At 72.4% G+C, this 114643-nt stretch carries 95 protein-coding genes and 8 pseudogenes (2 of these 103 cut by a window edge); 57 read left to right on the top strand and 46 right to left on the bottom strand.

The genetic code is table 11. The features are described 5' to 3' along the window. A protein-coding gene (locus tag S1361_RS05810; RefSeq protein WP_208030757.1) for a HEAT repeat domain-containing protein crosses the window boundary here: on the bottom strand, positions 1-503 show its start. Its footprint begins 1516 nt before the window's first position; the window shows 503 of its 2019 coding nt (coding positions 1-503); the start codon lies at positions 501-503; its stop codon lies beyond the left edge, outside the window. Between the two features lie 144 nt (positions 504-647). Continuing rightward, a complete protein-coding gene (locus tag S1361_RS05805; protein ID WP_243769097.1) occupies positions 648-2339 on the bottom strand; it encodes an acyl-CoA dehydrogenase family protein in 1692 nt (563 codons plus the stop codon). A 71-nt stretch (positions 2340-2410) separates the two neighbouring features. Between S1361_RS05805 and S1361_RS05800 the strand changes: the two genes are divergently transcribed. The 3 genes from S1361_RS05800 to S1361_RS05790 all read left to right on the top strand — a co-directional run bounded on the left by S1361_RS05800 (position 2411) and on the right by S1361_RS05790 (position 4878). Continuing rightward, positions 2411-3166, top strand: coding sequence for a PaaX family transcriptional regulator C-terminal domain-containing protein (locus S1361_RS05800; protein ID WP_208030756.1), 756 nt, complete (start codon positions 2411-2413; stop codon positions 3164-3166). 94 nt (positions 3167-3260) lie between these two features. Next, positions 3261-3446 carry a hypothetical protein gene (locus tag S1361_RS05795; protein ID WP_208030755.1) on the top strand — a complete coding sequence of 62 codons (186 nt, stop codon included), beginning with the start codon at positions 3261-3263 and terminating at the stop codon, positions 3444-3446. A 229-nt stretch (positions 3447-3675) separates the two neighbouring features. Next, positions 3676-4878, top strand: a complete 1203-nt coding sequence (locus tag S1361_RS05790; RefSeq protein WP_208036488.1) for a benzoate/H(+) symporter BenE family transporter — start codon at positions 3676-3678, stop codon at positions 4876-4878. Between the two features lie 39 nt (positions 4879-4917). Here the strand turns inward: S1361_RS05790 and S1361_RS40240 are convergent, their stop codons facing one another. Then, entirely contained in the window at positions 4918-5187 is a 270-nt protein-coding gene (locus S1361_RS40240) for a hypothetical protein (RefSeq protein ID WP_425086589.1), read from the bottom strand. Between the two features lie 116 nt (positions 5188-5303). On the opposite strand from S1361_RS40240, the gene S1361_RS40235 reads away from it, so the two are divergent. The 3 genes from S1361_RS40235 (at position 5304) to S1361_RS05775 (ending at position 10521) form a co-directional block, all read left to right on the top strand. Beyond that, positions 5304-5513 carry an SGNH/GDSL hydrolase family protein gene (locus tag S1361_RS40235; protein WP_425086588.1) on the top strand — a complete coding sequence of 70 codons (210 nt, stop codon included), beginning with the start codon at positions 5304-5306 and terminating at the stop codon, positions 5511-5513. Positions 5514-5690: 177 nt separating this feature from the next. Further along, positions 5691-6242, top strand: coding sequence for a hypothetical protein (locus S1361_RS05780; RefSeq protein WP_208030754.1), 552 nt, complete (start codon positions 5691-5693; stop codon positions 6240-6242). Positions 6243-6249: 7 nt separating this feature from the next. Then, entirely contained in the window at positions 6250-10521 is a 4272-nt protein-coding gene (locus S1361_RS05775) for a cation-translocating P-type ATPase (protein ID WP_208030753.1), read from the top strand. A gap of 27 nt (positions 10522-10548) precedes the next feature. Here S1361_RS05775 and S1361_RS05770 read toward each other — a convergent pair whose 3' ends face one another. Then, positions 10549-11628 (bottom strand): NADH:flavin oxidoreductase/NADH oxidase, encoded by a 1080-nt coding sequence (locus S1361_RS05770; protein WP_208030752.1) that lies wholly within the window; start codon positions 11626-11628, stop codon positions 10549-10551. 130 nt (positions 11629-11758) lie between these two features. On the opposite strand from S1361_RS05770, the gene S1361_RS05765 reads away from it, so the two are divergent. Then, the gene (locus S1361_RS05765; protein ID WP_208030751.1) at positions 11759-12115 is read left to right on the top strand and encodes an ArsR/SmtB family transcription factor; all 357 of its coding nucleotides are present in this window, start codon (positions 11759-11761) and stop codon (positions 12113-12115) included. Here S1361_RS05765 and S1361_RS05760 read toward each other — a convergent pair. From S1361_RS05760 to S1361_RS05730, 7 genes and pseudogenes are all read right to left on the bottom strand, one after another. Beyond that, positions 12035-12608: pseudogene (locus S1361_RS05760) on the bottom strand (solute carrier family 23 protein); the annotation flags it as partial. The gene S1361_RS05765 and the pseudogene S1361_RS05760 overlap by 81 nt on opposite strands. Before the next feature lie 63 nt (positions 12609-12671). Beyond that, positions 12672-14006: an FAD-dependent oxidoreductase gene (locus tag S1361_RS05755; RefSeq protein WP_208030750.1), complete on the bottom strand. Its 1335-nt coding sequence runs from the start codon at positions 14004-14006 to the stop codon at positions 12672-12674. A 432-nt stretch (positions 14007-14438) separates the two neighbouring features. Then, on the bottom strand, positions 14439-15107 hold the full coding sequence (locus tag S1361_RS05750) for a TetR/AcrR family transcriptional regulator (RefSeq protein ID WP_208030749.1): 669 nt from the start codon (positions 15105-15107) through the stop codon (positions 14439-14441). Between the two features lie 162 nt (positions 15108-15269). Continuing rightward, a complete protein-coding gene (locus S1361_RS05745; RefSeq protein WP_208030748.1) occupies positions 15270-15959 on the bottom strand; it encodes an HAD family hydrolase in 690 nt (229 codons plus the stop codon). Positions 15960-15969: 10 nt separating this feature from the next. Further along, positions 15970-16683: a phosphatase PAP2 family protein gene (locus tag S1361_RS05740; RefSeq protein ID WP_208030747.1), complete on the bottom strand. Its 714-nt coding sequence runs from the start codon at positions 16681-16683 to the stop codon at positions 15970-15972. Between the two features lie 46 nt (positions 16684-16729). Then, a complete protein-coding gene (locus S1361_RS05735) occupies positions 16730-17665 on the bottom strand; it encodes a M56 family metallopeptidase (protein WP_208030746.1) in 936 nt (311 codons plus the stop codon). Positions 17666-17756: 91 nt separating this feature from the next. Further along, on the bottom strand, positions 17757-18308 hold the full coding sequence (locus S1361_RS05730; RefSeq protein WP_208030745.1) for a DUF5134 domain-containing protein: 552 nt from the start codon (positions 18306-18308) through the stop codon (positions 17757-17759). Between the two features lie 32 nt (positions 18309-18340). Between S1361_RS05730 and S1361_RS05725 the strand changes: the two are divergent. Both S1361_RS05725 and S1361_RS05720 read left to right on the top strand, forming a co-directional pair. Continuing rightward, positions 18341-19987 (top strand): annotated as a pseudogene (locus S1361_RS05725) (FUSC family protein). Continuing rightward, positions 19984-20565 (top strand): MarR family winged helix-turn-helix transcriptional regulator, encoded by a 582-nt coding sequence (locus S1361_RS05720; RefSeq protein WP_208030744.1) that lies wholly within the window; start codon positions 19984-19986, stop codon positions 20563-20565. Before S1361_RS05725 ends, S1361_RS05720 begins: the two are co-directional and overlap by 4 nt. Positions 20566-20582: 17 nt before the next feature. Here the strand turns inward: S1361_RS05720 and S1361_RS05715 are convergent, their stop codons facing one another. Together S1361_RS05715 and S1361_RS05710 are read right to left on the bottom strand one after the other, a co-directional pair. Then, positions 20583-20891, bottom strand: coding sequence for a hypothetical protein (locus S1361_RS05715; protein ID WP_208030743.1), 309 nt, complete (start codon positions 20889-20891; stop codon positions 20583-20585). Positions 20892-21325: 434 nt separating this feature from the next. After that, positions 21326-21718, bottom strand: coding sequence for a VOC family protein (locus S1361_RS05710; protein WP_208030742.1), 393 nt, complete (start codon positions 21716-21718; stop codon positions 21326-21328). Positions 21719-21788: 70 nt separating this feature from the next. Between S1361_RS05710 and S1361_RS05705 the strand changes: the two genes are divergently transcribed. Continuing rightward, the gene (locus S1361_RS05705) at positions 21789-22328 is read left to right on the top strand and encodes a GNAT family N-acetyltransferase (protein ID WP_208030741.1); all 540 of its coding nucleotides are present in this window, start codon (positions 21789-21791) and stop codon (positions 22326-22328) included. 29 nt (positions 22329-22357) lie between these two features. Here S1361_RS05705 and S1361_RS05700 read toward each other — a convergent pair whose 3' ends face one another. Continuing rightward, a complete protein-coding gene (locus S1361_RS05700) occupies positions 22358-23041 on the bottom strand; it encodes a glycerophosphodiester phosphodiesterase (RefSeq protein WP_208030740.1) in 684 nt (227 codons plus the stop codon). A gap of 404 nt (positions 23042-23445) precedes the next feature. Here S1361_RS05700 and S1361_RS05695 point away from each other — a divergent pair, with 404 nt between their 5' ends. From S1361_RS05695 to S1361_RS05670, 6 genes are all read left to right on the top strand, one after another. Continuing rightward, positions 23446-24843, top strand: coding sequence for a DUF6421 family protein (locus S1361_RS05695; RefSeq protein ID WP_208030739.1), 1398 nt, complete (start codon positions 23446-23448; stop codon positions 24841-24843). Between the two features lie 38 nt (positions 24844-24881). Beyond that, positions 24882-25637 carry an SDR family oxidoreductase gene (locus S1361_RS05690; protein ID WP_208030738.1) on the top strand — a complete coding sequence of 252 codons (756 nt, stop codon included), beginning with the start codon at positions 24882-24884 and terminating at the stop codon, positions 25635-25637. Then, on the top strand, positions 25634-26704 hold the full coding sequence (locus S1361_RS05685) for a threonine aldolase family protein (RefSeq protein WP_208030737.1): 1071 nt from the start codon (positions 25634-25636) through the stop codon (positions 26702-26704). The genes S1361_RS05690 and S1361_RS05685 overlap by 4 nt, the downstream gene beginning before the upstream one ends. 78 nt (positions 26705-26782) lie before the next feature. Beyond that, positions 26783-27373, top strand: a complete 591-nt coding sequence (locus S1361_RS05680) for a transglutaminase-like domain-containing protein (protein ID WP_208030736.1) — start codon at positions 26783-26785, stop codon at positions 27371-27373. Positions 27374-27694: 321 nt separating this feature from the next. Beyond that, positions 27695-28225 carry a hypothetical protein gene (locus S1361_RS05675; protein ID WP_243769096.1) on the top strand — a complete coding sequence of 177 codons (531 nt, stop codon included), beginning with the start codon at positions 27695-27697 and terminating at the stop codon, positions 28223-28225. Further along, on the top strand, positions 28222-28896 hold the full coding sequence (locus S1361_RS05670; protein WP_208030735.1) for a hypothetical protein: 675 nt from the start codon (positions 28222-28224) through the stop codon (positions 28894-28896). The genes S1361_RS05675 and S1361_RS05670 overlap by 4 nt, the downstream gene beginning before the upstream one ends. A gap of 59 nt (positions 28897-28955) precedes the next feature. On the opposite strand, the gene S1361_RS05665 is transcribed toward S1361_RS05670, so the two are convergent. From S1361_RS05665 to S1361_RS39020, 4 genes and pseudogenes are all read right to left on the bottom strand, one after another. Next, a complete protein-coding gene (locus S1361_RS05665) occupies positions 28956-29666 on the bottom strand; it encodes a hypothetical protein (protein ID WP_243769095.1) in 711 nt (236 codons plus the stop codon). Then, positions 29657-30175, bottom strand: a complete 519-nt coding sequence (locus S1361_RS05660; RefSeq protein WP_208030733.1) for an RNA polymerase sigma factor — start codon at positions 30173-30175, stop codon at positions 29657-29659. Before S1361_RS05660 ends, S1361_RS05665 begins: the two co-directional genes overlap by 10 nt. A gap of 76 nt (positions 30176-30251) precedes the next feature. After that, a complete protein-coding gene (locus tag S1361_RS05655; RefSeq protein WP_208030732.1) occupies positions 30252-30980 on the bottom strand; it encodes a lysophospholipid acyltransferase family protein in 729 nt (242 codons plus the stop codon). A gap of 156 nt (positions 30981-31136) precedes the next feature. Next, positions 31137-31396: pseudogene (locus S1361_RS39020) on the bottom strand (DUF4395 family protein); the annotation flags it as partial. Between the two features lie 89 nt (positions 31397-31485). Here S1361_RS39020 and S1361_RS05650 point away from each other — a divergent pair. The 5 genes from S1361_RS05650 to S1361_RS05630 all read left to right on the top strand — a co-directional run bounded on the left by S1361_RS05650 (position 31486) and on the right by S1361_RS05630 (position 36118). Beyond that, entirely contained in the window at positions 31486-31887 is a 402-nt protein-coding gene (locus S1361_RS05650) for a TlpA family protein disulfide reductase (RefSeq protein ID WP_208030731.1), read from the top strand. Between the two features lie 208 nt (positions 31888-32095). Continuing rightward, positions 32096-32605, top strand: a complete 510-nt coding sequence (locus S1361_RS05645) for a flavin reductase family protein (RefSeq protein ID WP_208030730.1) — start codon at positions 32096-32098, stop codon at positions 32603-32605. A 228-nt stretch (positions 32606-32833) separates the two neighbouring features. After that, entirely contained in the window at positions 32834-33619 is a 786-nt protein-coding gene (locus S1361_RS05640; protein ID WP_208030729.1) for an electron transfer flavoprotein subunit beta/FixA family protein, read from the top strand. 53 nt (positions 33620-33672) lie between these two features. Beyond that, positions 33673-34635 (top strand): electron transfer flavoprotein subunit alpha/FixB family protein, encoded by a 963-nt coding sequence (locus S1361_RS05635; RefSeq protein WP_208030728.1) that lies wholly within the window; start codon positions 33673-33675, stop codon positions 34633-34635. 184 nt (positions 34636-34819) lie between these two features. Then, entirely contained in the window at positions 34820-36118 is a 1299-nt protein-coding gene (locus S1361_RS05630; RefSeq protein ID WP_208030727.1) for a DUF6986 family protein, read from the top strand. A gap of 233 nt (positions 36119-36351) precedes the next feature. Here the strand turns inward: S1361_RS05630 and S1361_RS05625 are convergent, their stop codons facing one another. Continuing rightward, complete coding sequence (locus S1361_RS05625) at positions 36352-37401, bottom strand: LacI family DNA-binding transcriptional regulator (protein ID WP_208036484.1); 1050 nt, start codon at positions 37399-37401, stop codon at positions 36352-36354. Positions 37402-37653: 252 nt separating this feature from the next. On the opposite strand from S1361_RS05625, the gene S1361_RS05620 reads away from it, so the two are divergent. After that, complete coding sequence (locus S1361_RS05620; RefSeq protein ID WP_208030726.1) at positions 37654-38607, top strand: ROK family protein; 954 nt, start codon at positions 37654-37656, stop codon at positions 38605-38607. A gap of 317 nt (positions 38608-38924) precedes the next feature. Here the strand turns inward: S1361_RS05620 and S1361_RS05615 are convergent, their stop codons facing one another. Then, on the bottom strand, positions 38925-40964 hold the full coding sequence (locus tag S1361_RS05615; RefSeq protein WP_208030725.1) for an NPCBM/NEW2 domain-containing protein: 2040 nt from the start codon (positions 40962-40964) through the stop codon (positions 38925-38927). 251 nt (positions 40965-41215) lie between these two features. On the opposite strand from S1361_RS05615, the gene S1361_RS05610 reads away from it, so the two are divergent. Then, the gene (locus S1361_RS05610) at positions 41216-41407 is read left to right on the top strand and encodes a hypothetical protein (protein ID WP_208030724.1); all 192 of its coding nucleotides are present in this window, start codon (positions 41216-41218) and stop codon (positions 41405-41407) included. A 155-nt stretch (positions 41408-41562) separates the two neighbouring features. Beyond that, positions 41563-42606, top strand: coding sequence for an NUDIX hydrolase (locus S1361_RS05605; protein WP_208030723.1), 1044 nt, complete (start codon positions 41563-41565; stop codon positions 42604-42606). Here the strand turns inward: S1361_RS05605 and S1361_RS05600 are convergent. Both S1361_RS05600 and S1361_RS05595 read right to left on the bottom strand, forming a co-directional pair. After that, positions 42576-43304, bottom strand: coding sequence for an MBL fold metallo-hydrolase (locus tag S1361_RS05600; RefSeq protein WP_208030722.1), 729 nt, complete (start codon positions 43302-43304; stop codon positions 42576-42578). The two genes, S1361_RS05605 and S1361_RS05600, sit on opposite strands and share 31 nt — an antisense overlap. Before the next feature lie 62 nt (positions 43305-43366). Then, positions 43367-44722, bottom strand: a complete 1356-nt coding sequence (locus S1361_RS05595) for a dipeptidase (RefSeq protein WP_208030721.1) — start codon at positions 44720-44722, stop codon at positions 43367-43369. Positions 44723-44854: 132 nt separating this feature from the next. Here S1361_RS05595 and S1361_RS05590 point away from each other — a divergent pair, with 132 nt between their 5' ends. After that, positions 44855-46105 (top strand): geranylgeranyl reductase family protein, encoded by a 1251-nt coding sequence (locus tag S1361_RS05590; RefSeq protein WP_208030720.1) that lies wholly within the window; start codon positions 44855-44857, stop codon positions 46103-46105. Here S1361_RS05590 and S1361_RS05585 read toward each other — a convergent pair. Further along, complete coding sequence (locus S1361_RS05585; RefSeq protein ID WP_208030719.1) at positions 46095-46550, bottom strand: nitroreductase family deazaflavin-dependent oxidoreductase; 456 nt, start codon at positions 46548-46550, stop codon at positions 46095-46097. The two genes, S1361_RS05590 and S1361_RS05585, sit on opposite strands and share 11 nt — an antisense overlap. A gap of 145 nt (positions 46551-46695) precedes the next feature. Between S1361_RS05585 and S1361_RS05580 the strand changes: the two genes are divergently transcribed. From S1361_RS05580 to S1361_RS05570, 3 genes are all read left to right on the top strand, one after another. Then, complete coding sequence (locus S1361_RS05580; RefSeq protein ID WP_208030718.1) at positions 46696-47391, top strand: TetR/AcrR family transcriptional regulator; 696 nt, start codon at positions 46696-46698, stop codon at positions 47389-47391. 81 nt (positions 47392-47472) lie between these two features. Next, positions 47473-48690 (top strand): sensor histidine kinase, encoded by a 1218-nt coding sequence (locus tag S1361_RS05575; protein ID WP_208030717.1) that lies wholly within the window; start codon positions 47473-47475, stop codon positions 48688-48690. Further along, complete coding sequence (locus S1361_RS05570) at positions 48687-49352, top strand: response regulator transcription factor (protein WP_208030716.1); 666 nt, start codon at positions 48687-48689, stop codon at positions 49350-49352. Before S1361_RS05575 ends, S1361_RS05570 begins: the two co-directional genes overlap by 4 nt. On the opposite strand, the gene S1361_RS05565 is transcribed toward S1361_RS05570, so the two are convergent. Next, positions 49313-49597: a DUF6332 family protein gene (locus S1361_RS05565; protein WP_208030715.1), complete on the bottom strand. Its 285-nt coding sequence runs from the start codon at positions 49595-49597 to the stop codon at positions 49313-49315. The two genes, S1361_RS05570 and S1361_RS05565, sit on opposite strands and share 40 nt — an antisense overlap. Before the next feature lie 73 nt (positions 49598-49670). Next, positions 49671-51161, bottom strand: a complete 1491-nt coding sequence (locus tag S1361_RS05560) for an MFS transporter (RefSeq protein WP_208030714.1) — start codon at positions 51159-51161, stop codon at positions 49671-49673. Between the two features lie 85 nt (positions 51162-51246). Here S1361_RS05560 and S1361_RS05555 point away from each other — a divergent pair, with 85 nt between their 5' ends. Continuing rightward, complete coding sequence (locus tag S1361_RS05555; protein WP_208030713.1) at positions 51247-51645, top strand: MarR family winged helix-turn-helix transcriptional regulator; 399 nt, start codon at positions 51247-51249, stop codon at positions 51643-51645. 7 nt (positions 51646-51652) lie between these two features. Here the strand turns inward: S1361_RS05555 and S1361_RS05550 are convergent, their stop codons facing one another. The 3 genes and pseudogenes from S1361_RS05550 to S1361_RS05540 form a co-directional block, all read right to left on the bottom strand. After that, positions 51653-52393 carry a maleylpyruvate isomerase family mycothiol-dependent enzyme gene (locus S1361_RS05550; protein WP_208030712.1) on the bottom strand — a complete coding sequence of 247 codons (741 nt, stop codon included), beginning with the start codon at positions 52391-52393 and terminating at the stop codon, positions 51653-51655. Between the two features lie 191 nt (positions 52394-52584). Further along, entirely contained in the window at positions 52585-53961 is a 1377-nt protein-coding gene (locus tag S1361_RS05545; RefSeq protein ID WP_208030711.1) for a C1 family peptidase, read from the bottom strand. Positions 53962-54194: 233 nt separating this feature from the next. Continuing rightward, positions 54195-54359 (bottom strand): annotated as a pseudogene (locus S1361_RS05540) (MFS transporter); the annotation flags it as partial. A gap of 229 nt (positions 54360-54588) precedes the next feature. On the opposite strand from S1361_RS05540, the gene S1361_RS05535 reads away from it, so the two are divergent. Beyond that, positions 54589-54984 carry a luciferase domain-containing protein gene (locus tag S1361_RS05535; protein ID WP_208030710.1) on the top strand — a complete coding sequence of 132 codons (396 nt, stop codon included), beginning with the start codon at positions 54589-54591 and terminating at the stop codon, positions 54982-54984. An 18-nt stretch (positions 54985-55002) separates the two neighbouring features. On the opposite strand, the gene S1361_RS05530 is transcribed toward S1361_RS05535, so the two are convergent. Then, positions 55003-55782 (bottom strand): DeoR/GlpR family DNA-binding transcription regulator, encoded by a 780-nt coding sequence (locus S1361_RS05530; RefSeq protein WP_208030709.1) that lies wholly within the window; start codon positions 55780-55782, stop codon positions 55003-55005. A gap of 162 nt (positions 55783-55944) precedes the next feature. Here S1361_RS05530 and S1361_RS05525 point away from each other — a divergent pair, with 162 nt between their 5' ends. Together S1361_RS05525 and S1361_RS05520 are read left to right on the top strand one after the other, a co-directional pair. Beyond that, positions 55945-56826: an SIS domain-containing protein gene (locus S1361_RS05525; protein WP_208030708.1), complete on the top strand. Its 882-nt coding sequence runs from the start codon at positions 55945-55947 to the stop codon at positions 56824-56826. Between the two features lie 33 nt (positions 56827-56859). Further along, a complete protein-coding gene (locus S1361_RS05520) occupies positions 56860-57732 on the top strand; it encodes a class II fructose-bisphosphate aldolase (RefSeq protein ID WP_208030707.1) in 873 nt (290 codons plus the stop codon). A gap of 87 nt (positions 57733-57819) precedes the next feature. On the opposite strand, the gene S1361_RS05515 is transcribed toward S1361_RS05520, so the two are convergent. Further along, a complete protein-coding gene (locus tag S1361_RS05515; RefSeq protein ID WP_208030706.1) occupies positions 57820-58953 on the bottom strand; it encodes a methyltransferase in 1134 nt (377 codons plus the stop codon). A 614-nt stretch (positions 58954-59567) separates the two neighbouring features. Between S1361_RS05515 and S1361_RS05510 the strand changes: the two genes are divergently transcribed. Beyond that, on the top strand, positions 59568-60821 hold the full coding sequence (locus tag S1361_RS05510; protein ID WP_208030705.1) for an ROK family protein: 1254 nt from the start codon (positions 59568-59570) through the stop codon (positions 60819-60821). A 22-nt stretch (positions 60822-60843) separates the two neighbouring features. Here the strand turns inward: S1361_RS05510 and S1361_RS05505 are convergent. From S1361_RS05505 to S1361_RS05485, 5 genes and pseudogenes are all read right to left on the bottom strand, one after another. Continuing rightward, a pseudogene (locus S1361_RS05505) lies at positions 60844-61891 on the bottom strand (S66 family peptidase). 61 nt (positions 61892-61952) lie between these two features. Next, positions 61953-62864, bottom strand: a complete 912-nt coding sequence (locus S1361_RS05500) for a phosphotriesterase family protein (RefSeq protein WP_208030704.1) — start codon at positions 62862-62864, stop codon at positions 61953-61955. Then, on the bottom strand, positions 62861-63445 hold the full coding sequence (locus S1361_RS05495) for a DUF4865 family protein (protein WP_208030703.1): 585 nt from the start codon (positions 63443-63445) through the stop codon (positions 62861-62863). Before S1361_RS05495 ends, S1361_RS05500 begins: the two co-directional genes overlap by 4 nt. A 16-nt stretch (positions 63446-63461) precedes the next feature. Next, positions 63462-63851 (bottom strand): annotated as a pseudogene (locus tag S1361_RS05490) ((R)-mandelonitrile lyase). A 5-nt stretch (positions 63852-63856) separates the two neighbouring features. Then, positions 63857-64432 carry a TetR/AcrR family transcriptional regulator gene (locus S1361_RS05485; RefSeq protein ID WP_243769093.1) on the bottom strand — a complete coding sequence of 192 codons (576 nt, stop codon included), beginning with the start codon at positions 64430-64432 and terminating at the stop codon, positions 63857-63859. Positions 64433-64649: 217 nt separating this feature from the next. Here S1361_RS05485 and S1361_RS05480 point away from each other — a divergent pair, with 217 nt between their 5' ends. The 4 genes from S1361_RS05480 to S1361_RS05465 all read left to right on the top strand — a co-directional run bounded on the left by S1361_RS05480 (position 64650) and on the right by S1361_RS05465 (position 66729). After that, a complete protein-coding gene (locus S1361_RS05480) occupies positions 64650-65000 on the top strand; it encodes a hypothetical protein (RefSeq protein ID WP_208030701.1) in 351 nt (116 codons plus the stop codon). Further along, positions 64997-65293 carry a hypothetical protein gene (locus S1361_RS05475; protein WP_208030700.1) on the top strand — a complete coding sequence of 99 codons (297 nt, stop codon included), beginning with the start codon at positions 64997-64999 and terminating at the stop codon, positions 65291-65293. The genes S1361_RS05480 and S1361_RS05475 overlap by 4 nt, the downstream gene beginning before the upstream one ends. A 92-nt stretch (positions 65294-65385) precedes the next feature. Beyond that, a complete protein-coding gene (locus S1361_RS05470; protein WP_208030699.1) occupies positions 65386-66111 on the top strand; it encodes a dienelactone hydrolase family protein in 726 nt (241 codons plus the stop codon). 207 nt (positions 66112-66318) lie between these two features. After that, a complete protein-coding gene (locus tag S1361_RS05465) occupies positions 66319-66729 on the top strand; it encodes a RidA family protein (protein WP_208030698.1) in 411 nt (136 codons plus the stop codon). Positions 66730-67316: 587 nt separating this feature from the next. Here S1361_RS05465 and S1361_RS05460 read toward each other — a convergent pair. Both S1361_RS05460 and S1361_RS05455 read right to left on the bottom strand, forming a co-directional pair. Next, positions 67317-67850: pseudogene (locus S1361_RS05460) on the bottom strand (ATP-binding protein); the annotation flags it as partial. 228 nt (positions 67851-68078) lie between these two features. After that, positions 68079-68402, bottom strand: coding sequence for a hypothetical protein (locus S1361_RS05455; protein ID WP_208030697.1), 324 nt, complete (start codon positions 68400-68402; stop codon positions 68079-68081). Between the two features lie 306 nt (positions 68403-68708). On the opposite strand from S1361_RS05455, the gene cds1 reads away from it, so the two are divergent. From cds1 to S1361_RS05415, 8 genes are all read left to right on the top strand, one after another. Then, positions 68709-69833 carry an L-cysteine desulfhydrase Cds1 gene (cds1, locus tag S1361_RS05450; RefSeq protein WP_208030696.1) on the top strand — a complete coding sequence of 375 codons (1125 nt, stop codon included), beginning with the start codon at positions 68709-68711 and terminating at the stop codon, positions 69831-69833. 226 nt (positions 69834-70059) lie between these two features. After that, the gene (locus tag S1361_RS05445; RefSeq protein WP_208030695.1) at positions 70060-71262 is read left to right on the top strand and encodes a sensor histidine kinase; all 1203 of its coding nucleotides are present in this window, start codon (positions 70060-70062) and stop codon (positions 71260-71262) included. Then, on the top strand, positions 71259-71660 hold the full coding sequence (locus S1361_RS05440; protein WP_208030694.1) for a roadblock/LC7 domain-containing protein: 402 nt from the start codon (positions 71259-71261) through the stop codon (positions 71658-71660). Before S1361_RS05445 ends, S1361_RS05440 begins: the two co-directional genes overlap by 4 nt. Continuing rightward, positions 71657-72031 carry a DUF742 domain-containing protein gene (locus tag S1361_RS05435; protein WP_208030693.1) on the top strand — a complete coding sequence of 125 codons (375 nt, stop codon included), beginning with the start codon at positions 71657-71659 and terminating at the stop codon, positions 72029-72031. Before S1361_RS05440 ends, S1361_RS05435 begins: the two co-directional genes overlap by 4 nt. Further along, positions 72006-72608 (top strand): GTP-binding protein, encoded by a 603-nt coding sequence (locus S1361_RS05430; RefSeq protein WP_208030692.1) that lies wholly within the window; start codon positions 72006-72008, stop codon positions 72606-72608. Before S1361_RS05435 ends, S1361_RS05430 begins: the two co-directional genes overlap by 26 nt. A gap of 94 nt (positions 72609-72702) precedes the next feature. Beyond that, positions 72703-74007 carry a cytochrome P450 family protein gene (locus S1361_RS05425; protein ID WP_208036482.1) on the top strand — a complete coding sequence of 435 codons (1305 nt, stop codon included), beginning with the start codon at positions 72703-72705 and terminating at the stop codon, positions 74005-74007. Positions 74008-74111: 104 nt separating this feature from the next. Further along, positions 74112-75374: a cytochrome P450 gene (locus S1361_RS05420; protein ID WP_243769092.1), complete on the top strand. Its 1263-nt coding sequence runs from the start codon at positions 74112-74114 to the stop codon at positions 75372-75374. Further along, positions 75371-76165 (top strand): enoyl-CoA hydratase/isomerase family protein, encoded by a 795-nt coding sequence (locus S1361_RS05415; RefSeq protein WP_208030691.1) that lies wholly within the window; start codon positions 75371-75373, stop codon positions 76163-76165. The genes S1361_RS05420 and S1361_RS05415 overlap by 4 nt, the downstream gene beginning before the upstream one ends. Here S1361_RS05415 and S1361_RS05410 read toward each other — a convergent pair whose 3' ends face one another. Next, positions 76166-76636, bottom strand: coding sequence for an SRPBCC family protein (locus S1361_RS05410; protein ID WP_208030690.1), 471 nt, complete (start codon positions 76634-76636; stop codon positions 76166-76168). It lies immediately after the preceding gene. A 69-nt stretch (positions 76637-76705) separates the two neighbouring features. Then, positions 76706-77539: a DeoR/GlpR family DNA-binding transcription regulator gene (locus tag S1361_RS05405; protein ID WP_208030689.1), complete on the bottom strand. Its 834-nt coding sequence runs from the start codon at positions 77537-77539 to the stop codon at positions 76706-76708. Between the two features lie 528 nt (positions 77540-78067). Between S1361_RS05405 and S1361_RS05400 the strand changes: the two genes are divergently transcribed. Continuing rightward, a complete protein-coding gene (locus S1361_RS05400; protein WP_208036478.1) occupies positions 78068-80611 on the top strand; it encodes a hypothetical protein in 2544 nt (847 codons plus the stop codon). A gap of 13 nt (positions 80612-80624) precedes the next feature. On the opposite strand, the gene S1361_RS05395 is transcribed toward S1361_RS05400, so the two are convergent. The 4 genes from S1361_RS05395 to S1361_RS05380 form a co-directional block, all read right to left on the bottom strand. Beyond that, positions 80625-83054 carry a right-handed parallel beta-helix repeat-containing protein gene (locus tag S1361_RS05395; protein WP_208030688.1) on the bottom strand — a complete coding sequence of 810 codons (2430 nt, stop codon included), beginning with the start codon at positions 83052-83054 and terminating at the stop codon, positions 80625-80627. A 229-nt stretch (positions 83055-83283) separates the two neighbouring features. Further along, a complete protein-coding gene (locus S1361_RS05390) occupies positions 83284-83889 on the bottom strand; it encodes an Rv1733c family protein (protein ID WP_208030687.1) in 606 nt (201 codons plus the stop codon). A 214-nt stretch (positions 83890-84103) separates the two neighbouring features. Then, positions 84104-84928, bottom strand: a complete 825-nt coding sequence (locus S1361_RS05385; RefSeq protein WP_208030686.1) for an MOSC domain-containing protein — start codon at positions 84926-84928, stop codon at positions 84104-84106. 43 nt (positions 84929-84971) lie between these two features. Then, on the bottom strand, positions 84972-85409 hold the full coding sequence (locus tag S1361_RS05380) for a DUF6643 family protein (protein WP_208030685.1): 438 nt from the start codon (positions 85407-85409) through the stop codon (positions 84972-84974). A 306-nt stretch (positions 85410-85715) separates the two neighbouring features. Here S1361_RS05380 and S1361_RS05375 point away from each other — a divergent pair, with 306 nt between their 5' ends. Continuing rightward, complete coding sequence (locus S1361_RS05375) at positions 85716-87011, top strand: TerD family protein (protein ID WP_243769091.1); 1296 nt, start codon at positions 85716-85718, stop codon at positions 87009-87011. Between the two features lie 7 nt (positions 87012-87018). On the opposite strand, the gene S1361_RS05370 is transcribed toward S1361_RS05375, so the two are convergent. Further along, positions 87019-88212 carry a glycosyltransferase gene (locus S1361_RS05370; protein ID WP_208030684.1) on the bottom strand — a complete coding sequence of 398 codons (1194 nt, stop codon included), beginning with the start codon at positions 88210-88212 and terminating at the stop codon, positions 87019-87021. Positions 88213-88251: 39 nt separating this feature from the next. Here S1361_RS05370 and S1361_RS05365 point away from each other — a divergent pair, with 39 nt between their 5' ends. Continuing rightward, on the top strand, positions 88252-89046 hold the full coding sequence (locus S1361_RS05365; RefSeq protein ID WP_208030683.1) for a glutamate racemase: 795 nt from the start codon (positions 88252-88254) through the stop codon (positions 89044-89046). A 117-nt stretch (positions 89047-89163) separates the two neighbouring features. Then, positions 89164-89709, top strand: coding sequence for a hypothetical protein (locus S1361_RS05360; protein ID WP_208030682.1), 546 nt, complete (start codon positions 89164-89166; stop codon positions 89707-89709). A gap of 22 nt (positions 89710-89731) precedes the next feature. Here S1361_RS05360 and S1361_RS05355 read toward each other — a convergent pair whose 3' ends face one another. Next, on the bottom strand, positions 89732-90703 hold the full coding sequence (locus tag S1361_RS05355; protein ID WP_208030681.1) for an O-antigen ligase family protein: 972 nt from the start codon (positions 90701-90703) through the stop codon (positions 89732-89734). A 400-nt stretch (positions 90704-91103) separates the two neighbouring features. On the opposite strand from S1361_RS05355, the gene lnt reads away from it, so the two are divergent. From lnt to S1361_RS05335, 4 genes are all read left to right on the top strand, one after another. Continuing rightward, on the top strand, positions 91104-92714 hold the full coding sequence (gene lnt, locus S1361_RS05350) for an apolipoprotein N-acyltransferase (RefSeq protein ID WP_208030680.1): 1611 nt from the start codon (positions 91104-91106) through the stop codon (positions 92712-92714). Between the two features lie 77 nt (positions 92715-92791). Then, positions 92792-93271, top strand: a complete 480-nt coding sequence (locus S1361_RS05345; RefSeq protein ID WP_208030679.1) for an NUDIX hydrolase — start codon at positions 92792-92794, stop codon at positions 93269-93271. A gap of 54 nt (positions 93272-93325) precedes the next feature. Further along, positions 93326-94147, top strand: coding sequence for a 3-hydroxybutyrate dehydrogenase (locus S1361_RS05340; RefSeq protein ID WP_208030678.1), 822 nt, complete (start codon positions 93326-93328; stop codon positions 94145-94147). 76 nt (positions 94148-94223) lie between these two features. Next, complete coding sequence (locus tag S1361_RS05335) at positions 94224-96143, top strand: helix-turn-helix domain-containing protein (RefSeq protein WP_208030677.1); 1920 nt, start codon at positions 94224-94226, stop codon at positions 96141-96143. Positions 96144-96192: 49 nt separating this feature from the next. Here the strand turns inward: S1361_RS05335 and S1361_RS05330 are convergent, their stop codons facing one another. Continuing rightward, on the bottom strand, positions 96193-97569 hold the full coding sequence (locus S1361_RS05330; RefSeq protein WP_208030676.1) for an MFS transporter: 1377 nt from the start codon (positions 97567-97569) through the stop codon (positions 96193-96195). A 162-nt stretch (positions 97570-97731) separates the two neighbouring features. Between S1361_RS05330 and S1361_RS40035 the strand changes: the two are divergent. The 4 genes and pseudogenes from S1361_RS40035 to S1361_RS05315 all read left to right on the top strand — a co-directional run. After that, positions 97732-97860 (top strand): annotated as a pseudogene (locus S1361_RS40035) (VOC family protein); the annotation flags it as partial. A gap of 940 nt (positions 97861-98800) precedes the next feature. Next, positions 98801-100012, top strand: a complete 1212-nt coding sequence (locus tag S1361_RS05325) for a cytochrome P450 (protein ID WP_208030675.1) — start codon at positions 98801-98803, stop codon at positions 100010-100012. Between the two features lie 222 nt (positions 100013-100234). Continuing rightward, on the top strand, positions 100235-101734 hold the full coding sequence (locus S1361_RS05320; protein WP_208030674.1) for a tryptophan 7-halogenase: 1500 nt from the start codon (positions 100235-100237) through the stop codon (positions 101732-101734). 510 nt (positions 101735-102244) lie between these two features. After that, positions 102245-114643, top strand: the 5' portion of a protein-coding gene (locus S1361_RS05315) for a non-ribosomal peptide synthase/polyketide synthase (protein WP_279577652.1). 9747 nt of this gene lie beyond the right edge of the window; only the first 12399 of its 22146 coding nucleotides appear in the window; the start codon lies at positions 102245-102247; its stop codon lies off the right edge, out of view.

Below are 114643 nucleotides of genomic sequence, written 5' to 3'. Positions count from 1 at the left end.
AGGACGCAGTCCTCCCGCTCGGCCCGCAGCCGCCGTCGCAGCAGCTCCAGGACGCGCGCCGGCTCCTCAAGGAAGCGCACCAGGGCGCCGGCCGCCGCCCGGCGCACCGCCGGGTCCGGGTCCCCGGCGAGCACGGCGAAGGCCTCGGCGCCCGCGCACACCGCCTCCCGCCCCCGCCCGTCCCCGGTCACCCCCTCCGGCCGGTCCGCGCTCTCGGTGCCGCCGGCGGTCTCCCCGCCGATGCTGACCAGCAGTTCCACGATGCAGCCCCGGTCGGGCACCTCCTCGCGGCCCAGCAGCCGGAACAGGAACGGCACGCAGGCGAGCGTCGAGTCGTACACCCTCCCCTGGTGGTGCACGGCGCTGTACATCCCGTCGAGCGCGGTCGCCCGCTCGGCGATGTCCGCGGACGCCAGAGCCCGTAACCACCCGGGCACGTCCTCCGCGCTGCCGTGCGCGTGCCGCAGCGAGGCCCAGTCGACCTCGTCGATCCCCGTGAACACGTTGTCCTCCCCAGACGAGTGCCACCTGAGCGGGAGTGTGCCCCACGGCACCGACAACGGTACGGAATCATCCGCTGACTGTGTGCGATCCGTCGGCACTGACCGGCCAAGGGACGCTGACGCCCGCACACGCGCGGGGAGGGGTCAGTTCCGGTCGGGCAGAGCGCGCTCCAGGATGGCGTCCAGGTCCGTTCCGGCGGGCAGGGTGCCGAAGGCGTGGCCCCAGTCGCCGCCCAGCCGGGTCGCGCAGAAGGCGTCCGCGACCGGGTGCGGAGCGTGCCGGACGAGCAGGGAGGCCTGGAGGGCGAGCGCCATCCGCTCGACCAGCCGGCGGGCGCCCGCCTGATCGGTTCCGGCCAATTGGTCCTTGAGCGCCGCCACGGCCGTGTCGAGCCGGGCGTCCGCCCCGCGCGCGAGGGCGAGTTCGGCGAAGAGGGCCTCGGCGGTGTCCGTCTCGCGGCCCAGGGCGCGCAGCACGTCGAGCGCGTTGACGTTCCCGGAGCCCTCCCAGATCGACAGCAGCGGGGCCTCCCGGTAGTGCCGGGGCATGCCGGACTCCTCCACGTACCCGTTGCCGCCCAGGCACTCCAGGGCCTCCGCGGTGAACGCCGGGCCCCGCTTGGTCACCCAGTACTTGCCGACGGCGGTGGCGATGCGCCGGAAGGCCCGCTCCCCGGCGTCCCCGCGCACCGCGCGGTCGGCCGCGCCGGCCAGCCGCAGCGTGAGCGTCGTCGCCGCCTCCGACTCCAGCGCGAGATCGGCCAGGACGTTGCGCATCAGCGGCTGGTCGATCAGCCGGGCACCGAACGCGCTGCGGTGCCGCGCGTGGTGCCCCGCCTCGACCAGCGTCTTGCGCATCAGGGTCGCCGAGGACATCACACAGTCCAGCCGGGTGCAGTTGACCATCTCGATGATGGTCTTCACACCGCGTCCCTCCGGGCCGACCAGCCAGGCCACGGTCCGGTCGAACTCCGGCTCCGAGGAGGCGTTGGACCGGTTGCCCAGCTTCTCCTTCAGCCGCTGGATGCGGAAGGTGTTGCGGCTGCCGTCCGGCAGGACGCGCGGCACCAGGAAGCACGACAGCCCGCCCGGGGCCTGCGCGAGCACCAGGAAGACGTCGCACATGGGCGCCGACGTGAACCACTTGTGCCCGCGCAGCGTGTACACGCCCGCCTCGCCGGTGGGCGTGGCCGTGGTGGTGTTCGTCCGCACGTCGGAGCCGCCCTGCTTCTCCGTCATGCCCATCCCGGCGAGCAGCCCGGGCTTCTCGGTGGGGACGCGCAGCTCCGGGTCGTACTCCCGGCTGGTGAGCAGCGGCTCGTACACCTTGGCGAGATCCGGCTGGGCGCGCAGGGCGGGGACGGCGGCGTACGTCATCGACGTGGGGCAGCCGTGTCCCGCCTCGGTGTGCCCCCACACCAGGCCGCCCGCGGTCCGGGCCACGTGCGCCCCCGGACGGTCGTCGGCCCAGGGGGCACCCGCCAGGCCCTCGGCGACCGCCGTCCGCATCAGGTGGTGCCAGCTGGGGTGGAACTCCACCTCGTCGACACGGTGGCCGTAGCGGTCGTGGGTGCGCAGGACCGGCTCGTACCGGTTCGCCAGCTCGCCCCACTCCTGCGCCTCCGCGCTGCCCGCGCGCACCCCCAGCTGCCGGATGCCGTCCTCGGCCCACCCGGCGCCCTCCCGGCGCAGCCCCTCCAGCAGGGCCGGGTCGTCGGAGGCGTCGTACGGGGCCAGGGACGGCGGCTGGTTGGTGACGTCGTGCGTGGCGTCCGGCCGCGGGGACGGCGACGGCGGCTGCGGCTGCGACTGCGACTGCGCGGTAATCGAGACCATGGGGACATGTTGCGCTCTTCCTGCGGCCGTAGCAATGATGCAACAAGAGCGCGCACGTAGAGTCCGGGGTCATGCGCATGAACGTCTCCGCGGAGCCCGACGCGGCCGGTCTGCGACCGCTGTCCGCCCGGTCGGTCGTGCTGAGTCTGCTCCTTGGTGTGCACCCGCCCGAACTGCCCGTGAAGGACCTGGTCCGGCTCGTGGAGCCGTTCGGGATCGGCGGCTCCACCCTGCGGGCCGCGCTGAGCCGGATGGTGGCCGCCGGCGACCTCCGGCGCGCGGACGGCGTCTACCGGCTGAGCGACCGGCTGCTGGCCCGGCAACGCCGCCAGGACGAGGCCGTGCGGCCCCGTACGCGCGCGTGGGAGGGCGACTGGGAGATGGTGGTGATCACGGCGACCGGTCGCGGCCCCGCCGAACGCGCCGACCTGCGCACCCGGCTGGCGGCCCTGCGGCTGGCCGAACTACGCGAGGGCGTGTGGCTGCGCCCGGCCAACCTCGACCGCCCCCTGCCCGCCGCGCTGCACCGGGTGGCCCTGACGTGCACCGCACGCCCCGACGAGCCGCCGGGCGACCTGGCCGCCCGGCTCTGGCCGCTGGCCGACTGGGCGGCCACCGCGCGCGCCCTGCTCGACCGTGCGACCCGGGCCGGCCACCCGGCCGACCGGTTCACCGCCTACGCGGCGGCCGTCCGTCACCTGCTCACCGATCCCGTCCTGCCGGCCGCCCTGCTGCCGGCCGACTGGCCGGGAGAGAGACTGCGCGCCGCGTACTCCGGTTATCGGCGGGAGCTGGGCGTGGCGCTGGACGCGCGGGAAGGGGAGTAGTCCCACCCACCGCGGAACGCCTCCGTCACAGGGCGCGCCGTTCGGTCGCCCGGCGGCCCGGCGCACGGGGCAGCCCCGGCTACGAGCAGGTGGTGTGCGCATCGCCTGGAACTGCCAACTCTTCCTCCGTGGCACTTCGTCGGGCGGCGTGGGAAGTCTCGTCGAACACCGTTATACCTTCGAGGGGCCGGACCGCACCGCACCGAAGGACATGGTCCGTCAGTCCATCGGCCCTAAGAGCCCGGCCGATCTCGTCGCCGACCTGGAACAGGCCCTGTAACGGGCCGCGAAGGAAGACCTTGAGCCCCGAGCCCCCCGAGACAGACACCACTCCAGGCGCGGCGCACACCGCCGCGCCGCCCTCCGCTGCCGGCCGCTCCGCACCGGAGCGGCCCGGGGGACCGGAACCATCCGGAAGACCGGAATCGGCCGGGGGACGGGAATCGGCCAGGAGATCGGCATCGGCCGGGGGCCCGGAACCGGCCGGAGAACCGGAAGCGGTCGCAGAGATAGAGCCGGCGCCCCGGCCCCGGCTGCTGCGCGACGCGTCCCTGTCCGCCGTGCTCGCCGGCCTCGTGGCCGTCGTCGTGTCGTACTCGGGACCGCTGGTCATCGTGCTCGCGGCGGCCTCGGCCGGACACCTCGACACCGCGCAGACCAGTTCCTGGGTGTGGGCCATCTCCATCGGCAGCGGTCTGACCTGCATCGGGCTGAGCCTGCGCACCCGAATACCGGTCATCACCGCCTGGTCCACGCCGGGCGCGGCACTGCTGGTGACCAGCCTCGGCGCGTACTCCTACGCCGAGGCCATCGGCGCGTTCCTCATCACCGGTGCCGTCATCACGCTGATCGGGCTCACCGGGGTGTTCGGATGGCTGATGCGCCAGGTACCCGCGGCGGTGGTCTCGGCGATGCTGGCGGGCATCCTGTTCAGCTTCGGCACCCATGTGTTCACCTCGCTGGGAACGGCGCCGGTGATCGCGGGATCCGTGCTGCTGGCCTACCTCGTGGCCAAGCGGCTGCTGCCGCGGTACGCGGTGCTGATCGCGCTCGCCGTGGGGGTCGTCGCCAGCGCGGCCACCTCCCGGCTGCACGTCCACGTCGGCACGATGGAACTGGCGCGGCCGGTGCTGACCACGCCGGAATTCTCCGTGGCCTCGCTCGTCGGCATCGCGGTGCCGTTGACCCTGGCCACCCTGGCCTCGCAGAACGCCCCCGGCATGGCGGTGCTGACCGCCTCCGGATACCGGCCCGAGGACCGCCTGCTCATCGGCACCACCGGACTGGTCTCCACCGCGCTCGCCCCCTTCGGGTCGCATGCGATCAACCTGGCCGCGATCACCGCCGCGATCTGCACGGGCCCGGAGTCGCACCCCGACCCGCGGCGGCGCTACGTGGCCGGTGTCTCGTGCGGCGCCTTCTACCTGCTGATCGGTGCCTTCGGATCCACACTGGTGGCCTTCTTCGCCGGGCTGCCGAAGGAACTGGTCGCCGCCATCGCCGGCGTGGCCCTGTTCGGGGCGCTGGCCGGCGGCATCACCGGCGCGGTCAAGGAGGAGAAGGACCGCGAGGCCGCGCTGATCACGTTCCTGGCCACCGCCTCCGGCGTCACCCTGTTCGGCATCGGCTCCGCCTTCTGGGGCCTGGTGTTCGGCGTCGCCGCCCACCTCGTCCTGTCCGGGCGGTGGCGCCGGCGGACGGCCGAGGCGTGAGCACGGGCCGGGCCGCCGCCGCGGCCCGGCCCGTCCTGCTCACTTGCAGGTGATGTCAGGCGGAGTATTCGCGGAGTACTTGCAGCGCGTGCCGTCCGGGCCGGAACCGTTGGTGGGCGGCTCCTTGCCGGCCCGACCGCTCCTACGACCGCCCGCACAGCCGCACAGCCGCACAGCCGCCCGGCCACCGCGGACATCGCCGTCCTCGACGACGGGCTCGGCCCCAACGTGCTCGCCCGCCTCGGCCGGGACGTCCTCTCCCCGCAGCGGGGTGAGCCGGCTGATCGTCTTCGAGGGCGTCGACGACATCGGCACCGCCGACGCCCCCGAAGCGCAGCGCGCGGTGACCGACGACCTGATCGCCGCGCGCGACCCTCACCCCGATCGGCGGCAGCACCCTGTACGACGATCCGGCGGGGGAGCGGGTGGCCGGCCGGCAGCGCGTCGACGCCTGGATCCGCACCCCCGGCCACTTCGACGCGGTGATCGACTTCGACCGGGCGGTACGGGACCCCGCGGACCCCGGTCGGCTGCTGCCCGCGCGGCGCGCCGGGGACTGGCTGCACCTCGACCCCGAGGGGTACCGGGTCCTCGCCGAGGCCGTGCCCGAGAGGCTGTTCCGGCACATCTCCTGAAGCCGCGCCTTTGGACGCGGGCGGCCGCGCACGGGGCGGCCGCGCACGGGGCGCGGTAGCGCCGGAGGGATCCGTGGCGTTCCCTGGGAAGAGGTGGCGTTCCTTGAGGAAAGAGGGGATGACCAGCACCGTCGCGGGCACTCGGTGGGCCACGCACGATCTCACCCGAGGAGAGTCATGGCTGAGCAGAAGTCGTCGTCGGTCCTCACGGCGCCCCTGCGCGGCGCGGCCTCGGTCCTGCGCAGGGTGCCCGGCGCCGAAACGGTGACCAGGGCCGCGGAGGAAACACTGGACAAGGTCGGCGCGGTCTCGCCCCGCGGCCGGCGCATGGCCGTGTACGCGGGGGCCGGGGTGCTCGGTGCCGTGGGCGTGGTCGAGTGGCCCGTGGCGCTCACCGGCGCGGCGGTGGCCTGGCTCACCCAGCCCCGGCCGGCGGACCGCGGGGACGCGGGCGCGCAGCGGTCCGAACCCGCCCACGACCTCGGCACCGCCGCCCTCAGGTCCGGTGGCGGGGGCCACGGGCACGCCCGTGCGGCCACCGGGACCGAGACGTCCGCGGGTGGCCACGCCCCGGGCACGCACGCCTCCGGCAGCCACGCCTCCGGCCGTACCGGTCATCCCGAGACAGCCAGTCCGCCCGAGGCGGCCCACGGCATCCGGGCGTCGGCGGCCAGAACGTCCACCGGTCCCCTCGGGCCCACCGCACGGCCCGACCGCACCACACTCTGAGGAGGCCATGGTGCTCGGTCTGCTGACAGCGCCGTCGGCCGCAGCCCGCCGGCTCGCACAGGCGGCGGCTCCGGCGGTCGGACTGGCCGCCGGAGCCGCCGCCGGAACCGCCCGCGCCGGCGTGCGCGGCGCGGACGCCGCCGCGCGGGTGGCGCGAGTGGCCCGCAACGCGCTGCCCGGCGCCGGTGACCACTGGCGCTCCGGCGCCCGCGCCCACCTGGCGGTGCGGCCCCTGGAACCGGACCACGCGCGGCACGCGGGCGGTACGGCCCACCTGGCGCGCCGGATGGCCGAGGCGCTGGAGGACCACCCCGAGGTGCTCGTCGCCTACTGGGACCAGGGACTCGCCCGCCTGGTGGTGACCGCGACCGGTGAGGAGGCCGCCGACCGGGTCCTGGAGCACGCGGCCGGCCTCGCCGAGCGGCACGGACTGGTCCTGGCGGCCGGCGACGTGGAGGAGACCACGCATCCGGCCGACCCGGCCGGGGTGCGCGCGGCGTCGGCCACGCTCGCGGCCGACGGCCTCGGTATCGCCGTCGCCCTCACCGCGTACGCGCTGCGGCTGCCGCCCTCGCCCCGCATGCTGACCGCGGTCGTGACCCTGCTGCGGGAGAACCCGCGCTTCCGCGCCTGGCTGCGCTCCCGGCTCGGCGACGCCCGCATGGACCTCGCACTGGCCTGCGCGAACGCCGCCGTGCACGGCGCCGGCCAGACCCCCACCTCCCTGGTGCTCGACGGTGCCCTGCGGGCCTGCCAGGTGGCCGAGACGGTGGCCCGCTCCGCCGCCTTCGACGCGGTGCACGACCAACTGTGCGCGCCCGACCGGGTCAGCCTCGGCGCGGGCCCGGACGGCCCGCCGCGCCCGCCGCTGCGCGTCTCCCCGGCCCAGGAGTACGCGGCCCACGCCTCCGCCGGCAGCCTCCTGGGCGCCGCGGCCACCCTGCTGGTCAAACACGACGGCGCCGAGGCTGCGGAGGCGGTGCTGGCCGGCTCCCCGAAGGCCGCCCGCTACGGTCCCGCCGCCTTCCACGCCGTGCTGAGCGCCGCCCTGGCCCGCACGGGCGTCCTGGTCCGCGACCCGGAGCGGCTGCGCGAGCTGGAGATGGCCGGCACCGTCGTCCTGCACCCGAGCGCGCTGCGCACCGAGAACGGCGAGCCCGACGCCTGGACCGAGCCGGTGCTGGACGCCGCCCGCCGGGCCGGGCTCCGGGTCGTGCTCGTGGACGACCCGGCGCTGGAGGACTACACCGGTCTCGCCGACCAGGTCGTCGACGCCCGCCGGCCGCTGGACGACGTCGTGTACGAGGCGCGCGGCGACGAGGGCGCCGTACTGGTGGCCGCCCGGGTGCGCACGGCCGGCGAGCACGACGTGCTGGCCGCGCTGCGGGCCGCCGATGTCGCGGTCGCGCTGACCGACCGGGACGGCGCGGTGGTCTGGCACGCCGACATCCTCGCCCTGCACGGACTGCCCGACATGTGGCGGGTGCTGACCGCGATCCCGGCCGCCCGCCGGGTCGGCCGCCGGGCCCAGACGCTGGCCCGCTCCGGTGCCGCGCTGTCCGGACTGCTCGTCGCCATCGGCGAGTCCGGCGGCGGACGCGGCCGCCGATCCGTGCTGCCGGGGCTCCGGCACGCGCCCGTCGACGTCGGTGCCGCGGCGGCGCTGCTGGCCGGGGCGGGGGCCGCGTTCGGCGTGGCGGCGGCCGGCGCCCCGCATCCGCGGCCCCGGGTGCACTGGCACGAGCTGGACCCGGACGAGGCCCGGGACCGGCTGGCACACGAACCGGCCCCCGACACCGAAAACCCGCTGGCCGCCCGGATGCGCAAGGCGGCCCGGACCGTCACCGGACACCCGGCCGCCGCGCCCGCGCGCTGGTCCTACCGGCTCGGCCGCGCCGTCCGCGGGGAGCTCCAGGACCCGCTCACCCCGGTCCTGGCGGTGGGCTCGGCGGCGTCGGCGCTCCTCGGCTCCGTCGTGGACGCGCTGCTCGTCGTCGGCGCCCTCGACCTGAACGCCCTGGTCGGCGGCGTCCAGCGGCTGCGGGCCGAGCGCGCGCTGTCCGGACTGGTCGCGGAACAGCAGCAGAAGGCGCGCCTGGTGCCGCCGGAGGCCGAGGCACCGGCCGGCGGCACCCGCACCGTGGAGGCGGGCAACCTCCGGCCGGGCGATGTCATCCAGCTCAAGACGGACGACGTGGTGCCCGCCGACGCCCGGCTGCTGTGGCAGGAGGGGCTGGAGGTGGACGAGTCCGCCCTGACCGGCGAGTCGCTGCCGGTGGAGAAGCAGACGGACCCCACCCCGCACGCCGCGGTCGCCGACCGGAGCTGCATGCTCTTCGAGGGAACGACCGTGGTGGCGGGCGAGGCCCGGGCCATCGTGGTCGACACCGGCGACCGTACCGAGGCCGCCCGTGCCGTCCACCTCGCCGCCCGCACGCCTCCGGCCGGCGGCGTCCAGGCCCGGCTCCAGGAACTCACCCGCAAGGCGCTGCCGCTGACCCTGGCGGGCGGTGCCGGGGTGACGGGCCTGGCGCTGCTGCGCGGCACCCCGATCCGCGAGGCGGTCAGCGGCGGGGTGGCGGTGGCCGTGGCGGCCGTCCCGGAGGGGCTGCCGCTGGTGGCGACGGTGGCGCAGCTGGCGGCCGCCCGCCGGCTGAGCCGGGGCGGTGTCCTGGTGCGCACCCCGCGCGCGCTGGAGGCGCTGGGCCGGATGGACACCATCTGCTTCGACAAGACCGGCACGCTCACCGAGAACCGGCTGCGGCTGGTGCGCACCTCCGACGCCGAGGGCACGGTCCGCGGGGTGACCGACCCCGGATCCGAGGAGACCGTCCGGGCAGCCGCCCGGGCCTGCCCGCGCATGAACGGCGACTCCGACCGGCCGGTGCACGCCACCGACGAGGCCGTGCTCGCCGCCGCGCCGTCCGACCCGGACTGGACCCAGCTCGCCGACCTGCCGTTCGAGGCCGCGCGCGGCTACGCCGCCGCCGTCGGCCGCAGTGGCGACGGGCCGCCCGTGCTGGTGGTCAAGGGCGCCCCGGAGACCGTGCTGCCCGCCTGCACCGGGCTGTCCGACCGGGCCTCGGAGACCGCGCACGCGCTGGCCGGGGACGGCCTGCGGGTGCTGGCGGTGGCCGAACGCCGGCTCGGCGCCGGCGAGCCGGAGACGGACGCCCTGGAACGGCCGCTCGGCGACCTGGAGTTCACCGGACTGCTGGCGCTGTCCGACGTGGCACGCGAGACCTCGACGGCGCTGGTGCACGGGCTGAACGGGGCGGGCGTACGACCTGTCATGCTCACCGGCGACCACCCGCAGACCGCGCGGTCGATCGCCGCCGACCTGGGCTGGCCGGAGGACACCGTGGTGGTCACCGGCGACGAGCTGGCCGCGGCCGACCGCGCGGCCCGGGCCCGGATGCTGCGCGACGCGGGCGTGGTGGCCCGGGTGGCGCCCGAGCAGAAGCTCCAGGTCGTGGAGGCGCTGCGGGACGCGGGCCGGGTGGTCGGCATGGTCGGTGACGGCGCCAACGACGCCGCGGCGATCCGGGCCGCCGACATCGGCGTCGGCATCAACGCGCGGGGTTCGGCCGCCGCGCGCAACGCCGCGGACATCGTGCTGACCGACGACGACCTGACGGTGCTGATCGACGCGGTCGGTGAGGGCCGCGCGCTGTGGCACAGCGTGGCCGACGCGATCGCCATCCTGATCGGCGGCAACGCGGGCGAGGTCGGGTTCGGCATCCTCGGCACGCTGCTGTCCGGGCGGGCGCCGCTGTCCACCCGGCAGATGCTCATGGTGAACCTCTTCACCGACCTGTTCCCGTCGATGGCGGTGGCCGTGACGGAGAAGGAGGGCGAGGCGGACCTGGGACACGTGGAGGAGGCGGCCGTGGTGCTGGGCGACCCGCTGCTGCGGCAGATCCGGCACCGGGCCCTGACCACCTGCCTGGGCGCGGTCACGGCCTGGCTGATCGGCCGCTTCACGCCGGGCACCGCCCGCCGCTCCAGCACCATGGCGCTGTGCGGCGTGGTCGGCACCCAGCTCGTGCAGACCCTGCTCGACCGGCGGGACAGCCGGCTGGTGCAGGTCACCTCGCTCGGCTCCGCGCTGGCCCTCGTGGCCATGGTGCAGACCCCGGGCCTCAGCCGCGCGTTCGGCTGCACCCCGCTCGGCCCGGTCGCCTGGGCCGGTGTGGTGGCCGCGATCGCGCTCGCCCTGGCGGGCCAGCGCACCCTGCCCCGCCTGGAACGAACCGTCAGCCGCCTGCTGCCGACGTGACCGGCACCCCGCCCGTGGGTGCCGGACTCAGAGCGAGCGGTGGTACTGGTCCGGCACCCGGATCTCCGCGCCCAGTTCACGGGCGGCGTGGCGGGCCCAGGACGGGTTGCGCAGCAGCTCGCGGCCGAGGAGCACCGCGTCGGCTTCCCCGTTCGCCAGGATCTTCCGGGCTTGCCCGGTCTCGGTGATCAGGCCCACGGCGGCGACGGGCAGCGGGGTCTCGCTCCTCACCCGGGCTGCGAACGGCACCTGGTAGCCCGGCTCGGCCGGGATGGTCACGCCGGGGGCGTTGCCGCCGGTCGAGACGTCGAGCAGGTCGACGCCGTGGGCGTGCAGGTCGTGGGCGAGGCGGACGGTGTCCTCCGGGGTCCAGCCGCCGTCCTGGAGCCAGTCGGTGGCCGAGACGCGGAAGAACACCGGCTTGTCCGCCGGCCACACCTCCCGTACGGCGTCCACGACCTGGAGGGCGAACCGGGCGCGGTTCTCGTACGAGCCGCCGTAGGCGTCGGTGCGGTGGTTGGAGTGCGGGGAGAGGAACTCGTGGATCAGATAGCCGTGGGCACCGTGGATCTCGACGATCTCGAAGCCCGCGGCGCGCGCCCGGCGCGCGGCGGCGGCGAACTGGCCGACGATCTCGCCGATCCGCTCGACGGTCAGCTCGGTGGGCACCGGGTGGCCCTCGTCGAACGGCAGCGCGCTCGGGCCGAGCGGCTGCCAGCCGTGCGCCTCCGGCCCGACGGGCGCGCCGCCCTTCCACGGCCGGTCGGTCGACGCCTTGCGGCCGGCATGGGCGAGCTGGACCGCCGGTACGGTGCCGTGCGCGGCGAGGAAGCGGGTGATCCGGCGGAAGGCGTCCACCTGGGTGTCGTTCCACAGCCCGAGGTCGTACGGGGAGATCCGGCCCTCGGGCGAGACCGCGGTGGCCTCCACCACGATCAGCCCGGTGCCGCCGGTGGCCCGTGCGGCGTAGTGCGCGAAGTGCCAGTCGTGCGGGGCGCCGGTGAGCGGGCCCTCCGGTTCGGCCGAGTACTGGCACATCGGGGGCATCCACACCCGGTTCGGGATGGTCACTTCGCGCAGGGTGATGGGCTCGAAGAGCGCACTCACGTCGGACTCCATTCGTCACGGACCGCTGGTGGCTTCGTACGGTACTCCTCGTACTACGAGGGATGTCAAACTACGATGCCTCTCGTACAATGCGGGTGACGAAGCGTTCCGTGACGAGGGGGCAGCCGCCGTGACCGATACCGCCACCACCGGCCGCGCGCTGCCGCACCCGGAGCGGGAGGAGATCCGCCTGGAGGCCGTGCTGCACGCGCTGTCCGACCCGATGCGGCTGCAGATCGTGCGCGAACTGGCCGCGAAGGAAGCGGAGCTGACCTGCTCGCAGTTCGACCTGCCGGTGACCAAGTCCACCACCACGCACCACTTCCGGGTGCTGCGCGAGAGCGGGGTCATCCGGCAGGTCTACCGGGGCACGGCCAAGATGAACGGCCTGCGCCGGGACGATCTGGACGGCCTCTTCCCAGGCCTGCTCGACAGCCTGCTCGCCGCCGCCGACCGCCAGGCCGGCCGCATCGGCACCCCAGGCTGAGCCGGCCGCCGGACCCCGCTTCGACCGAAGGTGGTCGAAGAGCAGGTTCAGGACGATCGCGGACAGGCAGCCCGCGCCGATCCCGCCGTTCGTCACCGTCCGGAGCCAGTCCGGGAACTTCTCGTACACCGTGGGCACGCCCACCGGCAGCATGCCGATCGCAACCGGGACCGCCACCACGGTCAGGTTGTGGTCGTCCGCGAAGCCGACCCGGGCCGGCGTCCGCAGCCCGCTCGCCACGACCGTCCCGCACATCACCAGACCGGCCCCGCCCGGCACGGGCGCCGGGATCGCCGCGACCACCGCGCCCGGCTCGGGCAGCAGACCGAGCGGCACCAGGATCCCGCCGGCCGCGGCTGCGCACCCGGGTCATGCCGACCAGGCCCACGTTCTCCGCGTACGCCGTGTACGGGAAGGTGTTGAACACCCCGCCCAGCACGGTCGCCAGGCCGTCCGCGCGCAGCCCCTCGGCGGGGGAGTGCGGCTCGGCCTTGCACAGTTCCGCACGGTTGTCGTCGTGTGTCCGGTCCGTCCGGCGGCGGGAACGCCCGGCGCGTTACGGCACCCGGGCCGCGCCCAGCAGTGCGTCCCAGTCGGCCAGCTTCACCACGCTCCGCCCCAGCCGCGCCCCCAGCTCGGCCTCGGCCCGCTCGATCGCCAGCCAGCCGTCCCAGGGCACGGGTTGGATGCCGGCCGCCCGCAGGGCCGCGACCGGATCCTCCGGCACCTTCGCGCGTCCGAGCGCGGGAGCGTCCGCGAGCAGCGTGGTCACCGTCTCCTTGGCGCACGGCCGGTTGGTGCCGATGACCCCCGTCGGGCCGCGCTTGATCCATCCGGCGACGTACTCACCGGGGGAGGGCACGCCGTCACGCAGCACGCGGCCCTCCTGGTGCGGGATCGTGCCGCTCGCCGGGTCGAAGGGCAGCCCCTCCAGCGGCACTCCGCGATAACCCACCGAGCGCAGCACCAACTGCGCGGGCACGTCCTCGTACCTGCCCGTGCCGGTCACGCCGCCGGACGCGTCCGGTGCCGTCCGTTCGAAGCGGACGGCCCCCACCCTGCCGCCGTCCTCCAGCAGCTCCACGGGGCGCAGGAAGAACCGCAGCCGGATCCGCCGGGTGGCGGTCGTGGCGGGCCGCGCCGCCCAGGCGCGCAGCACCTCCACATTGCGGCGCGGTCCGGCCGGCAGGGCGCCGGGATCCGCCGGATCGAGTGCCAGATCGGCCTCGTCGACGGTCACTTCGGTGCCGGGCAGGGCGCCCAGCTCGCGCAGCTCCTTGGTGGTGAAGCGGGCCTGGGCAGGGCCGCGCCGGCCCACCATGTGCACCTCGGTGAGCCCGCTCGCCGCCAGCGTGTCCAGCGCGGCCTGCGGGATGTCCGTGGGACGCAGCTCCGCCGCGCCCCGCACCAGCATCCGGGTCACGTCGACCGCGACATTGCCCACCCCGATGACCACCGCCGTGCGCACCCCGCGCAGGAAGCCCGCGTCGGCCGCGTCCGGATGGGCGCTGTACCAGGACACGAACTCGGTCGCGGACCAGCTGCCCGGGAGCTCCTCGCCGGGGATTCCGAGCCGCCGGTCGGTGGCGGCGCCCACGCAGTAGACCACCGCGTGGTAGAGCCCGCGCAGGTGCTGCACGGGCAGGCCGCCGGGACCGCCCACCCGGACTCCGCCGAGGAACCGCACCCGCTCGTGCTCCAGGACCGTCCGCAGGCTGCCCTGCAGGGACTTGATCTTCTCGTGGTCGGGTGCGACGCCGTAGCGGACCAGGCCGTAGGGGCACGGCAGCCGGTCCAGGACGTCCACGCGGACCTCGGGGTCGAGCTGGATCAGACTCTGGGCGGTGTAACACCCACTCGGCCCGGAACCGATGACGGCGACACGCAGCACAGCGGAACTCCTCGCCCAAGGAGAGTGTGCGGACGGCTCCAGCATGGCACCGCCGGGCGCCCGGCGGCAGGGGCCGGTGGGGTGACCGGGAGGCGTGGTCCGGTCATATGGATGTGATCATCCGCCGGGTGGTGCGCGTGGGGCACCGCGGGGGTGCAGTGGCGGCGCACCGGCCGGGCGTTCCGCGCGGGAGACCAGGGGTGCGCGGCGGGTTCGTGCGGGGTCGGGCGGGGGACCGGCCGGGTGGCGCGGGTGCGGACCGCAGGGGTGCGCGGCAGGTTGGTGCGGGGTCGGGCGGGGGACCGGCCGGGTGGCGCGCGTGCGGACCGCAGGGGTGCGGTGGCGGCGCTTCCGGGCGGAGCGGGACGAGGGAGCCGGCCCGGTTTCGCCGATGCGCCCCTCCCGCGCGGCGGATCCGGCCGGCCGAACCCGTCAGGAGCCGCTCGGCCGTTCCTCCGTGGCGAAGAACCGGGACAGGTCCCCGCCCCCCGGCGCCGGGTCCGGCTGGCTCTCCGGGGGCACCCCCATCGCCCAGTCGAGCCCGTACCGCTGGAACAGCTCGGCCCGCAGCCGGGGCACGGGCATCGGCACCCCCGGCACCAGCGCCGCGTACACCGCGCCCATCAACAGGGCCCGCAGCATCGGGTAGTCGGCCGAGACGTCCTGCGCGCCGTAACGGGCCACCGTGTCGCTCAGCAGCTCCGCCAGCCGGCGCTGCTCCGGGCACTGCACGAAGCCCTCGGCCTGGAGCAGTCCCGCCATGTGCTGGCGCATCAGCACGGGCCGGTCCCGGGCCAGGCCCAGGATCGCGTCGATGGCCCGGGCCAGCCGCTCCCGGCCGTCCTCGGTGCACGGCTCCCGCTCCAGCGCCTCCTCCAGCGTGCGGTGCATCAGCCGGTGCACGGCGGACTGCACCAACTGGCGCTTGCCGGGGAAGTAGTACGACACCAGTCCGCGCGCCGAGCCGGCCCGGTCCGCGATGTCGCCCAGCGTCGTGGCCTCGAACCCGTGCTCCCCGACGAGTTCGACGGCGGCCTGCAGCAGCCGTTCCCGGGAACGCCGCCGCAATTCTTCATTGACCGAGGCGCTGCGCGGGGACATCCTGTAACTCCTGCGTTGACTGGCTGCCAGCCAACTATACTCAACGCAGCAGGGGACCCCTGTGCCCGGGGGCCGCCCGGAACAGCCGTTCGTCCGGGGCGACGCGGGGGAGCGTCCCGGACGGGCGGTGGCGGCCGCCCCCTTCCTCGCCCGAGCCGCCGCTCAGCTCACCAGATCCAGCACCGGCAGCAGCGCGTCGGGGCGCCGGTCCACCGGCAGGTGGTCCACGAAGTGCACCCGGCAGCCGAGCGCGGCGGCGCCGCCGTCCGCCGCCCGGTTGTCGCCCACCATCACCACCCGCCGCGGATCCGCCCCGAGCGCCTCGCAGGCCACCGAGAACAGCCGCGGATCGGGCTTCTGCACCCCGTGTTCGTACGACAGTACGTACGTGTCCACATAGGCGTCGAGCCCGTGTGCGCGGAACACGGGGCGCAGATCCCAGCCGATGTTGCTGACCACGCCGACGCCGATACCGCGCTCGCGCAGGGCACGCAGCACCTTCGCCGCGTCGGGGTACGGCGACCAGGCCGCGGGCGCCATGTGCCGGTCGTACAGGGCGTCGTACAGCCCGGGATCCGGCAGCGGCACCCGGCGGGACAGGCCGGTGTAGGCGGCCCGGTGCAGTTCCGCGCTCTCGTCGCGCACCGCCCACAGCCCGGCGAGGTCCGCCGGCAGCTCCACCGGTTCCGGTCCGCCCGGCAGCCCGCCGGCCGCCTCCAGGGCCCGGGCGGCCCGCGTCAGTTCGGGCTCCGGCAGGGTGTGACCGGTCTCGGCCAGCACCGCGCGCAGCCAGGACTCGGCGGTCTCGATGCGGAACAGCGTCCCGGAGAAGTCGAAGAGCACGGCAGCCATGGACGCGACTCTACCGGCGCCGCGGACGCCGGGTCCGTACGTTGCGCGGCCACTCGTACACCAGCACCGCCACGGCCACCAGCAGCGCCCCGGCCAGCCATCCGCCCAGCACGTCGGAGGGCCAGTGGACGCCCAGCCACACGCGGGTCACACCCACGCCCACCACCGACACCAGCGCCGCCACCACCGCCGTACGCCACAGGGCGCGGCCCGTGCCGCGGCGGTGCAGCAGCCACAGCAGCAGGCCGCACACGACGGTGGCGGTCATCGCGTGACCGGACGGGAAGGCCGCGTAGTGGGCGGAGTCGACGGGGTCCGGCCAGACCGGGCGGGGGCGGGCGACGACGGCCTTCACCGACTGCTGCACGAGCGTGGCCACCGCGCAGGTGACCGCCAGCCACAGCGCCGTCCACCAGGCCGCGCGCCGCCAGACCAGCCACAGTGCCGCCGCGCCGGCCAGCAGACGCATGGTGAGCGGGTCCCACACCCAGTCCGTCAGCACCCGGAAGACCTGGGTCACCTCGTGGTCGCGCACCGCCCAGCGGTGGGTGGCGCGGGAGACACGGCTGTCCGCGGCGAGCAGGGGGTGCCAGCGCAGGGCGACGAGAACCAGCAGCACCATGAAGCAGGCGGCGAGGGCCACGGACACGCGGGCGGCCGTGCGGAGCGCCGCCCGTGGTTCGGGGGCGGGGGGCGACGGGGGAGCGGCGGGACGTCGGTGCATGCAGCGATCTTTGTGGACGGGGCGGCCGGGGGCCAAGAGGCCGAGGTCAGCCCAGCGCCCGCAATCCGGGCACCAGCGCCACCAGCACCGGGACCACCGGCACCAGCGCGGCGGTCGCCGTCAGGCGCAGCCGGCGCAGTGCAGGCAGCCGGTCCGGAGCGGTCAGCAGCCGGTGCACCCGCTGCGGCACATGCGCCTGCGGGGTCGGGGAGGGCCCGAACACGCCCCGCTCCTCGTTCAGCCCGACCAGGGCCAGGGCCGTGGTCAGCCGGCCGAAGCGCCGGGAGGCCATGTCGTCGGCGGCCAGCTCCACCAGCCGGTGCATCTCGTCGCGGAACGCGGCGAACACCGGGACCTGCGGGAACCCGCCCGCCAGCGCGGCCGAACAGTGCAGCAGCCAGTCGTGCCGGGCCTGCGCGTGCCCCTGCTCGTGCGCGAGCAGCGCGTCCAGTTGACGGCCCTTCAGGCGGCGCAGCGCCGCCGTGGTGACGACCAGCCGCGGCGCCGCGCCGGGCAGCCACCAGGCGTCGGGGCGGTCGCCCTCCAGCACCACCAGCCGGCCACTCACCTGCTCCTCGCCCGGCAACAGCGGTGCGCGCACCAGCAGCTCGGTGCGCCGCCCATGCCGCCGGGCCCGGGACCGTACGACCTCGCGGACCAGCATCGCCAGACTCCACAGTCCGCCGCAGGCGAGCAGCACGGCGGTGGGTGCCGCCCAGGGACCGGCCGTGCCGAGGGCATAGGCGTCCACGACCCCGCGCGGGGCGGTGGCGAACACATGCCCGCGCACCGCCTGCCAGGCCGCCGCCGCGCTGAGGGTCATCGACAGGGCGCAGCACAACAGGACGGCCGCCACGACGCATTGCCACACCCACAGGGCGACGACCGGATCGCGGTCCGGCCAGTCGGCCCGGGCGAGCAGCCGCGGGGCGACGACGGCGGTCAGGGCGCCGAGCAGCAGCAGGGCCACGGGGACCATCATGGTCAGCACCCTAAGAGCGCCGGGCCGCTCAGCGGTACGGTCCGCGGGGCCCAAGTGACGCAGACAACGCAGTCGGCCCCGCTCCCGGCGCTCACATCGTCAGCAGCATCGCGACCATGCCGATCCCCATCGACAGCCGGCACGCCCGGGCCAGTTCCGGGCGGTCGCCCCAGCGGGCCGGGCCGGCCCCGGCCGCCGGAGCGGTGGCGGGCACCAGACGGGCTCCGGAGAGCAGCACGTACCCCGTGAAGTACAGCAGGAGCGCGCCGGTCAGCAGCGGCACGCCGGTGCCGCCGTGCGGGTGGTGGGCGGCGGCCGGGGCCGCGGCCATCGCCACCGCCATGTAGACCATCGCAGCGCTCCCCACCAGGTGGTGCAGATGGTGCGGGGCGCCGCGCGCGGCCCACAGCGCGCGCAGGGCCGCCGCGCCGAACACGGCCGCGTACACCGGCCACGCCCACCTCGGTGGCGTGAACACGGCCGCCGGTACGGCCATCGCGGCCATGCCGAACCCCATCAGCGCCTCGCCGCCGGCGGCCCGGCGCTGCTCCTCGACGGCGCTGCGCATCCGCAGCAGGCAATAGGCCCCGGTCACCGCGCAGAGCGCGACCAGCAGCCAGGCGGTCTGCACCGGTCCGTGCACGCGCACCTCCACGCTCGACGGTCGGTCGAGGGATGCGATGCCCACGGCCGGCGGAGCGCACGCGAGCGCAAGGGGGTACACGGGGAGCATGCGGGGGAGCACGGCCTGTGACAAGCTCTGGCAGCCTCCTCGCGCTCGGCCGCCTCGACCTGGCCCTGTACACGACGGCCGGCTCGCTGTGCGCCCTCTACGGCCGCAACCGGCCCTACGCCGCCCGTGCCCGTGCCCGGGCCTGGGTGGTGCTCGGCATGGGCGGGCGGCCTCGCCGTCGCCCTGCTCGCCGCGTCCCTCACCACGAACGCCGTCGTCCTCGTCACCGTCGGCGCCGTCCTCGCGGCGGCCCGGAAGACGGTGTGCGAAGCCACCCGGATCGGACCGCCCGGCAACGCGGTCCTCACCTTCATCAGCTCCGCCTCGCTGTTCGCGCCGCAGACCCCCGGCCAGGTCCCCGGGCACCTCGGTCCGGCCCTGGCCGCCGGCGCCTGGGCCTGGCTGGTCGGCATGGCACCCGGGCTGCTCCGTCCGTACGGCCCGGAGCGCCGCGCCACCGCCCAGGCCCTGAACGCCGCCGCCGTCTACGCACGCACGCGCGGCACGGTCACCCCCGGGCCCGCGCCGTGTGCGCCGCCGCGATCCACGCCGCCTGGCAGTCGCTGCTCGCGGCCGGCACCCGGCCCGACCGCACCCGCCCCGCCCTCGAACAGCTCCTCGTCCGCGCCGAGGTCGCCCTCGCCGCACCCGCCGACACCGACCCCGGACAGCTGCGCGCCTGGGCCCGCGAGCTGTGCGGCACCGGCCGGATCGGGCGTGTCGAAGCGCCGCGCGAGTCCGTCGGTGAACTCCTCGGCGTGGTCGCCGAACAGGCCCTGCCGCCCCGCTCGCCGCGGCACCGGCTCGCCCCGCTCGCCCCCCTCGCCGTACGCACTGCGCCCGGCTGCGCCCTCGCCGGATACGGCGCCCTCGCGCTCGGCGTCGGCCGCCCGTACTGGGCGCTGGTCACCGCGGCCGCCCTCTACCAGGCCAACGTCAGCCTCACCTGGAACCGGGGCGCCCAGCGGGTCGTCGGCAACCTCGTCGGCGTCCTCCTCTTCGCCGCCCTCGCCCCGCTCGCCCACCTGCACCCCACCGCCCTGGTGCTGTGCTGCCTCGCCCTCGACTTCGGCGCCGAGGCGCTCATCGGCCGCAACTACTGGCTGGGCAGCGTCCGCGTCACCCCGATGGCACTGCTCGTCACTGAGCTCGCCGCGCCCAGAACCCCGCCGAGCTGATCACCGACACCCTCGTCGGCGCCGTGGTCGGCTTCGTCGTCGCCGTCGCCGTCACCAACGGCGCGCCGGCGACGGCCTGGAGCAGGCACTGAGCGCGGCCGAGTGCGCCCGGGAGAACGCCGCCCGCCTGCTCGCCGAGCCGCAGCCGGCGCCGTACGCCCTGGAGTCGGCCCGCCGCGGCCTCGCCGCCGCCCTGGTTGACCTGCCACGGCCGACGCCGCCGCCGGCGAGTGGTGGCAGCGCGCCCTGACCGAGGAGCGGGTCGTGCTCACCGAACAGTCCGGACACCGTACGCTCGCGGCGACGGTACGGCGTCAGGGACTCGTACCGCGGGACCGGGACGAGGACCCGGGCCGGGAACGCGACCGCGACCGGGGCCCGGGCAGGACGACGGAGGACATGCGGCCATGACGGCGACGAACGGCGGACCGACGCCCGCAGGCGACAAGGCCGGTACCCGGCCGGGGGCCGGCACCGACCCCGCGCACGGCGACACCGTCTCCGCCGTCGTCCGCCAGTGGCGGGCCGTCCACCCGGAGCTGGACACCGGACCCATGGAGATCATCGGCCGGATCAACCGCTGCGCCGCGCTGCTCCAGCAGGCCGAGGACGCCCCGCTGCGCCGGGCCGGTCTGAGCCGCCCCGAGTTCGACCTGCTCGGCGCGCTGCGCCGCACCGGACACGAGCTGACCCCGGGAGAGCTGGCCCGGGAGACCTTCTCCTCCGGGGCCGCCGTCACCAAGCGGGTCAAGCAGCTGACCGAGCGCGGCCTGGTCGAGCGGCGCGGCGACACCCGTGACCGCCGCGTCGCCCACCTCCGCCTCACCGGGGCCGGCCGCGACCTGGTCGACGGCATCCTCCCCGAGCAACTCGCCTACGAGACCGCCGTCCTGTCCGTCCTGGCCCCCGAGGGACAGGGCGAACTGGCCGGTCTCCTCGCCGAGTTGCTCACCCGGCTGGAAGGCCGCACCGGGGCACTGCGTGCGTGACCGGCACCGGCCGGTCCTCAAGGCCACCGACTCAGCACGTCGTCCACCGCCGGGGCGAGATCGTCCTGGAGGTCACCACCCGCCACCGACGCCGGCCGGCACAGGTTCGCGATGACCACGGCCAGTGCCCTGTCCCGGGAGGTCCGGGACAGCAGGCGGCGCAGCAGCGACACGAACTGCCCGGCGGGGCAGCCGAGATCGTCACGGGCCCGGGAGAGCAGGTCGATCGCGAGTCCGGAGCGAGGGGCACTGCCTGTGACTGGGCATCCCGGCTCGGACAGGGCACGAGCCCCGCGGGCCCCGGCGTCCAGGACGGGGACCGGCATGCTCAGAGCCCCGGCGGGCTCTGCCGGATCGGCGACGGAACGCACATGTGCCAATGCCTCGGAGAGGCACGGCGCACCCTGCTCCGGGGGCACGGGGCGAGGACGGCGCAGTCACGCGCCGGCGCGCGGGGAAACCAGGGGGCTGCGGCCTCCGCGGCGCCCGCCGCCAGGACCGTGTCCCGTTCCTCCGGGGACAGAAGCGGCAGGAGGGCCGCCCCGTCCTCGGTCCGATGGGGGATGTGGCCTCCGCCGAGGAGTGCGTCGCGGACCTCGGCCAGTACCTCCTGCCGGACCTCGGCGGGGAGCAGGGGAAGCACCGAGACCAGGGCACCGACGTTGTCCGCGCAGTCCCACGCGTCCGACTCCGCGCGGATCTCCGCGAGAGCCCGGACGGCGATCTCCCGCCGGGTGCCGGACCGGCACCCGGGCCCGGGTCAGATCCCCGGCCGGTACCGCAGGGGATGGTCCTCCGGGACCTCCACCAGGACGATCCTCGTGCCGTCCGGGTCGGTGATCCACATCTCGATCAGGCCCCAGGGTTCCCGCTGCGGAGGCCGGAGGATCTCGACGCCCTTGGCCCGCAGCTCCTCGTGCGCGGCCGTGACGTCCTCGACCTGGAGCCACAGGCGCACGGCGGGCGACGGCGGGGTGTCGGACCGGCCGGAGACCTCCAGGAACCCGCCGCCCATGAAGTACACCGTCCCGCGCCCCGGGCCCGTGCCGAACTCCCGGTACACCGCCAGGCCCAGCTGCTCGCCGTAGAAGGCGCGGGACCTCTCGGGATCGGTGGGCTGCAGAAGCGTGCGGCTGCTGAGTACATGCACCATGCACCGGAGGCTAGCGGCAGCGTTACCCTCGTCCCTGGCTCAGCCACGCCCGAGATCGGAGACCGCCGCCATGGACACCCCCGCCACCGGACTCACCTTCCGCGACGCCACCGACGGTGACGTCGACGCCCTGGTCGCCCTCGTCGAGTCGGCGTACCGGGGCGACAGCAGCCGGGCCGGGTGGACCACCGAGGCGGACATCCTGGAGGGCCAGCGGACCGATCCGGAGGGCGTGCTGGAGGTCGTCAAGTCGCCCGACAGCCGGCTGCTGACCGTCGAGCAGGACGGCCGTATCGTCGCCTGCTGCCAGCTGGAACACCGCGGCGACCACGCCTACTTCGGCATGTTCGCGGTCAGCCCGTCCCTCCAGGGCGCGGGCCTCGGCAAGACCGTCATCGCGGAGGCGGAGCGGCAGGCGCGGCTCACCTGGGGAGTCACCGAGATGCACATGACGGTGATCTCGGTCCGCGACGACCTGATCGCCTGGTACGAGCGCCGCGGTTACCGCCGTACGGGACGGATGACCCCGTTCCCGTACGGCGACGAGCGTTTCGGCATTCCGCAGCGCGACGACCTGCAGTTCGAGCTGCTGGTCAAGAAGCTCGCCTGAGCAGGCTCGCCCGGTCGTGCCGACGCACGCTAGGCCGTGAACCGGCCCGTGCGCTTGATCTCCGGGTAGTCCGTCGTCGCCCCGTCCAGCTCCAGCGCGCGGACCAGCCGCAGGTGGTCCTGTGTGTTCACCACCCAGCCGATGATCCGCAACCCGGACGCGCGCGCATGCTCGACGATCTCCAGAGTGAGCCGGCGGATGTTGAGACACACCGTCGCGGCACCCACGGCGACGGCACGGTCCACCACGTCGGTGCCGTACCGGCTCGCGACCAAGGCCGTGCGCACGCCCGGCACCAGCCGCGCGATCTCGGTGATCGCCTCGTCGTGGAACGAGGACACCTCCACCCGCGCGGTCAGGTCCCGGGCGCGCATCACCTCGGCCAGCGCCCGCGCCGCCGCCACGTCCTTGATCTCGGCCTGCAGCGGCGCGTGCACCGCGTCCAGGACCTCCTCGAACACCGGCACCCGCTCCCCGCGGCCCGCGTCCAGGGCACGCAGCTCGGCGAGGGTCTTCTCGGCGATCGGTCCGGACCCGTCGGTCGTACGGTCCACCTCGGCGTCGTGCATGACGACCAGGGCGCCGTCCTTGCTCAGGTGCAGATCGAGTTCGATCAGGTCGAGGCCGGCCCGCTGCGCGGCGACGAAGGAACGGAGGGTGTTCTCGGGCTCGACGCCCATGACACCGCGATGACCGATGGTAAGGAAGTTCAAGGTTCAACTCGCTTCCGTCGACGGCGGCTCGGCGGCGCGCGGACCGACGGACCCCGTCCGGACGTCGTCGTCCACGCGGCAGGCTCGCAGCCTAACGGCCGGGCCGTGCGTTGAACCCGCAGCTGCGCCGGGCATTCGGCAGGAGGGGCAGGCGCCGGTTGGCCGGTATCCGCCCCGGCTGTCACCCTCCCGTGGGCGCGTCCCCGTGCCCCTTGACCGCCCGGGGTGCGGTCCCGGCGGCACCGCCCGCCGTCGACGGAAGTGAGCGTCGTCACGGCATACGGCAGGAAAAACATCCGTGACCAAGGGGGAAGGCAGAAAAATTTCCCGACTACGCTCTTGCTGAGAGAAACCGGGTATGCATACGGTGTGCCTACGCGAGGTTCTCCTGTGGAGGATGGGACATGACGGAAATTCTTGTGCAGTCGGGTGCGGAGGATCGGGTTTCTCCGCTGACCAGGGTGGTGGAGCACCCGGCCTGGCCCGTGCTCAAGGATGCCGTGGAGCAGATCCGGCCATGGCAGTCGACGGACGGATCGATCGACTTCGACGCCGAGGGCGCCCCGCGGCGGGCCGACGCCGTGACGGCCGTCGAGCGTGTCGCGGACGCGGTCGAGCAGCTCTCCCCGCTGCTCCCGCACGATGCCGCCTACCACCAGGCGCTGGTGAAGGACCTCCGCCGCTGGGCCGAGGGCGGCTTCCAGGTGCCGGACTTCCTTGACTCCCTGCTGGCCTTCCAGCCGGCCGCGAACCGGGCGGACGGCCTGCAGCACCTGGTCGTCTTCCCGATGTACACGCAGAACGGCAACCCCGACCGCAACCTCGAAGCGGTCGTGCTGCGCATGGTCTGGCCGGACTGGCTGGCCGAGCTGGAGCGCACCCGTTACGACAACCCGCTCTTCTGTGGCATCACCTTCGAGGACTTCACCTCGGGCTACGACACCAACTCCGCCGTGCTCTTCCCGGAGACCATCGCCGTCCGTGAGGCGCCGGAACGTTTCTCCTGGGGTGGCATCTTCTGTGACCGCGAGGCCGCCCGCTTCCGCCGCGTGACCGAGGCCGCCGTGGACATCCTGGGCCTGGAGCTGCCCGAGGACATCGCCGCGATGGTCCACGACCAGAAGCGCTGCGAGGAGGCCTTCGTCCTGTGGGACATGGTCCACGACCGCACCCACAGCCACGGCGACCTGCCGTTCGACCCGTTCATGATCAAGCAGCGCCAGCCGTTCTGGATGTACGGCCTGGAGGAGCTGCGCTGTGACCTCACCGCCTTCAAGGAGGCCGTGAAGCTCCAGGCGGACGGCGTCCCGCAGGCCCGTGACGTGCAGTACGCGGTGCTCTTCGACCGGATGTTCCGCTTCCCCGTCACGGGCGACCGCAACCGCAACTACGACGGCCTCGGCGGCCAGCTGCTCTTCGCCTACCTGCACAAGCACGACGTCGTCCGCTGGACCGACAACAAGCTCTCCATCGACTGGGAGCGCGCCCCGCAGGTCACCAACCAGCTGTGCGCCGACATCGAGAAGCTCTACAAGGACGGCATCGACCGCCCGAAGCTGGTGCACTGGTTCGCCGGCTACGAGCTGGTCTCCACCTACCTCGCCCCGCACCCCGGTTCCAAGTGGGCCAAGGGCCCGGACGCCCTGGACCTGACCCAGCCCCCGCGCAAGCTGGTGGACGATGTGCTTCCGGACGAGTTTCCGCTGAGCATGTTCTATGAGGCCCTGTCCAAGAAGCTGAAGAACGTGATCGCCTCCACCAAGGGCATCACGGCGGACGGCGCCGAGCGGGTCGCCGCGTGAGCGACCGCGTCCAGGACACTGCTCCAGAGGGGAAGAACATGAGGAACGGCGCGAACGGACCTCTCAGCGGTGCGGTGATCGCGGTGGCCGGCGCGGGTGGACCCGCCGGCCGCGCGACGCTGCTGCGCCTGGCCGAGGCCGGGGCGACCGTCGTCGGCGCGGACAACGACCCGCAGCGGCTGTCGGAGGCCGTGGACGCGGCCCGCTACGCCTCGGGTGGAGCCTCCGTCACCGGCGACACGGTGGACCTGCTGAACCTGGAGTCCACCCGGGACTGGGCCGCGCACATCGAGAAGGACTTCGGGCGGGTCGACGGCCTGGTGCACCTGGTCGGTGGCTGGCGCGGCAGCGAGACCTTCACCAAGACCAGCCTCGACGACTGGGACTTCCTGGAGCTGCTGCTCGTCAAGACCGTGCAGCACACCTCCCTGGCGTTCCACGAGGCCCTGCAGCGCAGCGAGCGCGGCCGTTACGTCCTGATCAGTGCGGCCGGCGCCTCGAAGCCGACCGCCGGTAACGCGGCCTACTCCGCGGCCAAGGCCGCCGCCGAGGCGTGGACGCTCGCCATGGCCGACTTCTTCCGCAAGGCGGGGGGCGCCGAGGGGCCGACGTCCGCGGCTACGATCCTGGTGGTGAAGGCGCTGGTGCACGACGCGATGCGCGCCGAACGCCCCAACGCGAAGTTCGCGGGCTTCACGGACGTCAAGGACCTGGCCCAGGCCATCGAGGGTGTCTGGAGCAAGCCCGCCGCAGAAGTGAACGGAAACCGTCTGTGGCTGACCGAGAAGCCGTGAACCCTGCCAAGACCGACGCGCGTCGCCATCACGACCCGCAGGTCCGCGGTTTCGCCAGTGACAACTACGCCGGGGCCCACCCCGAGGTGCTGGCCGCCCTGGCCCTGGCCAACGGCGGCCACCAGGTGGCCTACGGCGAGGACGACTACACCGGGAACCTCCAGGGGATCATCCGCAGTCACTTCGGTGCCACCGCGGAGGCCTTCCCGGTCTTCAACGGCACCGGCGCGAACGTCGTCGCGCTCCAGGCGGTCACCGACCGCTGGGGTGCGGTGATCTGCGCCGAGAGTGCGCACATCAACGTGGACGAGGGCGGTGCGCCCGAGCGCATGGGCGGGCTGAAGCTGCTCACCGTGCCCACGCCCGACGGCAAGCTCACGCCGGAGCTGATCGACCGGCAGGCCTGGGGCTGGGAGGACGAGCACCGCGCCATGCCGCAGGTCGTGTCGATCACCCAGAGCACGGAGCTGGGCACCCTCTACACGCCCGAGGAGATCCGCGCGATCTGCGAGCACGCCCACGCGCACGGCATGAAGGTGCACCTGGACGGCTCCCGGCTCGCCAACGCCGCCGCTTCCCTGGACGTGCCCATGCGGACGTTCACCAACGCGGTCGGCGTCGACATCCTCTCCCTGGGCGGGACGAAGAACGGCGCGCTGTTCGGCGAGGCGGTCGTCGTCATCAACCAGGACGCGGTGCGGAAGATGAAGCACCTGCGGAAGATGTCGATGCAGCTGGCCTCGAAGATGCGCTTCGTCTCCGTGCAGCTGGAGGCCCTGCTCGCCAAGGACCTTTGGCTGCGCAACGCCCGCCACGCCAACGAGATGGCCCAGCGGCTCGCCGAGGGCGTCCGGGCGGTGCACGGTGTGGAGGTCCTCTACCCGGTGCAGGCGAACGGCGTCTTCGCCAGGCTCCCGCACGACGTGAGCGAGCGGCTGCAGAAGCGGTTCCGGTTCTACTTCTGGGACGAGGGTGCCGGGGTGGTGCGCTGGATGTGCTCCTTCGACACCACCGAGGACGACGTCGACGCCTTCCTGGCGGCCCTCAAGGAGGAGATGGCCCGCTAGTCCCAGGCTGTGCATAGATATACGGTCACCCGAAAAGTCATTGACGCTCGGGTGATCGTATTTCTATGCTCTGCGGGCATGGAGCTGATCCAGAACACCGCCGACCTGTCCGCCTATCTGGCTGCTGACGAGGTCATTGACCACCATCATCCGGTGGTCCGGGAGACGGCCGCCCGCCTGGCCGCCGAGGCCGCTGATTCGTATGAGTATGCGCGAGCCGCCTACGAATTCGTCCGGGACGCCATCCCGCACTCCCAGGACTCCGGGGACCTCCGCGTCACCTGGCGCGCCTCCGACGTGCTGGCCCTGCGGACCGGCGTCTGCCACGCCAAGTCCCATGCGCTCGCCGCGCTGCTGCGGGCCGAGGACATCCCCACCGCCCTGTGCTACCAGCGCCTGGCCCATGACGAAGGCGGTCACGCCCTCCACGGTCTGGTCGCCGTCCGCTTCAACGGGGCCTGGCACCGGCAGGACCCGCGCGGCAACAAACCGGGCGTCGACGCCCGGTTCTCCCTGACCGGCGAGCGGCTGGCCTGGACCCCCGACCCCGCCGCCGGGGAACTGGACCACCCCGTCCTGTACGCCGAACCACACCCGCTCGTCCTCGCCGCCCTGCGAGCCGCCCCCGACCGGCCGCACCTCTGGAAGACGCTCCCCGACTCCCTCTGAACCCGCAGCGCATGGGACACATCCGGCTCAAGTAGGAATGTTTTTCTCCTACTCGCGGCCGATGCCGAGGCCGGTGGCTCCTGTGAGGCTAGGTCTCGATCACAGGCGGCATCGCGGTGCAGCCGGTCAACGGGGGATCCACAAGGGGGACATCGGTCTTTTCCGGGACGCGTCGACCATCCGCGTCCCCATCCTTTCGCGTTCTTTCCTGCGACCTGACATCCAGGACGCTGCACCGACCGTGGAGCGAAGCGACTTCGTACGCCTCAACGCCGCCTGCTCAATTCACGGGGAGAACAGTTGAACAGAAGAATCGCACGAGTGTCGCTCGGCCTGACGTCGAGTGCGGCGCTGGCCGTCGCCGGCACGCTTGCCGTCTCGGCACCCGCCCACGCGACGTACTACAGCGGGGGCATGCCCAAGCGGTCGTTCAGCGTCAAGACCGTCGGCATCAACGACGAGTGGGTCAAGTACTTCGACACCGCCCGCGGCAACTGGAACAGCGCCGGGGTCGGAGCGAGCATCAAGCGCAGTTCCCACGCCAAGCCCAGCTTCACGGCCGGCAACTACAGCCAGAGCTGGTACGGCCTGTACGCGCCGTCCGGAACGCGGGCGCACCGTTCCTTCCAGATCAAGGTCAACGCCACGACCCTGTGGCGGGACACCAAGAACATCCCCAAGTACGACAAGTGGGTGCGCAGCACCAGCACGCACGAACTGGGGCACGGGCTCAGCCTCGCCGACAACCCGAACACGAGCAAGGTCTCGCTGATGAAGCACAGCCGCGACCGCTCGAAGGTGCAGAAGCCGCAGCCCTATGACAAGTCCGAGGTGAAGAGGATCTACCGATGAACGCCGGACGGAACATTCTCGTCGCCGGGACAGCGGTGCTCGCCGCGTTCGCCGCTGTCGGCTGCTCCGCGGACGGCTCCTCCTCCAAGGGGGCCAGGTCCGCGGGGGCTTCGGACACCGTGACCTACCACGCGGACTACCCCGCGTACTCCTCGCTCGACGACGTCATCGAGAAGTCCGACGCCGTCGTCGAGGGCACCGTCGTCGGCACCCGGGTGCAGAAGCTGGTGCCCGACGCGCCCGCCGGTGACAACCCCGCCACCAACCCGCAGGCCGGCCTGTCGCCCGCCGAGGCCAAGGCGGCCAGGAAGGCGGCCGAGGAGAACCCGGTCATCGTCACCGTCTCCAAGGTGAAGGTCACCCGGGCCATCGCCGGCAAGGTGGCCGTCGGCGACACCATCGAGGTCAGCCAGCTCGGCGGCACCTACCACGGTGTGGCGTACCAGGAGAAGGACACCACCATGCTCGCCAAGGGCGGTCAGCGGTACGTGCTGATGCTCGCCGCCCACGGCAAGAGCCCGTACGACCTGCTCAACCCCGAGCAGGCCCTCTACACCGTCAAGGCGGACGGCACGGTCAAGGCCGTGTCCGTCGGCGGCTTCACCGACGCGGGCAAGGTCGACCAGCTGGCCGTCAAGGCCGACCGGATCGTCAGGAACCGCACGCGGTAAGCACTCCCGTATCGCCCGGCCGGTGCGCCACGGATCGCCCGTGGCGCACCGGCGTCGTGTCACCTGCCCCGCGCTGCCAGCCGCAGGGCCTTGCGCACGCCCGGGCTCAGGGCCACGCCGTTGTCCTTCGCGGCGACCGCGGCACCGCCCTCGACCTCGTACCAGCCCTGCGTGGTGTTCACCAGGACGTAGCTGCCACCCTCGCCCTTGTCGAGCAGCAGGACGTACTCCTTGCCGGCGGTGAGGCTCGCGGTCTCGGGCCCGGAACCCGGGGTCGTGTAGGACAGCCGGATCGCGTCGCCCGGCGTCTCGCCCTTGGCGGTCGCCACCACCTTCGCCGTGGCCACCGTCGTGCGGACACCGTCGCCGGTCTCCTCGTGCCCCGAGCCGAGCCGCGCCCGTACGATCACGGTCGCCGCTCCTTCCAGCTTCGCCGTGCTGTCGAAGTACGGCTCGTCGGCGCTGATACCGCCGTCCGTGCCCTCGCCCGCCCCGGCCGGCTCGCTGCTCCGCCCGGCCTGGTGGCCGCCCGGCCCGGCCGGGTCGCTCTGCAGGCTGAACACGGTGACGGCGCCGATGGCGACGGTGGCGACGCAGGCCATCGCGGTCATCAGGGAACCTCGCCGAGGTGCCCGGCGAGGGGCCGCGGGAGGCGGGGTGCCGTCGGGCCCGACCAGCGTGGCGAGTTCGTCGGCGGCGCGCGCCGACAGGGTCTCGTGCGTGGTGTCCGGGACCGGGTTGGCGTTCGTGATCAGAGGCTTCACACGCATCGGACTGCCTCCTGGGGCAGATCGTAGACGGCACGGAACGCTTTGCGTGCTCGGTGCAGCCTGACCCAGACCGCGGACGCGCTGCATCCGAGGACCTCACCGGCCTCCGCCGCGCTCAGCCCGTCCCAGTAGCTCAGCAGGAGGATCTCGCGGTGCGCGGGCGGAAGCCGGTCCAGGGCGTCGAGTACGGCGTTGTCCTGACTCGACGCCGGAGCGCTGCCCATCGTGTCGGCGATGGTGCGGTGTATCTCCGTCAGGCGTGCCATGGAGCGGTAGTGGTTGCTCAGCAGGTTGCGCGCGGTGACGAACAGCCAGCCGGTGCCGATGTCCTGACCGGCCGTCATGCGCTCCCACGCGGTGCGGAAGACCTCCGCGGTGAGTTCCTCCGCCGCTCCCCGGTCGCCCGAACGCCGGTGCACGTAGGCGCACACCCGCGCATGCTCACGGACGTACAAGGCCGTGAACCGCGCGGCGCGGTCACGGTCGGTGCGGGTCTTCAGGGTCTCCACACCTTTTATATGTCGGAGACCCGGTGCATCCTTACCGATCGCTCCGAGGAGTTCCGGTGGACGCCGGTGCGAGGCGTCAGTGGGCTTCCGCCGTGCGCAGTGCCTCCGCCGTCGGTGCCGTGCCGCCCAGGTGCGCGGGCAGCCACCAGGAGTCCTCCGGGCCCTTGGGGCGGCCCGGGTAGGCGCGCTGGGCGGCCTCCAGGAGTTCCTGGACGCGCTCGCGCAGACGGCGGGTGATGGCGCCGGCGTACTGGTCGCGGGGCGCTTCCACCGGCTCGCCGACACGGATGGTGACGGGCAGGTGGCTGCGCTTGAAGTTGCGCGGGTGGCCCTTCGTCCACAGCCGCTGCGTGCCCCAGACCGCCATGGGGACCAGCGGGACCCCCGCCTCCTGGGCCAGGCGGGCCGCGCCCGACTTGAAGCTCTTCAGCGTGAAGGACTGCGAGATCGTCGCCTCCGGGAACACCCCGACGATCTCCCCGGAGCGCAGCGAGTCCAGCGCGTGCTCGTACGCCGTCTCACCCTGCCCGCGGTCCACCGGGATGTGCTTCATCCCGCGCATCAGCGGTCCGGAGACCTTGTGCCGGAAGACCGACTCCTTCGCCATGAACCGCACCAGGCGCTTCTGCGGCAGGGCGGCGAGGCCGTTGAAGATGAAGTCCAGGTAGCTGATGTGGTTGCTCACCAGCACAGCGCCGCCCGAGCGCGGGATGTTCTCCGACCCCTGGCAGTCGATGTCCAGGTCCCAGACCTTGAACAGCGTCTTGGCGAAACCGATGACGGGACGGTAGACCAGCTCTGCCATGGGCGGGGTGGACCCTTTCTGCTCTGCTCGGGAAAGGGGATCCCGGCGGGAAAGTTACGCAGCCGTAGGTTTACGGCGTATCGCAGATCGTGCCCGAAGAACGGACGGGTAGCCAGTCCTGGTGCCCCGCGGCGGCGAGATCCTCGTCACGTCGGCCTACATTCCAGCCTGTCGCTCCGGTCCCCTCTGCTCCACCCGTGTCACCGCCGCCCGCTTCCGCAACAGGCACAGCTCACACTCCGGGCAGTACCCGGACACGGCGTTCAGTAACGCGGCGGCGAGCGCGGCCCCGGTCGCCGCGCACCCCGGCCGGTGCGGCCCCACCGGAACCCCGCGAGACCCAGCCCGGCGAACAGCGGCCCGGCCGCCTGCGCGAACCGCGGCGGCTCCGGCGGCTCGAACTCCTTCGGCGGCCCCGGCCCAGTGCCCAGGCGCAGGGAGATCTCTCCGCGGGAAACGGGAATCTTTGCAGTCTCCTGAATGTTGTGCCGAGGATGACCCACGGGTGGTGTGTCCGGCGGTGCTCGCGGCGGCGAGCGCCCACGGCGTGCCGCACAGGCGGCGGAACGGGAGAGCGCGGGTGCGCGGGTGTGACGACGGCAAGCGGCTCGGGGTGGCCGAACTCGGCGGTGAACTGGGGGAGCGGGCCACGCTCGTGCAGTTCTCCAGCGCCTTCTGCGCGCCCTGCCGGGCGACCCGGCGCATCCTCGGCGAGGTCGCCGGGATGGTCCCGGGCGTGACCCACGTCGAGATCGACGCCGAGGCCCGCCTGGACCTCGTACGCGAACTGGAGGTCCTCAAGACCCCCACCGTGCTGGTCCTGGACGCCGACGGCCGCGTGGTGCGGCGGGCCACCGGACAGCCACGGAAGGCCGACGTCATCGCCGCTCTGGGCAAGGCCGTGTGAGCGGGTTTCAGGGAACGGTGAGACATCTTCCAGATGCCGGAACCTGCTTGACTGTGTGCACCACCTATCGTCAGTCTGACCGTATGCCGATCGAACTCCTTCTCTTCGGACGGGTCCACGTCGACCTCGCCCGCACCGCGAGCGCGCGCTGTCCGGGTTGCTGAGCAGCCACGGACCCGCTTTCCCCTCCTCGCAGAAGGACGACTGCATGACGGCCACGCCCGACCTCGGCACGCCCCGGCTCGCCTCCCCCGATCTCCTGCGCTCCACCTTCCGCCGGCACGCCGCCGGTGTGGCGGTGATCACCGCGCGTGGTTCCTCCGGCCCGGTCGGCTTCACCGCCACCTCCCTGACCTCCGTCTCCGCCGAACCGCCGCTGGTCTCCTTCGGCATCGGCACGGGCGCCTCCAGCTGGCCCGCGATAGCCGAGGCCGAGCACGTGGGGGTGCACATACTCGGCGAGCACCAGAGCGACCTGGCCGCCACCTTCGCCCGCAGCGGCGCCGACCGCTTCGGCGCGCCCACCGCCTGGCGGGAGGGCCCGGAAGGCGTGCCCGTACTGGACGACGTGCTCGCCTGGCTGGTCTGCCGGATCGTCGGGCGGGTGCCTGCCGGTGATCACCGGATCGTGCTCGCCGAGGTGGTCCTCGGCGACCCCTCGGGCGCCGGCCGCCCGCTCCTCTACCACCAGGGCCGCTTCAACGGTCTGCGGGATTGATCACGTCCCGGATCGCACCGGTCCCTCCTGCGGAGCCGTCGAGTTCCGGTTACGCTGCGTTGCGAAGGTCACAGTTCAAAGCGCTTGCTTAGCGGGCCTGGACTGGGTGTACTGACAAGTAATATTTCGTTCGGAGCGCGCGGACGCCCCGACCGGGATCGGCCGCTTGGGGCGCCTATGCTGCCTGCAAGAGGCAGCCCGAAATGACGATGCAGTAGGAGAGCCGGCGTGAGCTTGAGGATCGTTGTCACTGTGAAGTACGTGCCCGACGCCACTGGCGACCGGCACTTCGCCGATGACCTGACCGTCGACCGCGACGACGTCGACGGGCTGCTCTCCGAGCTGGACGAGTACGCGGTCGAGCAGGCCCTCCAGATCGCGGAGAACGCGGACGACGCCGAGGTCACCGTCCTGACGGTCGGCCCCGAGGACGCCAAGGACGCGCTCCGCAAGGCCCTCTCCATGGGCGCCGACAAGGCCATCCACGTCGAGGACGACGACCTGCACGGCACCGACGCCATCGGCACCTCCCTGGTGCTGGCCAAGGCCATCGAGAAGGCCGGCTACGACCTGGTCGTCTCCGGCATGGCCTCCACCGACGGCACCATGGGCGTCGTTCCCGCGCTGGTCGCCGAGCGTCTCGGCGTTCCCCAGGTCACCCTCCTGTCCGAGGTCTCCGTCGAGGACGGCGTGGTCAAGGGCCGCCGTGACGGTGACGCCGCCTCGGAGCAGCTGGAGGCCTCGCTCCCGGCCGTCGTCTCCGTGACCGACCAGTCCGGCGAGGCCCGCTACCCGTCCTTCAAGGGCATCATGGCGGCCAAGAAGAAGCCGGTGGAGTCCTGGGACCTGTCCGACCTGGACATCGAGGCCGAGGAGGTCGGCCTGGACGGCGCCTTCACCAAGGTCGAGACCGCGACCGAGCGTCCGGCGCGCACGGCCGGCACCATCGTCAAGGACGAGGGCGAGGGCGGCAAGCAGCTCGCTGAGTTCCTCGCGAGCCAGAAGTTCATCTAAGGGCTCGCCCCCGCTGACCGCCCCTCAACTTCGTTACGCAGGAGAGCAATCCCATGGCTGAAGTCCTCGTCTACGTCGACCACGTGGACGGTGCCGTCCGCAAGCCGACCCTCGAGCTGCTGACCCTGGCCCGCCGCATCGGCGAGCCCGTCGCCGTCGCGCTGGGCAACGGCGCCGCCGACACCGCCGCCACGCTCGCCGAGCACGGCGCGGTGAAGGTCCTCACCCACGACGCGTCCGAGTACGCCGAGTACCTGGTCGTGCCGAAGGTGGACGCCCTGCAGGCCGCCTACGAGGCCGTCTCCCCGGCCGCCGTGCTGGTCCCGTCCTCCGCGGAGGGCAAGGAGATCGCCGCCCGCCTGGCGCTGCGCATCGGCTCCGGCATCATCACCGACGCCGTCGACCTGGAGGCCGGCGACGAGGGCCCGGTGGCCACCCAGTCGGTGTTCGCCGCGTCCTTCACCACCAAGTCCCGCGTCATCAAGGGCACCCCGGTCATCACGGTCAAGCCGAACTCGGCCGCCGTCGAGGCCGCCCCGGCCGCCGGCGCCGTCGAGGCCCTGTCCGTGACCTTCTCGGACAAGGCCACCGGCACCAAGATCACCGGCCGTACGCCGCGTGAGTCGACGGGCCGCCCGGAGCTGACCGAGGCCGCGATCGTGGTCTCCGGTGGCCGCGGTGTGAACGGCGCCGAGAACTTCTCGATCATCGAGGCCCTCGCCGACCAGCTCGGCGCGGCCGTCGGTGCCTCGCGTGCCGCCGTCGACGCCGGCTGGTACCCGCACACCAACCAGGTCGGCCAGACCGGTAAGTCGGTCTCGCCGCAGCTGTACATCGCCAACGGCATCTCGGGTGCGATCCAGCACCGTGCCGGTATGCAGACCTCGAAGACCATCGTGGCCGTCAACAAGGACGCCGAGGCCCCGATCTTCGAGCTGGTCGACTTCGGTGTGGTCGGCGACCTGTTCGACGTCGTGCCCCAGCTGACCGAGGAGATCAAGTCCCGCAAGGGCTGAGTCCCCTCCTGGCGCCACGAGGCCCCTGTGACCCGCGCGGTCACGGGGGCCTCACTGCATCCTGGTGTCGACGCACCGCGAGAGGACCACGGTCCGAACGGGGTGTTGACCACGATGAACCACCCGGATAACTTCATTCAACAGATTGTTGATTCCGCTGGGCGGAAAACCTGGAGGGTGTGGGATGGGTCAGCAGGAGCAGGTGGCGACAAGCCTCGCGGGCGCCGTCAGCGAGGAGATCAGCGCCTCCCTCGCACCGGTCGACGCGGAGCTTCAGCGCCGCTACCCCGGGGACCCCGGCACCCGGCAGCCCGTCCACACCGTGTACGTCCCCGGCGACGCCTTCGCCGCCGACACCCTGCGCTCCTGGGGCGACCAGGCTCTCGCGGCCCTCGACGAACACGCCCCCGACGCCGCCTCCTTCGCGGCCGTCCTCGGGCTGCCGGACGAACTGGCCGAGCCGGTCTACTCCCGCGTCCGCGCCAAGCTGGAGCGCGAGCCCGTCGAGGACCTGCGCGTGGACTTCGAGGACGGCTACGGCCCCCGGCCCGACGCCGAGGAGGACGCGACGGCCGCCCACGCCGCCCGCCTGATCGCCGAGGCGTACCGCAACGGCACGGCGGCGCCGTACATGGGCATCCGCATGAAGTGCATGGAGGCCGCCGTACGGGACCGGGGCATCCGCACCCTCGACGTCTTCCTCACCGGCCTGATGGAGGCCGGAGGGCTCCCCGCGGGCCTGGTCCTCACCCTGCCCAAGGTGACGTACCCCGAGCAGGTCGGCGCCTTCGTCCGGCTCCTGGAGGCCTTCGAGAAGGTGCACGGCCTGGACGCCGGCCGCCTCGGCTTCGAGATCCAGATCGAGACCAGCCAGGCGATCCTCGCCACCGACGGCACGGCGACCGTCGCCCGCATGATCCAGGCCGCCGAGGGCCGCGCCACCGGACTGCACTACGGCACCTTCGACTACAGCGCCTGCCTGGGCGTCTCCGCCGCCTACCAGGCCAGCGACCACCCGGCCGCCGACCATGCCAAGGCGATCATGCAGGTCGCGGCGGCCGGCACCGGTGTGCGCGTCTCGGACGGCTCCACCAACGTCCTCCCCGTCGGCCCGACCGCCAAGGTCCACGACGCCTGGCGCCTCCACTACGGCCTCACCCGCCGCGCGCTCGCCCGCGCCTACTACCAGGGCTGGGACATGCACCCCGGTCACATCCCCACCCGCTACGCGGCCGTCTTCGCCTTCTACCGCGAGGGTTTCGAGCAGGCGGCGGCCCGCCTCACCCGGTACGCCAACCGGGCCGGCGGCGACGTCATGGACGAACCCGCCACCGCCAAGGCCCTGAGCGGCTACCTGCTGCGCGGCCTGGACTGCGGCGCCCTGGACATCGCCGAGGTCGCCCGCCTCACCGGCCTGACCCGCGCCGACCTGGAGAGCTTCGCGACACCCCGCCGCGGCGACCTGACGGCCTCCGGGCAGTAGACGGCGGGGCTGGCGCCCGTCGTGCCGGGCGCCGTTACCTGCCTGCTCCCTGCGAGTGCTCGTCGGACGGCCTCGGCCGCCGGCATCACGCTCGCCTCGGCACCGCCGGGTGCCGGGGGCGACCCCGGCGGGAGACGAGCCGGGGACGCTGGCTGCCGGCGCCGAGGGCCGGGGAAGCAGGGGCGCCGCGGGGCGGGGCGGCCGAGCGCATCACCGCCACGGCGCGGCCCCGCTCAGTCCGCCGGTGGCAGTTCGCCCGAGCCGCGTGTGATCAGGCGGGTCGGCAGCTCGATCCGCTCGGGAGCCATGAGGGTGCCGTCCAACTGGCGGAAGAGGCGCTCCGCGGCGGTACGGCCGAGGGCCGCGGCATCCTGCGCGACGACCGTGACGCCCGGCTGGAGCAGGTCGGCCAGCTCGATGTCGTCGAAGCCGACGAGCGCGACCCGGCGCGACTGCTCGGCGAGCACCCGGATCACGGTGACCGTCACCCGGTTGTTTCCGGTGAAGACCGCGGTGACCGGGTCGGGACCGGAGAGCATCTCCTCCGCGGCCCGGCGCACCCGCTCCGGGTTCGTCGCCCCGAGGGACATCCAGCGCTCCTCGACCGCTATGCCCGCGTCCTCCATGGCCGCCCGGTAACCGCGCAGCCGCTCGGCCGCGGTGTGGATGCGGGGCATGTCGCCGATGAACCCGATCCGGCGGTGGCCGTGCGCGATGAGGTGGGCGACGCCGTCGCGGGCGCCGCCGTAGTTGTCGGACAGCACCACGTCGGCGTCGATCCGGCCGGCCGGACGGTCCACGAACACGGTCGCCACGCCGGCCCTGATCTCCGGCTCCAGATACCGGTGGTCGTCACCGGCCGGGATCACCACGAGCCCGTCCACCCGGCGCGCGCACAGGGCCAGCGCCAGCTCCTGCTCCCGCTCGGGGTCCTCGGCGCTGGAGCCGTTGATCAGCAGGGCGCCGTGGGCGCGGGCCACCTCCTCGACGGCCCGGCTCAGCGGGCCGTAGAACGGGTCCGCGAGATCCTCAAGGACCAGGCCGATGCTCGCCGTACGGCCCTTGCGCAGCACCCGCGCGCTGTCGTTGCGGCGGAAGCCGAGCGCCTCGATCGCCTCCTGCACCCGGCGCTCGGTGTCCGGGGTGACCCCGGGTTCGCCGTTGACCACGCGGGAGACCGTTTTCAGCCCGACTCCGGCGCGCGCCGCCACGTCCTTCATCGTCGGGCGGTTGCCGTACCGGTTCCCGGGAAGGCGGTCTGCGCGGCGGGTGGTCTCGGGCACGATGCGTCTGTCCTGTCTCTCGTCCGTCTCGTCCACGGTCTCTCTCCGCTCGCGGAGGGGAGGTCTTCCGTCTCGTACGAGGGAGGTGCGGGATCCGGTGGGCTTGTATGAGGATGTGGCGTCGAGCATAGAGCCTGGACAACGTTGTCAGATGCGAGAGAGACTGTCCACCACTGCTCCGGCCTGCGCCCCCACCGCTTGACCGGCCTGCCTTTCTTTGGTTTCAAGCTTCAGCGGGGAGATCTGACTCTGATGCACACCGACCTCGTGGCGGCCCTGGACATCGGCGGCACCAAGATCGCCGGCGCGCTGGTGGACGGCGACGGACGGATCCTGGCCCGGGCCCAGCGCGCCACGCCCGCCCAGCAGGACGGCGAAACGGTCATGCGGGCCGTGGCTGAGGTGCTCGGAGACCTCGCCGGGTCGCCCCTGTGGGGACACGCGCGCTCGGTGGGCATCGGCAGCGCGGGTCCGGTGGACGCCTCGGCCGGCACCGTCAGCCCGGTGAACGTGCCGGGCTGGCGGGACTTCCCGCTGGTCGACCGGGTCCGCACGATCACCGGGGGCCTGCCGGTGGAGCTGATCGGCGACGGGGTCGCGATCACGGCGGCCGAGCACTGGCAGGGCGCGGCGCGCGGCCACGACAACGCGCTGTGCATGGTGGTCTCGACGGGCGTCGGCGGCGGACTGGTGCTGGGCGGGCGGCTGCACCCCGGACCGACCGGGAACGCCGGACACATCGGCCACATCAGCGTCGACCTCGACGGTGATCCCTGCCCGTGCGGCTCACGCGGCTGCGTGGAGCGCATCGCCAGCGGCCCCAACATCGCCCGCCGGGCCCTGGAACAGGGCTGGCTGCCCGGCCCCGACGGTGACACCTCGGCCGCCGCGGTGGCCGTCGCCGCCCGCGCGGGCGACCCGGTCGCCGTGGCCTCCTTCGAGCGGGCCGCGCAGGCGCTGGCCGCCGGGATCGCGGCCACCGCGACCCTGGTCGAGATCGACATAGCGGTGATCGGCGGGGGTGTCGCCAACGCGGGCGACGTCCTGTTCACGCCGCTGCGCAAGACCCTCACCGACTACGCGACCCTGTCCTTCGTGCAGCGGCTCACCGTCGTACCCGCGCAGACGGGCACCGACGCGGGCCTGGTCGGCGCCGCGGCGGCAGCCCTGACCCGCCTCCCCGACGTGCAGGCGGCGAGCCACTAGGAGCCTCGGCGGCGGCCGGTGGCCCGTCACCCCTCGGCGGCCGGCGCCCGCCCCTTCCCTCGCGGAGCCGGCGGCCCGTCAACTCCTCGGCGGCCCGCCGGCGCGCGTCAACTCCCTCGGAGGGAACCTGCGCCCGCCAACTCCTCTGCACCCCACACCAGCCGGGCCGTCGGCAGCGAACCGGGCCTGGAGTAGCGGCCCTCCCAGAAGCACGCGCCGGCCCGGCGGCCCAGCCGCAACTCCGTGCGTCCGCCCCGGTCGCGGGGGCCGGGGCGTTCCGGGTCCCGCGACCGCTCGTGTGTGTCCGTGAGAGCGCTTCAGCAGCTGAGCCGCGCGTTCGCCCAGTCCGCGTGATCCGAATCGATGCCGTCGCCGCCGTCGGTGACGACGAGCCGGACCACCCGGGCGCCGGTGACGTCGGCGGTGAGCGGCCGGGCGGGCATCGCGTTGGTCAGGACGCCGGTGGACGCGGCCTTCGTGCCGTCCGCCCAGATCTCGAAGGCGACGGTGCCCTTCGTGCCCTTCTCGTCGTCCACGCCGACGTCCGCGGTGACCTTCTCGCAGGCCTTGCCGGTGTAGAAGGAGAGCTCGCTGAGCGCGTGGACGCCGAGCCCCTTGGCGTACACCGTGCCGCCGACGGTGAGCGGGCGTCCGTCGCCGGCGGCGCTCTCCCCGTTGCTGGTGTCCCGCTCCACCGGCCCCCAGCCGCTGGTCGCCGACATCCAGGGCAGGTCGCCGAGGTACGACGTCCCGCCGGGCGGCGGTACGACGACGGAGGCGGTCAGCGGCACCTCACCGGCGACCGCCGTCCCGGACGGCGAGCGGTAACTGGTCCGCAGGGTCAGGACGTAGGAGCCGGCCGGGGTGCCGGCCGGGGCGGTCACCCGCCAGTCGGTGCGCAGCGTGCCGCCGGTGGGGAGCGCGGCCGCCGTGGTCTTCGAGGCGGCCCGTACGGTCCAGCCGGCCGGGCCGGTCAGCGTCACGGACACCTGTCGCGCGGGCGTACGGCCGAGGTCGGTGACGGTGCTGGTCAGCGTGGCCGGGGTGGCGGCCTCCAGCAACGGGCTGCCGTCCAGGCCCAGGTCGACGGCGGGCGGCTGGGCTGCCCAGCGGGGGTCGGCCTGGACACGCAGCAGGACCGTGCCGTGGGCGGGGACGGTGGCGGCGATGGTGCCGGCGGTGTTGTACGTGCGGTGCTGCCACAGATCGCGCTGGGTGTAGCCGTCGGCGTCGGGCAGGCCGACGGCGCTCGCGCTGGTGGCGATCCGCTGGGCGGTGCCGGATTCGTTGAAGAGGGCCACGGCGCGGCTGCCGTCCTTCATCTCCTTGGCGACGACCCAGCGTCCGCCCGCGGAGGAGACGACCGTGCCCTGCTTGCCGAGCGGGTCCTGGTCGACGGCGACGACCTCCTTGTTGCCCAGGATGTCGTAGGTCGCCTGGGAGGCCTTGCGCAGGTCGGTGCCGATGAGCAGCGGCGCGGTCATGACCGACCAGAGCGAGAAGTGCGAGCGGTACTCGGTGTCCGTCATGCCGCCGTTGCCGACCTCGAGCATGTCGGGGTCGTTCCAGTGGCCCGGGCCCGCGTGCGGTGCGAGCGGCAGGTTCTGCTTCAGGATCGACAGCATGGAACTCCAGCTGTCGCTGATGTCACCGGTGGTCCGCCACAGGTGGCCGACGTCGGCGGCCCATTCCCAGGGCTTGTTCTCCCCCCATTCGCAGATGCTGTAGACGATGGGGCGGCCGGTCGCCTTCAGCGCGTCCCGCATGGTGCGGTAACGCTGCTTGGCGTCCACACCCTGGTTGTTGCAGTTGTCGTACTTCAGGTAGTCCACGCCCCAGTCGGCGAACTGGCGTGCGTCGCTGTACTCGTGTCCGAGGGCACCCGGGAAGCCCGCGCTGTTGCAGGTCTTGGTGCCGGCGCTGGTGTAGATGCCGAGTTTGAGCCCCTTGGCGTGCACGTAGTCGGCAACCGCCTTGATCCCGTCGGGGAACCGGGCGGGGTCGGGTACCAGCTTGCCGTTCGTGTCGCGGTTCGGCAGGGCCCAGCAGTCGTCCAGGTTGACGTACTGGTAGCCCGCGTCCTTCAGGCCCTTCTGGACGAAGAGGTCCGCGATGCCCTTGACCATGGACTCGTTGAACTCGGCGCGGCAGTGCGTGGAGTTCCAGTTGTTGAAGCCCATCGGCGGGGTGAGGGCGAGGCCGTCGGCCAGGGCGGGGGCGGCCGGCGCCGCCGGGGCCTCGGCGGGGGCCGCCAGGGCGGGGGTGGCGAGGCCTGCCGCGCACAGCAGGCCCGCGGACAGCGCCCCGGCCAGTCTTCGGTGTGTGGTGCGGGTCGTGCGGGTGTGAGGGTGACGCATCGTTGACGTTCCTCCGACTCGCGAAACCGGGATGACAGCATGTACGCGTCATCGGTGCGCGTTTACGGTAGGACGTGTCGAAGTATGTTGGAAGAGGGGCGGGCCGCATCGGGTACGGCCGTTCGGAAGTGTTCGGTTCGACCCGTCAGGTCTCCTCGCCGACCCGCCTCCAGCGAGGCGACGGCGGCTGCGGCCAGGCGGGCGGGCCCAGGGTTGCGTGACTCCTGGCCGCCCGCGCAGTTGAACAGCGCATGAAGAAGCGCAGCATGCTCGCCATCGCCACCCTCGCCGCCGGATTCGTCGTGGCCGCCGTCACCCCGTCCCACGCGGCGGACGAGGGACGCCTCGGCGACCTCAACGTCTCGGACACCCTCGACTCGGCCGGCCCCCTCGTCACCCAGGACGGCCTGGACGCCGACCAAGGCGCACTCGGACACGAGTAACCCCCGACGGCGTACGGCGTGCGTGCCGGTGTCCCCGCCCGCAGGGGGCACCGGCACGCACGTGTGCGCGCGGACAGGCACCCTCAACGGCACGGGGTTTCCGTGGCAGGGTGGAGCGGGCAAGCCTCAGGGGGCCAACACAAGAGGGGGAGTCCGTGACCGTCGTCTGGATCAACGGCGCGTTCGGTGCGGGGAAGACCACCACCGCACGTGAACTGATCGAACTGATCCCGAACAGCGCGCTCTTCGACCCCGAAATCATCGGCGGGGCGCTCACGCACCTGCTGCCGCCCAAGCGCCTCGCCGAGGCCGGCGACTTCCAGGACCTGCCGATCTGGCGCCGGCTGGTGGTCGACACCGCCGCCGCGATGCTCGCCGAGTTGGGCGGCACCCTGGTGGTGCCCATGACCCTGCTCCGCCAGGAGCACCGAGACGAGATCTTCGGTGGCCTCGCCGCCCGCCGGATCACCGTGCACCATCTGCTGCTCGCCCCGGCCGAAACGATCCTGCGCGAGCGGATAGCCGGGCGGGAGATCCCGCCCGACCTGTCCGACGGCGAGGTACGCATACGGCAGTGGTCGTACGACCACATCGAGCCCTACCGCGCCGCCCTCGCGTCCTGGCTCACCGCCGACGCCCACCCGGTCGACACCAGCGCGCTCACCCCGTACGAGACCGCCGTCCGCATCGCCGACGCCGTCGGCAGCGGTGCCGTACCCGCCTGCGACATCGTGCAGACCCCGGAGCCGACCGCCGAGACGCTGGCCGCCGGAGTGCTGCTCTTCGACGAGCAGGACCGCGTGCTGCTGGTCGATCCCACCTACAAGCCCGGCTGGGAGTTCCCCGGCGGAGTGGTCGAACGGGGCGAGGCGCCCGCCCGCGCGGGGATGCGCGAGGTCGCCGAGGAGACGGGGATACGGCTGCGGGAGGTGCCCCGGCTGCTCGTCGTGGACTGGGAACGGCCCACCCCGCCCGGATTCGGCGGGCTGCGGCTGCTGTTCGACGGCGGCCGGCTGGCGTCCGGCGAGGCCTCCCGGGTGCTGCTGCCCGGCCCGGAGCTGCGCGGCTGGCGGTTCGCCACGGAACAGGAGGCCGCCGCGATGCTGCCGCCGGTCCGCTACGAACGCCTGCGCTGGGCCCTGCGCGCCCGCGAGCGGGGCACCGCGCTCTATCTGGAGGCCGGCGTGCCGGTCGGCTGAGCCGGCGTCTCGACGATCGAGTGGAGTGCGGCGGCGGCGTCGCTCAGGACCGGGTCGCCGTGGCCGAAGCAGGCCACCTCCGGGCCCAGGTCGGCCAAACGCCGTACGGATGCGAGGAGTTGCCGCCCGTCCAAGTTGAACACGCCCGGGATCGGGGTGCCGTCGACCGATGCCACCGTGTCCCCGGTGAACAGCACTCCCTCGGCGGGCAGGAAGAGCGCGACGCTGCCGTCCGTGTGCCCCGGGACATGGACCACGCGCGCGCCGCCGCCGAAGGCGAGTACGTCCCCGTCGGTCAGGTCGGTGACCGAGGACGGTGGCAGCGGCGGTCCCTCGGGCAGCTGCCGGACCGCGTCCGCGTGGATCGGCCGCTCCCACTCCTCGAACCGCGGGGGCGGACCGGGCAGTTCCCCGCGGACGAACGGCGCGTCCAGGTGGTGGGCCAGCACCTCGGCCCCGCTCAGCGCGGCGAACTCGCCCGCCGCGCCCACGTGGTCCTCGTGGAAGTGGGTCAGGACGACCCGCCGTACGTCCTGCGGGGCGCGCCCCAGCGCGGTGACCGCGTCGGCGATCGCCCGGCCGTAGCCGATCGTGCCCGCGTCGATCAGCGTCAGCTCGGCGTCGTCGCTCCAGAGGTAGGCCTGGCCGACTGGGAAGCGCAACAGGTGCAGGCGGGGCAGCAGTTCGATGACATCCATGCGCCGACCGTAGGCAGGGCCCCCGCCCGGGGACGAGGGCCCTCTGCCGTGGGCAGAACGGTTCAGCGCGCCGCGTAGTTGCGCAGGAACAGCGCCTCGGCGACGGAGAGCCGCTCCAGTTCCTCGGGGGACACGCTCTCGTTGACCGCGTGGATCTGCGCCTCCGGCTCGCTCAGGCCGATCAGCAGGATCTCCGCGCGCGGGTAGAGACCGGCGAGCGTGTTGCACAGCGGGATGGAGCCGCCCTGGCCGGCGTAACTCATGGTCTCGCCCGGGTAGGCAACCGCCATCGCGTCGGCCATCGCCTGGTAGGCGGGACTGGAGGGGTCGGCGCGGAACGGCTGGCCCTGGCCGATCTGCTCGGTGGTGACCCGGGCACCCCACGGGGTGTGCGCCTCGACGTGTGCCTGGAGCAGCTTGGTGGCCTCCGCCGCGTCCACACCCGGCGGCACCCGCAGGCTGATCAGGGCGCGGGCGCTCGACTGCACCGACGGGGTGGCGCCGACGACCGGCGGGCAGTCGATGCCGAGGACGGTGACCGCCGGGCGGGCCCAGATGCGGTCGGCGACCGAACCCTCACCGATCAGCTCGACGCCGTCCAGCACCTTGGCGTCCGTGCGGAACTGCTCCTCGGTGTACTCCAGGCCCTCCCACCGGGCCGTGGCGTCCAGGCCGTCGACCGTGGTCGAGCCGTCCTCGGCGCGCAGCGAGTCCAGCACCCTGATCAGCGCGGCCAGCGCGTCCGGGGCGGCACCGCCGAACTGGCCGGAGTGCAGGTTGCCGGCGAGGGTGTCGATGCGCACCCGGATCATGGTCATACCGCGCAGCGTGGTGGTCACCGTCGGCAGGCCGACCCGGAAGTTGCCGGCGTCACCGATGACGATCGTGTCCGCCTCCAGCAGCTCGGGGTGCTGCTCGGCGTACCGCTCCAGGCCGCCCGTGCCCTGCTCCTCCGAGCCCTCCACGATCACCTTCACATGCACCGGGACGCCGCCGTTCGCCTTGAGGGCGCGCAGCGCGAGCAGGTGCATGATGACGCCGCCCTTGCAGTCGGCGGTCCCGCGGCCGTACCAGCGGCCGTCGCGCTCGGTCAGCTCGAACGGCGGGGTGGCCCAGCCCGCCTCGTCCAGCGGAGGCTGCACGTCGTAGTGCGCGTAGAGCAGAACCGTTTTCGCACCCTCGGGGCCCGGCAGGTGGCCGTACACGGACCGGGTGCCGTCCGGGGTGTCCAGCAGGGCCACGTCCGTGAAGCCCTCGGCGCGCAGCGCGTCGGCGATCCAGTTCGCGGCGGCGTCGCTCTCGCTCTTCGGGAACTGCGTGAAGTCCGCCACCGATGCGAAGGCGACCAGTTCGGTCAGCTCCGCCTTGGCCCGGGGCAGCAGCGAGGCGACGGTCTCGGCGACCGGATTCGACGGCATGGGCACGCTCCTCGTGGGTGCGACGGTGTACGGGGTGAGTACACCGAATCCTCCCACAGCGGCCTGCGCGCACGGCCGCCGTAGGATGCGACAGGACACTTGGCAGCGGCTTGATCGGAGCGGTAGACCATCGTGAGCGGCGAGAACTCTTCGGCGGACGACGTGCAGCGGGTGTGGGACGTCGTCGTGGTGGGCGCGGGCCCCGCGGGCGCCTCGGCCGCCTACGCGGCGGCGGTCGCGGGACGGCGCGTGCTGGTGCTGGAGAAAGCCGAGCTGCCCCGTTACAAGACATGCGGCGGCGGCATCATCGGCCCCTCGCGCGACGCGCTGCCGCCCGGCTTCGAGCTGCCCTTCCGGGACCGGGTGCACGCGGTCACCTTCTCCCACAACGGCCGCTTCACCCGCACCCGCCGCTCCAAGCAGATGATGTTCGGTCTGGTCAACCGCGCCGAGTTCGACCAGCAGCTGGTCGAGCACGCCCAGAAGGCGGGCGCCGAGCTGCGGACGGGTGTCACGGTCCAGCGGGTCGAGCAGCACGGCTCGGCGGTGCCCGACCGCCGCACGGTCGCCGTCGTCCTTCAGGGCGGGGAGACGGTGCTGGCCCGCGCGGTCGTCGGTGCCGACGGCAGCGCCAGCCGCATAGGGGCGCACGTCGGTGTGAAGCTCGACCAGGTGGACCTCGGCCTGGAGGCGGAGATCCCGGTGCCGGAGACGGTCGCCGAGGACTGGAAGGGCCGGGTCCTGATCGACTGGGGCCCGATGCCGGGCAGTTACGGCTGGGTGTTCCCCAAGGGCGACACGCTCACGGTCGGTGTGATCTCCGCGCGCGGTGAAGGCGCCGCCACCAAGCGGTACTTGGAGGACTTCATCGCCCGGCTGGGCCTCGCCGGCTTCGAACCCGCCGTCTCCTCCGGGCACCTGACCCGCTGCCGGGCCGACGACTCCCCGCTGTCCCGGGGCCGGGTGCTGGTCTGCGGGGACGCGGCCGGGCTGCTGGAGCCGTGGACCCGCGAGGGCATCTCCTTCGCGCTGCGTTCGGGCCGGCTGGCGGGGGAGTGGGCGGTCCGCATCGCGGAGGCGCACGACGCCGTGGACACCCGGCGCCAGGCCCTGAACTACGCGTTCGCGGTCAAGGCCGGGCTCGGCGTCGAGATGGCCGTCGGCAAGCGGCTGCTCGGCGTGTTCGAGAAGCGCCCCGGCCTCTTCCACGCGGCCCTCACCGGTTTCCGCCCGGCCTGGCGGGCCTTCCGGGACATCACGCAGGGCTCGACCTCGCTGGGCGAGATCGTCCGCTCCCACCCGCTCGCCCAGCGCGCGCTGACCGCGCTGGACCGGAGGCCGGCCGGGCAGGCCGCTCCGGCGGAGGAGCCCGTCAGTCCGTGACGGTGATGCGGAAGACCGGGTGGTCCCCGGCACAGGCGATGATCTCCTCGTCCGAGGACTTGGCCGTCACCCCGGCGAAGTACTGGTTGACCTCCCAGCCCCACTTCTCCAGATAGGTCCGCAGGACCGGGAGCTTCTCGGCGTCGGGAAGCTCCACCGCGGTGAAGGCGCGCACCCTGCGGCCCACCCGCAGCTCCCCGCCGCCGGCGGCCCGCATGTTGCGCACCCACTGCGAGTGGCCGCGCGCCGAGACCAGGTACTGCCCGCCGTCGTAGCGGTGCGGGTTGACCGGGATGCGCTGCATCCTGCCGCTCTTGCGGCCGGGCACGGACATCTCGGCGGTGCCCGCCAGGCTGAGCCCGTGCCGGGCGAGCCAGCCGATCACGCTGTTCAGGCGGACGTTGAGCGGGCTGCCCTTGAGGTAGTACGGCGCAGACGACGACATGGTGACCCCCACTGTTTGAGAGAGCGGTGCTCTCGCTTGACTTCAGTGTGGGGCAGACGGGTGCTCCGAAGCAAGAGCGGTGCTCTCATTTTATTTCGCTGATCTCTCTTGTGTGCACCGCTCTCGTCCGTGGCACACTGCTGGCATGAGCACCGCACAGGGCGCCCGCGCGCGGGCCAGGCAGGAAGTCACCGCGGCCATCAAGGACGCGGCGCGCAGACAGCTGGCCGCGGAGGGCGCGGCCAAGCTCTCCCTGCGGGCCGTCGCCCGCGAGCTGGGCATGGTCTCGTCCGCCCTGTACCGCTACTTCCCCAGCCGGGACGACCTGCTGACCGCCCTGATCATCGACGCCTACGACTCCCTCGGCGAAGCCGCCGAACGGGCCCGGGACGCCGCCTGCGACGCCCCGCCGCCGGCCCGCTGGACGGCCGTGTGCCAGGCGGTGCGCGACTGGGCGCTCGCCCACCCGCACGAGTACGCGCTGATCTACGGCTCACCCGTGCCCGGATACTCCGCCCCCCAGACCACCGTCCGGGCCGCCTCCCGTGTCGGCCTCGCCCTCATCGGCATCCTCCGGGACGCCCACCGGAGCCCCGCCGGCCTGGCCGCCCCGCCGCTCCCCGCCTCCCTGCGGCCCGAGGCCGAGCGGATGGCCGCCGACCTCGCCCCCGATCTCCCGCCCGAGGTGGCCGCACCGATGGTCGCCGCCTGGGCCCAGCTGTTCGGGCTGATCGGGTTCGAGGTGTTCGGGCAGTTCAACCGGGTCGTGGAGGACCGCGAGACGTTCTTCCGGCACGCCGTCGGCCGGCTCGCCGAGGGGGTGGGCCTCACCCGGGCGTGACCCTGTACTCCCCGGGGAGTACCCGCGATCACCTCGCCCGGCCGACGCCGCCCCGGCCCGCCGGCGTCTAGCGTGGCCGGCATGGAAGAGCAGCACGGCGGCCCCCGGCACGGGTGGCGGTACGGGCCCCCGTGGGCGCACGGCCCGGACGACCCCGAGGCGCACCGCGCCCGGCTGCCGTGGCGCTCGACCGCGGCCCTCACCGCGGTCGTGCTGATCGGCACCACCTTCGCAGCGGACAGCCAGCCGGACCGGGTACCGCTCGACGGCTACGCGCGCGTGCTGCTGCTCGCCGCCTGCGTCCCGCTGCTGTGGCGGCACCGCCACCCGGTGGCCGTGGCCTGCGGAACGGCAGCGGCGGCCCTGCTGTACACGGCCCTCGGCTACCCCTACGGGCCGGTCTTCCTGGCCGTCGCGGCGGGCTGCTTCGGCGCGGTCGTCGCCGGCCACCGGCGGGCCGCCTGGACCGCCGTCGGCCTGCTGTGGGCCGGACACGTCCTGGTCGCGCTCTGGCTGTACCGCTGGCTCCCGCCCGCCGGGGACCGCGCCGCGGGCCCGGGCCAGGAGATCGTGATCGCGACCTGGGTGGTGGCCGTCGCGGCCCTCTCCGAACTGGCCCGGGCCCGGCGCGAACAGTGGGCCCGGGAGCGCGCGGACCGGGCCGAGGCGGCGCGCCGGCGCGCGGCCGAGGAGCGGCTGCGCATGGCCCGCGAGCTGCACGACGTCCTCGCGCACAGCATCTCGGTCATCAACGTCCAGGCGAGCATGGGCCTCGCCCTGCTCGACACCGACCCCGAGCAGGCGCGGTCCGCGCTCACCACCATCAAGACCGCCAGCAAGGAGGCGCTCGGCGAGGTGCGTCAGGTCCTCGGCACCCTGCGCGCACCGGGCGCCGCACCGCGCTCCCCCGCTCCGGGCCTGGACCGGCTGCCGGAGCTGATCGAGCAGGCCGCGGCGGCCGGTCTGACCGTCGAGACCGAGGGCGAGCCGCCCCGGCTGCCGCCCGGCGCCGACCTCGCCGCATTCCGGATCCTGCAGGAGGCCCTCACCAATGTCGTACGGCACTCCGGTTCGCGGCACGCGCGCGTGCACTTCGAATACGGCGACGGCGTGCTGCGGCTGCGGATCGACGACGACGGACCGGCGGCCGGCACGGACGCCGGGGGCAGCGGGCACGGGCTGGCCGGCATGCGGGAGCGGGCCGCCGCGCTGGGTGGCACCATCGAGGCGGGCCCGCGCCCGGACGGCGGCTTCCAGGTGCTCGCCGTGCTGCCGTCGCACCTCAGGGAGGACCAGTGATCCGGGTACTGCTCGCCGACGACCAGTCGCTGGTGCGGGCCGGTTTCAGGGCGCTGCTGGACGCGCAGCCGGACATCGAGGTGGCCGGTGAGGCCGCCGATGGCGAGGAGGCCCTGCGCCGGGTTCGCGAACTGCGGCCGGACGTCGTCCTGATGGACATCCGCATGCCGCTGCTGGACGGCCTGGCCGCCACCCGGCGCATCACCTCGGACGCGGGGCTCGCGGACGTGAAGGTGGTCATGCTCACCACCTTCGAACTGGACGAGTACGTCTTCGAGGCGATCCGCGCGGGCGCCTCCGGCTTCCTGGTGAAGGACACCGAGCCGGACGAACTCCTGCGCGCCGTACGGGCCGTGGTCGCGGGCGACGCGCTGCTCTCGCCGGGCGTCACCCGCCGGCTGATCGCCGAGTTCGCGGCCCGCTCCAAACAGCCCGCGACGGCGGACGCGCTGTCCCGGCTCACCGAGCGGGAGCGGGAGGTGATGGCCCTGGTCGGTATCGGCCTGTCCAACGAGGAGATCGCCCGCCGGCTGGTGGTCAGCCCGCTCACCGCCAAGACGCACGTGAGCCGCACGATGGTGAAGCTGGGCGCCCGCGATCGCGCCCAGCTCGTCGTCCTGGCCTACGAGTCGGGGTTGGTGCGACCGGGCTGGCTGGGCTGAGCCGACTGCCGGAAACGCACGAGCACGCTGACCACCCGGGCCATGAACACGACCGGCGCGACCGTCATGCCGAGCCGCAGCAGGACCGTGGACACCGGGCCGGGCAGGTCGAAGAGGAACGTGGGGCCGGCCACCGCTCCGAACAGCACCGCCGCCGCGAACGCGGCGCTGACCAGCGCGTACCCGATCTCGACCGTCGCCGCGTCCCGCTCCGCATCGGTACGGCGGGCCCCGTGTGCGTCCATTCCGTCAGTTTCACAGACGTGCGCCCGGCGGAGCAAGCAACTCCGGCCGGGCGCACGCGGGGAGGCGGTCCCCCTAGTCGCGGACCGGTACGCGGTCCGTCTCCGCCTCCTTCACGGTGGACGTGGCGACCACGACGGAGTGTCCCGGACGGGGCCGGCGCAGTCCGGTGAGCGACAGCAGCAGTCCCGCGAGGGCGATGACCGTGACCACGACGAGGCCGGGCCGGTAGCTGTCCAGGACGGCCTGCGCAGTGGGGTGTTCGGGGGCGTGCGCGGTCACCACCGCCGTCACGACGGCCAGGAAGATCGCGCCGCCCACCTGCACGGAGGTGTTCAGCAGACCGGAGACCATGCCCTGCTCGTGCTCGTCCACGCCGTTGGTGGCCTGGACGTTGAGGGAGGGGAAGGTCAGGGCGAAGCCTGAGCCGACCAGCAGCATGGTCGGCAGGATCACGGCCGCGTAGACCGGGTGCAGGTCGATGCGCAGGAACAGCGTGTATCCGAGCGCCATCAGGACGAAGCCCAGCACGATCAGCCGTGTGGTGCCGAACCGGTCGATGACCGCTCCGACCTTGGTCGCGGAGAGCGCCACCAGCGCGCCCGCTGGCAGGAACGCCAGCGCGGTGTGCAGGGCCGACCAGCCGAGCACCTGCTGCATGCAGAGGGTGACGAGGAACTGGAAGCCCATGTAGCTGCCGACGAACGTCAACGCGCCCAGCTGGGCCCGGACCTGGGGCCCCGAGCGCAGCACTCCGAGCCGGATCAGCGGGCTGGGGCTGCGCTGCTCGACCAGGACGAAGACCACCAGCATGACCGCGACGGCGACGAAGGACAGGATCGTGCGGGCGGAGGCCCAGCCCGCCTCGGGCGCCTGGACGACGGTGAAGACCAGCAGCAGCATCGAGGCGGTGCCGAGGACGGCGCCCGGTACGTCGTAGCCGCCGTGGCCGCGTTCGCGCTCGCCGCGCGGCAGCAGCTTCATGCCCACGAGCAGGGCGAGCAGGGCGACCGGCGCCGGCAGCAGCATGGTGAACCGCCAGCTGGCCTCGGTGAGCAGGCCGGAGAAGACGAGGCCCATGGAGTAGCCGGTGGCGCCGCAGGTGGTGTAGATCGACAGGGCCCGGTTGCGCAGCGGGCCCTCCGGGAACGTCGTGGTGATGATCGACAGGCCCGCCGGTGCGGTGAAGGCCGCGCTCAGGCCCTTGACGAAGCGGCTGGCGATCAGCAGCGGGCCGGAGTCCACGAGCCCGCCGAGCAGCGAGGCCAGCGCGAAGACGCCGAGCGCGACCAGGAACACCTGGCGCCGGCCCAGGAGGTCGGCGGTCCGGCCGCCGAGGAGGAGCAGGCCGCCGTAGCCCAGGATGTAGCCGCTGACGACCCATTGCAGGGTCGACGTGGACAGGCCGAGATCGGCGCCGATGGAGGGCAGGGCGACGCCGACCATCGACACGTCCAGCGCGTCCAGGAACATCGCGGCGCACAGCACCAGGAGGGTGCCCCACAGCCGAGGAGTCCAGCGGACCGCCGGGGACGGAGCCGCGGAAGTGGTGAGCGGAGAGGTCATACCGGCGAGACTACATGCATGTGCATGAGATGCAAACGCATTTAATTACGATGCAATGAAGTCGTTCCTCTGCTACGGTGCGGTCATGGCGGCGAAGAAGGCCGAGCAGGCGCTCGTGGAGGAGTGGCGGGGCATCCTGGCCCTGCACGCCCGCACCCAGTGCGAACTTGACCGGGCGCTGCACGGGCACGGCCTGTGCGCGAGCGACTTCGAGGTCCTCGACCTGCTGGCCGAAGGCACCGCGGCGGACGGCGGCTCCGCCTACCGGGTCCAGGAGATCTCCGACCGGGTCCACCTCAGTCAGAGCGCGCTGTCCCGGCTCATCGGCCGTCTGGAGAAGGACGGCCTGGTCGAGCGGGCCATGTGTCCCGAGGACCGGCGCGGGGTGCGCGTCGCACTCACGGCGAAGGGGCGCGCGCTGCACGGCGAGGTGCGGCCCGTGCAGCGCGCGGTGCTGGCCCGGATACTGTCCGACGCCGGCTGACCGGGCCTCAGATCCCGGAGCGCTCCCGCCACAGGGCCGCGAGCGAGGTGTCGCCCGTCACCTGCGGCACCGCCGCACGGTTCCACAGCGCCAGGTACAACTGATCGGCGGGACCCGACAGTTCGGCCTCGACCGGTTCCTGCGCCGCCCGCACGGTCACCGGCGGTTCGGCCGTGAGCCGTACGGTCCACACCGCGTCCGCCCCCGCGTCCACCGCGCGCACCCCGAGCACGCGCGGCTCCTCGCTGCGCAGCCGGCTCCGGGAACGTGCGTGGAAGCCGCGCAGCAGTTCGTCGATGCCGTCCACCGCGAAGTCCGGGGCGATCGGGGACGGCGTACCGCCGCGCGCCGCCTCGGCGTCGTAGCGGTGCACGGTCGTCTCGTGCGCCTGCCGCCGGGTCCAGAAGGCCAGCGGCGAGGGGTTGGGCGCGGGATGGAAGGTCCAGCACCGCACGTCGGCGGGGGCGGCGGCCAGGGTGTCCACCAGCAGCCGGTGGCTGTCCCGGTACCAGTCCACCAGCTCGGCACCGTCCAGCTCCGGCGGGTCGCCCAGGGGGCGGGGTGCGGTGTGCCCCTCGGCGACGAGGGCGGCGGCCCACCGGTGCACCGATCCGGTGTGCCGCACCAGGTCCCGCACCTGCCACTCCGGGCATGTCGGCACCTTGGCGTCGGTGCCCGCCGCAGTCGCGGCCGCCGCCAGCAACCGACCCTCGCGGTCCAGGATCTCAAGGAACTCGGCAGTCTCCATGGGAGTGAGTGTGCCGGACGGAGTGCGCTCCGGCGGCAGGCGGTTTCAGAAGGGACCGGCCGACAGGGCTGAGGGCCGGCCCTTCCCGGCGCGGGCACGGCCGGCGGGGGGCCTGCGGCGGTCCCACCGGAGGCGGAGCACGCCGGCGATCGAGGGCGAGTGCGGGTGCCGGCGGCGGCCCGTCCCGCCGGTCACCCGGGGAACGCCCGGTCCGCCAGGGCGCCCATGGGGTCCCAGGCGGGCAGCACGATCGGCGGCTGGTCGAGGGCGGCGGCCAGTTCCGGCGGCAGCGCGGAGCGCCGGACCGCCGTCTCGAAGACGTGCTCGCCGAACCACGAGTCGTTCATGGTCCAGAAGCCCTTGTCGGCCTTCTCCTCGCCCCAGCTGTTCTCCACCCGCCAGCGGCGCGGCTCGCCGTCCACCACGTCGACGCCGGTGAACAGCATCGCGTGGGTCATCTGCGTGTCGTGGTGCAGCAGCCGGTCGGCCTTGTCCAGGGTGAAGGGGGTGTCGTAGACGGCCGCGTAGTCGAACAGGGCGGCGTCCCAGACGCCGGCGTCCGCGCGCATCATCTTCTCCACGTCGCAGCCGAACCACACCGGCTCGCCGCCGACGATCGTCTCCATGGCCAGCCGCTTCAGCAGCTCGATCGGCGCGTTGAGATAGACCACCGGCGGGGCGTCCACGACATTGCCCAGGTACTCGACGGTGAACGTACGGCCGAACGGGCTGGACTCGCGCGGGTCGTGCACCAGGCAGACGTACTCCTCCAGGGGGAGCTGCACATACGCTGCGGCGAACTCGGCCGGGGTGAGCCAGCCGTCGCGGTGGAACTCCTTGTTCTTGTCCTCCCACTGCCACAGGAACCGCTGCGGAGGTGTGCCGAGGTGGATGCCGAGCACCCGGTGGACGGCGGCCAGCACCTCGCGCTTGTGCGTCCGCTGGGCCCCGACTCCCTCGGCGGCCAGGCCGCGCAGGTCGCGGGCGCCCTGGCGGAGCAGCGTCTTCAGGGCCCGGTTCATCGCCCGGGTCGAGGAGGAGCTCTCGGTCTCCGGCATGGCGGACTTGGGCACCAGGCCGTGCTTGGCGACCAGGGCGACGAACATGTTCCACTGCCCGCCGTCACCGATCGGATCGGCCAGCAGATGTGCCACCGTGCGGTCGTCCACGTCCCGGCCGGAAGTCTCGATGACCGCCTCCAGGAAGTGGTTGGCCCGCTCGAACTTGTCCCACCACAGCAGGTAGTTTTGGGAGAACTCGAAGTCCTTCACGCCCAGCTTCCTCGCGGCGCCCACCCGGAGCAGGTTGAGCCCGGCGAACATCCAGCAACGGCCGCTCTGCCTCTGGTTGGTGGCCTTCCAGTCGTCCAGGTGGTGGGAGACCGAGTGGTCGATGCCGGTGAGCACCCGCCGGTCCAGGGCGACGTCGTCCACGGGCGTCTGGGTGACCGCGTTCTGCATCAGCCGGTTCGCCGGGCGGGCGGCGAACTCCTTCTCGAACAGCTCCAGCCGATCCGGAGTCAGGCTGCGGTCCATTGCCTCGCGGGAGTCATCGTTTCCGAAGGTCACAGCGGTCTGCCTCCAGTTCCCCGGGATGCTCGAGACGAGCGCCTCCTCACCGTCGCACGGCCGTTCGGCCGAGTCAACGGAGTGTCGAGGGCCTGCGGTCACCTCCGCGCACGGCCGACGACGCGGCCGTGCCAAGGCGTCACCGGCCCAGAGCCCGGCGGGTCGACACCCCGATGACGGCGGCGACGGCGGCCGGCGCCACCACGCTGGTCAGGTCGGTGGGCAGGGAGAACCAGTCGGCCGACGCTCAGCGTCATGGTGAGCACGGCCCCGGCGGAGACCCCGGGCAGAGCGAGCCCGAGGGCACCGGTGGAGGCGTGCGTCTGGTGCTTGATGTCGGGGATCCGGACGACCCACCCCGCGAAGAGGAAGCCGTCCAGCGCGAAGAAGGCGGTCATCGCCGCCCGCAACGCGGTGAGGCCGGCACCCGGCACGACACTGTGCGAACGGGTTTTGTTTATTGCGGCACAAACTCGGGCGTAGAGGTGGCCCGGGGCGGCCGGCCCTGCACTGCCTGTGTTCGACAAGCGGGTTGGTGTGCGGATTGGTGAACCTGTGGCGGATACAGGTCGGTTAATGCTTGCTCACGAGCTGGTTGCGGGCGGATGAGCGCGCCATGATGGGGCCATGACGTTGGCCTCGCGCGCGCTCGCGCAACTGGCGACCTGGCCGGACCTGAGACAGGCCGTCCCGAGCTGCGGACTGGGACGGGCGGTGAGTTCGGTCCAGGGTGAGGTCGTCCACTTCCACTCTGAGCGGGACGTGGACCTGCGGCTCACCGACCGGGCCGTCCGGCGGTTCGCCAAGGACCTCAGGAGCACGGGGGCCATCAGGATCGTGCCCGGCTCGCAGTGGGTGACCCTGCGCCTGGACGCCGCGAGCGACGTCGACCTGCTGCTGACACTGGTGAGCGTGGCGCTCCAGGCCCAGCAGACCTGGCCCGACCCCGCCGACCGGACGGTGACGGGCTGCAACGACCAGCGCGGCGCGGGGTTCGTCAAAGCCGACCTGGGCCGATTCTGAGCCGTCGGCCGGCGCGGGTCACACCGTCAGCACCCGGACGCCCGCCTCCTCGAACCGCCGTACCGTCTCCTGGTCCACCGCCGCGTCCGTCACCAGCGTGTCCACCAGCTCCGTCCCGCAGATCCGGGCGAACGCCCGCCGGCCCAGCTTGCTGGAGTCGGCGGCCACCACCACCCGCTCGGCCCGCTCGCACAGCAGCCGGTTGATCGCGGCCTCCGCCTCGTCGTGCGCCGCCGCCCCGTGCGCGACGTCGAAGCCGACGACACCGAGCACGGCCACGTCGAGCGTGATCTGGCTCAACACCCCGTCCGCGAGCGGGCCGATGAGTTCGTACGACTGCGCGCGCGCCACCCCGCCCGTCACCACGATCTTGAACTGGGGGCGGACGGCGAGCTCGTTGGCGATGTTCAGCGCGTTGGTGACGACGGTCAGGGCGGGTGAGCCGGTGCCGAGGTCACCGCGCACGGCCAGCGCGCGGGCCACCTCGGTGGTGGTCGTGCCACCGGTGAGGCCCACCGCCTCGCCGGGTGCGACGAGTTCGGCGACCGCCTTGGCGATGCGCTGCTTCTCCGAGGCGCGCCGGGCCGTCTTGTAGCGCAGCGGGAGCTCGTACGACACCCCGTGCACCACCGCCCCGCCCCGGGTGCGGACCAGCATCTGCTGTTCGGCGAGCTGGTCGAAGTCACGGCGGATCGTGGCGGCCGACACCGCCAGCTCGGCCGCCGCCTCCTCGACCTCCAGCCGGCCGCGCTCGACGAGCAGTTCCAGCAGCGCCTTCCAGCGGGCGTCCCGGGACATGCGTGGCTCTCCGTTCCCTGATCCTTCTCCGGCCGGTCCGGCTCCGGCCGTTTCCTCGATCTCCGGCGACCCTAGCGCACCGGGGCATGCGCATGAATGCTTGATTGTGCTCGAAAGATCGCTATATCTTGCAGGAACAATCAGCAGGGGAGGGTGTGGGTCATGACCCATGTCGAGAACGAGCTGAACAGCCAGCCCGAGTGCTGGACACGGGCCGCCGAACAGGCGGGGCGGCACCGGGGCGCGCTGCCGGAGCCGGGGGAGCGGGTCGCCGTCGTCGGGTGCGGGACCTCGTACTTCATGGCCCAGGCGGTGGCCGCCCTGCGCGAGGGCGCGGGTCAGGGCGAGACCGACGCGTTCGCGGCCTCCGAGTTCCCGTACGGGCGGTCCTACGACCGGGTCCTCGCCCTCACCCGCTCCGGCACCACCACCGAAGTGCTGGAGCTGCTGGGCCGGTTGAGCGGCCGCACCCGTACCACCGCCGTCACCGCCGATCCCGGCACCCCGGTCAGGTCGGCCGCCGACGACCTCGTCGTCCTGGACTTCGCCGACGAACGCTCCGTCGTCCAGACCCGGTTCGCGACCACCGCGCTCACCCTGCTGCGCGCCCACCTCGGCCTGCACACCGACACCGTCGTGGCCGACGCGCGCGCCGCCCTCGCCGCCCCCCTGCCCGAAGGCCTCGTGGACTGCACGCAGTTCACCTTTCTCGGGCGCGGCTGGACCGTCGGTCTCGCCCACGAGGCCGGACTGAAGATGCGCGAGGCCTCCCTGTCCTGGACCGAGGCCTACCCGGCGATGGAGTACCGGCACGGCCCGATCAGCGTCACCACCGCGGGCACGGCCACCTGGATGCTCGGCACCGCGCCCGACGGGCTCGCCGAACAGGTCCGCGCCACCGGCGGGCGCTGGCTCCAGGGCGCACTCGACCCGCTCGCCGAACTCGTCCGGATACAGCGGCTCGCGGTCGCCGTCGCCGCCGCCCGCGGCCTCGACCCCGACCGTCCGCGCCACCTCACCCGCTCGGTGATCCTCGCCCCCTGAACCCGCCGGCCCCGTCCCGGAAGGACACCTCACGTGCCCCTCGCGTCCACCGGCGAACTGATCACCCGGGCCGCCGCCGCCCGGTCCGCCGTCGCCGCGTTCAACGTCATCACCCTGGAACACATCGAGGCCGTCGTCGCCGGCGCCGAGACCGCCGGTTCCCCCGTGGTCCTCCAAGTCAGCGAGAACGCCGTCAAGTTCCGCTACGGACGGCTGCTTCCGCTGGCCCGCGCCGCCGTCGCAGCCGCCGAACGGGCCGCCGTACCCGTCGCGTTGCACCTGGACCACGTGCAGAGCGACGACCTGCTGCGCCAGGCGCCCGACGCCGGGTTCAGCTCCGTCATGTACGACGCGGCCCGCCTGCCGTACGCCGGCAATCTCGCCGCGACCCGCGCCGCCGCCGACTGGGCACACGCCCAGGGGCTCTGGATCGAGGCCGAGCTGGGGGAGATCGGAGGCAAGGACGGCCGGCCCCCGCTGGACGCGCACGCGCCCGGCGCCCGCACCGACCCGGTCAGGGCACGGGACTTCGTGGCCGGCACCGGCGTCGACGCCCTGGCCGTCGCCGTCGGCAGTGTGCACGCCATGACCACCCGCACCGCCGTGCTCGACCTCGGCCTGCTGAAGCGGCTGTCCGCCGCGCTGCCCGTGCCGCTCGTCCTGCACGGCTCCTCCGGGGTGCCGGACGACGGACTCGTCGCGGCCGTCGGCGGCGGCATCACCAAGGTCAACGTCGGCACGGCGCTCAATGCCGCCATGACCGGTGCGATCAGGGAGTTCCTCGCCGCCCGCCCCGAGGCCGTCGACTCGCGCCAGTACCTCAGCGTGGGGCGGGAGGCGATGGCTTCGGAGGTGCGGCGCATCATCGGGGTGCTGTCCCGGACGGGGGACCGACCGGTGCCGTGAGGACGGGCGGGGCGTGGCTGACCTGCGGCGGCGGCTGTGTGGGCGCGGCCTGTCCCGACGGCGCCGCAGACGGCCGGTGCGGAGCGCCTAGTCCTTCTTGACCGCTCTCAACACCACGAACTTCGGGTCCGACGCCACGAGTTCGCTGTTCCCGAACAAGCGCCTCAGCTTCACGTGATAGCCGAGGTGACGGTTGCCGATCACCCACAGTTCGCCGCCCGGCCGCAGCGCGCGCTTCGCCCCGGTGAACATCCGCCACGCCGTGGCGTCCGTGGTCGCCTGGTGGGAGTGGAACGGCGGGTTGTTCAGCACCAGGTCCACACTGCCGGGCGCCACCCCGGCCAGCCCGTCCCCGACCCGGAACTCGGCGTGCCCCGGCACCCCGTTCGCCTTGTACGTCGCCTCGGCCGAGGCCACCGCCTGGAACGACTCGTCCACGAACAGCACCTCGGCCGCCGGATCGGCCAGCGCCACCGCCGTGCCGACCACGCCGTTGCCGCAGCCGAGGTCCACCACGCGCCCGGCGCCGGGGCCGGGCAGGTGCTGGAGGAAGAAGCGGGTGCCGATGTCCAGCCGCTCGGCGCAGAACACGCCCGCGTGATTGACCACCGTGCGCCCCGACACGGCGCCGACGCCGTCCGGCAGGGCGTAGCTGTACGGCCACGGGTTCGCGGGCCGTTCCAGCACCGGGTCGGGGGTGCAGAAGATCAGCCGGGCCTTCTGCCGGGCCAGCGAGGTCCGGGTCGGCCCGAGGATCCGCTCGAACAGCTGGAGGGTCGAGGTGTGGATCTCCTTCACCATGCCGGTGCCGACCACGACCGTGTCCGCGTGCACGGCGGGCGCCAGCCGCAGCAACTGGTCCTCCAGCAGCGCCAGGCTCTTCGGCACGCGCACCAGCAGCACGTCCACCCGCTCGGGCGGCGGGTCCTGCGTGGTGAGCAGGCGCACCGCACCCGGCTCCACACCGGCCCGCGCCAGGTTCGCCCGGGTCGCCTCCTGGCCGAGGAAGGAGTCGGTGATCTGCACCGGGCGGTGCTCCGCCAGCGCGGTGACCAGTGCGCCCCAGCGGTCCCCGACCACCACGACCGTGCCCGTCAGCGGGACCTTCTCCTCGTCCAGGTGGCGCAGCAGGTACGCGTCGGAGGCGTCCCAGGCGCGCAGCCGGTCGCGGGGGTCATCGGGGAAGCGGGTCAGCTCGACCTCGCCCCACGGTGTCGTCATACGGTCGCTCATCGTGCGTCCAGGCTAGCGGAACCGCAGATCAGAGGCCGTGGAGCGGGATGGGGGCATGGAGGACGAGCCGTTCGGCCGGGAGCGCGCGGAGGTCGCACCGGGCGCCGTGCACGTCCCGGACCGGCTGGACGGCGGACGGCAGCACGCCCTGCCTGCTGATACCCCTGCCGGTGAGGGTGTGGCCGCTGGTCGGGCTGCGTACGGTACCGGCTGGACGGCGGACGGCAGCACGCCCTGCTCCGCGCCTGCTGATACCCCTGCGGGTGAGAGCGCGGCCGCTCGTCGGGCGCCCGCTGTCCGCACCCCGGGCGTCGGCACCGCGGCCGCCCGGCAGGTCCGCCCGGGCGGGGATCGGTGCCCGTACGCCTTCACCCGGCACTGTCGTCGTCGGCGACGGCAGCCCGGTGAAGCCCTACCCGGACCGGCTCGGCGGGCCGAGCCGCCGCACGGTGACCGGCGCGCTCGGCGTGCCCCGCGCTCGCGCGGACGGAGGGCGTTCGGGCTGGGCCTGGCCGGCCGGCTCGACATCACCGGGCGGGTCCGTGGGCCTGTAGTCGGCGCCGCAGGCCACACCGGGTGCGGATCATGGGAGACTCGCCCTCATGAGCGGCAAGGCGGATCCCCGGACAGCGGGGGAGAGGACCACCTCAAGGGCTCGGCTGGACCGGGGGCGCGGCGCGCTCGGGCCCGCGCTGGAGCTGGTGCACACCGGACGGGCGCCGACCCGGGCCGTGCTCACCGCCGAACTCGGCGTCACCCGGGCGACAGCCGGTGCGGTGGCCGCCGAGCTGGAGGCGCTGGGCCTGATCCGGGTGGACGCCCGGCCCGGCGCGGCGGCCGGCTCCCAGGGACGCCCCTCGCACCGGCTCCAGGTCGCCGAGGACGGGCCCGTCGCCCTCGCGGCGCAGATCCACGCCGACGGCTTCCGGGCCGCGCTGGTCGGCCTCGGCGGGCGGATCGTGGCGACCGCGCCCGGCTGCGAGACCGTCGAGGCCGACCCGGCGAAGGTGCTCGGCTCCGTGGTCGAGGCGGGTGCCGGACTGCTGCGCGCCACCGGCCGGCGCTGTGTCGGCGCCGGACTCGCCGTGCCGTCCGCCGTCGCCGAACCCGCCGGCCTGGCGCTCAACCCGCTGCACCTGGCCTGGCCCGTCGGTGCCCCCGTGCGCGAGATCTTCGCGGAGTGCGTGCGCGCCGCCGGCATCGACGGACCCGCGTTCGCGGGCAACGACGTCAACCTCGCCGCGCTCGCCGAACACCGCCACGGGGCCGGGCGGGGCGCGCGCGACCTGCTGTGCGTGGCCACCGGGCACCGGGGGGTCGGCGGCGCGCTCGTCCTGGACGGCCGCCTGCACACCGGCAGTTCGGGGCTCGCGCTGGAGGTCGGTCACCTCACCGTCAACCCGGAGGGCCGCCCCTGCCACTGTGGCAGCCGCGGCTGCCTGGACGTCGAGGCCGACCCGCTGGCGCTGCTCGTGGAGGCGGGCCGCGAGCCCGGCCCCGAGGTGTCGCTGCTCCAGCAGGCCAACGACCTGGTGCGCACCCAGTACGACGACCCGGCCGTCCGCACGGCCGCCGAAGCCCTCATCGACCGCCTCGGCCTCGGCCTGGCCGGCCTGGTCAACATCCTCAACCCCGACCGCATCATCCTCGGCGGCCTGCACCGCACCCTGCTGGACGCGGACCCGGCCCGGCTGCGGGCGGTGGTCGCCGACCGCAGCCTGTGGGGCCAGAGCGGCGGCGTCCCCATCCTGCCGTGCACCCTGGACCACAACAGCCTGGTCGGCGCGGCCGAACTGGCCTGGCAGCCGGTGCTGGACGATCCGCTGGGGGCGCTGGCCGGAAGCGAGCGGGACTAGCGGTCCGCAGCGCGCCGGGCCGTCAGTACGTCACCGTGATCCGCCGTGCCGGGCCGTCCACGACGACCTGTCCGCCGTACGGGATCACGAGTTGCGGATCGGTGTGACCGAAGTCCACGTCGAAGACGGCCATGGTGTGCGGGGCATGCACCGCCAGCGCACGAAGCACCGCCTCCCGCTGCTCGACGACATAACGCCGCTTGGCGTCCGCGTCGTTCGGCCGCTCGAAGGACCAGGCCCTGGCCCGCCCCATCAGCAGGCCGGGAAGTGCTCCAGCAGGCCCCGTTCCCCCATGTTGCGCAGGATCCGGAAGACCTCGGCCGCACTCGGCAGCTCCTCCGAGGTCTCCAGGAACAGCACGCTGCCGTCGTAGGCCGCGGGATCGCGTTCGGTCTCGCGGTCGGCCATCAGCAGCCACGAGAGGATCTCCAGGTTCCCGCCCCAGGCGCGCGCCCCTCGACGCGCCGGTCGGGCCGGTGCCAGATCCAGCCGTCGGCCGGCTGGGAGTCGGGTTCGGCGTCGAACGTGGCCGGGTCGGCCCAGTCGCGGTCGCTGTCGCGGTAGCGCTCGGCCGGGCGCAGTTCGTACGGACCCGACGTGAACAGGCCCGCGCGCAGCGAGTCGGCGGTCATCGGGTGCACCGCGTCCGGGCGCCCCAGCTCGGTCATCACGCAGGCGCCGTGGTAGCCGACGATGCCCAGGTTGCGCAGGAACAGCAGCACATTGGTGTTGTCGCTGAAGCCGAAGAACGGCTTGGGGTGCGCGCGGATCAGCTCCCGGTCGAGATGGGGCAGCACGGTGATCTGGTCCTCACCGCCGATGCTGGCCATCACCGCCTTGATCGTCGGGTCGGCGAACGCGGCGTGGATGTCGGCGGCGCGCTCCTGTGGGGTCGCGCCCATGGTGCGGGTGGTGGGGTATTCCACCGGTACCAGGCCGAAATCCTCGCGCAGTCGCCTGAGCCCCAGTCCGTGGGGGAGCGGCAGGAGCCCCGGCAGCCCGGACCCGGGCGAGAGGATCGCCACGCGGTCGCCCGGCTCGGGCTTGGGCGGATACGCGGGTGTGGTCATGCCGGTCAGGTCAGGGGGCCCGACCGGTACCGATCATCCGCATTTCCCGGCCGGGCCGCGCTCACCTCCAGCCCACCCCGAACGCCCGCCCCGGATGCTCCCCGAGCATGCGTTCCACCAGCTCGGCGCCGACCGCCTCCGCCAGCCGCTGCCGCACCCGGCGCAGCAGGTACGGCAATCCGGGCCCGCCGGCGACCGAGCGGGCACCGGCGACCACCGTGTCCCCGCCGAGCAGCAGCCGGTCCCCGAACCCCGCCTCGGCCAGGGCCCGTACCGCCTCCGGCATCCGCCAGTCGGTGGCGTGGTGGGCGCGGGACGGCCCGTCGAAGGCCAGCCAGCATCCCGATGCGGCGGCCTGCCGGTGCAGCACCGGGTCGGGGAAGCGGTTCAGGTGCCCCAGGACCACCCGGTCACCGGGCACGCCCAACTCGCCGCACAGCAGGTCGAGTACGTCCAGTGCGCCGGTGCCCAGCTCCAGGTGCACGGCGACGGGCGCGCCGGTGGCGTGGTGCGCCTCGGCCGCCGCCGCCATCGTCCAGCGGGCGTGCGCGTCGAGCCCGTGGAAACCGCCGGCCACCTTGATCAGACCGGCCCTGACCCCGGTCGTACGGATGCCCTCGGTGAGTTCCGAGACGAACAGCCCGGCGAGCCGTCCGCCCCGCAGCTGGGCGAGCGACTCGGCGTCGTAGTGCGCCGCTTGGTGCAGTCCGGTGGCGCAGACGATCCCCACCCCGGTCGCCCGGGACAGCGCCGGCAGGTCCGCCGCCCGCCGGCCCATCCCGTACGGCGTCCACTGCACGACGGCTGCCCCGCCCACCGCGCGGAACGCCGCCAGCTCGGCCCGCGCGGCGCGGACGTCGTCCAGCTCCTGCCCCGGCAACCGCGGGCTGCGCAGGAAGAGATGGTCGTGGGCGTCGCACACGCCCAGCTCCGCGGGCCGGATGTCGCCGAGGACCGTACGGACGCGGGTCACCACTGCCGGCCGGGCGGGAGCCGGCTCCGGCCGGGCGCGGACAGGTACAGCACCTCGAAGACGTCCCCGTCGGCGTTCGGAGCGTCGTGCGCCCAGAGGGAGAAGTGCACCAGCTCCCAGGCACGCGTGTCCACGGCGGCCGCCGCCAGCACCGCACCGTCCTGCGCCGCCAGCCTCCCGGTCTCGGCCGCCGCGTCGGCCATGAAGGACGCCAACTGCACCCCTTCCGGCACGGGTTGGCGCCGCCGGACGGCGAACGCCGGCGCGGAGGCGGTCGCCGCACCCTCCTCGAACGCCAGGCCGGTCCACTGCCGGACCGCGGGCCGCCCGAAGTCGTCGACGGGCCCCTGGAAGGCCCCGCCCCACAGGAAGCTGTTCATGCCCCGCACGGTGTTCCAGAGGTAGAACGGCCCGTACTGGTTCACCGGCGAGCCGTTCACCCCGCGTTCGCGCATCACGTAGGTCTTGATGCCGAGGCCGTCCCAGTCGTCCAGCAGGTGCCCGACCCGGGCGACACGCGAGCGGACGATGCCCATGTCGTAGTCGGCCGGCAGGGTGAACTCGTACTGCATGGCGTGCATGTGTTGTGGTTCCCTCTCAGGCGGGGTAGTCGGTCACGTGCGCGTGCCACTCGGTCGTCGTGCCGTCCGCGGCGGCCTCGACGACCGCCAGGTGGGTCATGAAGGTGCGGGGTCAGGCACCGTGCCAGTGCCATTCGTCCGGTTCGATCCACACCGTGTCGCCCGCGCGGATCTCCTCGACCGCACCGCCTCTGCGCTGTACCAGCCCCTCGCCCTCCAGGACGTGCAGCACCTGCCCGTGTGGGTGGCGGTGCCAGGCCGTGTGTGCGCCCGGGGCGAAGTGGACGCTGAACATCCGCAGCCGGGAGGGAGCCGCGGGGGCTGCTATCTCGTCCAGCCAGACCGTGCCGGCGAAGTACTCCGCCGGCCCCTGCCAGGTGTCGGGACGCTGTCGGGTGATGTGCACGTGACTCAGTTCTCCTGTCCGGGGACCGGCGGGGCGAGCAGGGAGAGCAGACCGCGCACACCGGCGTCGAAGGCGGCGGGCGATCCGGAGGCGCGGGCGAGGACGTAGCCGCCCTGCACGGTCGCGAGGACGGCGGCGGCGATCTCCGCGCCGTCCAGCCCGGGCGCGAACTGCCCCTGCCGCTTGCCCTCTTCGACGATCCCGGCGATCCGTTCGCGGATGGCGGCGATCGTCTCGTCGACGGGTGCGCGCAGCTCTTCGCTCGCGATGACGTCCGGGTCCATGGTCAGCCGGCCCACCGGGCAGCCCCGCAGCACATCGCGCTCGCGCAGCAGGTACGCCTCGATGCGCTCGTACGGCGTGCCCGGCCCGTCGAGTACGGCCTCGGCGGTGGCCCGCAGTTCGTCCGCGGTGCGCCGGATCGCAGCCAGGGCGAGGTCCGGCTTGCCCTTGAAGTGGTGGTACATGCTGCCCTGACCCGCCCCGGCGCGCTCCAGGATCGCCTTGGGGCTGGTCCCCACGTAACCGCGTTCCCACAGCAGCTCGCGGGTGGACTCGATGAGTCGGTCGGAGGTGCTCATGCGCTCACTGTACATACTAGTAGTTACAGAACGCCAGCTCCACGGCCGTGCTCGGGGTGGGACTGGCAGCTCGCAGGTTCAGGTGTCGCGTATTCGCCGCGCCCGGACGGGTCACGCTGAGTGAGCCGGCGTGGGCTCGGCGGCACCCGGCAGTCCGCCGGTCGGTGATCGGCATGATGGGCGGCGGCAAGTCTCGGGTGTCTCCAGAGGAGCGACTATGGCGTTCAGGACCGGAGTCGCCGAACGGGACGAGTGGTGCTATTCGCCGGCGGTCGGCGTCGGACCGCTCCGGTTCGGTACGACCGTCGACGAAGTGGTCGAGGCGGCGGAGATGCTCGGCCGGACGGAGGTCAGCGATTGTGCACGTGACCACGCGATCTTCACGCCGACTTGGAAGGTTGTGGTCCACCGTCGAGGGGTGGCTCCTTCACCGCCTGCCGTCACGGCCTGTGTGAGCCAGGCCGTGGGGCTGTTCTGCGTCGCCGCGGACGCCGTGCACGGACCTCAGGTCACGTATGACGGACTCCCTCTGGTCGGGAGAGACCTGTCGGAGCTGGAGACGACGTGATCGCGTACGCCGAGGCAGAGGACGTGCAGTTTCGCTACACGCCCGAGGGCTACGCAGGACCGGATGACTCCGGGATCGTGATGCGCGGGCAACCAGTCGGGCAGGTCCTCCGGTCGCGTCCCTTGTTCATGGTGACGCGCGACGGAGCGAATACCGAATGGGACTCGATGCCTTCCGAGGAATACCGCGTCGACAGCGCTCTCAGGCACGCGTCGCCAGACAGCAACTCCTCGACTACCCGGCCTCTTCGGGCCGACAGCGGTTTGTTCACAGGCTCTGAGCTGAACCGCTGACGGAGTGGTTCCGGAATACGTCAGAGACCTGCCTTCTGCCAGCGGCAGAGCACCGGCCCGACCGGGTTCGACGATCACTACAGTCCAAGCTCATGACGACGGTTACAACGCGCACGATCGAGTACGCGGCCGACGGCCTGACCATGATCGGGCATCTCGCGCTCCCGGCCGGTGTCGACCGCCGGCCCGCGGTCTTGGTCGGGCCCGAGGGGATGGGGCTCAGCGACGTCGAGCGCCGCCGGGCCGATGTGCTCGCCGAGCTGGGATACGTGGCCCTGGCCTTCGACCTCCACGGCGGGCGCTATTTGGGCGATCCTGAGGAGATGTTGGCCCGTTGCATGCCGCTGCTCGCTGACCCCGACCGGATGCGAGGCATCGGACACGCGGCGCTCGACGTGCTCCGCGCCGAGCCGCGGACCGACCCGGACCGGATCGCCGCCGTCGGCTACGGCACCGGGGGCGCAATCGCGCTGGAACTCGGGCGCGACGGCGTCGACCTGCGCGCGATCGCGACGGTCAACGGACTGACCACGGGCCGACCAGGCGAGACGGCGCGCATTCACTGCCCGGTGTGGGCCGGGGTCGGGTCGGAAGACCCGATCATGCCGCCCGCGCAACGGGACGCGTTCACTGCCGAGATGCAGGCCGTGGGCGTTGACTGGCGCCTCGTGGTCTACGGCGGCGCCTTGCACGCCTTCCACCACCCGCCGGTCGACCACATCGTGCTTCCTGGAGTCGGTTTTCACCCTCAGCACGCGCAGCGAGCTTGGCGGGACGTCGTCGACCTGCTCGCCGAGTGCCTGCCCATAACGGAGTGATCTGGTCGGCAACCACGATCCCGGAGCGCAAACCAAGCCGGTCGACCGGGGCTTTTCGGCAACCCGCGAGCGTGCCGGACGCCGCTGCGCAGATGGGGGTTGGTTCACAGGCTCTTAGCTTGTCCTTCGCCCTCGCGCTGCGTCGGGCGGTCGTGCTGTGGGTCAAATTTCGGTGCGTGTCGGGAGCAGATTGGTCAGACTCGCGCCATGGCAGCGAAGATCAGCCGCATCAACCCCGATCAGTTGCATGAGACGCCGGGCTACCACCACATCACCGTGGTGGAGACCGGCCGAACGGCTTATCTGGCGGGGCAGTGCCCCCTCGACCAGGGCGGCTCTCTCGTCGGCCCGGGCTCCCTCGAGATGCAAGTCGATCAGGTGGTCGTGAACGCACTTGCCGCCCTTGCGGCGGTGAATGCTCAGCCGCAGCACGTGGTGCGGTCGGTGATCTACGTGCGCAGCGATGACAGGGAGGATCTTGGCCTCGCCTGGCACCGGCTTACCGCTTCCGCCCTGGGGCTGGCCTTCACGTCCGCCAGCACGCTCCTGGGGGTTGCGCAGTTGGGCTTCGCAGGGCAGCTGGTCGAGGTGGATCTCACCGTCGCGCTGCCCGACTGAGCGGCTCTCATGCCTCGAACGGCGTCTCGAACTGTTTCGCCCACATGGTCATGTGCCGGACGCCGAGGCGGCCTCCGTCTGATCCTCGGGAGGGGGTGAGAACGCCCCGGCCCCTTGCCGGGGCTCCAGGGCGTCATCCGCCGCCGCCCGCCCGCGTGTTGCCGCCGGGGCAGGTCGCCGTCCGGTCAGCTGCGAACGGCGGGTCCGGCGGGAGCCGGGGTCCCGGCGGCGGGGGACGCCGGCCGCGCCGCGGGGGCGGGGGTCGCGGGCGCGGCCGTGACGGGGACCGGGCCCGCGGCGGGTGCGGGCGCCGTGCGTCCGGTGGGTGCGGAGACGGTGCTTCCCGCCGGCACCGTCGTTCGGGCGGGTGCCGCGCCGTGGCCGGGTGCGGGTGCCGTACGACCCGCCGGGGCGGTGCCGGCGGTGCCCCTCCCGGGCGCCCGCGCACCGGCGGGCACCGCACTGCCGGACTCGCCCGCAGATCCACTGTCCGCCACGGCACCGGCCCGGACCGCGGCCCGCGCGGGCACGGCGGCGCCGTTCGCCACGCCGACCGCCACCCGCCCCGAAGCCCCGTTCCCGGCCGCCACCGAACTCTCCGCCCCGGCCGTCGGCACGGAAGCCCCCGTACCGACGCCCGCGCCGGCAGGCACCGGTGTCGGCCGTGTCGTACCCCGCGGAGCGTGGTCCGGATGGCTGCGCGGCGCCGCCGCGGCCGGCAGGGTGAACCACACCACCTTGCCGTTCTCGCCGTCCGGCCGCGCGCCCCAGCTCTCGCTGACCGCTGCCACCATCGCCAGTCCCCGCCCGCAGGTGGCCAGCGGGGTGGCGTCCGCCGTGTCGGGGACGTCGGCCGGTACCGGAAGGCGCGGATCGTGGTCGCGGACCGAGACCGTGAGCCGGTCCGGCAGCAGCTCCAGCTCGACGGTGCACGACTTGTCGGGCCTGGCGTGCCGGTGGACGTTGCTCAGCAGCTCCGTCACACCGAGCGCGGCCCGGTCTATCAACGGGTCCAGATGCCAGTAGCGCAACTGCGCAGATACGATTCTGCGGACCTGGCCGATCCGCGACGGCAGGGCTTGGAGCTCCACCGTGCAGTGCCTGCTTGGGTGACTGATCACGGCTGCGACTCCCCGATGTGAGGTCCGGAGGAACCGGAGAACACGGAGAACAACGGATCCAGCAGGGTGCTTGCGTCCAAACGTCCGCCTGCTGTCGTGGCCGGCGGGCTGGTTCGCAGCGTTATCGCCGGTAAACCCAGAGTGACGTGAGACCAGCGTGACGCAGCGGATGCGCTCCCGCAACTCGCCGCGACCGACCGCTGCGCACCGTGAGCGGCGTACGGCTCCTCAGCCGCCGCGTCCCGCCGCCCGGCGCACCGCCTCCACGAACCGCCGTGCCGCCGGGGGACCGGGCTGCCCGGGCGCGGGGTCGTGCTCGCCCAGCGTCAGCAGGTACCGGGTGCCGTTGACGTCGGCCAGCGCCCGGTCGTCCGGCACGAACCACGGCTTGGACGCGCGCACCGCCTGCACCGGCGCGCTGTCGATCTCGCTGCCGTAGCTGGTGAGCAACTGCAGCCTGCCGTCGCTGATCCGGACCTGGCCGGCCCGGGTGAGCGAACGCAGGCGCTTGCCGATGCGCACGCCGGTGGCCGTGAACTCCGGCTCCGCCATGTCTCGCCGCCCCCTTACGGTGTTCCCGTTCGGTTCCCTGTGCGCCCCCGTTCGGGACGGTGGTCCCGTCGCGTGCAGTCTGCCCCGGTACGGCGTGGAGCACCAGTACGCACGGGGCGCGTGCGACAACCGCCCGGAGCGTACGCGCCCGTGCGCCCCCCGAGGGTTCGCACGCCTGTGCCCCAGGGCCGCTTTGGGCGGCTCAAAGGTGCGTTTATGCAGGTGGGAAGCGTTCTGAAAGCTGCCTATGCTCGAACTGCCGGCTCGCGTGAGACGCCGTCGGCGACCAGCGTAAGGAGCCCCGCCGTGAGCACCACCCCCCGGACCGAAACCGGCGCCACCCTCGACGTCGACCGCAGTGACGCCGCCTACCGAGCATGGCTGAAAGAGGCCGTCCGCAAGGTCCAGGCGGACGCCAACCGGTCGGCCGACACACACCTGCTGCGCTTCCCGCTGCCCGAGCAGTGGGGCATCGACCTCTACCTGAAGGACGAGTCCACCCACCCCACCGGGAGCCTCAAGCACCGGCTCGCCCGTTCCCTGTTCCTGTACGGACTCTGCAATGGCTGGATCCGTCCGGACCGACCGGTGATCGAGGCGTCCAGCGGCTCGACGGCCGTCTCCGAGGCCTACTTCGCGAAGCTGATCGGCGTGCCCTTCATCGCGGTCATGCCACGCACGACGAGCGCCGAGAAGATCCGACTGATCCAGTTCCACGGCGGACAGTGCCACTTCGTGGACGACTCCCGGAAGATGTACGAGGAGTCCGCCCGCCTCGCGGTGGAGACCGGCGGCCACTACATGGACCAGTTCACCTACGCCGAGCGGGCCACGGACTGGCGAGGCAACAACAACATCGCCGAGTCGATCTTCCGGCAGTTGCAGCTGGAGCGGTTCCCCGAGCCGGCCTGGATCGTCGCGACGGCGGGCACCGGCGGCACCTCGGCGACCCTCGCGCGCTACGTGCACTACATGCAGTACGACACCCGGATCTGTGTCGCCGACCCCGAGAACTCCTGTTTCTTCGAGGGCTGGACCAGCGGCGACCCGGACGTCACCTGCGACTGCGGCTCCCGGATCGAGGGCATCGGCCGGCCGCGCATGGAGCCCAGCTTCGTGCCCGGTGCCATCGACCGGATGATGAAGGTCCCGGACGCGGCCAGCGTCGCCGCCGTACGGGCGCTGGAGGGGAGCATCGGCCGCAAGGCGGGCGGCTCCACGGGCACCGGTCTGTGGAGCGCGCTGAAGATCGTCGCCGAGATGGTGGCCGAGGGGCGTACCGGCAGTGTCGTCACCCTGTTGTGCGACCCGGGCGACCGGTACCTGGACAAGTACTACTCGGACGCCTGGCTCGCGGAGCAGGGCCTGGACATCGAGCCGTACGCGGGGGCGCTCGACTCGTTCCTGGCGACGGGCGTGTGGCCGGACTGATTCCGCACCGTGGCAGCCGTCGTGCGACGGGCGTGTTGCCGGGCTGTGTGGGTTTGGTGTCGTCTCAATTGAGGCTCTGGGCAAGCCGGTTGTGCCGGTGTGACTGATAAGATCATCCCACTTTTCAACGGGCTGACGACGTGTCATGAACGCGTCTGGGGGACAGTCTCGAAGGCACCATCGCGCTGCTCATGCTCCTGGCGCGACGCGACTTGAAGAGAGTCTCATGACGTCATTGACCCAGGATCCACTGCTGTGGATCTTGCTTGTGGTGCTCGTCGCTGCGGTCGTCGCAGTGATGCGGGCCCGGAGAACCAACATGGCGCTCCGAAGAACGAGGAAGGACCTGGAGACCGGGCTGGGGGAGGCCCGTGGCGATGTCGGTCAGCTCCACGCACACATCGCCGCGCTGACCGCGCAGCACCAGCGTGACCTCGCGGACGTACGGGCGGACGCGGAAGCCGCGACCAAGGCGGTGCTGAAATCCGCGATGGGAACCCTCCAGTCGCTCGCCGAGGAACAGCAGGTGCTCCTGGACAACCTGCTGAAGAAGTACGGCGACACCACCGAGGTGCTGGCCGACCTGATGACGGTCGACCACACCGGCAGCCAGTTCAGCCGCCGTGCCAAGGGCATCTCCGTGCTCTGCGGCGGCTGGCTCGGCCGCCGCGAGCGCGCCGCCACGGTGTACGACGTGGCGCGCAGCGCCCAGGGCAGGATCAAGGACTTCGACCGGGTCAGCGTCCACTCCCAGGTCAACGTCTCCCTCGTCGGCAAGGCGGTCGAGCCGGTGGCCGTCGTCCTGGCCGAACTGCTGGACAACGCGACGAACTACAGCGCGCCCGGCACCCCGGTGGAGGTCAACATCCAGGCCGTACCGACCGGGTTGTGCTTCATCGTCGACGACGCCGGACTCGGCATGGACCAGGAGACCAAGGACCGGGCGGCGGCGCTGCTGGCGGTCGACGGTCCCGTCGACATCACCGGTCTCGGCGACCCGCCGCGGTTCGGCTTCGCCGTGTGCGGCATGCTCGCCGCCCGCTACGGCTTCGCCGTCTCCGTCGGTTCCGTGTCCCCCTACGGCGGAGTGCGTGCAGTGATTCGTGTGCCCGAAAGTCTTCTCGCGGCCGACGTGCCGTCCCCCGCGGCCGACGTCCAGCACGACGAGGGCCAGGAGGCGGCTCCCCAGCGGCTGGCGCCGGTCCCGGTCGTGGGTCCCTCGCACGTGGTGGGGACGACCTCGGGAGGTCTGCCCAAACGCCGGCGGCGTGGTGGCCCCGTCACGGTGGTCCCGTCCCTCGACGCCGGCGGCCAGGAGGTGCCGTCCGGGCCCGCCAGCGAGGTGACGGCGTCGCGGCTCGGGGCGTTCGCGCGCGGAACACAGCTCGGGCGCACCACGAACACCACGGAAGGACCTGACAACAAGTGAACATCGACCTGTCCTGGGTGCTGAACGACCTACTCGAGGTACGCGGAGCCCGGCACGCGATCCTCGTCTCGGGCGACGGCCTGCTGCTGCAGCGCTCGGACGACATCGCACGGGACGATGCCGAGACCAACGCCGCCGCCATGAGCTCCATGCAGTCGCTCAGCCGGGCCGTCGCCGGGTTCGTGGGAGCGGGACACGGGATCTGGAAGCAGACGCTGCTGGAGTACGACGGCGGCTGGATCTTCCTGATCGCGGCCGGCCAGGGCTCCTACCTCGCCGTCTCGGCCGCGCTGGACGTCGACATGGAGGCCATGTCCTTCCGTATGCAGAAGACGGTGTCCGCCCTGAGCAAGGCGATGAGTGTGGCGCCGCGCTCGGACAACGGTGCCGGCGCATGAGGAGCCCCGGTGAGGAAGCCTCCGTCACCAGCGACTTCGTCCGCTCCTACGTCATCACCGGCGGCCGGACCCTGCCGGCCGCGGACGACCTGGCGCTGCACACCCTCGTCACCCTGGCTCCCGACCGGACGCCCCCGTTGGGAGCCGGCCCCGAGGTGATGGCGATCTGGGAGCTGTGCGCCGGCGGCTACCTGTCGGTCGCCGAAGTGGCCGGCCACCTGGGACTGCCGGTGGGGGTGGCCCGGCTGCTGCTGACCGACTTATCCGAGCAAGGGCACCTCCTGCGCCGCGCCGAGCCGCCCCGGGCTCAGAACGTTGACAGAGCGACCCTGGAAAAGGTTCTGAATGGACTCCAATCCCTCATCGGCTGAGACGGCCCCCGGATCCATATACGTCTCCAGCGCGGTGACCAACGCTGCGAAGATCCTGGTCGTCGGGCACTTCGCCGTGGGCAAGACGACCTTCATCGGCTCCCTGTCGGAGATCACCCCGCTGCGCACCGAGGAGAAGATGACACAGGCGTCCCTCCACGTGGACGACCTCAGGGGCGTGACGGACAAGACCACCACCACCGTGGCCCTGGACTTCGGCCGGCTGACGCTCAGCGACGACCTCGTGCTGTACCTGTTCGGCACCCCCGGCCAGCAGCGGTTCATGCAGCTGTGGGAGGACATGGCGCGCGGCGCGCTGGGCGCGCTGCTCCTGGTCGACCCCGCCCGGCTGGAGGAGACCTTCCCCGTCATCGACCTCGTCGAGCGCTACGGCCTCGAGTACGCCATCGCCGTCAACAGCTTCGAGCCGGGCAGCGTTTACGAGGAGGCGGAGGTGCGCGAGGCCCTCGACCTGCTCCCGGACACCCCCGTCGTCTACTGCGACGCCCGCGACCGGCAGTCCTCCGCCCACGCGCTGATCGCGCTCGTGCGTCACCTGCTCACCCGAGCCGCCTGACACCCCCATCCCCCCGGACCATCGGCCCGGAGCCAGCAGAAGGAACCTCATGGACCGCCAGTCAGCCCCCGCCCCCGCCGGCGGCCGATGCCCCATGCACGACGCCGCGTTCGCCGCCGACCCCCACCAGGTCTACGACCGGCTGCGTGCCCACGGTCCGGCCGGGCCGGTCGAACTCGCACCCGGTGTCGACGCCACCCTGGTCGTCGGCCACGAGACGGCCCTGCGCGTGCTGCAGAACTCCACGCTCTTCGCCCGGGACGCCCGCCGCTGGAAGGCTCTGAACGAAGGGCGGATCCCGCTGGACAACCCGGTGCTGCCGATGATGGCGTACCGGCCGAACTGCCTGTTCACCGACGGCGCCGTGCACCTGCGGCTGCGTAAGGCCGTCACGGACAGCCTGGCCCGGCTCAACATCACCCGGATCCGCCGGGACGTCGAGCCCCTCGCCGACTACCTCATCGACCAGTTCAGCGAGCGCGGCCGGGCCGACCTCCTCAACGACTACGCCAAGCTGCTGCCGCTGCTGCTGTTCAACAAGCTCTTCGGCTGCCCGGCGGACATCGGTGACACCCTCACCAGCGCGATGTCGGCGATCTTCGACGGTCAGGACGCCCTGCGTGCCAACGAGGAGCTGACCGCCTGCCTCATGGAGCTGATCGCGCTCAAGCGCCGCCGGCCCGGCGACGACGTCACCTCCTGGCTGATCCAGCACCCCGCGGGACTCACCGACGAGGAACTCAAGGACCAGCTGGTCATGCTGATGGGCGCCGGTGTGGAGCCCGAGCGCAACCTCATCGGCAACGCCCTGCTCCTGCTGCTGTCGCCCGACACCAGCGGACGCGACTCCGGCCTGCTGGTCGAGGAGGCGATCGATCACGTGCTGTGGAACCAGACGCCGATCGCCAACTACGCCACGCACTACCCGGTCCAGGACGTCGACCTCGGGGGAGTGGTGGCGCAGGCCAACACGCCGGTCGTCATCAGCTTCGCCGCGGCCAACAGCGACCCCGCGCTGGCGGAGGCCCGCCGGATGCACAGCAAGGGTGCCCACCTGGCCTGGGGAGCCGGTCCGCACGCCTGCCCCGCCAAGGACCCGGCGCAGGTCATCGCCGTCACCGCCATCGAGAAGATCCTCAACGCGCTGCCGGACCTGACGCTGGCGGTCCACGAGAAGGAGCTGGAATGGCGGCCCGGGCCGTTCCACCGGGCCCTCGTCGCCCTGCCCGTGGCCTTCAGCCCGACCCCGGCCACCCGCATGGCCGCCGCGCTGCAGAACCGCGGCGTCGCCGTCGCGCCGGAGCAGCCGCTCCCCACGGCGCCGGTCGCCGCCGCGCGTCAGGAACCGGCCAGGAAGAAGGGCTTCTGGAGTAGCTTTCTGGACATCTTCCGGGTCTGATGTGCGGCATGTGACGGGAGCAACACTGTCAGGCGCATGACATGGATGAGGGGAGGGGTAGGTTCCGGCGGTAACGGTAGCGCCCAGCCACAAAGGAGCTTCGCGTGACCGCCGTTGGCGTCATGAGCGGACCCATCACCGACCGCCGGGCCGTCGTTCCTCTCCTTCGCCGCCTGCGGTCCGACGCGGGGCGGGCCGACCCCCTCCCCGTCTGGGCGGAGCTGCGCGAACTGGGTGACGTGGTGCCGGCCCCCTGGGGCGGCTACTTCGTGACCGGGTTCGAGGCGTGCAGCCAGGTCCTGCGCGGCAGGAACTGGCTCGTCCCCGACTTCGGCTGGCAGGAGCGCCAGGGCGACACCGCGCGCTGGCGGGAGCCGGCGACCCGGGAGATGACCCGGACCCTCTCCCGCCTCAACCCGCCCGAGCACACCTTCCAGCGCCGCGCTCTGGGCAACCTCTTCGACCGTGACACCCTCGAGACTCTGCGGCCCCGGATCGCCGCCCACGTCACCCGGCTCCTCGACCGCCTCCGGTCACACCTGCGCGCCGACGGCACGGCCGACTTCGTCCCCCTGGTCGGCGACCAGCTCCCGATCCACACCGTCGGCCGGTGGCTCGGCGTCCCGGCCGAGCACTACCCCCGCATCCTGGACTTCACCCATCGCCAGGTCCACGCCCAGGAACTGCTCCCCACCAAGAGCGAACTGGCGATCTCCGCCCGGGCCACCGTCGAGATGAGGGACTTCTTCACCCGCCTCGTCGCCCACCGGCGCGCCCACCCTGGCAACGATGTCCTCTCCGGCTGGATCCGCCACTGGGACGCCCAGTACCCCGACGACCGGGCGGCGGCCGACCAGACGCTCTACGACCTGACGATGTTCATCACCATCGCCTCCCTGGAGACCACCGCCACCCTGCTGACCAACGCGGTGTGGTTCCTCACCCGGGACCCGGACCGGGCCGACTGGCTGCGCCGGCACCCCGAACACACCGACGACGCGATCGACGAGGTGCTGCGCTACGACCCGCCCATCCACCTCAACTCCCGCTACGCGGCCGAGGACACCGTGCTCGCCGGCGTACCCATGGCCAAGGACACCACCGTCCACGTCCTCTACGGCGCCGCCAACCACGACCCGCGCCGCAACGAGAACCCGCACGTCTTCGACATCCGCCGCAAGGGCGGCCACCTCACCTTCGGCGGCGGCGCCCACTACTGCCTCGGTTCGGCCCTGGCCCGCCTGGAGGCCCGCCTGTTGCTCACCCAGCTGCTGGAACGATTCCCCACCCTGCGGCCGATCGCGGCCCCGACCTACGCGCCCCGGATGGTCTTCCGGCGCGTCACCTCCCTGAAAGTGACCACATGACCGCCCTCTCCCTCCAAGCACTCCAGGCCCTTCCGGCCGTCCCCGGACAGCAGACCCTGCGGACCTATCGGGAAGGCCCCGTCCTCACCATCGAGCTGAACACCCCCGAGCACGGCAACACCGTCACCGACGCCCTGCTGGACGACCTCCTGGCGGTCCTCCAGGACCAGGACCCGGACGTCCGGGTGCTGGTGCTCACCGGCAGCGGGGACGACTTCTGTCTCGGCGGGGACCGTGGCGAGTTCACCCGGCACCTCGCCGACGACCCCACGGGCAGCGGCATCCGGACGTCGGGGGCCAGGGCGCGGCGCGTCTGCGACGCCCTGACCGGGAACCCGGCCGTCACCATCGCCCGCGTCCACGGCAAGGTCATCGGGGCGGGCATGGCCCTGGCGCTCGCCTGCGATCTGCGGGTGGGAGCCGAGGACGCGACCTTCCGGCTGCCCGAGCTGGCCCTCGGGCTGCCCACCGCGTGGGGCGGCCTGCTGCCCCGCCTCATCAACGAGGTCGGCGCCGCCCGGGTCCGCGAACTGGTCCTCACCGGCCGGGCCTTCACCGCGGCGGAGGCCCAGTCCCTGTCCATCCTGCAGAAGGTCGTCCCGGCACACGAACTCGACGCGGCCGTCGCGGCCTGGGCCAGGCCCGTCGTCCGCCGTCCCCCGGCGGCCCTGCGCGTCACCAAGACCCTGCTCAACTCGCTGTCCGCCGCCTCACGCCTGGCGGACGTCTCCCTGCTGGACGCGGAGCTGATGGCAGCGGTGGTGACCGAGGCGCACCACGCCCGCGAGTGATCAGCGCCTGGACAGCCGCCGGTCCAGGGACGCCACGGCGTCACGGAAGGCCCGCTTGAGTCCGGGCCGGGCCAGCCCGAGGACGAACCGGAAAGGCGCCGTCCCGTCGGCGGCGAAGGTCCACCGCACCTGGGTGCCGGCGCCGTGCGGAACCAGGCGCCACTCCTCGGCCAGGGCACGGGCGCCCGGCGCGTTGGTGGTGTCGACCCGGTAGGTGTACACCTCGGGCGCCTTGGCGACGAGCACCGTCTCCGCGAACCGCGTCCCGCCCCGGAGCCGGATCTCCCGCCCGCCGCCGTCGGTGGTCCGGGCGGACGTCACCGCCGAGAACCACTCCGTCCAGCCGGGCACGTCCTCGGCGAGCGCGCGGAAGACCTGCTCGGGGGGCGCCGAGACGTTCCGCGCGAAGACCAGACGCACGGGCGCGGCCCCGACGAAGTCGACACCCACCGGGCGCAGACGACGAGCCATGGACGATTCCCCCTCGTGACGTTCCCGCAGGGTGATTGACCGGGCATCGTCACCTTAGCTGACGGACTCTCAGCTGTCTGCGGTGTCCTCTTCCTCGGGCTCGCCCGCCACGACCACCCGCAGGTGCTCGGACATCTCCGCCCGCGCCTCGGCGGGCAGGCCCGCGTCGGTCACCAGCGCGTCGACCTGCTCCAGCGCGGCGAAGGAGCTCAGCCCCACCACGCCCCACTTCGTGTGGTCGGCGACCACCACGACCCGGCGCGCGGAGTGCACCAGCCGTCGGTTGGTCTCGGCCTCGGCGAGGTTCGGCGTGGACAGGCCGGCCTCCACCGATATGCCGTGCACACCGAGGAAGAGCAGATCGAAGTGGAGCGAGGCGATCGCCTGGTCGGCCACCGGCCCCACCAGCGAGTCCGAGGGGGTGCGGACCCCGCCGGTCAGCACCACCGTGGCCGAACCCTGCCGCTGCCCCGAGGTGCGGTGCGCGGCGTGGAAGACGTCCGCGACCCGCACCGAGTTCGTCACCACGGTCAGCTCCGGCACCTCCAGCAGGTGCTGGGCGAGCGCGTACGTCGTCGTACCGCCGGACAGGGCGATCGCCGCCCCCGGGCTGACCAGGCGGGCCGCGGCGCGCGCGATGTCCTCCTTGGCGGTCAGTTCCAGGCCCGACTTCGCCTCGAACCCCGGCTCGTGCGTGCTCGCCTCGACGACGGGCACCGCACCGCCGTGCACCTTCTCCAGCACGCCCTGGCGGGCGAGCGCGTCCAGATCGCGGCGCACGGTCATGTCCGAGACGCCGAGCTTGCGGGTCAGTTCGTTGACCCGTACCCCGCCCCGGCGCCGGACCTCGTCCAGGATCAGGGCGCGGCGCTGCTCCGCGAGGAGGTTCTGATTCTCACTCACGTACGCTCCGGTCCTTTCGCCGCCATCCGTCCGACACGCCCGGTGCACCGGCTCCGACCAGGACGTTCCGGCCGTCCGGCAGTGCGCGGGCGTTCCATCTTTTCACGGCTGGGCTCAGGCTGCGCCACCGCCTGCGGGACCGTCCGCCGTGACCCGCTTCGGGGAGATTCCGTGACGACAGCTGTACACGACCGCCGGAGACGAGATCCTGGAGCCCGCACGACACAGACGTCAGGGCGTCACGGGGGAAGTGCGAGAACGATGAGGCGCACGCAGAACCACTCCGCCGACCACGGCGGGAACCACCCGGCCGGGGAGTACGAGGGGGATGCCGGGCCGCACCCGGAAGGCTCTGGACGGCACCCGGACCGGCAGGCCGGGTGCCGTCCAGAGTGCTCGGCCGGGCGGTGCGAGCGGCACACCGGGTCGTTACCGGACGGTGCCGAGGAGGGCGTGGGCCGGCTCGCGGACCCGGAGACCGAGCTGGAGCTGCTGGTGCACGGCGTCGGCGGCGCCACGCCGGAGAGGATGCTCGGCGATCCGCGAACGGTCCGGGTCACCGGCGACGACACGGCCGCCGTCTTCCGGCGCGCGGAGGACACCGAGACCGACCCGGCCGGGCGGCGCTCCCGCGGCGGACCGGTCCGCGAGGCGTACGTCTGGTGCAAGCTCACCTCCGGCGACGGCAGCCGCGCCCTGTGGCTGTTGCTGCTGCCGTTCATGGTGGTCAACCTCGCCCACTGGATGCGGCCCGCCGCGCCCGCCCGGCCCCGCACCGTCCGGCTCTACGGCCTCCTGGTGCGTCTGGCCGCCCTCACCCTGACCGTGCTGCTGGTGGCGGCCGCCTGCGAGGTGGCGCTCGACCTGGTCGCCTGGCAGTGCGCGGGCACCCGCGCCTGCGTCCGCCGCCATTCCTGGCTGGGCTTCCTGGAGCCCGCGGGCCCCGGCGCCCCGGCCGGATCCGGCGGCTGGTGGAGCGCACCGGGCCGCAGACTCGCCCTCGCCGCGGCCCTGCCCACCGCGCTGACCGCCCTGCTCTGGTACCTCTCACACCGCACCTGGCGCGCCTACGAGTCCTACCCGCCACTCTCCCCCGCCCCTGCGCCGGGCACCCCCGGAACCCTGCCGCCCGTGGACGGATCCGCCCCCGGGGCCGAGGGCCGCGAGCGGGACGCTCGGGATACCGTGCCGGGCGCCCCTGACGACTTACCGGACGCCGACGGCTCCATGCCGGACGCTCCCGCCCCCGAGCGGGGCACCCCCGGTCCCGTGCCGAACACTCACGGACCCGAGCCGGATGCCCAGGGCTCCATGCCGGCCGCCGGTCCCGTGCCGGGCGCCCCCGCTCCCGGGCGGGATGCGGACAGCTCGGTGTCGGGCACTCACGGTCCCGAGCGGGACGTACCCGACCCCGCCCCCCACGGCAGTGCTCTCGCCCGGCCAGGGTTCTGGTACGGGCGGCGGCTGGTTGCCCGGTTGCGGGCGGCGCACACCGCGGCGGGGCTGCTCACCGTGGCCGCCGCCGTCGTCACCCCGGCGGTGCGCTTCGATCTGCGAGGCGGCGGGCCCGCCGTGCTGGACCTGCTCGGCCGGCTGCTGGCCGTGGCCCTGCTCGCCTGCGGTGCCGCGGTCGTGGGCGTGGTGTGCCGCCGGGGTCGCAGCGAGCGCCGTCTCGACCAGCGGCTCGACCGGCACCTCGTACGCGCTCTGCCGCTCGCCGCGCTGGCCCTGCTGCTGTCAGCCCTGCTCTATGCCGGCTGGTCCCGGCCCGGCTGGCGGTCCGCGGGCCGGCTGCCCGGCGACCCCGCCTTCGGCACCCTCATGCTGACCCAGGGCCTGCTCGTCCTCGCCCTCGCCGCCGTGGCCGGGTACCTGCACCGGCGCCGCCCCGACCCGCGCGCCGCAATGCGCGGCCTGGGCGGCCCCGCCGTCGCGCTGCTCGCCTGCGCCCTCGGCGGAGTCATCTCCGGCGGGGTCGCGCAGCGGGTCGCCGACTGGCTGGACGGCACCCGCGCCCTGCTCACCGGGCCGCCCGTCCTGCTGACCTGGCAGGCATCCGCCATCCCACCGCTCCTCGCGGTCCTCCTCCTGCTGTCCGCCGCGCTGGCGACACGCACCGCCCGGCTCGCCCGCGCCGAACGCGACCGGGTCCGCCGGGAGCACCCCGGCGAACCGGAGGACCCGCCCCGCACCCGCGCCGTCGCCCACGCCCGCGCCATGGCCACCCTGACCGACCGGACGCCCCTCGTCGTCGCCGTCCTCACCGCCACCACCCTCGTCCTGGGCAGCGCGGCACTGGCCGGAGCCCTGGCCACGAGGGAGACGCCCGACGGGGCGGCCCACGCCTCCCACCACCTCGTCCAGGCCGTGGCCGAGACCTCGCAGGCGCTGGGCTCCTGGCTGGTCGGACTCGGCTTCCTGCTGTTCGTGACCTGGGGCCGGCGCGCTTACAAGGACGCCTCGGCACGACGCACCATCGGCATCCTCTGGGACGTCGGCACCTTCTGGCCCCGCGCCGCCCACCCCTTCGCCCCGCCCTGCTACGCCGAACGCGCCGTGCCGGACCTGACCTGGCGCATGGCCACCTGGACCCGGCGCACCGGCGGCCGGCTGGTGCTGTCCGGCCACTCCCAGGGCAGTGTCCTCGCCGCCGCCGCGGCCTGGCAGCTGCCGCCGCCCGTACGCGGCCGGGTCGCCCTGCTCACCTACGGCTCCCCGCTGGAGCGCCTGTACGGCCGCTGGTTCCCGGCCCACTTCGGCCCGCCCGCGCTCGCCGCCCTGCACCACGACATCGCCTGCTGGCGCAACCTCTACCGCCGCACCGACCCCATCGGCGGCCCCGTGCGGGTCCCTGCCCGCGTCCCCGACGACACCGCCCCCGACGTGGACCACGAACCGCTGCGCGACCCGCTCGCCTACGGCCGCAGCCCCGACCACCCGCTCCCGGCCCCGATCCTCGGCCACTCCGACTACCAGTCGGACCCCGTCTTCACCCGGGAACGGAACCGCCTCCTGACCCGCCTGCGCCCGCGGCTGCCGGGCCAGCGCCCGGATCCGGGAACCCGGGGCTGAGGCCGCGGACCGCTCACGGCAGCTCCGGCAGGTCCTCCGCGTACAGCAGGGTCAGGTCGTCGGTGGTCGGGTCGGCCAGCTGGGCGACCCGGCCGGCGTGGCGCTCCACCATCGCCTCGAACGTCTGCCGGGCGGTCCGGCCGTTGCCGAACGCCGGGCCCTTCGGGAGCTCCGTGAAGTACTTCAGCAGCGCCTCGGACGCCCCGGGCGCGAGCCGGTACTCGTGCTCGTCGGCCTGCTGCTCCACGATCCGCAGCAACTCCTCGGGGCCGTAGTCGCCGAAGGTGATGGTTCGGGAGAAGCGGGAGGCCACGCCCGGGTTGACGGACAGGAAGCGTTCCATCTCCGCGGTGTACCCGGCGACGATCACCACCACCGCGTCCCGGTGGTCCTCCATCAGCTTCACCAGCGTGTCGATGGCCTCCTTGCCGAAGTCACGCCCGGCGTCCTCCGGGGACAGCGCGTACGCCTCGTCGATGAACAGCACTCCGCCGCGCGCCCGTTCGAAGGCCTCCTGGGTGCGGATCGCCGTGGATCCGATGTGCTCGCCGACCAGGTCGACCCGGGACACCTCCACCAGGTGGCCCTTCTCCAGCACATCCAGCGAGGCGAGGATCTCGCCGTAGAGCCGGGCGACCGTCGTCTTGCCCGTGCCGGGGGAGCCGGTGAAGACCAGGTGCCGTTTGACGGAGGCTGCCTTCAGCCCCGCCTGCTGCCGGCGCCGGCCCACCTCGATCATGTCGGTCAGCGCCCGCACCTCGCGCTTGACGCTCTCCAGGCCCACCAGCGCGTCGAGTTCGCCGAGCACGTCCTTCGGCGTGCGCTGCGGCTCGTCCGGCGCCACCGGCGGCTGCTGTTCCGCCGCCCGCTGCCCGGGCAGCGAGCCCAGCAGGCCGGCGGACTGCGGCACCGTCTGCACCGCCGCCTCACGGGCCGTGGGCGTCCGCGGACCGCCGCTCTCGTCGCTGGTGCAGTCCTCGACGACCGGCCCGGTGCCGGCCCCGGCGTCCGGGCCGCCGTCGGCGAACTCGTACCCACCGCGCGCACACCGCTCCGTGCGGCACTTGCGCAGCGTCGTACGACAGCCGTCGATCACATGGAAGCCGTACCCGCCGCTGCCGGTCACCCGGCAGTTCAGGAAGCTGCCCCGGCCGCCCGCCGAGACGTAGAAACCGGCCTCGGCGGGGGAGTCGACCGTACAGCGCTCGATGGTCGGGTCGGCGCCCTTGGTGACGATGACGCCGGTCTGGGTGCCGTCCACGGTGCAGTTGTTGAGCGTGCCACCGCTGCCGTGGTCGCGGAACCAGGCGCCGGTGGCCGCATCCCTGATCCGGCAGTCGTCCAGCTGCGCGGTCGCCCCGTCGCTCACCGACACGGCCGTGTTGCGCACCTGCGACAGGTCGCTGTCCACCACGTCCGCGCGGGAACCGCGGTCCAGCACGAACAGCGCGTCCGGCACGTCGTGCACCCGGCACGAGTCGAGCACGGCGGTGGCCCCGTCGCTCACCCACACCGCCGGATAGTCGCCGGTGCTGTCGAAGATCTCGCACTGGTTGGCGTCCACCCGGGTCCCCGGATCCCACACCGACAGGCCGTTGCGCCCGAACCGACGGACCGTCGTGCGGGTCAGCGTGAGCACCGAGCGGGAGCGCAGGTCGACCGCGTTCTCCGGGATGTCGTGGAGGCGGCAGTCGGCGAGGGTGAGCACCGCGTCGGTGTCCAGGGTGATGCCGTCGGCGGTGGTGCGGTGCACATCGCAGTCGGTCAGATGCGCGGTGGCCCGCTGGGTGACCTGCACCCCGGAGCCGCGCACCTCGTAGACCTCGCAACCCACCGCCTCCAGCGAGGAGTTCTCGCCGGTGACGGTCAGGCCGGTGCCGGAGGCGTGGTGCACCCGGCAGCGCTCCAGCCGAGGATGGGCGCCGCCGCGCACCGCCACTCCCGCCTGCCCGGCCGCGACGACCTCGCACTCCTCGAAGACCCCGCTCCCGCCGTCGAACACGGCGACACCGATGCCTGCCGGGTTGTCGACGGTGCACCGGCGCACGGTCGGGCGGGCACCACCGCGCACCTCGATGCCGGCGGCGGACCGGGTCACGATCCGCAGGTCCGTCAGCTCGGGCGTGCCGTCCTCGATCAGCACCGCGGGCGCCGCCGCGTCCTGGCCCTCCACGTGCACGTCCTGCACGACGGCCGAGGCCCGCACGGTGAGCGGCACCCCGTCCAGGGGCGCGATCCGCACCGAGCCGGGGGATCCCTCGGGCCCACGGAGCGTCACCGTCCGCTGGACGACGAGGTTCTCCCGGTAGGTGCCGGGGGCGATCGTGAGGACGTCGCCGTCGGCGGCGGCCTCCAGGGCGGCGGCGAGCGAAGCGTACTCACCCGTGCGGCGCCGCCACCGCGAAGTACCGGTGTGCGTCACCTGGACCGTGCCCTGTGCCATGGCGTTGCTGTGCCCCCACCTAGTCGTACTGATGGCTCGCCGCGCGCCGGGGCGATGCCGCCGGTGCCCGGACGGCGAGCGTGCTCGGCCCCAGGGGCGTGAGCGCGTTCGCGCCCTCGTCACCTGCGCGCCCCGGGGTTCACGCACCCGCGGGTCGTCGCCGAAAGCGCTTCGGCCGGTCCACCGTAGCGTGTGCGTGCACGCCCGGTTGACCAGAGCCGCGAGGCCGTCAACTGCCGGTGCCCGCCTTGCCCCAGTCCGGGCCCGCCCGGTCCCATGCCTGGTCCCAGCGCGCGTACCGCCGGCGGACCAGGCTCCACACGGTCAGGCGCCGGCCGCACTCGACCAGGCCCGCCGTCAGCAGGGCCGTGCCGATCCCGGCGAGCACGGCGTGCGTCGTCGCCGTGGCGGAGTCCAGCGGGCGGGTCGTTATTCGGCCGTGCGGGTCGGTCCAGAGGCTGAAGCGGTCCCCGCGGTGCGGGGACTTGAGGTCCGCCAGCACCGGGCCGTGCTGCACGCTGCCGTCCGGCCCGGTCCAGCTCGCGAGGACGCGGCTGTGCGTCTCGCGCGCGGAGCTGGAGTCGGGGTCGGTCTCCGGCATGGTTCCGCCCAGACCGCGGACCACCGTGGCCGTGACCAGGTGGCGCGCGTGCTGCTGTTGCCGTGCGGACCGCTGGAGCGAGTCCTGGGCGGCGGCACCGACCAGGCAGCCGGTCACGGGTGCGGCCACGGCGATCAGCAGCAGGGCCACGAGGGCCACCCAGGCCTCGGCCAGGTCGGTGGTACGGCACAGCGGATTGTGCCGCCAGCGCCACAGCCCAGTGAGTGCACGCATGTCCCCACCCCCTTCCGGTCCGTCATAACCCCCGGCATCGGCGCTCGCCCCCCGGACCGGACCGGAGAGAGCGACGTCACGTCCGCCGCGCTACCCGATGCCCGCGGCCTCTCATGAATTTCTCACGCACGCTCAACGACCGGGAGCGGCCCCGGGGTTCCCGGCCGGCGGATCATCGCCGGACCGCTCTCCGCCCGTCGCTCGCGCACGGCGCCTACTCCAGCACCCGTACCGGGTCACCGACCCGGACCGTGCCGGGGGAGAGCGGCACGAGGTTCTGGCCGAACAGCAGCTGCCCGCCGATCCGGCGGTGGCGTGCCAGTGTGCGCAGCGGTTCCCTGCCCCGCAGGGCCGTGGTCTGGTCGGTGGTGGTCACGACGCACCGTCCGCTGGGTTTCGGGGCCCGGAAGACCACCTCACCGATGGCGATGCGCGTCCAGCCGTCCTCTGCCCAGGGCTCGGTGCCGGCGACGACGACGTTGGGCCGGAACCGGTTCATCGGCAGCGGTCCCTCGTGGGCGTTCGGGCCCTCGGCGATCAGGGAGTTCAGGGCCTGGAGCGAGGCCACCGTGGTGACCAGCAGGGGGTAGCCGTCGGCGAAGCTCACCGTCTCGCCCGGCAGTGCGTACTCGGGATCGACGGGACGGCGGGTGGCCGGATCGTCCATGTGCACCAGGCGGACCTCGGCCCCCAGCCAGGCGCTGCACCAGGCGTGCGCGGCCGCGTCGGCAGGGACCCCCTCCACCTTCGTGCCGAACACGCTCGTCGGCACGGTCACCGTCGGCTCCGGCACCTCGACGGTCAACGGGGCGGCGCCGGGCGCGGACAGACGAATGCCGCCGCCGGCCAGAGGCTCGGCGGCGGCCAGTGCGAGGCGCGGCTGCTCCCGCTGTGTGACGACCTTTCCCCCGTGATCGATCAGCGTCCAGCGTCGGTCCCCGGCCAGGCCCCAGGGCTCCACCACGGCCTCCCGGGGCGAAATGCCCCGGAACGCCTTGACCGGATGGATGTGGATCGAGTCCACTTCGGCGTTTCCCATGCCGTCCATCGTGCCAGGCGGCACCGACAGCCGGGGCACGCCGTCAGTAGCCGCGGTACTGCTGGTTGTTGTACGGGTCCTGGTAGGGCGCCGGCGCGGGTCGCGGGGCGGCCGGGCGCATGGCCTCGTACCCGTTGCCCGGCGCCATCGGCCGCTGATACTGCGGGGCCTGCTGGCCGGGATAGCCGCGCGGAGCGCTCGCCTGCTGCGGGATGTACGCCGTGGGCGCCTGCTGCAGCGGAGCGGGCTGCGGCGTCTGCGGGTAGCCGTAGGCCGGGGCGTGCGGGGACGGGGCCGCCGGGAGGGCGGGGAGGGCCGACGGCAGTGCGGGCAGGCTGCTGCCCGTGTCGTAGGCGGCGGGGACCCGGATCGGGGCGATCTGCGGGGTGCCCCGCTCGGCGACGAGCGAGTCGTAGATCGGGGTGTCCGGGAAGGAGGCGGAGTAGTAGCCGCCACCATAAGTGGAGCGGGGGGAGGTCATGGCACATAAGTTAAGCCCACGATGTGCTGGTTGGGGAGACCGATAAGAGGGTTGTTTTCCGTGTCGGCAGTGGCCTGGGATCCCCAATCCGAGCGAACTCGGCAAAAAGGGACGCGGATCAACGTTTGGATCGGGTAAAAGGCGAGTTCCTTCAGGGTTACCGGCGGTTGACCGGCGATCTTGCTGTGCCGTTCATGGCGGCGCGCTGCGCCCCGGAATAGGTTGGGCGGGTAGGGATGACGCGCACCGGGACGACGCGGCAGGGATGACGCGGCCCGTAGGGCGAAAGCCGGGAGCCGACACGTGATGGGGGCGGACATGACAATGTCGAAAGGATCGAACACGCAGGTGCCGACCACGGCGCTGCGCGTCGAACTGGGCTGGCGCTCCGGCCCCGGGGTACCGGACGCCGACGCCTCCGCGTTGCTGCTCTCGGCCGGAAAGGTCCGTTCCGACGGGGACTTCGTCTTCTACAACCAGCCCGCCCACTCCTCCGGGGCGGTGCGCCACGAGGGCAAGCGGGCCGCCGGCGGGCGCGTCACCGACACCCTGCTGGCCGACCTCGCGCGCGTGGAGGACGGCATCGAGCGGATCGTCCTGGCGGCGTCCGCGGACGGCGGGACGTTCGGGCAGGTCCCGGACCTCTACATCCAGGTGACCGACGCGGCCACCGGCCAGGTCGTCGCCCGCTTCGACAGCCCCGGCGCGACCGTGGAGACGGCCTTCGTGCTCGGCGAGTTGTACCGCCGCCAGGGCGGCTGGAAGTTCCGTGCCGTCGGCCAGGGCTACAGCAGCGGACTCGAAGGACTGGCCACGGACTTCGGCATCACCGTGGACGAACCGCAGCACACCGCACCGCCCGCGGCGGCGGCCCGGGCCACACCGCCGACCCGTGCCGCCGCGGCTCCGGCCCCGCCGGCCAGTGCGGTCCCGGCCCCGGCCCCGCCACCGCCGCCCGCACCTGCCGCCCAGCCGGTCCGCCTGTCCAAGGTCACCCTCACCAAGGCGGCCCCCTCCGTCTCGCTGGCCAAGCAGGGCGGCACCTCCGGTGCCCTGCGGGTGAACCTCAACTGGCAGATGCGCAAGCAGTTGCCGGGCTGGGGCAGCCGGTGGGGCGGTCACGGCGAGGTCGACCTCGACCTGTGCGCCCTGTACGAACTCACCGACGGCCGCAAGGGAGTCGTCCAGGCCCTCGGCAACGCCTTCGGCTCGCTGCACCGGCCGCCGTACATCCACCTCGACGGCGACGACCGCACCGGAGCCGTGGCGAGCGGCGAGAACCTCACCGTCAACCTCGACCACAAGCACGACTTCCGGCGCATCCTGGTCTTCGTCACCATCTACGAGGGCGCGAGCTCCTTCGCCGACCTGCACGCCACCGTCACCCTCCGGCCGGAGCACGGCGCGCCCATCGAGTTCTCGCTGGACGAGTGCACCGTCGCCTCCCCGGTGTGCGCGCTCGCGCTGATCACCAACACCGGCGGCGACCTCCTCGTGCAGCGCGAGGCGCGGTACCTGGTGCCGGAACGCGGATCGAGCCCGCAGCGGACCATGGACCGCGCCTACGGCTGGGGCATGAACTGGACGCCCGGCCGCAAGTGAGCCGGACTCAGCCCTCGTCGGGCACGGCGCCCGGACGGGCGTAGGTGCGGCCCTTCCAGGCGGCCCCGCGCCCGCGGTGGTGCTGCACGGCGGAGTCGACCGTCATCAGCAGGTACAGGAACGCGGTGAGCGGCAGGAGCGGCGCGAGCCACAGCGGCTGCCGGTAGTAGCGCAGCATCGGCAGGTACGTGCCCGCCATCACCGCCCACCCCGACGCCCCGGCGAGCGTGGTCGCCGTATCTCCGCCGGCCGTGCCCACGGCCACGGCGGCCGGCGGCATCAGATAGACGAGCGCGAGCCCGGCGACCGTACCGAGGAGGAGCAGCGGCTGGTGCCGCAGCTGGGCGTAGGCGCTGCGCGAGACCATCCGCCACAGGTCGCGCAGCCGCGGATAGGGGCGCACGCTGTCCACCCGGTCGGCCAGCCCCAGCCAGATGTGACCGCCGGCGTCCTTCACCGCGCGCGCGAGCGCCACGTCGTCGATGACGGCGTGCCGGATCGCCTCCGGGATGCGTGCCTTTTCGGCCATGTCCGCGCGCAGCAGGACGCAGCCGCCCGCCGCCGCGGCCGTGCGCGATCCCTGGCGGCCGATCCGGCGGAAGGGGTACAGCTGAGCGAAGAAGTACACGAACGCCGGCACGACGAGGCGCTCCCACAGGCTCGCCACCCGCAGCCGTGCCATCTGCGACACGACGTCGAAGCCCCCGGTGCGGGCCGCGGCCACCAGCTCGCGCAGGCTGTCCGGCGCGTGCGCGATGTCCGCGTCCGTCAGCAGCAGGTACTCGGGATCACGCGCGCGTGCCGACTCGATGCCGTGCCGCACGGCCCACAGCTTGCCCGTCCAGCCCGCCGGCGGCTCACCGGGCGAGCCCACCGTGAGCGGCAGCCCGCCGTGCCGCCGGGACAGTTCCCGGGCCAGCTCCCCGGTGCCGTCCGTGCTCCCGTCGTCCACCAGGAAGATCTCCGCCCGCCCCGGATAGTCCTGCCCCAGCAGCGACGGCAGACTGCCGGGCAGCACGGCGGCCTCGTCACGGGCCGGTACGACCACACAGACCGAAGGCCACTCGTCGGGTTCCCGGCGCCGCGGCAGCCGGACGTCCGTGCGCCAGAAGAAGCCCTGGCCGAGCAGCAGCCAGCACCACGCGGCGAGCGATACGACGGTGATCCACAGGAAGGCGCTCACGGCCGCAGTCTGCCCCACCCGACCGTCCCCCGAGGCCGCATCGTCTATCGTGGCCGGGTGAAGATCGCGCTCATGGACTCCGGAATCGGCCTGCTGGCGGCCACCGCCGCGGTACGGCGCCTGCGGCCCGACGCGGATCTCGTGCTCTCCCTGGATCCGGACGGCATGCCCTGGGGGCCGCGTACCCCCGAGGACGTCACCCGGCGTGCGCTGGATGTGGCCGAGGCCGCCGCGGCTCACCGGCCCGACGCGCTGATCATCGGCTGCAACACGGCCACCGTGCACTCCCTGCCCGCGCTGCGTGCCCGCCTGGAACCCGGCATCCCGGTCGTCGGCACGGTCCCGGCGATCAAGCCGGCCGCGGCCGGCGGCGGACCCGTCGCCATCTGGGCGACCCCCGCCACCACGGGCAGCGCCTACCAGCGCGGCCTGATCGAGGAATTCGCCGCCGGCGTGCGGGTGGCCGAGGTGCCGTGCTGGGGTCTGGCCGAGGCCGTCGAGCAGGCCGACGAGGCGGCCATCGACGCGGCCGTCGCCGCGGCGGCCGCACTCACGCCCGACGACGTAACGACCGTCGTCCTGGGCTGCACCCATTACGAGCTGGTGGCGGAACGTATCCGCGCCGCGGTCCAGCGCCCCGACGCCGCCCCTCTCGTGCTGCACGGCTCCGCCGGAGCGGTGGCCGCCCAGGCCCTGCGCCGGCTCGGCGAGCTCCCCGCCCCCGAGGCGCCCGCCGAGGGCACGCTGACGGTCCTGCTGAGCGGCCGGCCGGGCCCGCTGCCCGCGCCCGCGCTGCACTACGCCGAGGGGCGGCTGCTGCCGGCCACCGGCCCGCTCGCCGACCGCAGCTGAAACCCGCACCGCTTCGGCGCCCGTCCACGGCGGCCCGGGCCCCGGTCTGAGCCGCACGGAGCAGTCACCCACCGCGAGCCGCTCCCCGCGCAGCCAAAGCTGAGTAACCTCATAAACATGAGGGACCACCCCGACGCCGACGACACTTCGCCCCCGGACGTCTGGAAGGGACGCGCCACCAACCGGGTCCAGTGGCTGCTGGCCCTGGTCGGTGCCGCCTGCATGGCACTCGGTATCGAACTGGCCGTCGACTCGGCCTGGACCTCCGGTATCGCCCCGCTGGTGATGTCCGTCGTGGGCTGCATCGCGGCCGGTCTGCTCGTCCTCTTCGGCACGCTCGCCTTCGTGCACGTCGACCTCAAGCTCGACAGGGAGTGCGTCGAGGTGCGCTGCGGGCACATGGGGCTGCCGCGCCGCCGCATCCCGCTCTCCCACGTGGCCGGTGCCGACTTCACCGCCCTCGTCACCCCGCGCCAGTGGGGCGGCTGGGGCTACCGCTGGCGCCCCGAGAAGGGCACCGCGGTCGTCGTCCGCCGGGGCGAGGGCATCGTGCTGCGCCTGTGGGACGGTCACACGTTCACCGTCACCGTGGACAACGCGGAGTCGGCGGTCAGGGCCATCAGGGACCGCCTGCGGACGATCACCCCGGGAACGGCCAGCTGATCCGGCCGGCCCGGCCGTCCGCTCACCGTGCCGGTGCCGTGCCGACGCCGGCCCAGGGCCGGGCCGTGGCCCAGCCGGCCAGGAGGGCCGCGCCGGCCGTCACCGTCGTGAAGCTCAGGGCGTTGCTCACCGAGGCGAGGGCGGCCACCGCACTCAGAGTCGCGCCCGCCGTGAGCGCCACCGGTGTGGAGCGGGGGGTGCGCCACAGCGCGTACAGCACCCAGCAGAACACGGCGACCAGCAGGAACACTCCGACCAGTCCCTGCTCGGCCGCCTGCTGCAGCGGGGCCGAATGCGGTCTGCCGTCGGACAGCAGGGCCCGCGGGGCGGCCGTGCCCGGCTCGCCGAACCGGCCGGGGCCGATCCCCAGACCGCTGTGGCGGCCCGCCAGTCCCAGGGCGTCCCGCCACAGCTGTACCCGGTGCGCGGTGAACCGGTCCTCGAGCGCCCGGGTGAGGCCGCCGGGCAGCGCGTCCGCGGCGAGCGCCCAGATCGTGGCCGCGACCAGGCCCGCCGCGGCCGCCGGCCCGGCCAGCCACGCGCCCCGGCCGCGTGCCGCGCCCGCGGCGAGCGAGCACAGCAGGACGGCCGCGCCAGCCGCGCACCCGGCCGCCGATCCCAGCACGGCCCCGGCGGCCACCGTGGCGCAGGCCAGCGCCCACAGTCCGCACCGGAGGGCCGGTACGGCCGTCGCCCAGGCGGCACAGCACGCGGCGCCGGTGGCCAGCACCAGCAGCGCGGCCGTGGCGCCTGCGTGCCCGAGCGGGGCGGCGTACCAGGGACCGGGGGAGAGCCCGGGCAGCGCCACGGCCAGGGTGAGCCCCGCCACGGCGCCGGCGCAGGGCCCGGCCACCGGCAGCAGCGCACCGGAGACCCGGCCCGTGGCATGGCCGGCGGCCACGGCGAGCACCGCGAGCAGCATGCCCTCGGGCCGTCCCTCGTGGGCCGCCGCGGTGATCAGCGACCACCCTGCGCAGGCCCCCAACAGGATCATGCCCGTCCCGTCAGAAACGTTTCTTCGTGTGCTGCTGACGTCCGCGCCGTACGCACCGGTCACGGATCCCGTCCCCGTAGACCCCACCCGTCGCCCCTCGTACCCGGTCCCCCGACCTGTGGCAGGCCACGGCCGCGTGCCGGTCCGGCCGCGCCGCCGAGGCTGGGCACACCGTAACGGCTCATGGGCGGTTTGGGGACGAGGCGCGGGGAAACGCTGTGATTCCACCCCATACCGGCGATCTTCCCGGCCAGGACGCCGTTCCGGTTCCGGGCCGGGTCCGGCGGCCGAGCACCCGGCCGCACGACCGTCCCGAACGCGCCCCACCAGCCACAACCGCCGGTGTTCCGGCGGCGGACCGTGCTGTCGGCGCTGACGCCGACCGCCGTACACTCACCCGGTGACCGTCACCGCAACTTCCGTGGACCAGCCGGACCAGCTCGAACCGCGCCCTTCCCCCGGCGCGCGCGGCGGCCGGATCCTGCGCCTGGTCCCGGCCGCCGCCTCCGCGCTGAGCGGAGTGCTGCTGTACGTCAGCTTTCCGCCGCGCATCCTGTGGTGGCTGGCCCTGCCCGCCTTCGCCGGCTTCGCCTGGGTGCTGCGCGGCCGGAGCTGGAAGGCGGCGCTCGGCCTCGGCTACCTCTTCGGGCTCGGCTTCCTGCTGCCGCTGCTGGTGTGGACCGGCGTGGAGGTCGGGCCGGGGCCCTGGCTGGCCCTGGTCGCCATCGAGGCGGTCTTCGTCGCGCTGGTCGGCGTGGGCGTCGCCGCGGTCTCCCGGCTGCCCGCGTGGCCGGTGTGGGCCGCGGCCGTGTGGATCGCCGGCGAAGCGGCACGCGCGCGCGTGCCGTTCCGGGGCTTCCCCTGGGGAAAGATCGCGTTCGGTCAGGCGGACGGCGTCTTCCTGCCGCTCGCCGCGGTGGGCGGCACCCCCGTGCTCGGCTTCGCGGTCGTGCTGTGCGGCTTCGGAATGTACGAGGCCGGGCGGCTGATCGTCGAGCGGCGCCGGACCCGAGCCCTGCGGCCGGCCGCCGCGACCGCCGCGCTGCTGAGCGTGGCCGTACCGCTGGGCGGCGCGCTCGCGGCCCGCGCACTGGTGAGCGACAAGGCGGAGGACGGCACCGCCACCGTGGCGCTCATCCAGGGCAACGTGCCGCGCTCCGGGCTGGAGTTCAACGCCCAGCGGCGGGCCGTGCTCGACTACCACGCGCGCGAGACGCACAAGCTCGCCGCCGACGTCAGGGCGGGCAAGGTCCCCAGGCCGGACTACGTCCTGTGGCCGGAGAACTCCTCCGACATCGACCCGTTGGAGTACGCCGACGCCGCCCTCGTCGTCGAGCAGGCGGCCAAGGACATCGGGGTGCCCGTCTCCGTCGGCTCGGTGGTGGAGAAGGACGGCAAGCTGCTCAACGAGCAGATCCTGTGGGACCCGGCCAAGGGCCCGACGCAGACCTACGACAAGCGGCAGATCCAGCCCTTCGGCGAGTACCTTCCGCTGCGCTCGCTCGTCGGAGCCATCAACAAGAGCTGGACCGACATGGCCCACCAGGACTTCGACCGGGGCACCGAGCCGGGCGTGTTCGACATCCACGGCGCCAAGGTCGGCCTGGCCACCTGCTACGAGGCCGCCTTCGACTGGGCCGTGCGGGACACCGTGACGCACGGGGCGGAGATGATCTCCGTGCCGAGCAACAACGCCACCTTCGACCGCAGCGAGATGACCTACCAGCAGCTCGCGATGTCCCGGATCCGCGCGGTGGAGCACAGCCGCACCGTGACCGTGCCGGTGACCAGCGGCGTCAGCGCGGTCATCCTGCCGGACGGCCGGATCACCCAGAGGACCGGCATGTTCGTGCCCGCGTATGTCGTCCAGAAGGTGCCGCTGCGTACCTCCAGCACGCCCGCCACCGAGCTGGGCATCCTTCCGGAGATCGCCCTGGTGCTGGTCGCCGCGGGCGGGATCGGCTGGGCGATCGGGTCCGGACTGCGCTCCCGCCGTGCCGGTGACGTGTAGCCGGACGACCGCCGTACGACCGTCGTACGACTCCTGAACCGGCCGGGCGTGGCGCGGCGGCCCACTAGGGTCGGCTCATGGCTACTCCCGACTTCATCCGCGCGCTCAGGGCCACCGCCGGCCGACAGCTGTTGTGGCTCCCTGGCGTCACCGCGATCGTCTTCGACGACGAGGGCAGGGTGCTGCTCGGCAGACGGACCGACACGCGCAAGTGGTCGGTGATCGGCGGGATCCCGGAGCCGGGCGAGCAGCCCGCGGCCTGCGCGGTGCGGGAGGTCTTCGAGGAGACGGCGGTGCACTGCGTCGCCGAACGGGTCGTCCTGGTCCAGGCCCTGGAGCCGGTGACCTACCCCAACGGCGACATCTGCCAGTACATGGACATCACCATCCGCTGCCGGGCCGTGGGGGGCGAGGCGCGGGTCAACGACGACGAGTCGCTGGACGTCGGCTGGTTCGAGGTGGACGCGCTGCCCGAACTGCACGAGTTCGGCCTCTTCCGGATCAAGCAAGCCATGTCGGAAGCACCCACATGGTTTGACCCTACGACTGCCGGCTGAAGTATGTGTGGTGACCACATGTGGTGACCGTCGGGTGCCGCTTAGGGTCGGCACATGACCTCGCCCACCCCCCTGCTCGGTCCCGACCCCAGCTTCCAGGCCGTCGCGCTCGAACTCGACGGCCGCACCGCGCTCGTCACCGGCGCTGCCAGCGGCATCGGCCGCGCCTGCGCGCTGCGGCTGGCCGCCGCCGGGGCCGAGGTGCGCGCCGTCGACCGGGACGCGGCCGGACTGGCCGAGCTGGCCCAGCGGGCGGAGCGGACCGACGGGCTCGCGGGCACCGTCGTACCGCTGGCCGTGGACCTCACCGACCTGGACGCCGCCGAGCGCGCCGCCGCCGGCACCGACGTGCTGGTGAACAACGCCGGACTGCAACTCGTACGGCCCATCGAGCAGTTCCCGCCCGAGGTGTTCCACACGGTGCTGACCGTGATGCTGGAGGCGCCCTTCCGCCTCATCCGCGGCGCCCTTCCGCACATGTACGCGCAAGGCTGGGGCCGGATCGTGAACGTGTCCTCCGTCCATGGTCTGCGCGCCTCGGCCTTCAAGTCCGCCTATGTGGCCGCCAAACACGGTCTCGAGGGCCTGTCCAAGACGGCCGCACTGGAAGGCGCCGCCCACGGTGTGACCTCGAACTGTGTGAACCCGGCCTATGTACGCACCCCACTGGTCGAGAAGCAGATCGCCGACCAGGCACAGGCGCACGGCATCCCCGAGGAGCGCGTGCTCTCCGAGGTCCTTCTGAAGGACAGCGCCGTAAGGCGGCTCATCGAACCCGAGGAGGTCGCCGAGGCCGTGGCCTACCTGTGCAGCCCGCAGGCGTCCTTCGTCACCGGCACCTCGCTCGTCCTGGACGGCGGGTGGACGGCCCACTGACCGGCCCGACGGCACCGGCTCCGGGAGTTTTCCACAGGCCTGCCGGGCCGGGTGGCCGATACGGAATCCTGTGACCATGTCCCGCGATCACCTGCAGTCGGCACCCAGCGGCAGCGCCGAGGCCCCCTACCTCGACCTGCTGGCCCGCGACGCCTCCGTCGAGGCCTACGAGCAGCCCGTGCTGCTCGCCCGCGCCGCGGGCGAGCCGGCCGGCCGGATCGCCGCGCTGGAAGAGGCCAGACTGCTCGCCCTGCGCGTACGCGCGGAGCTGGAGGGCCGCCGGCGGCGCGAGGCGGAGCTGTCGGCGCTCTTCGAGACCGCCCACGACCTCGCCGGACTGCGCGACCTGGACGCCGTGCTGCAGGCGATCGTGCAGCGCGCCCGCTCCCTGCTCGGCACGGACGTCGCCTACCTCAGCCTCAACGACCCCGCCCGCGGCGACACCTACATGCGGGTCACGGAGGGCTCCGTCTCCGCCCGCTTCCAGCAGCTGCGCCTCGGCATGGGAGAAGGACTCGGCGGACTCGTCGCCCAGACGGCGCGGCCGTACGTCACCGACGACTACTTCCAGGACGGCCGCTTCCAGCACACCCACACCATCGACGCCGGTGTCCGCGACGAGGGCCTGGTCGCCATCCTCGGCGTTCCGCTGACGCTCGGCCCGCACGTGATCGGCGTCCTCTTCGCGGCCGACCGGCGCGCGCGGGTCTTCGAACGCGAGCAGATCGCCCTGCTCGGCTCCTTCGCCGCGCTCGCCGCGGCGGCGATCGACACCGCCAACCTGCTCGCCGAGACCCGGGCCGCCCTGGCCGGCCTGGAGCGCGCCAACGAGATCATCCGGGACCGCAGCGCCGTCATCGAGCGCGCTTCCGAGGTCCACGACCGGCTCGCCGAACTCGTCCTGCGCGGCGGCGGAGTCCACGACGTCGCCGCCGCCGTCTCCCAGGTACTCGACGGCACGGTCGAGTTCACCGAGGCCGCGGCGGCACCGGACGGGGCACTGGAGGCGTCCCGGGCCGAGGGGCACGCCGTACGGCACGGCAGCGACTGGATCGCCGCGGTGGCCGCCGGCGGCGAACTCCTCGGCGCCCTGGTCCTGCGCGGCCACCCCGGCCTCGACCCCGTCGACCAGCGCACCCTGGAGCGCGCCGCCATGGTCACCTCCCTGCTGCTGCTCGCCCGCCGCTCCGCCGCGGAGGCCGAACAGCGGGTGCGCGGCGAGCTGCTGGACGACCTGCTCGACGCCCGCGACCGCGACCCGCGCCTGCTGAGCGAGCGTGCCAGCCGCCTCCAGGCGGACCTGGGCGCCACCCACGTCGTCCTCGCCGCCCGCCTCGACGGCCCGGCGGCCGACGCCGACGAGGAGGCCGCGGCCCGCCGCCGGCTGTGGTCCGCCGCCTCCCACCTCGCGGCCACCCGGCACGGACTGGCTGCGGCCCGCGACGGCGGCACGGTCCTGCTGCTGCCGCTCGGCCCCGGCGACAGCGCCACCGAGGTGGCCCGGCGCACCGCCCGCCACCTGGGCACAGCCGTCCACCAGCCGGTCACGGTCGGCGCCTCGGCACCCGTCACCGACCTCGCCGGGAACCCCGATGCCGTGGCCGCCGCCTATGCCGAGGGCCGCCGCTGCCTGGACGCGCTGCACCTGCTGGGCCGGGCCGGAGACGGGGCGGCGGCCGAGGACTTCGGCTTCCTCGGACTGCTCCTCGCCGGCGAACGGGACATCGCGGGCTTCGTCGAGCGGACCATCGGCCCGGTGGTGTCGTACGACGAGCGGCGCGGCACGGAACTGCTGCGCACCCTGGACGCGTACTTCGAGGGCGGGATGAGCCCGGCGCGCACCAAGGACGCGCTGCACGTGCACGTGAACACGGTGGCCCAGCGGCTGGAGCGCGTGGGCCGCCTGCTCGGCGCGGACTGGCAGACACCCGCCCGGGCCCTGGAGATCCAACTCGCCCTGAGACTGCACCGGCTCGCGGCGCCGGGACGGCACTGACCGGCCCCGCGCGGGGCCGGCCGGTACGGATGCCGTCGAGGGCGGCCGATCAGACGGTGCGCGCCTCGGCGGCCGGAGCCGCCGCAGCCGACTCGCCGTCCTCGTCCTCGACCCGGGCGAGATCCCGGTGCCGCGTCTCGCGCGCGACACCCACGGCGACCAGGGTCAGCACGGCGGCGGCGATCACGTACAGCGCGATCGGCGTGGAGCTGCCGTAGTCCGAGAGCAGCGCGGTGGCGATGAGCGGGGCCGGCGCACCGGCCGCCACCGAGGCGAACTGGGCGCCGATGGACGCCCCCGAGTACCGCATCCGGGTCGCGAACATCTCGGCGAAGAACGCGGCCTGGGGCGCGTACATCGCTCCGTGCAGCACGAGACCGACGGTCACGGCGAGGATCAGGTACCCGAACGAGCCCGTGTCGACCAGCGCGAAGAACGGGAACATCCACAGCCCCACACCCGCCGCGCCCAGCAGGTACACGGGCCGCCGGCCGACCCGGTCGGACAGTGCGCCCCAGGCCGGGATGACGGCGAAGTGCACGGCGGAGCCGATGAGTACGGCGTTCAGCGCGGTCTGCTTGGAGACGCCGGCCGAGGTGGTGGCGTAGACGAGGATGAAGGCGGTGATGACGTAGTAGCTGATGTTCTCCGCCATCCGGGCGCCCATCGCCACGAGGACGTCCCGCCAGTGGTGCCGCAGCACGGAGACGAGCGGCAGCTTCTCCTCCGCACCGGCCCGGCGTGCCTCGGCCCGCTCCAACGCCTCCTTGAAGACGGGCGACTCGTCGACGGACAGCCGTATCCACAGACCGACGACGACGAGCACCCCGGAGAGCAGGAACGGGATCCGCCACCCCCAGGAGCCGAAGGCGTCGTCGGACAGTACGGCGGTGAGCAGCGACAGCACACCGGTCGCGAGCAACTGCCCGGCCGGCGCGCCGGTCTGCGGCCACGAGGCCCAGAAGCCGCGCCGCCGCGCGTCGCCGTGCTCCGACACCAGCAGGACGGCACCGCCCCACTCACCACCGAGCGCGAAGCCCTGCACCAGCCGCAGCACGGTGAGCAGCACGGGCGCGGCGGCACCGACGGTGGCGTGCGTGGGCAACAGCCCGATGGCGAACGTGGCGCCGCCCATCAGCACGAGACTCAGCACCAGCAGCTTCTTCCGCCCCAGCCGGTCACCGTAGTGCCCGAACACGAGCGCCCCCAACGGCCGCGCCGCGATCCCGACGGCGTACGTCAGGAACGACAGCAGCGTTCCGACGAGCGGGTCGGAGTCCGGAAAGAACAACTTGTTGAACACCAGCGCGGCGGCAGAGCCGTAGAGGAAGAAGTCGTACCACTCGATGGTGGTGCCGATGAGGCTGGCGGCGACGATTCTGGGGAGGCTTGCGGGGGGTGGGGGAGCGGTGGTTCCGGAGGCCATGTGCGCCACTTCCTCGTGTGCGGTGGGGACGGGTACGTGTCGGCACACGGTAGGAAGACGCCGGTCAGGCGCACATGTGGCGAGGTGACATAGTTAGGTGGTTGGCTATGCGTGTAAGCCCCATACCCGCTCACGGAAGGCGGTTCGAGGGCTCAAGCTGGTCGAATTCGTGGTGTCGAGGCCATCGCGTCCGAGTTCGGTGTACAGGCGAAGGATGTTCCGTGGGCGCGTGAGATCGAGCTGCGCGACCCTGACGGCAACCGGGTTCGGATCGGTACGCCGACGGAATGACGCTCGCCAGCAGTGCGCCTGGCTGAACCGCATCGACGCCCAGTTCGCCGCCCTGCGCTACTTGACTCTCGACGGCGCCGACCAACGTCTTCCTGTGGTCGCACGGCTACGACGCGCGCAAGCACCTGCACATCGCGGTCCAGCCGCTGACCGCTGAGGTGGGGGCCCGCTACGGCGGGCTGCGCTCCGAGCAGCAGCGCCGAAGACCGCAGCTGATCACCGGTACCGCACCGATGTCACGACGCAGCCGGGCAACCGTATGCGAGGAAGCGCTTGAGCCTTCTCCATCACGCACCCTCAACGTGAGGTTGGAAAAGGCTCACTGACTGGTGGCGAAAAACCCGGTGGACCGCGCACGCGCGAGGGGATGTGTGTCCTTCGAGCCCTCGCCGACCCGCGCGTCGACCGAGAACGGACACGGTGGCCGATTCTTTGTCACGAGGAGAGGCTCGCGACTGCACGCGGCCCGAACCGAAGGCCGCATCGGCCGAAACCCGTGGGCGGATATTTGCTCAGGCTTCCCGAACTCCTCGGAGCACCACGTCCGTACACCGGATCGGCCTCGACGCCCCGTGCCGCTGCAGCAAGCGCGAACGTCATGACGCCGTCATTCAAGACCGCAACGGCCCGATCGGTCAACAGTTTTCGGTATCTCCCGGCGTCTTCGGCTCGGCGTATCCGGAGCGCAGTCGGACGGTCACGGTTCCGCGGTCGCCGGCTCTTCCGGAGTGATGTGTTCCGGAATCATGGCAGAGGTGTGGTGGTAGCGTTTGATCTCGCCCAGCGGTTCTTCCCCCACCCCTCCGCTGGTACTCGTATCCGGGACGGGTTCCGGGCGCCTCGGGGCATCTCCTCTTCGAGGAACCCCCGGTGACAGTCGCAGGACTGCTGTTCGCGACACCACACGAGTTCACCGAACCGAAAGTGAGCTGGTCGTTACATGGCCATCCAAGAAGTGCCCAGCCTGCTCAGACTTTTCAACCCGCAGTACGCGGCCGACCCATATAGCTTTTACCGGGAACTCCGTGAGAAAAGTCCTGTTTACTACGACAAGATGATGCGCAGTTGGGTGGTTCTCGGATATGCGGAGATAAGCAGCCTGTCCAAGGGCAACCGACTCTCCGGCTCCCGGATAGAAAGCTTCTACGAACAGCTTCCGGACGAGGCCCGAGCCGAGATCGAACCACTGAAGAACGCTATCGCGGACATGATGGTGTTTCATGAGCCGCCACGGCACACCAAACTCCGTGGGTTGATCAGGCCGGGTCTTACGCCGCGCTTCATACGGGAGATGCGACCGGTCATCGAAGAGCTCACGGACGAGCTCCTCGATCGGGCGGCCGGCCGGGGCCGCATGGACGTGATCCATGACTTCTCCGAACCCTTGACCAGGGGCGTGATCGCGCGGCTGGGCGGTGTGCCGGATCACGCCGCCCACCTGCTGGAACGCTGGCAGGGGCTGCTGTTTGAGTTCTTTGCGCAGTCCCGCAAAGAGATACCACGGGTGACCGCGCTCCGGGAAATCTTTGATGAGGGGGCGGAGGAGCGGCGGGCCGGTACTGGAAAGGATTTCTTCAGTCAGATCGTCGCCGAGCAGCTCAAGGACGGAGACTTCACCGATGACGAGGTCTTCGCTAATTTATTGATGCTCATCGACGCGGGCCAGGCCACGACGACCCATCTTATTGGGAACGCAGTGCTGGCGCTTATTCGGAACCGCGACCAGCTGGAACTTCTCAGAGAACGGCGGGAGTTGGGAACTCAGGCAGCGCATGAGTTTCTGCGCTATGACAGCTCCGTGCAGTTCACCACTCGTGTCGCATTGTCCGACATCGATATCCTGGGACACCGGATCGAGCAGGGCGAGTCGGTCACCCTGGTGCTGGGATCGGGAAACCGCGATCCGCTCAAGTACGAGAACCCCAACCAGCTGGATATCACGCGGCATGCCGCCGACCATCTCTCCTTCGGGCACGGAATCCACTATTGCCTCGGTGCCGCACTCGCGGTCGCCGAGATCGAGATAGCAGTGTCCAGATTGCTGGAGCGCACCGAGGGGCTCCGCCTTCTTGAAGACCGCCCCGAGTGGCAGGAGAATATCAACTTCCGCTTCCTGAAGGGTCTGCCGGTGGCGTTTGAGCCGATCCATTGATGAGCGCGTCGGCGAGCACGTGCTTGGTGGATATTCGAACGACCGCGGACACATGGAAGCTTGCGTTCACTTCGCATCGTTGCTTCCCCTTTGGAGCGAGCCTTCCTGGTGATGATGTGCCTCGTGTAGCGTGGCAAAGGTGGCAGCGCCGCCGACGGTCAACGTCAACATGAGTCGGCACGCTCACGAGTTCAGTAAATCCGTCTATGAGGAGTGGAGAGCGTGACCGAATTAACTGCCGAAAAATTCGACCTCGTTGTGGTCGGTGGCGGACCGTCAGGAGCCACCCTGGCTGCACTGGTGGCCAAACAAGGGCACCGGGTCCTTCTTCTGGAGAAGGAGAAGTTTCCCCGGTATCAGATCGGCGAGTCGCTGTTGCCCTCCACGGTCCACGGCGTCTGCAAGTTGCTGGGTGTGGCCGAAGAGGTGGAAGCCGCCGGTTTCGTCAAGAAGCTCGGGGGGACGTTCCGCTGGGGCGCGAACCCCGATCCGTGGACCTTCACCTTCGCCATCTCGCCGAAGATAGCGGGCCCGACCTCCCATGCGTTCCAAGTTGAGCGGATGAAATTCGACCAAATCCTGCTCGACAACGCCCGCCGGGTAGGGGTGCAGGTACGTGAAGAATGTTCGGTGAACAGCATCATCGACGACGGCGATCGGGTGACCGGCCTGCGGTACACGGATGTCGACGGAACGGCACACGAGATATCCGCGACCATCGTGGCGGACTGTTCCGGTAACCGCAGTCGTATTCACCAGCACACCGGCGGCAAGCGCGTCTACTCCGAGTTCTTTCAGAACGTGGCGCTGTTCGGATATTTCGAGGGCGGCAAGCGGCTGCCCGCTCCGAGGAACGGAAACATCCTCTGTGAAGCCTTTGAGGACGGCTGGTTCTGGTACATCCCGCTGTCTGATGAGCTGACCAGTGTGGGCGCGGTCATTGCACGGGAACGGGTCGACCAGATCCAGGGAGACTCCGAGAAGGCCCTTTTCAAGTTCATCGAGCGAAGCCCGCTGATCCAGGACATGCTGTCCGAAGCGCGGCGCGTGACCGAGGGGCCCTACGGCGAAATCCGCGTACGCAAGGACTACTCGTATTGCGACACGGCCTTCTGGAAGCCGGGTATGGTCCTGGCCGGAGACGCCGCCTGCTTCGTCGACCCAGTGTTCTCCTCCGGTGTCCATCTGGCGACCTACAGCGGTCTGCTGGCTGCCCGTTCGATCAACAGCGTCCTCTCCGGGGAAGTTGACGAGCGGCGCAGTTTCACCGAGTTCGAAAAGCGATACCGCAGGGAATACGGACTTTTCTACGAGTTCCTGATCTCTTTCTACGACCTGCATCATGACGAGCAGTCCTACTTCTGGAGCGCGAAGAAGCTGACCAGCGCCGGGGCGTCCGATGCCGAAGCCTTTGTCGAGCTGGTCGGTGGTGCAGCCTCCGGGGATGCGGCGCTGACCGCGGTGACGGCTGGACGGCGACTGGCCAGCGCCGCCGACCAGTTGGCGCAGGCCGTGGACTCGGTGCGCGGACAGGGAGGCGGCGACGTGGACAAGCCGGCACCCCTACTCAAAGCGCCGATCATCGGCGAAGTGATGCAGGAAGGCGCCCAGGTCCAGGCGCGCGCCGCACTGGGAGACGATCTGGGGGACGAGAAGCCGCTGTTCGTCGACGGACTCGTGCCGTCCGGAGATGGCATGACCTGGAAGATTCCAGTGAGCTGAACTGAACGATGCCGGCGGAGCCCGCCGGCGGGAGTGCTGTCGTGCGGCGGCGCCGGCCGATGCCGCCGCACGGGAACTCGCTTGACGCCTCTTGATTCTGTTGATTGACTCACGGTGATCGTTCGCTCGGATGGCTTCTGAGGAACGCTGATTGGTTTTACTCGCCTACGGGGGGTTGAGTGCCGGTGTCAGAAAGTAAGCGTGGGATCAGACCGCCTGAGTACGGCCCGGTTCAACCGTGAACGTTGAAGTTCCTTCGTTGTGCCCGTGAGCGCACTCCTTTCACCATGGGGTAAATCACCGGAACGACCAGCCATGCGACGAACGGGCGAAGTTCCGTGGTCGAGTGGATTCCGGTGATCCACCGTGGTCTTCATCACGGGGCCGTTGAACCGGCATATACCGCCGCACGGCCCTGAGGGCGGCCGGTTTCCCGTGTCCAACCTTCACGTTGCACTTCCTCACTCTCTTCACCTTGGCCGCGGACGCCTTTAGTTTTGACATCTCTAGATATCTGACCGACATCTCAGCTGTGCTCCAGTAGGCAGGAAGAAGGAAGAGCTTGTGATCCCGTTGTCCTTTGCGCAGCGCCGGTTGTGGTTCCTGCACAAGCTGGAGGGGGCGTCGGCGACATACAACATGCCGCTGGTGCTGCGATTGAAGGGCAGGGTGAACGCGGAGGCACTCGAGGGCGCTCTGCGGGACGTGATGGAGCGGCACGAGCCGCTGCGTACGGTATTTCCCGAAGCCGACGGTGAACCGCATCAGCTGGTGCTGGACCCGACGGATGCCCGGCTCGACTGGGAACGTCGGCCCATGACGGAGGAGGAGCTGCCGGAGGTCCTGGAGGAGGCGGCGCGTTACGGCTTCGACCTCTCCCGCGACATACCGGTCCGTGCCTGGCTGTTCGAGACCGGTCCCGAGGACAGTGTCCTGCTGCTGCTGGTGCATCACATCGCCGGCGACGGCTGGTCGATGGGCCCGCTCGCACGTGACCTGGCCGAGGCGTACACCGCCCGTGTCGAGGAACGGGATCCGCAGTGGTCCGAACTGCCGGTGCAGTACGTCGACTACACGCTCTGGCAGCGCGAGCTGCTCGGCGACGAATCGGACCCGGAGAGCGTGCTGGCACGCCAGGTCGCCTACTGGAAGGAGCGGCTGGCTGACCTTCCGGAGCAGGTGACCTTCCCCACCGACCGCTCCCGCCCGGCGGTGGCCTCCTACGAGGGTGCCCAGCTGACGTTGGAGCTGGACCGGGAGCTGCACCGAGGGCTGGTGGGGCTGGCGCGGGACGCCAACGCGACGGTCTTCATGGTGTTGCAGGCCGGTATGGCGGCGCTGCTCACGCGCCTTGGCGCGGGCACCGACATCCCGCTGGGCGCTGGTATCGCGGGCCGCACCGATGAGGCCCTCGACGACCTCATCGGCTTCTTCGTGAACATGTTCGTGCTGCGTACGGATACCGCGGGCGACCCGAGCTTCGAGGAACTGCTGGGCCGGGTGCGTAAGGCGAGCCTCGCGGCGTACGAGCATCAGGATGTGCCGTTCGAGCATCTGGTGGAGCTGCTCAATCCCCAGCGCTCGACCTCCCACCACCCCCTCTTCCAGGTGTGCCTCGTCCTCCAGAACGCAGCCAGCGGAGACTTCGAACTCCCTGGCCTCCAGGTGCAGGCGGAGGTCCTCGGCTCCGGTACGTCGCGCTTCGACACCCTCATCTCCCTCAGCGAACGCCACGACCCGGCAGACGGCCCGACGGGGATCGAGGTGGTCGTCGAGTACGCGACGGACCTGTTCGACCGTTCTTCGGTGGAGGGGTTGTTGGCGCGGTGGGTGCGGTTGCTGGAGCAGGTGGTGGCGGATCCGTCGTTGCCGATCGGGCGGGTGGAGGTGTTGGCGGAGGCTGAGCGTGAGGAGCTGTTGACGGCGTGGAACGACACGTCTGTTGAGGTTCCTTTGGTGACGTTGGCGAGTTTGGTCGAGGCTCAGGCGTTGCGGGCTCCGGGTGCTACGGCGTTGGTGCGGGCTGGTGAGGTGTTGTCGTATGCGGAGTTGAATGCGCGGGCGAACCGGTTGGCGCACTGGTTGATCGGTGAGGGTGTCGGTCCGGAGACGCGGGTGGGGGTGATGTTGCCGCGGTCGGTGGATCTGGTGGTTGCGGTGGTTGCCGTGCTCAAGGCCGGTGGTGCTTATGTTCCGGTGGATGTGGATTATCCGGCGGAGCGGCGGGCTTTTATTTTGGCGGATGCGGCTCCGGTGTTGTGTCTGGATGAGGAGGCGTTGGCGCGGGATGTCTCGGGGTTCCCGGATGTTGATCCGGGGGTTGTCGTTGAGTTGGATCATCCTGCGCATGTGATCTATACGTCGGGTTCGACGGGTCGTCCCAAGGGTGTGGTGGTTTCGCATCGGGGTGTGGCGAGCTTGGCGCATACGGAGATGGAGTTGTTGGGGCTGAGTGTGTCGAGTCGGGTGTTGCAGTTTGCTTCGCCCAGTTTCGACACTGCTTTTTGGGACATGTTGGTGGCGTTTGCGGCGGGTGCTGCTTTGGTGGTGCCTGAGCGTGGGCGTTTGGTGGGTGAGGAGTTGCGGCGTGTGTTGGCCGAGGGTCGGGTGACGCATGCGTTCATTCCGCCGTCGGTGGTGGCGACGTTGGCGCCGGGGGTGGCGGGTGAGCTGACGGATTTCGTGTGTCTGGTGGCGGGTGCGGAGGCGGTGCCGCCGGAGTTGGTGGCGCGTTGGTCGCCGGGGCGTCGGGTGATGAACATGTATGGCCCGACGGAGTCGACTGTTGCCGTGACGATGGCGGGTCCTCTGGGTGGGGGTGTTGTGCCGATTGGTCGTCCGGTGGCCAATACTCGGGCGTTTGTGCTGGACGAGGGGTTGTGTCCGGTTCCGGTGGGTGTTGCGGGTGAGTTGTATGCGTCGGGTGCGGGTTTGGCGCGTGGTTATGTCAATCGTCCTGGTCTGACGGCTGAGCGGTTTGTGGCGTCTCCGTTCGAGCCGGGTGCGCGGATGTATCGCACGGGTGACTTGGCGCGGTGGCGTGCGGATGGCCAGTTGGAGTACCTGGGGCGTGTCGACCACCAGGTCAAGGTCCGCGGCTTCCGTATCGAGCCCGGCGAGATCGAATCCCTGCTTCTCGACCACGAAGGCGTGCGCCAGGCGGCGGTCGTGGCCCGCGAGGACACCCCCGGCGACCAGCGGCTCGTCGCCTATGTGGTGCCGGACCTGGAAGCCGCCGCCGCGGCGTCCCCCACTTCCTGGGTGAGCGCTCCCGCCGAGGTGTCCGGGGGCGTGGGTGCGCAGCTGGAGGAGTGGCGGGAGATCTACGACACGGTTTATGCGGGGTTAGGCTCGGGCGGGTTCGGCGAGGACTTCTCGGGTTGGGTGAGTTCGTATTCAGGTACGCCGATTCCATTGGTCGAGATGCGGGCGTGGCGTGATGCGGCCGTGGAGCGGGTGCGGGGTTTCGATGGCGACCGGGTCCTGGAGATCGGTGTCGGCAGCGGTCTGCTGATGGCACATCTGGCCCGGGATGTGGCGGAGTACTGGTGTACGGACCTGTCGGGTGCGGTGGTCGAGCGTTTGTCGGCGCAGGTTGAGGCCGAGGGGCTGGCGGACCGCGTGCGGTTGCGCGTGCAGGCGGCCGATGTCGTGGAAGGGTTGCCTGCGGAGTATTTCGATACGGTGCTGGTGAACTCGGTAGTGCAGTACTTCCCTGATGGGGAGTATCTGGCCCGGGTGGTGGACCGAGCGTTGGGACTGCTGGCGCCTGGGGGCCGGCTGGTTATCGGTGATGTGCGTCATGCGGGGTCGTTGCGGGCCTTGCATGCGGCTGTGCACAACGGCCGCGGTGCGGCGGCACGAACGGTGGTGGATCGTGCGGTGCTGCTGGAGAAGGAGCTGGTTGCAGCGCCGGAGTTCTTCACGGGTCTAGCTGCTCGGGACGAGCGAATCGGGGCGGTGGATATCCGTCTCAAGCGGGGTGACTACCACAACGAGCTGACGCGGCATCGGTACGAGGTGGTGCTGCACAAGGCCCCCACGCAGGTTGTGGATGTGTCCGGGGTGCGGCAGGTGCCCTGGACAGGAGACGCGGATCTCTCCGAGCTCTTGGGTGACTGTGCTGAACCGGTGCGGGTCACGGGCATTCCCAATGCACGGCTGGCCGGCGAGGTGGCTGCCGAGCGGGCGCTGGACGGGCGGGACGCGGAGGACTTCGGCAAGGAAGCGGACCCCGAGGACCTGGTCGTCCGGGGTGCGGAGCGCGGGCTCCGGGTCGTGACGACCTGGTCGTCGCGGTCGGTGGCGCTGTTCGACGCCGTCATCCTCCCCGCCCGGATGAGCGACGCCGTCCTGACCGGTGTGTACGTGCCGGCGGTCTCCGGTGGCCCGTGGGTGAACAACCCGCTGGCCGTCCGTGCCATCGGCGACGTGGTGCAGGCCGCCCGCGCCCGGCTGGCCGAGGGGCTGCCGGAGTACATGGTGCCGTCGGCGGTGGTGGTGTTGGACCGGCTGCCGTTGAACCCGAACGGCAAGCTGGACCGCGGGGCGCTGCCGGTGCCGGATTATGCGGCGACGACCGGGGGCCGGGGGCCGCGCAATCCGCGGGAGGAGGTGCTGTGCGGTCTGTTCGCCGAGGTGTTGGGCGTGGACCGGGTCGGTATAGACGACGGTTTCTTCGACCTCGGCGGGCACTCCCTGCTCGCTACGCGTCTGGTGAGCCGCATTCGCAGCGTGCTGGGGGTGGAGCTGCCGATCAAGGAGGTCTTCCAGGCGCCGACGGTGGCGGGTCTGGCGGAGTATCTGTCGGGGGCTGGGGGGCACTCTCGTACGGCGCTTGCGCCGATGGTGCGTCCGGATGTGGTGCCGCTGTCGTTCGCGCAGCGTCGCTTGTGGTTCCTGCACAAGCTCGAGGGTCGTTCGGCGACCTACAACATGCCGTTGGCGCTGCGTTTGACCGGTGGGGTGGATGCCGGGGTGCTTCGGGCCGGGCTGCGTGATGTGGTGGGCCGGCATGAGTCGTTGCGTACGGTCTTCCCCGAGGTCGATGGTGAGCCGCATCAGTTGGTGCTCGATGTGGAGAGCGTTGATCTGAGCTGGGAGCGTCGTACGGTCACGCAGGCGGAGCTGCCGGGTGCGTTGGAGGAGGCGGCTCGGTACGGTTTCGATCTGTCTCGTGAGATTCCGGTGCGTGCCTGGCTGTTCGAGACCGGTCCGGACGACTGTGTGCTGTTGTTGTTGATGCATCACATCGTGGGTGACGGCTGGTCCATGGGTCCGCTGGCGCGGGACGTGGTGGAGGCGTACACGGCGCGGGCGGAGAACCGCGCTCCGCAGTGGACGCCCCTTCCGGTGCAGTACGCCGACTACGCCCTCTGGCAGCGCGAACTGCTCGGAGACGAGGGTGACAGCACCAGTGTCTACGCGCAGCAAGTCGCGTACTGGCGCGAGCGGCTGGCGGACCTTCCGGAGCAGGTGTCTTTCCCCACCGACCGGCCCCGCCCGGCGGTTGCCTCTTACGCGGGCGCTCATCTGACGTTCTCGCTGGAGTCGAAGCTGCACCGGCGGCTGGTGGAGCTGGCGCGGGGTGCGAACGCGACGGTGTTCATGGTGCTGCAGGCCGGTTTGGCGGCGCTGCTGACCCGGCTGGGTGCCGGTACGGACATCCCGCTGGGTTCGCCGATCGCCGGCCGGATGGATGACGCGCTCGACGATCTCGTCGGGTTCTTCGTGAACACGCTGGTGCTGCGCACGGACACGTCGGGCGATCCGAGCTTCGAGGAGCTGCTGGGCCGGGTCCGGGAGACGAGTCTGGCCGCTTACGAGCATCAGGACGTGCCGTTCGAGCATCTGGTGGAGCTGCTCAATCCCCAGCGCTCGACCGCGCACCACCCGCTCTTCCAGGTCATCCTCGGTCTGCAGAACGCTCCAGAGGCATCCTTCGACCTGCCGGGCCTCCAGACGGACGCGGAGAGCGTGAATCTGGGCGTGTCGCGCGTCGACTGCGCCGTGAACGTCATCGAACGTCACGACGACGCCGGTCGCCCGGTGGGCATCGACGCGTTGGTCGAGTACGCGACGGACTTGTTCGACCGGGGGACGGTCGAGGGGTTGTTGGCGCGGTGGGTGCGGTTGCTGGAGCAGGTGGTGGCGGATCCGTCGTTGCCGATCGGGCGGGTGGAGCTGCTGGCGGAGGCTGAGCGCCGGGAGCTGGTGACGGCGTGGAACGACACGGCTGTCGAGGTGCCCGAGGCGACGCTGTCCGAGCTGTTCGAGACCCAGGTGCGCCGTGCCCCGGATGCTGTTGCGCTGGTGTGCGGTGCGGAGCCGGTCTCGTACGGGGAGCTGAACGTGCGGGCGAACCGGTTGGCGCACTGGCTGATCGGTCAGGGGGTCGGTCCGGAGAAGCTGGTGGCGGTGGAACTGCCGCGTTCGGTGGACCTGGTGGTGGCCGTGCTGGCGGTGCTCAAGGCCGGCGGCGCCTACATACCGATCGACCCGGACTACCCGGAAGAGCGGCGCGCCTTCCTGCGCGCCGACGCCGGACCCGTCGTTGTCCTGGACGAGGCGTCGACGGCGCGGGATGTGTCCGCCCTCCCCGACACCAATCCCGCGACCGAAGTCGGGCGGGATCAGCCCGCGTATGTGATCTACACCTCAGGTTCCACCGGCACCCCCAAGGGCGTCGTGGTCACCCATGCGGGAACCGCCGGCCTCGCCAGGTCGCTGCAGGAGCGGCTCGAGGTGGGCCCGGACAGCCGGATGCTGCAGTTCGCCTCCCCCAGCTTCGACGTCGCGTTCAGCGACCTGTGCACGGCGCTCGGCGTCGGCGCCGCGCTGGTCATTCCCGAAGAGGGACGACTCTCGAACGAGGCGCTGCGACGGGTCCTCGCCGACCAGGCCGTCACGCATGTGCAGCTTCCGATGTCGGTGCTGCGCGAAATGACCTTCGACGGCGTCGAGTCGGGACTGCCCGATCTGGCGACCGTGGTCACCGGCGGCGAGGTCTGTCCGCCGGAGCTGGCGGCCCGCTGGTCCGTGGGGCGCCGGCTGCTCAACGCCTACGGCCCGACGGAGGCGACGGTCTGCGTGTCCCTGAGCGATGCGCTCACCGGCGACGCGGTGCGAGCGGGCGTCGTGCCTGTGGGACGCCCCCTCGCCAACACGAGGACGTTCGTGCTGGACGCGGGCCTGCGGCCGGTTCCGGCGGGCGTGGTGGGCGAACTGTATGTGATGGGCGCGGGCCTGGCCCGCGGCTACGCGGGCCGCGCGGGACTGACCGCCGAGCGGTTCGTCGCCTCGCCGTTCGAGCCGGGCGCGCGGATGTACCGCACCGGTGACCTGGCCCGGTGGCGCGCGGACGGACAGCTGGAGTACGCGGGCCGGGCCGACGACCAGGTCAAGATCCGCGGCTTCCGGATCGAACCGGGGGAGATCGAGTCGCACCTCGCCGGGTTCCCCGAGGTGGACCGGGCCGCGGTGCTGCTCCGCGAGGACGCGCGCGGCGACCAACGACTGGTCGCCTACGTGGTGCCGGCCGAGGACGCCACGGTGGAGCCTGCCCCGCTCCTCGCCTGGCTGGGCGAGCGGGTGCCGCAGTACATGGTGCCGTCGGCGGTGGTGGTGTTGGACCGGCTGCCGTTGAACCCGAACGGCAAGCTGGACCGCCGGGCGCTGCCGGAACCGGACTACGCGGTGACGGCCGGCGGCCGCGGACCGCGGACACCCCGCGAAGAGGTGCTGTGCGGTCTGTTCGCCGAGGTGTTGGGCGTGGACCGGGTCGGTATAGACGACGGTTTCTTCGACCTCGGCGGGCACTCCCTGCTCGCTACGCGTCTGGTGAGCCGCATTCGCAGCGTGCTGGGGGTGGAGCTGCCGATCAAGGAGGTCTTCCAGGCGCCGACGGTGGCGGGTCTGGCGGAGTATCTGTCGGGGGCTGGGGGGCACTCTCGTACGGCGCTTGCGCCGATGGTGCGTCCGGATGTGGTGCCGCTGTCGTTCGCGCAGCGTCGCTTGTGGTTCCTGCACAAGCTCGAGGGTCGTTCGGCGACCTACAACATGCCGTTGGCGCTGCGTTTGACCGGTGGGGTGGATGCCGGGGTGCTGCGGGCCGGGCTGCGTGACGTGGTCGGCCGGCATGAGTCGTTGCGTACGGTCTTCCCCGAGGTCGATGGTGAGCCGCATCAGTTGGTGCTCGATGTGGAGAGCGTTGATCTGGGCTGGGAGCGTCGTACGGTCACGCAGGCGGAACTGCCGGGTGCGTTGGAGGAGGCGGCTCGGTACGGTTTCGATCTGTCCCGTGAGATTCCGGTGCGTGCCTGGCTGTTCGAGACCGGTCCGGACGACTGTGTGCTGTTGTTGTTGATGCATCACATCGTGGGTGACGGCTGGTCCATGGGTCCGCTGGCGCGGGACGTGGTGGAGGCGTACACGGCGCGGGCGGAGAACCGCGCTCCGCAGTGGACGCCCCTTCCGGTGCAGTACGCCGACTACGCCCTCTGGCAGCGCGAACTGCTCGGGGAGTCGTCCGACGCGGACAGCCTCTTCGGGACCCAGGTCGCCTATTGGCGCGAGCGGCTGGCGGACCTTCCGGAGCAGGTGACTTTCCCCACCGACCGGCCCCGCCCGGCGGTTGCCTCTTACGCGGGCGCTCATCTGACGTTCTCGCTGGAGTCGAAGCTGCACCGGCGGCTGGTGGAGCTGGCGCGGGGTGCGAACGCGACGGTGTTCATGGTGCTGCAGGCCGGTTTGGCGGCGCTGCTGACCCGGCTGGGTGCCGGTACGGACATCCCGCTGGGTTCGCCGATCGCCGGCCGGATGGATGACGCGCTCGACGATCTCGTCGGGTTCTTCGTGAACACGCTGGTGCTGCGCACGGACACGTCGGGTGATCCGAGCTTCGAGGAGCTGCTGGGCCGGGTCCGGGAGACGAGTCTGGCCGCTTACGAGCATCAGGACGTGCCGTTCGAGCATCTGGTGGAGCTGCTCAATCCCCAGCGCTCGACCGCGCACCACCCGCTCTTCCAGGTCATCCTCGGTCTGCAGAACGCTCCAGAGGCATCCTTCGACCTGCCGGGCCTCCAGGCGGAGCTGGAAGGTGTGGAGCTGAGCCGGTCGAAGGCCGACCTTGAGCTGAGCGTGATCGAGCGCCGTGACCACGACGGCCGGCCAGACGGTATCGCCACCGTCGTCGAGTACGCGACGGACTTGTTCGACCGGGGGACGGTCGAGGGGTTGTTGGCGCGGTGGGTGCGGTTGCTGGAGCAGGTGGTGGCGGATCCGTCGTTGCCGATCGGGCGGGTGGAGCTGCTGGCGGAGGCTGAGCGCCGGGAGCTGGTGACGGCGTGGAACGACACGGCTGTCGAGGTGCCCGAGTCGACGCTGTCCGAGCTGTTCGAGACCCAGGTGCGCCGTGCCCCGGATGCTGTTGCGCTGGTGTGCGGTGCGGAGTCGGTCTCGTACGGGGAGCTGAACGTGCGGGCGAACCGGTTGGCGCACTGGCTGATCGGTCAGGGGGTCGGTCCGGAGAAGCTGGTGGCGGTGGAACTGCCGCGTTCGGTGGACCTGGTGGTGGCCGTGCTGGCGGTGCTCAAGGCCGGCGGCGCCTACATACCGATCGACCCGGACTACCCGGAAGAGCGGCGCGCCTTCCTGCGCGCCGACGCCGACCCGGTCCTCACTCTGGACGAGGCGTCGACAGCGCGGCACCTGCGAGACCTGTCGGGCTTCCCCGACACCGACCCCGAGACCGAGGTCGAGAAGGACCACCCGGCGTATGTCATCTACACCTCAGGTTCCACCGGCACCCCCAAGGGCGTCGTGGTCACCCACCGCGGTGTGGCGAGTCTGGTGACTGCGCAGATCGAGCGGTTCGCCGTGACGTCCGACAGCCGGGTGCTGCAGTTCGCGTCGCCGAGCTTCGACGCGGCGCTGTCGGAGATGGCGATGGCGTTCGGCTCTGGTGCCGCGCTGGTGCTGTCCGAGACCGGCGGGCTGGCCGGTGAGACGCTGGTCCAGGCGCTGACCCAACAGGGTGTCACCCATGTGACGGTGCCGCCGTCGGTGCTGGGCGCGCTGCCCGCCGGTACTGAGTCGGCCCTGCCGGCGCTGGCGACGGTGGTGCTGGCGGGTGAGGCCGCCGCGCCGGAGCTGGTGGCGCGGTGGTCGGCCGGCCGTCGGGTGATCAACGCCTACGGTCCGACCGAGTCGACCGTCTGTGTGTCGATGAGCGAGCCCCTGTCCGGCGACGGCGTGGTGCCCATCGGCCGTCCGCTGGCGAACACCAGGGTGTTCGTGCTGGACGAGGAGCTGCGGCCGGTCCCCGCGGGGGTCGCGGGCGAGCTGTATGTGGCGGGCGAGGGTCTGGCCCGTGGCTATGTGAAGCGGGCGGGGCTGACGGCCGAGCGGTTCGTTGCCTCTCCGTTCGAGCCGGGTGCGCGGCTGTACCGGACCGGTGACCTCGTACGGTGGCGCACGGATGGCCGCCTGGAGTACCTGAGCCGCGCCGACGAGCAGGTCAAGATCCGCGGCTTCCGGATCGAGCCCGGTGAGATCGCGTCCCTGCTGGCCGCCCGCGAGGGCATCCGGCAGGCGGTGGTGGTGGCCCGCGAGGACACCCCCGGTGATCGGCGGCTCGTCGCCTATGTGGTGCCGGACGGAGAGATGCCGGTGGAGCCGGCCGCACTCGTCGGCGACCTGGCGGAACGGCTGCCGCATTACATGGTGCCGACAACCGCGATCGTGCTGGAGCAGCTGCCGCTGACCTCCAACGGCAAGCTGGACCGCAACGCCCTGCCCGTGCCGGACTACGCGGTCGCGGAAGCCGGCCGTGGCCCGCGAACCCCCCAGGAGGAGACCCTCTGCGCGCTGTTCGCCGAGGTGCTGGGCGTGGAGCGGATCGGCATCGACGACAACTTCTTCGACCTCGGCGGCCACTCCCTGCTCGCCACCCGCTTCGTCAACCGGGTCCGTACCGAGCTCGATATGGACATCCCCTTCTACGTCATGTTCGAGTCGCCGACGGTGGCCCAGCTGGTGGAGGAGCTGGGGATCGGTGGCTCGACGCGTACGGCCCTGGAGCCGAGGGAACGCCCGGACGTGGTGCCGCTGTCGTTCGCGCAGCGCCGCCTGTGGTTCCTGCACCGCCTGGAGGGCCCGTCCGCGACCTACAACATGCCGCTGCCGCTGCGGCTCAGGGGCGCGGTGGACTCGGAGGCCTTGCAGGCCGCGCTGCGTGATGTGGTCGGCCGGCATGAGCCGTTGCGTACGGTCTTCCACGAGAACGACGGCGAACCGCACCAGGTGGTGCTCGAGGTGCACGACGCCGGGTTCGGCTGGGAACAGCGCTCCGTCACGGAGACGGAGCTCCCGGCCGCGCTGGACGCCGCCGCCCGCTACCGATTCGACCTGGTCGGTGAAACGCCCTTCCGTGCCTGGCTGTTCGAGATCGGTCCGGACGACTGCGTCCTGCTGTTGCTGCTGCACCACATCGCGGGTGACGGCTGGTCGCTGGGCGCTCTGGCGCGCGATGTGGCCGAGGCGTACGAGGCGCGCAAGCGGGGTGAGGAGCCCCGGTGGGCGGACCTGCCGGTGCAGTACATCGACTACACCCTGTGGCAGCGCGAACTCCTCGGCGACGAGGACGATCCGGAGAGCCTGTACTCCGGGCAGGTCGACCACTGGCGCCGGACGCTGGCCGGGCTGCCGGAGCGGATCGCGCTGCCGGCCGACCGGGCCCGCTCCGCGCACGCCTCGTACGCGGGCTCGTCCGTGAACGTCACCCTCGATGAGGAACTGCACCGCCGACTGGCGGAGCTGGCCCGTGCCTCGGGTGCCACGGTGTTCATGGCCCTGCAGGCCGCGTTCGCGGCGCTGCTGACCCGGCTGGGCGCGGGGACGGACATCCCCTTCGGTTCGCCTGTCGCAGGTCGGCGGGACGACGCGCTCGACGATCTCGTCGGCCTGTTCGTGAACACGCTGGTGCTGCGCACGGACACGTCGGGCGATCCGAGCTTCGAGGAGCTGCTGGGCCGGGTCCGGGAGACGAGTCTGGCCGCTTACGAGCATCAGGACGTGCCGTTCGAGCATCTGGTGGAGCTGCTCAACCCCCGGCGCTCTACCGCGCACCACCCGCTCTTCCAGGTGATGTTGGTCCTTTCCGACAACCCTGTCGCCGAGTTCGAGCTGCCCGGACTGGAGGTCAGCGGCGAGGCCGTCGACATCGAGACCGCTAAGGTCGACCTCTCGCTGAACGTGATGGAGCGCCATGACGCATCCGGCGGTCCCGGGGGCATCCTCGGCTCACTGAAGTACGCGACGGACTTGTTCGACCGGGGGACGGTCGAGGGGTTGTTGGCGCGGTGGGTGCGGTTGCTGGAGCAGGTGGTGGCGGATCCGTCGTTGCCGATCGGGCGGGTGGAGCTGCTGGCGGAGGCTGAGCGCCGGGAGCTGGTGACGGCGTGGAACGACACGGCTGTCGAGGTGCCCGAGGCGACGCTGTCCGAGCTGTTCGAGACCCAGGTGCGCCGTGCCCCGGATGCTGTTGCGCTGGTGTGCGGTGCGGAGTCGGTCTCGTACGGGGAGCTGAACGTGCGGGCGAACCGGTTGGCGCACTGGCTGATCGGTCAGGGGGTCGGTCCGGAGAAGCTGGTGGCGGTGGAACTGCCGCGCTCGGTGGACCTGGTGGTGGCCGTGCTGGCAGTGCTCAAGGCCGGCGGCGCCTACATACCGATCGACCCGGACTACCCGGAAGAGCGGCGCGCCTTCCTGCGCGCCGACGCCGGACCCGTCGTTGTCCTGGACGAGGCGTCGATGGCGCGGGATGTGTCCGCCCTCCCCGACACCGACCCCGAGGTCCAGGTCGAGATGGCGCACCCGGCGTATGTGATCTACACCTCAGGTTCCACCGGC

The organism is Streptomyces cyanogenus (assembly GCF_017526105.1).
Classification (GTDB): Bacteria; Actinomycetota; Actinomycetes; order Streptomycetales; family Streptomycetaceae; genus Streptomyces; species Streptomyces cyanogenus.
The sequence above is the reverse complement of the archived record's forward strand: the minus strand, read 5'-3'. Positions and strand labels throughout refer to the sequence as shown.

Excerpts from the sequence above, each read along its gene's own strand:
- S1361_RS40240 (WP_425086589.1), bottom strand. The coding sequence starts at position 5,187 with ATGTCGTCGACGCCCTCGAAGACGATCAGCCGGCTCACCCCGCTGCGG.
- S1361_RS05615 (WP_208030725.1), bottom strand. The coding sequence starts at position 40,964 with ATGCGTCACCCTCACACCCGCACGACCCGCACCACACACCGAAGACTG.
- S1361_RS05645 (WP_208030730.1), top strand. The coding sequence starts at position 32,096 with ATGACGGCCACGCCCGACCTCGGCACGCCCCGGCTCGCCTCCCCCGAT.
- S1361_RS05670 (WP_208030735.1), top strand. The coding sequence starts at position 28,222 with ATGAACGCCGGACGGAACATTCTCGTCGCCGGGACAGCGGTGCTCGCC.
- S1361_RS05525 (WP_208030708.1), top strand. The coding sequence starts at position 55,945 with ATGACCCATGTCGAGAACGAGCTGAACAGCCAGCCCGAGTGCTGGACA.
- S1361_RS05335 (WP_208030677.1), top strand. The coding sequence starts at position 94,224 with ATGTCCCGCGATCACCTGCAGTCGGCACCCAGCGGCAGCGCCGAGGCC.
- S1361_RS05630 (WP_208030727.1), top strand. The coding sequence starts at position 34,820 with ATGGGTCAGCAGGAGCAGGTGGCGACAAGCCTCGCGGGCGCCGTCAGC.
- S1361_RS05775 (WP_208030753.1), top strand. The coding sequence starts at position 6,250 with ATGGTGCTCGGTCTGCTGACAGCGCCGTCGGCCGCAGCCCGCCGGCTC.
- S1361_RS05495 (WP_208030703.1), bottom strand. The coding sequence starts at position 63,445 with ATGCACGCCATGCAGTACGAGTTCACCCTGCCGGCCGACTACGACATG.
- S1361_RS05580 (WP_208030718.1), top strand. The coding sequence starts at position 46,696 with ATGAGCACCGCACAGGGCGCCCGCGCGCGGGCCAGGCAGGAAGTCACC.
- S1361_RS05595 (WP_208030721.1), bottom strand. The coding sequence starts at position 44,722 with ATGCCGTCGAATCCGGTCGCCGAGACCGTCGCCTCGCTGCTGCCCCGG.
- S1361_RS05555 (WP_208030713.1), top strand. The coding sequence starts at position 51,247 with ATGGCGGCGAAGAAGGCCGAGCAGGCGCTCGTGGAGGAGTGGCGGGGC.
- S1361_RS05740 (WP_208030747.1), bottom strand. The coding sequence starts at position 16,683 with ATGCACCGACGTCCCGCCGCTCCCCCGTCGCCCCCCGCCCCCGAACCA.
- S1361_RS05565 (WP_208030715.1), bottom strand. The coding sequence starts at position 49,597 with ATGGACGCACACGGGGCCCGCCGTACCGATGCGGAGCGGGACGCGGCG.
- S1361_RS05360 (WP_208030682.1), top strand. The coding sequence starts at position 89,164 with ATGAGGGACCACCCCGACGCCGACGACACTTCGCCCCCGGACGTCTGG.
- S1361_RS05400 (WP_208036478.1), top strand. The coding sequence starts at position 78,068 with ATGCTCGGCGATCCGCGAACGGTCCGGGTCACCGGCGACGACACGGCC.
- S1361_RS05455 (WP_208030697.1), bottom strand. The coding sequence starts at position 68,402 with ATGGCGGAGCCGGAGTTCACGGCCACCGGCGTGCGCATCGGCAAGCGC.
- S1361_RS05600 (WP_208030722.1), bottom strand. The coding sequence starts at position 43,304 with ATGGATGTCATCGAACTGCTGCCCCGCCTGCACCTGTTGCGCTTCCCA.
- S1361_RS05375 (WP_243769091.1), top strand. The coding sequence starts at position 85,716 with ATGGGGGCGGACATGACAATGTCGAAAGGATCGAACACGCAGGTGCCG.
- S1361_RS05380 (WP_208030685.1), bottom strand. The coding sequence starts at position 85,409 with ATGACCTCCCCCCGCTCCACTTATGGTGGCGGCTACTACTCCGCCTCC.
- S1361_RS05390 (WP_208030687.1), bottom strand. The coding sequence starts at position 83,889 with ATGCGTGCACTCACTGGGCTGTGGCGCTGGCGGCACAATCCGCTGTGC.
- S1361_RS05560 (WP_208030714.1), bottom strand. The coding sequence starts at position 51,161 with ATGACCTCTCCGCTCACCACTTCCGCGGCTCCGTCCCCGGCGGTCCGC.
- S1361_RS05355 (WP_208030681.1), bottom strand. The coding sequence starts at position 90,703 with ATGATCCTGTTGGGGGCCTGCGCAGGGTGGTCGCTGATCACCGCGGCG.
- S1361_RS05720 (WP_208030744.1), top strand. The coding sequence starts at position 19,984 with ATGACGGCGACGAACGGCGGACCGACGCCCGCAGGCGACAAGGCCGGT.
- S1361_RS05780 (WP_208030754.1), top strand. The coding sequence starts at position 5,691 with ATGGCTGAGCAGAAGTCGTCGTCGGTCCTCACGGCGCCCCTGCGCGGC.
- S1361_RS05800 (WP_208030756.1), top strand. The coding sequence starts at position 2,411 with ATGCGCATGAACGTCTCCGCGGAGCCCGACGCGGCCGGTCTGCGACCG.
- S1361_RS05535 (WP_208030710.1), top strand. The coding sequence starts at position 54,589 with ATGACGTTGGCCTCGCGCGCGCTCGCGCAACTGGCGACCTGGCCGGAC.
- S1361_RS05395 (WP_208030688.1), bottom strand. The coding sequence starts at position 83,054 with ATGGCACAGGGCACGGTCCAGGTGACGCACACCGGTACTTCGCGGTGG.
- S1361_RS05655 (WP_208030732.1), bottom strand. The coding sequence starts at position 30,980 with ATGGCAGAGCTGGTCTACCGTCCCGTCATCGGTTTCGCCAAGACGCTG.
- S1361_RS05425 (WP_208036482.1), top strand. The coding sequence starts at position 72,703 with ATGCACGACGCCGCGTTCGCCGCCGACCCCCACCAGGTCTACGACCGG.
- S1361_RS05735 (WP_208030746.1), bottom strand. The coding sequence starts at position 17,665 with ATGATGGTCCCCGTGGCCCTGCTGCTGCTCGGCGCCCTGACCGCCGTC.
- S1361_RS05575 (WP_208030717.1), top strand. The coding sequence starts at position 47,473 with ATGGAAGAGCAGCACGGCGGCCCCCGGCACGGGTGGCGGTACGGGCCC.
- S1361_RS05715 (WP_208030743.1), bottom strand. The coding sequence starts at position 20,891 with ATGCCGGTCCCCGTCCTGGACGCCGGGGCCCGCGGGGCTCGTGCCCTG.
- S1361_RS05530 (WP_208030709.1), bottom strand. The coding sequence starts at position 55,782 with ATGTCCCGGGACGCCCGCTGGAAGGCGCTGCTGGAACTGCTCGTCGAG.
- S1361_RS05485 (WP_243769093.1), bottom strand. The coding sequence starts at position 64,432 with ATGAGCACCTCCGACCGACTCATCGAGTCCACCCGCGAGCTGCTGTGG.
- S1361_RS05695 (WP_208030739.1), top strand. The coding sequence starts at position 23,446 with ATGACGGAAATTCTTGTGCAGTCGGGTGCGGAGGATCGGGTTTCTCCG.
- S1361_RS05750 (WP_208030749.1), bottom strand. The coding sequence starts at position 15,107 with ATGTCCCCGCGCAGCGCCTCGGTCAATGAAGAATTGCGGCGGCGTTCC.
- S1361_RS05805 (WP_243769097.1), bottom strand. The coding sequence starts at position 2,339 with ATGGTCTCGATTACCGCGCAGTCGCAGTCGCAGCCGCAGCCGCCGTCG.
- S1361_RS05385 (WP_208030686.1), bottom strand. The coding sequence starts at position 84,928 with ATGGGAAACGCCGAAGTGGACTCGATCCACATCCATCCGGTCAAGGCG.
- S1361_RS05585 (WP_208030719.1), bottom strand. The coding sequence starts at position 46,550 with ATGTCGTCGTCTGCGCCGTACTACCTCAAGGGCAGCCCGCTCAACGTC.
- S1361_RS05415 (WP_208030691.1), top strand. The coding sequence starts at position 75,371 with ATGACCGCCCTCTCCCTCCAAGCACTCCAGGCCCTTCCGGCCGTCCCC.
- S1361_RS05435 (WP_208030693.1), top strand. The coding sequence starts at position 71,657 with ATGAGGAGCCCCGGTGAGGAAGCCTCCGTCACCAGCGACTTCGTCCGC.
- S1361_RS05550 (WP_208030712.1), bottom strand. The coding sequence starts at position 52,393 with ATGGAGACTGCCGAGTTCCTTGAGATCCTGGACCGCGAGGGTCGGTTG.
- S1361_RS05345 (WP_208030679.1), top strand. The coding sequence starts at position 92,792 with ATGGCTACTCCCGACTTCATCCGCGCGCTCAGGGCCACCGCCGGCCGA.
- S1361_RS05705 (WP_208030741.1), top strand. The coding sequence starts at position 21,789 with ATGGACACCCCCGCCACCGGACTCACCTTCCGCGACGCCACCGACGGT.
- S1361_RS05340 (WP_208030678.1), top strand. The coding sequence starts at position 93,326 with ATGACCTCGCCCACCCCCCTGCTCGGTCCCGACCCCAGCTTCCAGGCC.
- S1361_RS05410 (WP_208030690.1), bottom strand. The coding sequence starts at position 76,636 with ATGGCTCGTCGTCTGCGCCCGGTGGGTGTCGACTTCGTCGGGGCCGCG.
- S1361_RS05465 (WP_208030698.1), top strand. The coding sequence starts at position 66,319 with ATGGCAGCGAAGATCAGCCGCATCAACCCCGATCAGTTGCATGAGACG.
- S1361_RS05745 (WP_208030748.1), bottom strand. The coding sequence starts at position 15,959 with ATGGCTGCCGTGCTCTTCGACTTCTCCGGGACGCTGTTCCGCATCGAG.
- S1361_RS05325 (WP_208030675.1), top strand. The coding sequence starts at position 98,801 with ATGGCCATCCAAGAAGTGCCCAGCCTGCTCAGACTTTTCAACCCGCAG.
- S1361_RS05515 (WP_208030706.1), bottom strand. The coding sequence starts at position 58,953 with ATGACGACACCGTGGGGCGAGGTCGAGCTGACCCGCTTCCCCGATGAC.
- S1361_RS05430 (WP_208030692.1), top strand. The coding sequence starts at position 72,006 with ATGGACTCCAATCCCTCATCGGCTGAGACGGCCCCCGGATCCATATAC.
- S1361_RS05480 (WP_208030701.1), top strand. The coding sequence starts at position 64,650 with ATGGCGTTCAGGACCGGAGTCGCCGAACGGGACGAGTGGTGCTATTCG.
- S1361_RS05620 (WP_208030726.1), top strand. The coding sequence starts at position 37,654 with ATGCACACCGACCTCGTGGCGGCCCTGGACATCGGCGGCACCAAGATC.
- S1361_RS05330 (WP_208030676.1), bottom strand. The coding sequence starts at position 97,569 with ATGGCCTCCGGAACCACCGCTCCCCCACCCCCCGCAAGCCTCCCCAGA.
- S1361_RS05710 (WP_208030742.1), bottom strand. The coding sequence starts at position 21,718 with ATGGTGCATGTACTCAGCAGCCGCACGCTTCTGCAGCCCACCGATCCC.
- S1361_RS05690 (WP_208030738.1), top strand. The coding sequence starts at position 24,882 with ATGAGGAACGGCGCGAACGGACCTCTCAGCGGTGCGGTGATCGCGGTG.
- S1361_RS05445 (WP_208030695.1), top strand. The coding sequence starts at position 70,060 with ATGACGTCATTGACCCAGGATCCACTGCTGTGGATCTTGCTTGTGGTG.
- S1361_RS05610 (WP_208030724.1), top strand. The coding sequence starts at position 41,216 with ATGAAGAAGCGCAGCATGCTCGCCATCGCCACCCTCGCCGCCGGATTC.
- S1361_RS05470 (WP_208030699.1), top strand. The coding sequence starts at position 65,386 with ATGACGACGGTTACAACGCGCACGATCGAGTACGCGGCCGACGGCCTG.
- S1361_RS05510 (WP_208030705.1), top strand. The coding sequence starts at position 59,568 with ATGAGCGGCAAGGCGGATCCCCGGACAGCGGGGGAGAGGACCACCTCA.
- S1361_RS05665 (WP_243769095.1), bottom strand. The coding sequence starts at position 29,666 with ATGCGTGTGAAGCCTCTGATCACGAACGCCAACCCGGTCCCGGACACC.
- S1361_RS05635 (WP_208030728.1), top strand. The coding sequence starts at position 33,673 with ATGGCTGAAGTCCTCGTCTACGTCGACCACGTGGACGGTGCCGTCCGC.
- S1361_RS05680 (WP_208030736.1), top strand. The coding sequence starts at position 26,783 with ATGGAGCTGATCCAGAACACCGCCGACCTGTCCGCCTATCTGGCTGCT.